This window comes from Litorilituus lipolyticus (genome assembly GCF_006439335.1).
GTDB lineage: Bacteria > Pseudomonadota > Gammaproteobacteria > Enterobacterales > Alteromonadaceae > Colwellia > Colwellia lipolytica.
In genome coordinates this window covers 57,337-172,679 of sequence record NZ_SAWY01000007.1, presented here as the reverse complement: position 1 = coordinate 172,679, position 115,343 = coordinate 57,337, and the positions used below count along the sequence as shown (strand labels likewise).

Below are 115,343 nucleotides of genomic sequence, written 5' to 3'. Positions count from 1 at the left end.
CAATCAATTGTAAGTCCATTACAGTATATGGCAAATGCGCCAAAGCAGATGATGACTTGGGGCGCTGAAAATCTTGTTACCCGCCAACGTCTAATGGCTGAAAATGAAGTGTACCGCAAAAATGAGTTGTCATTTCATGAGCAATCAATGCAACTTAATATCATTAAGCAAGAAAATGAACGTTTACGGTCATTACTTGCGTCTCCAGTAAAACCCGATATTAAAAAAATGTTTGCTGAGATATTGTCAGTAGATAGTGACCCTTATACCCATCAAGTCGTAATCAATCGCGGTGCTAGTGATGGCGTGTATGAGGGCCAACCAGTACTTGATGAAAAGGGTATAGTCGGTCAAATTTTACATGTAGGAGCACGAAGCTCCCGTGTTATTTTGATTACTGATGTTACTCATGCCGTCCCTGTTCGAATACAGCGTAATGGTTTGCGATTAACGGCAACGGGCACAGGAAGGATTGATTTACTAATTCATAATTTTGTTGCTCATAGCGCGGATATTAAAGAAGGTGATTTAATTGTTACTTCGGGGCTAGGCGGAAAATACCCTGAGGGCTACCCTGTTGCAAGAGTAAGCCGTGTCAGCAATGACGAAACTAGAGAGTTCATGCGAGTGTTTAGTAAGCCAGTGGCGCAGATTGATCGTTTAAGGTATGTGTTATTGTTATCAAAAGAGAAGCCTGTCAGTATTTTCGCACCGAAAACAACGAGTGATAATTCAAGCAAAGCTATCAACCAGTCGGAGCGTAAATAATGTTTTCTCATAACGGCATTATTATTGTTTTTACACTACTCATTGCGCTCATGGCGAGTATTATGCCAATGCCATTAAGTGTTGATGCCTTTCGACCTGATTGGGTCTTAATTGTATTAGTGTACTGGTGCTTAGCATTACCCAGTAAGATTAATATTATTACTGCTTGGTTTATGGGCTTTATCCTTGATGTCTTGTTAGGCTCTGTACTCGGTGTACATGCAGCAGCAATGGCTTTGTCTGTTTATATTGTGGTGGTTAATTTTCAAAAGATTCGTAACTTTTCCGTGTGGCAGCAAGCATTAATTATTGGTGTACTTGCGGCGTTATATCACTTACTGGTTTTCTGGATGCAACGCTTTTTAAATGATGCCGTATTTTTAACGAGCTATTTATATCCTGTAATTACCAGTGTTGTCTTGTGGCCTTGGGTGTTTTTGTTATTACGTCGTGTACGTCGTCATTTTAAGATAATGTAATTATGAACAAACAACTAATATTAGCTTCGCAATCGCCTCGGCGAAAAAGTTTATTAAGTCAGTTAGGTTATCAGTTTGAAACTATTGCTGCTGATATCGACGAAACTCAATATGGCAATGAAAATGCTGAATGCTATGTTGAGCGGTTAGCTAAAGAAAAAGCGCAATATGTTTTTGATTTATTGGCTAATCAAGACAATAGTTTAGTAATAGGCTCTGATACTTGTGTGGTGTGTGAAGAACGAATATTTGGTAAACCAAAAGATTTAGCAGATAGCATTGAAATGTTGTCTTCTCTGTCTGGAAAAAGTCATCAGGTATTAACAGCCATTGCTTTAGTCGGCAAAAACTCGATTACTTGCGATGTCGTAACGACAAAAGTATTTTTCAAAACCTTAACGGAAGATGAAATAAAACAGTATTGGCAGACTGCAGAGCCACAAGATAAAGCAGGCTCATATGCAATTCAAGGCATAGCTGGACAGTTCGTTAAGTCAATTCAGGGCAGTTATTCTGCCGTTGTTGGTTTACCGTTATTTGAATGTGCTCAAATGTTATCAAAGGCGGGATTATCAAGTATTTTACCAATGTCTACAGAGTAAATTTCGCTTTTAAGACATTTTTTCTTTCTCAGATTTTCAACTAAGGCAGCAATCATGACCGCAGAATTATTAATCAATGTCACGCCAAGTGAAACACGTGTTGCTTTAATTGAGAATGGCTCATTGCAAGAAGTGCATATAGAGCGAGAAGCAAAGCGCGGTATTGTTGGTAACATATATTTAGGTAAAGTGATTCGAGTGTTGCCAGGTATGCAGGCAGCTTTTGTTGATATTAACTTAGAAAAAGCAGCATTTTTACACGCCTCAGATATCAATTCTAAATTAATGCTCAAAGAAGAGGGTGAGCAAACAGCTGACATTCGCTCTCTTGTTCATGAAGGGCAATATATTATGGTGCAAGTGGTGAAAGATCCACTTGGCTCTAAAGGTGCTCGATTAACAACAGATATAACTATCGCATCCCGCTATTTAGTGCTTATGCCCCATGCAACTCACGCAGGAATATCGCAACGAATAGAAGATGAAGCTGAGCGAAAACGCTTAAAAACTATTGTTAGCCCGTATTGTGATGAACATCAAGGCTTTATTGTACGAACAGCGGGTGAAGGCGCTGGCGAAATAGAGCTCAAACATGATGCTGAGTTTTTACGTCGTGTTTGGCAGAAAGTGTTAGAGCGCAAACAACGCAAACAAGTAAAGTTGCCTTTATATCAAGACTTGCCACTATCTTCTCGTGTGCTTAGAGACTTTGTAGGTATCGAACTTGAACGCATTCGCGTTGATTCAAAGTTAACCTATGATCAACTGGCAGGTTTTACTCAAGAGTTTGTACCTGAGTTAACCTCATTGCTTGAATACTATCCTGGTGAGCGACCAATATTTGATTTGTTCTCTGTTGAAAGAGAAATACAACGAGCACTACACAGAAAAATAGAATTAAAGTCTGGTGGCTATTTAATTATTGATCAAACTGAAGCCATGACAACCATTGATATTAATACAGGTGCTTTTGTTGGACACCGTAATTTAGAAGATACAATTTTCAGTACTAATATTGAAGCGACACAAGCAATTGCAAGACAATTAAGATTACGTAATTTAGGTGGCATTATCATTGTTGACTTTATCGATATGCATGATGCTGACCACAAACGCAGAGTGTTACATAGTCTTGATATGGCAATGAGCAAAGATAAGGTAAAATACTCTATACAAGGCTTTTCTTCATTAGGTCTTGTTGAAATGACCCGAAAACGAACGCGTGAAAGCTTAGAACATGTACTTTGTGATGAATGCCCAGTTTGTACAGGTCGTGGAAATTTAAAAACCGTTGAAACTGTTTGCTTTGAAATACTGCGAGAAATTGTCCGAGTTAATAGAGCCCATGATGCTGATAAATTTATCGTTTATGCTTCACCTGCCGTTAGTGAGTTTTTAGTTAACGATGAGTATCATAACCTAGGTGAAGTTGAAGTCTTTATTGGCAAGTTAATCAAAGTTCAAGTTGAGCCGATGTATAATCAAGAGCAATTTGATGTTGTTATGATGTGATCAAGTTCAGCAGTATTTATCAACTAAAACTAACTTTTATTAACAATGTAAATCTAAAGCATAAGTGTAATTAGGAAAATAACCCCTAAATGAGTATAACTAGTGTATCGAATCGTTGGCTAAATCGCCTGTATAAAACCATTGCCATTTTGTTGGTAATGGTCGCAGTGCTACTTAGTGCATTTCGATTACTACTGCCTTATGTAGGTAATTATCGTGCTGATTTGCAAGACTACATCAATGACAACAATCAAACTCAAATAAGTATCGGTTCGCTAAGCATGACTTGGCAACGTTTTGGTCCTGTACTTATAGTTAATAACGTTAATCTAATTGATACCGAGCAGGCGTTTGTCTTCATTGAAAGAATTGAATCAAAAATTGACTTTTGGGGCTCACTAACTCAGCAACGATTAGTGTCGAGCAATTTAGTCATAAAAGGCGCTAATGTTAAAGTAGACCAAGGGTTATGGTCGAATCAAGCCTCTGAACAAAGTAATACTCCTAGCCAAGAAGCTAATGAAGATGCTGATAGTTTCTCAATGGTAACCAATATATTTCTTAATCGATTAAATAAATTCTCGATTCATGATAGTGATATTGTTGTGCACAATGAATCTCTTAAACGTGATATTCATATTAATAATTTGCAGTGGTTGAACACAGATGACTTGCATCAAGCTCAAGGCAGCATAGTTATTAATGAATTGAGCTCTAATAATGTGCAACTTTCTCTAAACCTGATTGGAGAGAATAGTGCAGATCTCAGTGGTCAAATCTATGTTGAAGCGAACAATTTAGATATAACCCCTTGGTTAGACTCTGTTTTAGCAGTTGAAAATGACAATACCAAATCAGATATTAGTTTTGCAGTTTGGTTAAATGTTAGAAACAGTGCTGTAGAACGATTACAAGCTAAACTCAATGAAAACAATATTCAGTGGCTTATTAATGAAAAACAACAAAAACTAAGTTTAGGCGAAGGGCAGTTACTTTTAGTAAAAGGGAAGGAATCCAAAAGCTTTAGATTGTTTAGTACGCCATTGATGTTGCAATTTAATGAGCAACCAAAGCAAGAGTTTACTATTTCAATGAATAAGTTAAATGATATGTTTTCTGCATATGTATCATCAGTAGACTTATCATTACTAGGGCAAATAGGCCCATTAATCACAGAAGATCAAGGAACGCGAGATCTCTTTAGCCAACTATCACTTTCAGGACAGGTCACAGACATATACTTAGCGAGTCATTCTGATGATTTACAAATAGTTGCTGATTTTTCTTCTTTATCTAATCAATTTAGCCACGGTATTCCTGCGCTAGAAAATCTAAATGGCAATGTCAGTTATGCTGGTAAAGAATTGTTTGTTAATATCAATGGACAAGAAGGTGCTTTAGATTTTGCTCAGCATTTTGTTGCTCCAATCTCATATCAAACACTTGCCGCACAGCTAAATGTTTCTTTTATGGAGACAGGTTGGCGGTTAGCGGTAAATTCCCTCGATTTTGCCTCCTCAGAACTTAAGCTTTCTGCACAGGTAGAGGTTGATTCACCCAATGATGGTGAAGCAACGATGGCCTTAATGGCTGACATTCAGCAAGGTAATGCGGCTCTTGCCGGACATTATTATCCATTATCATTGATGAGTGATAATTTGGTTGGTTATTTAAACTCAGCAATAGTTGATGGCACTATTGAGCAAGCGCAAGTTTTAGTAAACGGGCCGTTATCTCATTTTCCGTTTTCCGATGGCAGTGGTATTTTTGTCGTTGATGCCGAGTTAACCGATAGTACCTTTAAATTTGCTAGTGACTGGCCAGAAATCTCTGACTTTTCAGCCAATCTAAACTTCACAAATAACTCAATGATGATAACTGGCCGTAAAGGCTTGCTTTCAGGACTTGATGTTACTGGTGTTCGTGCTGGGATTGATGAGCTATCCGGTGAACAATTGTTAAAAGTCGATGCAAAAATACAACCATCTAACGCAGATCATATAGCAAACTTAATGGATCAAAGCCCATTAAGAGATACCGTTGGTGCGACACTTGAGCAGCTACAAATATCGGGTGATGTAAGTGGCGACTTCTCATTAAAATTACCACTGAAAGATGTTTCTCAAAGTGTCGCGAGTGGTGCAATAAATTTTGCGGATAATCAAGTCGCTTTACAAACGCCACGTATGGACTTTAGCCAAGTTAATGGCCAGTTATTCTTTGAAAATGAAGTCATAACAACAAAAGGATTATCATTACTTTGGCAAGGATTACCAATTAATCTGGATGTCAAAGGCCTAAATAAAGATGATTATTATGATACTGACATTGTTATGCAAGCCATATGGCAAGAAGCTGATTATCAGCAACATGTGCCTGATTTATTGAAGAAGTATAGTGCGGGCCAGCTGCCTTGGTCTGGTACTTTGTCATTACATCAACACCATCAAGAAGGCTTTTCATATAACTTAGCCATCTCTTCAGACTTAGCGGGCAGTATACTTCACCTACCTAAACCCTACGGTAAAAAAGCCGAACAAAAAAACAGCTTTGTAGTCACTGCAAACGGGCAAATGGCACGTTCAACCATCAATGCACAACTTGGTGAAGAGATGAGTTTTTATGGTGTACTAAATCATGAAGAGACCCGTTTTAGCAGAGCCCATTTGGTCTTGGGTAATGAGAAAATGCTGTTGCCAATGAATGGTTTTCATATTACTACCAAGCTAGAACAAGCTAAGTTCTCTCATTGGCAGCCATTAATTAGTGATATTATTGATTCAGTTAGTGAAACAAATGAGCCTAATCATGATGATGCTCAAAACAATGCTTCACCTTTATTTGCGGTACCTGAGCGTATCAGAGGGACAATTGGTGAATTAACCGTCTTAGGGCAAACTTTAAACAATGTTTCCTTTAATTTATTTGATAAAGAAGATTGGTGGTTATTACAGTTAAATGCCAAAGAAACACGCAGCCAATTGAAGTTTTATCCTCACTGGTATGAGCAAGGGGTTGATATAAATGCTGAGTTTGTCCATTTAACCCCTAAAATTATTGAGCAGGCTGAACAAGACAAGATAGGTGATGAACCTGAAAATACAGTATCTGATATTATCACTAATGATATTGTATTTAATAACATTCCAAAAATATCATTTCGCTGTGATCGCTGTCAAATTGGCCGCCTAAATTTAGGAGAAGTTAGTTTCTCTGTTGAGCGAGCACATGATGATCTCATTGAGTTTAATAATTTTATCGCAAAACGTGATAACACAGTTTTAGGCTTTTCTGGTAATTGGCGACATAACCAACAAGAATCTATTACTCAATTTAGCGGTGATTTAGAAGTTGATAGTATTGAAAATGAATTAAACCAGTTAGGCTATGAGTCCATTATTCGAGACAGCGGTGGTGTACTAGATTTCAATTTAAATTGGAATGGCGGACCACATGATTTTGAAATAGCACAAAGTAATGGTCAATTTAGTGCTGATATAGACGATGGCTATTTAGCTGATGTGAGTGATAAAGCACGCATATTTTCAGTGTTGAGCTTGCAGTCATTAGTAAGAAAGTTAACGTTAGATTTTAGGGACATTTTTAGTGATGGTATGTTCTATAGCGCCATTGAAGGTGAGTATCAGCTTAAAAAGGGCGTTTTGTATACTGACAGTACTGAAATGAATGGTACTGCAGGTGATTTATATATGACAGGGAATACCAATTTAGCTACTGGAATATTGGATTATAAAATGTCATATAAGCCTAACCTAACATCAAGTTTGCCTGTGCTAGCTTGGATTGCTACATTGAATCCTGTGACCTTTTTGGCTGGCGTTGCTATTGATCAAGTGATTAAATCGCAAGTGGTTTCTGAATTCACCTTTGAGCTAACAGGTAATGTATCAGATCCAAACTTTAGAGAGGTCGATCGTAAAAGTAAGGATGTTAGTGTTGGGAGAAAAACACCGCCTGAGATTGTTGATAGCCCTGTAAAACCAGAGAAGAATAACAAGTCGAAAGAACCTGATAAGCGGATGAGGCAATACAAGCAGTCTGATAGCCAAAATGAATTACCAGAAAAAATAAAAGATGATTCATAGTCACTAACAAGAAAATAAACTTAGCTTAAAAAAGCCTACTAACCCAAAAGTAAAAGATGATTAAACTAACAGCAATTCAATTATGCTCTAAGCCTGATGTAAGTGCTAACTTACAGGCGATAAGAGAACAGATAGAGAAAATGAAGAGTCTGCAAGAAACTGACGTAACAGCTAATTTAGTTGTTTTGCCAGAATGCTGCTTATATTTTGGTGGGCGAGATAGTGAGCAACTTGAATTGGCAAAATCATCGCAACCCTCTAACAAGTTAATGAGTAGTTTAGCTGAGATAGCACAGCAATTTAATATTTACTTAGTGGCAGGTTCAATTCCTGTTTTAACCTCTGCTCAAGATAAATTTACCAATCAGTGTTGTGTTTTTAGCCCTCAAGGAGAATTATTATCAAGCTATGATAAGATTCATTTGTTTGATGTTGATGTAGCAGACAGCGAAGCTAACTATCGTGAATCACGTTTTACAAAGGCGGGAACAGAAGCAAAAGTGGTTAATACACCCTTTGCAGATATTGGTTTATCAATATGCTTTGATTTACGTTTCCCGCTATTGTTTCAGCAATTAGCAAAACTTGGTGCTTCTGTGATAACCGTTCCTAGCGCTTTTACGCGTGTTACAGGTAAAGCACATTGGGAAACCTTACTAAAAGCGCGAGCAATTGAGAATCAGGCTTATATTGTTGCCTCAGCGCAAGAGGGAATTCATGCAAATGGCAGGGAAACATGGGGGCATTCGATGATCATTAGCCCATGGGGTGAAGTGCTAGATTGCTTGCCTGAAGGTGAAGGCTACGTAAGCGCAGTATTTGAGTTAGAAAAAGTTAATCATATTCGCCAAAGTATGCCTTTGGTGTCGAATTTATTATTAAAGTAGAGTTGGGTAAGTCTTAAATGAATAATGTTGAGCAGTCATTGTTAGCTGAGAGTAATATTGATGAAGAGGTCTTATCAGCCACTTTAAACCGTATGCAAGATAGAAAAGTTGATTATGCAGATTTGTATTTTCAATCAAGCTTGCATGAGTCATGGGTATTAGAAGATGGCATCGTCAAAGAAGGCTCTTATAATATTGAGCGCGGTGTAGGTGTACGAGCTATTTCAGGTGAGAAAACAGGCTTTGCCTATTCTGATGATATTTCAATCGTTGCTCTACAAAAAGCGGCCGATGCAGCTAAAGGTATTGCAGATCAGGCTAATGGCGTTAAGGTCAAAGCATTTTCTCGACAATCACCTATCCAAGTTTATCAATCTGTTGAACCCCTTGGTAGCCTTACTCAAGAGCAAAAGATTGAATTGCTACATCAAGTTGAGGCGCATGCAAGGCAGGTAGATAGCCGTGTTACTCAAGTGATTGTCAGTCTTTCAGGTGTTTATGAAAAGGTATTAGTGGCAGCAACTGATGGAACTTACGGCACCGACATTCGCCCTTTGGTACGGTTAAATTGTTCGGTTTTAGTTGAAGACCAAGGCAAACGTGAACGCGCAAGTGCTGGCGGTGGCGCTCGCACTGATTACAGTTATTTCTTTGAGGTTGAGCAAGGCAAAGCTCGTTATTTGGCATTTGCAGAAGAAGCTGTTCGCCAAGCACTCGTTAACTTAGTGGCTATTGAAGCACCGGCTGGCACATACCCAGTGGTATTAGGTGCGGGTTGGCCAGGTGTGTTATTACATGAAGCGGTTGGCCATGGCTTAGAAGGTGACTTTAACCGTAAAGGCTCTTCAGCTTTTTCTGGCAAAGTGGGTGAGCAAGTAACCTCTGAACTTTGTACTATTGTTGATGATGGCACTTTGGCAAATAAGCGTGGTTCTATTTCTATGGATGATGAAGGTACGCCGGGTCAATATAATATTCTGATAGAAAAAGGTGTTTTAAAAGGCTACATGCAAGATAAGCACAATGCGGCTTTAATGGGGGTTAACCCTACAGGCAATGGTCGACGTGAATCTTATGCACATCTGCCAATGCCACGAATGACAAATACCTATATGTTGGCTGGTGAATCAGAACCAGAAGATATTATCAAATCAGTGAAAAAAGGCATCTATGCGCCGAACTTTGCCGGTGGGCAGGTTGATATTACATCAGGAAAGTTTGTCTTTACCAGTTCTGAAGCCTATTTAATTGAAGATGGTGAAATTACTTCTCCTGTTAAAGGGGCAACATTGATAGGTAGTGGTCCTGAGGCTATGAAAAAAGTCAGTATGGTCGGTAATGATTTAAAGCTTGATGCCGGTGTTGGTGTTTGTGGCAAAGATGGTCAGAGTGTTCCTGTTGGTGTAGGTCAGCCTACATTAAAAGTTGATGAAATGACTATAGGTGGTACTCAGTAACTATAGAAATGACTCATAGGGTAAATTCTTAACTAGTTGATGAATCAAGTTAATTTAATATAGGTATACAATAGGGTATTTAATTATATTGATCTAGATCAATAAAAGCTGTTCAATTCCCGTAAATATCGGTATGATGCGCGTCTTTTTTATACTCATTGTGAGTGTGTAGTTAAGGAATTTAAAGATGTCACATAACGAAGATTTTAAAGATAGCTCATCTAAGCGTCATTTATTTATGGTTGTAACAGCTCTTGTTGCCTTACCTTTATTACCAATGCTAATGGGTTGGTTCACGTTATTAGCATAAACTTTAAGCGCAATTAAGACGCTAAATAAAGATTATAAAAAAGCGGTAATTAGTGAAACTAATTACCGCTTTTGTTTTTCATAACAATCCAAATTAATAGAGTTGCCGTGTGATATTAACTATGCTCTTTTAGATAGGCGAACAAATTTTGGTAATGCTTACCTAATTTTTCTGCTTTCTTTTCTTTACTCGCATGTCTAACTAGTTGCCTAAGCTTTTGTCTTTCCATCGTTGGTTTTTCCACTAAAGCAGCTTCAATGGCTTCATTACCTTGCTCAATTAACTCATCACGTAAGTTCTCTAAACGAACAAATTTAGCGGTTTCTTGCTGATGCTTGTTTGCCATAACATCAATTGCTTGGTGTATGGGGGCTAAATCAGTTTCCAATAAAATTTTTGCAATATGGCGAATGTGACGGCGTAAAGCTTCATGCTTATTGGTGATTTTGTCAGCAACAATCATGGCATCTAATAATTCATCAGTAAGGGGGAGTCGACTGCGTTGATGCTTCGACATTTCCACTAATTTTTGCGCAAAATCTTGCAGTTCGTGCATTTCGCGTTTTATTTCGGTTTTACTTTTTAATTCTTGCTCTAAATCGTCGATATCGTTAGCTGAGTGGGGCATAATAATAGTTATCAAAAGTGGATTGCATTTATAGTGTTAGCCAATTATACCATTAATATACTCACAAGCTAAATTTGAAGTAGAGTAAATAACCGTAGAAAGAAAATATGACCGTAGCCAGTAAAGCAAATGATCAATTAACAAAGCAACTTGATGAAGTAAAAACAAGGGTTGCTACCGTGCTAGATTTAGCAAAAAGTTTGGGTGCAGATGGTGCCGAGGTTGCTATGAGCCGCCAACAAGGTTTAAGTGTTGGTACGCGCATGGGAGAAGTTGAGAATGTTGAATTTACCAATGATGGTGCTTTAGGTATTACGGTATATAAACAAGGTAGAAAAGGTAGTGCATCGACTGCAGATCTTTCTGACGGAGCACTAAAGCAAGCAGTACAAGCAGCAGTAAATATTGCTAAATATACTTCGGTTGATGATTGCTCTGGCCTCGCAGATAAAGCCATGTTGGAGATGAATCCGAAAGATTTAGATTTATATCACCCACAAGAGCTAACTACAGAGCAAGCTATTGAAATAGCTAAAGAGTGTGAACAAAGCGCTTTAAGTGCAGATAAGCGTATTACAAACTCAGATGGTGCAAGCTTAGATAGTTTTTCTGGCTTTAAAGTCTATGGTAATAGTCATGGTCAACTAGTGGGATATCCAAGCACCCGACATAGCTTAAGTTGTGTCATGATTGCCAGTGATGGTGAGGATATGCAACGTGATTATGCATACACTGTAAATCGAGATTTCAATTTACTTGAGGATGCTAAAGGCATAGGGCTTCAAGCATCACAAGAAGTACTTTCAAGATTAAACGCACAAAAATTATCGACAGCAAAGGTACCTGTGCTTTTTCGTGCCGATATCGCTAACTCTATTTGGGGGCACTTTATTGCAGCCATTAGCGGTGGTAACTTATACCGTAAGTCATCATTTTTACTCGATCAGCTTGGTAATGACATTTTTCCTGATTTCTTAAATATTACTGAACGTCCACATATTGCCAAAGCATTAGCGAGCAGTTCATTTGATAATGAAGGTGTAGCGACAGTTGATAGAAATATCATTACTCAAGGTGCATTAGAAACTTATCTATTAACGAGTTATTCAGCAAGAAAACTGGGGTTAAGCACTACAGGTCACGCGGGCGGCATTCATAACTGGTTAGTCGAAGCAGGCGGACATTCGGGCGATTTTGACGCCATGTTAAAAACCTTGGGCACTGGCTTATTAGTAACTGAGTTAATGGGTCAAGGTGTAAATGTGGTAAATGGTGATTACTCTCGTGGTGCTGCAGGTTTCTGGGTAGAAAATGGCGAGATAAAATACCCCGTCAGTGAGATTACTATTGCTGGAAATTTATCACAAATGTTTAAAGGAATTGTTGCTGTAGGCTCTGATGTCGACCTTCGTGGAAGTATTAGAACAGGTTCAATCTTAATTGACGAAATGCAAGTTGCAGGGCATTAGTGAGTAAACTATTTAGATAAAAGGTTTAAATAAAAGGTAATGGTGTGTTACTGCTGAAATTATTAGGTAAGCAGTAGCGTAGCCGTACCAAGAAAGGCAAAGATACCAACCACATCTGTCACTGTGGTAATAATGACACTGCCTGCTAATGCTGGGTCGATATTCATTTTCTTCAGTATTAAAGGAATACCTACTCCGGCAAGACCTGCTGCCGTCATGTTCATTAGCATGGCAAAAGCAATGATACCGCCTAGCATTAAATCTTGTTTCCAAATGGCCACAACACTGGCAATAAGCACGGCCCATATAATACCATTTAAAAAACCAATGGCCGCTTCTTTATAAAGTAATGCTTTGGCATTACTTTCACCAACATGACCTAAAGCGATACCACGAATAACAAGGGTTAAGGTTTGATTGCCGGCTACTCCGCCCATACTTGGTACAAGTGAGTTTAATACGGCGAGGATAGCAAGTTGCGCAAAAATACCTTCGAACATACTAGTGACGGCCACGGCCATTAACGCCGTAATTAAATTAACACCTAACCATAGTGAGCGTTGTTTAGTACTTTTTAATACCGGTGCAAAAGTATCAGCCTCATCATCTAAACCCGCCATACTCATCATGGAATGTTCGGCTTCTTCTCTGATGACATCAATAACATCATCAATGGTGATACGACCAAGTAAGTGACCTTTTTGATCTATAACAGGAGCTGAAAGCCAATCATGACGTTCAAATAGCTGGGCGACATCTTGCTCGGTTAATTCTGCTAACACCGCTTCTACGTCATCATCGATTAAGGTTGATACGATAATTTCAGGCTTAGCTGTTACAATGGCGGCAAGAGAAACGGCACCAATGAAGTGATTATTTCTATCGACCACATAAAATGAATCGGTGGATTCAGGAAGTTCACCCTTTAATCTAAGGTAACGCAGTACTACATCTACACTGACATCAGGTCGTAGAGTAATTGTATCGGTATTCATGATACCGCCAGCGGTATCTTCCTCATAAGATAGTGCCGTTTCAACGCGACTTCTATCTTGAGAATCCATGGAGTTAAGCACTTCTTTGTAAACGCTATCTGGAAGCGTTCTTAGTACTTCTGCTAAATCATCGACATCCATGCCTTCTGCAACTGCGGCCAGTTTTTCTGGTCGCATACTTTTTAAAATACCTTTACGTACTTCTTCACTGAGCTCTTCTAACACTTCACCATGAAAGTCAGGATCAATCAGTTGCCAAAGAACAGGACGGCTTTTGGCGGGTGAAGACTCAAGGATCAGAGCAAGGTCGAATGCAGGCATGTGCTGTAATAACTTACGCACATAGACAAACATACCACTACCAAGGGCTTCGTTAACTTGCTGTAAGCGTTGTTGGTTGTATTCTTGCTCTGTAATTTCTGGCATAGCGACTCTGTTTATTTTCTAAATACACATAAAAATGTGAATGTTGGCAACAAAGGGAAACAGGTTGATTTAAAAGCATAGAAGAAAGCTATGTTTTTCAAACCGCTACATGATGTATGAATTAAGTTTATCGTAACTCTGTGGTTTTATCAGCAATTTTATGATGAATTAAAAAAGAATGTCTGTGTAACTATTCACTTTCATCAAATTTATCGCTAATGAGTTGGCAAATTTCTGAAAGCGCTTGCTGAGCATCTTCACCTTCGGTTGTGATGTTAACAGTTTTTCCTTGAGCACCTGCGAGTAACATTAATGCCATAATACTACTGGCATCAGCAGTTTTATCTTCTAATTCTAAGGTGATTTTGGCACTAAACTTTTGGCTTAATTGAGCAAGCTTTGTTGCTGCTCGTGCATGTAAGCCTAATTTATTACAAATCATCACCTGTTGAGAATGCATAAAGGTAAACCTTATCAGTTAAATTGAGTGCACTTATGTTGATTTAACGTCAATATCGCGATGATGACTTTGAATATCCTCTCGCTCTTTTCTAAAATTATTGGCTAGTAACTCGGCGATATACACTGATCTATGCTTACCGCCAGTACAGCCAATGGCAATAGTGACATAACTACGGTTATTGCGCTCTAGATGAGGTAACCAGGTCATCATAAAGCTATTAATTTGCCAGACGAATTTTGTCACGATGGGCTGGCTAGCTAAAAAGTCTTTGACGCCTTGATCAAGCCCAGTTTGTCCCTTTAATGATTTCTCCCAAAATGGGTTTGGTAAAAATCGCGCATCGAAAACATAATCAGCATCAACCGGTATACCATGTTTGAAACCAAATGATTGAAAAACTAAAACCATGGAACCAGTTTTTTTGCCTAAGATTCTTTCTCTGACAAGATCCGCTAACTGGTGTGGTGTTAACTGGCTGGTATTAATGTATAAATCAGCGCTAGTGGAAATGGGTTCAAGCAATTTTTTTTCTAAAGCAATCGCTTGATCGAGTGCAATATTCTCTTTAATTAAAGGGTGTAAACGACGCGTCTCACTGAAGCGGCGGATCAAATCATTATCATCAGCATCTAAATATAAAGTGGTAACTTCAACAGCGTTAGGCAAATAACCGATAATTTCAGGAATATCCTGAGGATCATTCGGTAAGTTTCGTACGTCTAGGCTAACGGCAACCGTTTCATAATCATTGATTACCGTATGTGTTAAAGCGGGTAATAAATTCACCGGAATATTATCAACGCAGTAATAGCCTAAATCTTCTAAAACTCTAAGAGCAACGGATTTACCAGAGCCAGATCGTCCACTGACAATAATTAATTTCATCTTTATACCTAAGCTTTTTTGAGACATAACTAAATGATTGAGAAGGCTGTTTTTTAGCTTGCTTGCTGTACCAAATCATATAATTGCTTGTCATTTGAACACTTTCTTACTTGCTTTAATGTTTGCTTATCACTGAAGAGTTTAGCAATACTTTGCAGTGTATCTAGGTGTTCTTTACAGCGATCTTCAGGGACAAATAAACTAATAAAGATATCAACATCACGATTATCAATAGCATCAAAATCTATCGCTTCTTCGGTTGTAAGTAGCACTGCTACGGCTTTATTTGTATGGGTCAATCGGCCATGAGGAATAGCAATGCCATTACCAATCCCAGTACTTCCCATTTTCTCTCGATCAAGCAAGCTATCCAGAAGGTCGCCTGGATCTGCGTTGCCGACTTCACTGGCCGCTATTTGACAAATTTTTTCTAGAATGCGTTTTTTACTTGCAGCTGGAACTGCACAAGACGTGCAGTTCAGCGTTAAAATATCTTGTAATTTCATAGTTCAGATAAAGCAAAGCTTTAGTGATGGGCGATTTTGCCCTTATGTTTGAGGATTTGACGGTCTAACTTATCAACAAGTGTATCTATTGATGCATACATGTCAGCGTTTACAGAAGAAGCGAAAACTTCATTCCCACTCATGTGTACTGTTGCTTCAGCTTTTTGGTCTAGTTTTTCTACGGTTAGTACCACATGCACATTGTTTATATGATCAAAGTGCCTTTCAAGTTTTGCAAACTTTGTATTAACGTATTCTTTTAAAGAGCTGGTTACTTCAACGTGATGTCCAGAAAGATTAATTTGCATAAGCTGTATCCTTTTTTGTTCTATAAGAGACTTTTTCGCTGGTTAGACGGCGGAATAGATAATGATTCTCTATATTTAGCTATAGTTCGCCTAGCCACTTTAATGCCTTGTTCTGCTAATAAATCTGCCATTTTACTATCACTTAACGGTTTGGCAGGTGTTTCCGCTAAGATGAGTTTTTTAATGAGTGAGCGTATAGCTGTTGATGAACATTCGCCGCCATTTTCAGTACTAACATGACTTGAGAAGAAATACTTAAGCTCAAATATTCCTCGAGGTGTATGCATGTATTTTTGCGTGGTTACCCGTGATATGGTTGACTCATGCATATCTACTGCTTCTGCAATATCGTTGAGTACCATAGGGCGCATCGCTTCTGCTCCGTGCTCTAAAAAGCCTTGTTGGCGTTGTACGATGCAATTAGACACCTTAAGAAGCGTGTCATTGCGCGATTCTAGACTTTTGATAAACCACTTAGCTTCTTGTAAGTTTGCACGAATAAATTGCCCATCAGTTGAGGACTTCATGGTCTTTGTCATCGCTGCGTATTGCTGATTAATTGATAACTTAGGCGCACTATCAGAGTTTAGCTCAACAACCCAACGACCATTTTTCTTTTCAACAGAAACATCAGGAATGACGTATTGATCATCACCTTTTATCACAGCATCGCCAGGGCGGGGATTTAAACTTTGAATTAAACGCATGACTTCACGCAATTGATCTTCTTTAAGTTTAGTCTTACGCATTAATTGACGATAATCGCGATTACCTAATAGGTCGATATGCTCATGAATGATACGTTTACTTTCTTCAAGAAATGGCGTGTCTTTATCAAACTGATTTAATTGAATTAGCAAACATTCAGGAATAGAGCGTGCAGCAACCCCAATCGGATCAAACATATTAATTCGTTTAAGAACAGCTTCAACTTCATCAAGCTCAAGATCTTCAATACCCACACTTTCTAAGATATCTTCAGCTGATACGGTTAAATAACCAGCATCATCTACGGCTTCAATAATGGCAGTTGCCACGGTTTTATCGGTATCTGAAAACGGAGTTAATTCCATTTGCCAAAGTAAGTGATCTTGAATTGAATCGGTGGTCTCACCTTGATAAGTAAAATCATCAGCTGGGCTACTTACAGCCCCTGTATTCGATACACCTGCGCTGTAACTTTCTTCCCATGTAGTATCGATATTAAGCTCTTCTGGAATGTCATTTTTTTCCATCGCTTCAGTGGTACTAATTTCATCAATACTTGCGCTGGCTTCTACTTCAGGCGTGTCTACTCGTTCAGGTATTGCTTCGGCTGAATAAGCCTCTTCTAAATTATTTTGATCGGAATTGCTTTCACTGGTTTGACTTTCTTCGACTTCCAGTAGCGGGTTACTTTCTAGTGCTTCTTGAATTTCTTGTTGTAGCTCTAACGTAGATAGCTGCAAAAGCTTTATAGCTTGTTGCAGTTGTGGCGTCATGGTTAATTGTTGTCCAATTCTAAGCTGTAATGTTGGGCGCATCTAGGTTTAACTTTTTCCTGTTCTAATTAATATAGCTGAGTTTGTTTATTTGTTATTTAACTATAGCGTGAATTGCTCGCCAAGGTATACATCTCTGACCTTTTGATTCGCTAGAATTTGATCTGCATTACCTTCTGCGATAATTTCTCCATGACTAACAATATAAGCATGTTCACAAACGTCTAAAGTTTCTCGCACATTGTGGTCAGTAATTAAGATGCCAATGCCTCTTTGCTTTAAGTGTATGATGATTTTTTTGATGTCGCCAACGGAAATTGGGTCAACTCCAGCAAAAGGTTCATCTAAAAGGATAAATTCTGGATCGGCGGCTAATGCTCTAGCGATTTCAACTCGGCGTCTTTCACCACCGGATAAACTCATGCCTAAGTTATCTTTGATATGACAAATATTAAACTCTTCAAGTAAATGTTCCAGCTTTTCAGCACGTTGCTGCTCAGATAATTCTTTTTGAGTTTGTAAAATGGCCATTATATTTTCAGTTACGGTTAATTTTCTGAAAATGGAGGCTTCTTGAGGTAAGTAGCCAATACCCTGGCGAGCTCTTTCATGCATAGGTGCCAAAGTGAGGTCTTGTTCATTTAGAATAATTTGCCCATGATCATTAGGAACTAAGCCAACAATCATATAAAAAGAAGTTGTTTTTCCTGCACCATTGGGCCCAAGTAAACCGACAATTTGCCCAGACTCAACTTGTAAACTAACACTCTTAACAACTTGTCTGCCTTTATAGGACTTTGCTAGAGCGTCGGCAATTAAAATTGAAGGCGTTGTCGTTGAAGCATTAGTTGTTGTCACTGTTATCGCCTTGTTTCTTTTTATCTTTCTTATCTTTCTTATCTTTTTGGTTTTTCAAAATAGTAGGTTGTAATATGGTGGTTACGGCTTCATTACTATTACTTTCTGCTTCAAGTTTTTCATTTAGGGTATTGTAAGTAATTTTACTACCACTAACTTCACTACCTGCTTGTTTTACTACAGCATTACCTGAGACAGTAATAAGATTAATATTTGGTTGATACTTTATTTCATCTGCTTGTAGACTGATTAAGCTACCATCTTCTAGCTGTTGTTGGAAAATTGCAGGTTTACCCTTTGCAAGGTAAATATCAGCTTTCTCGACTTCGGTGTCTTTGTTATTACTAAACACTTGAACAATATCAGCCTTGATAGAAATTGAACCTTGTTGAATATTTACATCGTCTAAGTAACTGGCAATTTTATTTTTTAAATCAGCTGATTGTCGTTGTGACTTTATCGTGATTTCTTGCTCTAAATCTTTTTTAGCAGCCAGCGTTGAGTGACTAAAAAGCATAGTGCTAGCGAGGAATAATAATCCTACCTTGACCTTACGAGGTAAAGAAAGGGCTGTTGAGTTTTCGTAAAATTTAATCATCATTATTCTTTTTATAAATTGTGCGTACATGTTCGGTTAATGTCATTTGCTTGGTGTTTAGGTCAATAATTAACCCTGAACCATACATAGTAAAATCTTTACCAATTACCATCACCGTTTGTTCGGAACTGATGATATTTGTAGTCAGGTCGAGTTCTAAATACTTACAGTGAATTTCTTCAATTAAACTGTGTTCCTCTGTCGATTTTAACCGTACTCGGTGGTTTAATACTACTCTATTATCTTTATACAGTGTTGCTTCTTTTGCCGTTAACTTCCATGGTTCACTAGTATTTTTGGGATGCAAGGTATAGTCAGGCAATTCAAAATGTGTCATCGCAAGTGTTGAATAGTGCTCCATACGATCAGCTTCAATAGTATGCGATAACTTTCCAGTGTCCGTATAAATATTACTCTTTAATGATTCGGCAATGAAATCTGGAGATAGTTCATCATCGATGATACTTTCTTCTTCGTTTAGCGCACTTCGCCATTCAATAATGCCATAAATCATGGCACTTAAAAGTAGAACAAAAAGTGCTAAACTATTCAGTCGATTCATACACTCGCGCCTGTGGCCGTCAAAAGAGTATTTTGGCTTTGCATAATCAAATCACACACTTCTCTTACCGCGCCAAATCCGCCGCGGGTAAACGTAGTGAAGTCGGCACCATTAAGCACTAAGGGGTGAGCATCTGAAACACTAACACCTAAACCAACGTGCTCTATACAGGGTAGATCAGGCATGTCATCACCAATATAAGCAATGTTTGACATATTAATATTTAATTGTTGTGCTAATGTGATTAAGGCAGGGAGTTTATCTTCTTGTCCTTGAATGATGTGAGCAACGTTAAGTGCTTTCATGCGATTTTCTACAATGGCAGATGTTCGACCTGTAATAATTGCCACTTGCACACCACTTGCGCCTAGTGCCTTTACGCCAAAGCCATCTTTCGTATGAAACGCTTTGAGTTCTTCGCCTTGATTACCAAGATAGATTCTGCCGTCTGAAAAAACACCATCAACATCACAAACGAGTAATTTAATATGCTTAGCTTTTTCTAAGACATTTGTTGAAACGTCACCATATAAGGTATTCACTTTACAAAACTCCAGAACTAAGCAAGTCGTGCATATTCATCGCACCGACGGGTTGATTTAAATGATTAATGATAATCAAGCCATTGATCTTCTTATCTTCCATTATTTTTAACGCTTGAGCTGCCAGCATTTCTTCTTGCGCAGTACTTGGTGATGTCGTCATTACCGTGCTGATTTTATCATGATGGATATCTATCTTTTCATCAAGAATTCGACGTAAATCACCATCTGTGAAAATACCTTGTAAATTGTTTTTTTCATTCACGATGGCGGTCATTCCAAGACCTTTTAATGACATTTCAACAAGAGCATCTTTTATTAAAGCGCTTTCTGAAACCACAGGTAAACGCTCACCCTTATGCATAATGTCACTCAATCGTAAAAGCAGACGTTTGCCTAAACTGCCACCAGGGTGAGATAGTGCAAAGTCATCTGCAGTAAAACCGCGAGCATTGAGTAATGCAACAGCCAAGGCGTCGCCCATAACCAATGTTGCAGTGGTACTGGATGTTGGCGCTAAGCCTAATGGGCAGGCTTCTTCTGACACTTTAATGCAAACATGAGTGTCAGCAAGTTGTGCTAAAGTTGATGTTTCGTTTCCTGTCATAGAAATTAGCTTGGCACCAATGCGCTTAATCACGGGAATAATTGCTAATACTTCATGAGTTTCACCTGAGTTAGATATAGTTAGCACGACATCTTCACTGGTGATCATGCCTAAATCACCATGACTTGCTTCACCTGGGTGAACAAAAAACGCTGGGGTACCGGTACTTGCAAGTGTTGCTGCTATTTTACCACCAATATGACCGGATTTACCCATGCCAATAACTATCACACGACCTTTACAGTGATACATGAGTTGGCATGCCTGTTCAAACTTATCATCAATATATTGCAACAAGTCTGCAATAGCCTGTTGCTCTATATTAATTACATTTTTCGCTAACTGTTTAAAATCTTTCATAAAAGCGTTTCTTGATTAGTTGTTTATTTGGCTAAAAAGTAATACTTGATACGCGACAAAGGTAAGTAATAATAAGGCGCCTTTTGCTCGAGTAATTCTAAAGTAACCGAATTTACGGCTAAAGCATAATACAAACAGCAGTAAGGTCACACCCAACATGTATGGAGCATCTCGTGTTGCGGCTAGAGCATCGATATTACCAGGGGCTATTATACCGGCAAGGGATAAGACCGCTAAAATATTGAAGATGTTTGAGCCAATAATATTACCTAATGCTAAATCATCTTCTTTTTTGATGATACTCATAATGCTGGCGGCAAGCTCAGGCAAACTGGTGCCAATAGCAACAATCGTTAGACCTATGACTAAATCACTAATACCGAATGCTTTGGCTATATAAACAGATGAGTCGACTAAATAACTGGCGCTGGTAGGTAATATAATTAAGCCGACGATGACCCACATGATAGAAAACTTTAATTCAACAGGCTCAGCCACATCTTGTTCTGCTTCAATAATTAAAGGGTCATCACTTTTTTTTCCTTTGGTTCTTTTTAAGGTGATTATTAATAAGGCAGCGATGTAAATAAAAAAACCAATGAATAGTTGTAATCCTTCACTAAAGCTAAAATATTGATCAAATAAAATTAAATAAGCGATGGCTGAAATGATGAGAATGAGTGGGATTTCACGCTTAACCGTTTGAGAGGAAACGGTTAAAGGCTGCATTAATGCTGTAATACCAAGCACTAAAGCTATATTCGTTATATTAGAACCGATAGCATTACCAATAGCTAAGTTTGGTGTACCTTGTAAAGACGCGGTTGCTGCGGTCATCATTTCGGGGGCAGAAGAGCCCATTGCGACAATAGTTAAGCCAATGATCATTGGCGATATCCCTAAATTTCTTGCAAGGGATGAGGCGCCAAAGACAAATTTGTCTGCACTCCATACTAAAGCAACTAAGGACATCGCTAAAATTAAAACTTGTTGTAACATTCAAAACTCCACAGATGATACCAATTACCATTGGTATAAGGGGTAAATTGTCGCTGGTTGCGCCGCAAAAAAAAAGTAATTAATGCCTAAAGCAGGTAAAAAATTGTTATTTTGCCTTACTTTTGAACAATAAGATTGGAAAAATGATCATTTACTTACAAATGAGGTGATTTTTCTTACATAAAATCTAAGTTATTTGCGTTATTTCTAATGAACAATTTTTGTTGCTCAGGTAAAATCAACTTCAGTTAGGCTCGTGCCAGCTCCTTTTAATAACATTGATGTTTAATAAATGACAAACTCATTATCTTCAACCAATTTAGTTGAAATTGAAAACCTCACATTCAGCCGTGGCGAACGAATTATCTATAATGATATTAGCTTGTCTATCCCAAAGGGAAAAGTGACTGCCATTATGGGGCCCAGTGGTATTGGTAAAACAACTTTATTGAGATTGATCGGTGGCCAGTTAACGCCTGATAGCGGCAATATTTATTTTGAAGATAAAAATATCCCTAAGCTTTCTCGAAATGATTTATACGAAACGAGAAAGCGAATGAGTATGTTATTTCAAAGCGGTGCATTGTTTACTGACATGAGTGTCTATGACAATATCGCATTTCCTATTAGAGAGCACACGCAATTACCAGAAAATATTATTGAGAAAATAGTCTTAATGAAATTAGAGGCTGTTGGGCTTCGAGGGGCAAGGCACCTTCAACCTAGTGAACTTTCTGGCGGTATGGCAAGACGCGTCGCTTTGGCTCGAGCAATTGCGCTTGATCCTGAGTTAATTTTATATGATGAACCCTTTGCCGGACAAGATCCTATTTCGATGGGGGTAATTGTGCGCTTAATTCGCTCATTAAATGATGCTTTAGGACTGACTTCTGTGGTTGTTTCTCATGATGTTCCTGAAGTAATGAGCATCGCAGACTACATTTATATCGTCGCTGAACAACGCGTTATCGGGCAGGGAACTCCTGAACAAGTTCTTGCTGATAATTCTGCTTTGGTACAGCAGTTTGTTCAAGGGGAGTCTGATGGGCCGGTACCTTTCCACTTCCCCGCATCTGATTATCAAGGCGAATTAGTTAAAGGCAATAACGCAACATGATGAATAAAATTGAGCAGCTCGGTCGTATTACTATTGCGCAAATAACTGGGCTAGGTAGAGCTGTTATAACCTTAAGTTCTGCCTTAATGCATATGCCAAACCCAAGAAAGGGTTTACCGTTATTGTTACAGCAATTGTACAGTGTCGGGGTAATGTCACTGATAATCATTGTCGTCTCTGGTGCATTCATTGGCATGGTTTTGGCTTTACAAGGTTATACTATTTTGGTGAGTTATGGCGCTGAAGCCAGCTTAGGACCAATGGTTGCCTTATCACTATTAAGAGAATTAGGTCCCGTGGTCGCTGCACTGCTATTTGCGGGACGAGCAGGTTCTGCACTGACCGCTGAGATCGGTTTGATGAAGGCGACTGAACAGTTATCTAGTCTTGAAATGATGGCAGTAGATCCGCTAAGACGAGTTATTGCTCCTAGGTTTTGGGCTGGATTTATAAGCTTACCTTTGTTAGCAGCAATTTTTTCTATGGTCGGGATTTTTGGTGCTCATTTAGTTGGGGTTGACTGGTTAGGGGTTGATTCAGGCACCTTTTGGTCTGTTATGCAAGATCAAGTTGATTTTAATAAAGATATCATGAATGGCATTATTAAAAGTCTTGTTTTTGCTTTTGTTGTTACTTGGATCGCGGTTTATAAAGGCTATGATTGTGAACCGACGTCTGAGGGTATAAGTAAAGCAACCACTGCAACAGTGGTACAGTCATCCTTGTTAGTATTAGGGTTAGATTTTATTTTAACGGCACTTATGTTTACAAAGTAAGTGGCTATTTAGTTAACTAACAGTGATGTTAGTTGATGATTTTCAAAGAGTATTGGTGAAGACATGGTGTCTAAGAAAGTTGAGTTGTGGGTAGGTTTTTTTGTTGCATTGGGATTGGCTGCATTATTGGTGTTGTCTCTGAAAGTGGCTAATACTGGTATAGCAGGCAGTGGTGCAAGTTATAATTTATTTGCAAAGTTTGATAATATTGGCGGTTTAAAGGTACGCTCACCAGTAAAAGTTGGTGGGGTTGTCGTGGGTCGAGTGAGCGATATCTCTCTTGATGATGAAGATTATACGCCTATTGTCACTTTAGAAATTTATACAGACTATAATAACTTTTCAGAAGCGACGTCAGTGGCTATCTTAACTTCTGGTTTGCTAGGAGAGCAATATGTTGGCCTGCAACCTGGCTTTATTGACGAGTCTTTAGATACGTTGCAACCCGGTGACTATATAGAAGATACTAAACCCGCTTTAGTACTTGAGGAGTTAATAGGACAGTTTTTATTTAGCCAAGGAAGTGGTGACGAGTAATGAGTAAAAAGAGAAAGGTTATGAGTTTTTTTTCAACGAGTATGGCAACAAATAAACTAGCACAGTGGATTTCACGTCTTACTGTAAGTCTAGTTATTGCTACTAGCGTCAATGTTAGTTGGGCAAATGAGCTTTTAGCTGATCAATCTAATCCTTATCACATGATTAAGGAAGTTGCCGGTATTACTTTTAAACGTTTTGCTGATGAACAACAGGCCATACAAGCTAACCCAAATCTTTTAAAAAACATAGTTCGTGAGGAGTTAATGCCTTATGTAAACTATAAATATTCAGCCTTTAAGGTAATAGGTAAACATCTTAAAAAAACAACTGATGCAGAAAGGCGTGCTTTTGTTCCTGTTTTTAAAGAGTATTTAGTTACTTCTTATGCGCAGGTTTTTACGTTATATGATAATCAAGAAGTTGAATTTGCCCCTGCGCGTGATTTTTCAGGTAAGAAAATTGTTGCGGTGAATACTATAGTGGTGATGCCAGGTAGAGATAATATTGATGTTTCATTTAAAGTAAGAAAAAATAAAAAAACACAAAAATGGGCAGCATACGATATGGTCGCTGAAGGGGTAAGTTTACTTGATTCGAAGCAAGCTGAACTTGGCAGCATTATTAGGCAAAAAGGACTTCCTTATGTGACCCAAATGCTTAAAAAGAAAAGTGAGCGAGATATTGTTTTTAAAAACAGCAATAAATCTACAGCCGCCAAAAGCAGTGTTGATGCATTAAAAAAGGGTTAGCCGTTGAGTGATATAAAGTTACATTTTACCGATGAAATAGCATATCTCACTGGTGAACTTACCCGCCACACATTACTGACTATTTCAGTTAACGATGTGAAGTCACTTTGTTCAACTGATTATAGGTTAATTGATTTATCGGCATTAAATGCGGTAGATACCGCAGGACTTGCTTGGTTGTTTAACCTGCTTGAACAAGCACAGGCTTTATCTTGTCAGATCCAATTTACCCAGTTACCTGTAAAATTAAAAAACTTAATACAACTTAGTGGTGTTAAGGGATTATTGCCCATAAAATAATGGCAAAGAAATCTATTGAGTAAACGAGTAGAGTGCTTATACTCTGTTTAGTAAAAAATATTAGGAGAAAACCTTGGAAACAAATGAAGTAGAAGCGCTAGTAAGGCAATTAATATCAAATGCATTAGAGCTAGATGAGTTAAAAGTTAGTTTTGACGGTTCTCAGTGTAGTATTGTTGCTGTCAGTGATATCTTTGACTCATTAAGTCGCGTTAAGCGTCAACAGGCTGTATTAGCGCCATTAGCCGATATCATCCAAGAAGGAAAAGTTCACGCTGTTTCTGTGAAAACATTTAATAATCAGCAGTGGCAACGTGATAAATTATTTAACAGTTAGTTTTACCTTGATTGTGTATACTAACCTCGGTTTTTATTTTTAAGTAAGTAGTAAGTTATTTTGGACGCATTTAAAGTTATTGGTGGAAATCCACTACGCGGCGACGTTGTTATCTCAGGGGCAAAGAATGCAGCCCTACCTATTTTAATGTCGGCACTATTATCAAAAACACCAATAGTTTTTTCTAATGTTCCGCGGTTGAACGATATATTAACAACGGTAAAGTTGTTAACTCAACTTGGTGCTAAAACAGAGTGGTTATCAGAAGATAAGTTATCCATTGATGCTTCAACTATTGATTTATGTCGCGCACCTTATGACTTAGTGAAGACAATGCGAGCATCTATTTTGGTGTTAGGCCCATTGCTTGCACGTATGGGTCATGCAGAAGTTTCATTGCCGGGTGGTTGTGCAATTGGTGCAAGGCCTGTTGATCTTCATATTCAAGGCTTAAAACTAATGGGCGCTGATATTGAAGTTGAAAACGGCTATATCGTGGCTAAAAAAGAAGGTCGATTGACAGGTGCAAACATTTTCATGGACACCGTCAGTGTTACGGGTACTGAGAATTTAATGATGGCAGCCGCTTTAGCTGAAGGGACTACAGTCATTGAAAATGCGGCAAGAGAGCCTGAAATTGTTGATTTGGCAGAATGCTTAATTAGCATGGGCGCGAAAGTGTCGGGCGCTGGTACGGATACTTTAGTTATTGAAGGTGTTAGTGAATTACAAGGTAGTCAATATCGGGTAATGCCAGATCGAATTGAGACAGGAACATTCCTAGTCGCAGCTGCTGTTACTCAAGGGCATATAAAGTGCTTAAACACCGATCCCACATCTATGGAAGCTGTGTTGAGTAAATTGCAGGAAGCGGGTGCTGAGATTACTACAGGGGCAGATTGGATAGAATTAAATATGCCATCACCTGCAAAAGCTGTAAATGTACGAACTGCGCCACATCCGGCTTTTCCTACTGATATGCAAGCTCAGTTTATGACTCTCAATGTACTTGCTCAAGGAACCGCAACGGTTATCGAAACTATTTTTGAGAATCGTTTTATGCATGTTCCTGAATTACAACGTATGGGGGCTGATATCTCTTTAGAGGGTAATACTGCTATTGTTAAAGGTGTGGAAGAATTGCATGGAGCCCAAGTAATGGCTACCGATTTAAGAGCCTCAGCAAGTTTAGTGATTGCAGGTTTAGTCGCTAAATCGCCAACACAGGTTGATAGGATCTATCATATTGATCGTGGCTACTTGCGTATTGAAGATAAGTTGCAAGGATTAGGCGCTGATATTACCCGAATAGAAGCCTAGTTAATTATTTGAAAAGCTGCCAATGGCAGCTTTTTTTTATTGTATTTATCTTGGGTTATAGCGCCCTAAACTAAGAATATCGTTAGGGTCAATTGCAGCCTTTAATTGATTAACGGTTTGCCAAAAATCACTTTCTTTATCAAGCAGCCATTGTTGCTGATCTATATTCAGTCGATAGGGAACAAAGCCTTTTTTTAGTCCCGCAATGACCAGTTCTTTCAAACAAGCGTGCGCATCTTTAACCGCTTGAGGGTTGTTTAAATCAAAAACGATTGGAATAGTACTATCAACACAGTCATGCCTTAAATTTGTGAAAGTGATGAACGGTTCAATATTATATTTGGGGCAGGTTTCACGGACAAAATTGATAAACTCACGCATATTTTTTGCTTTCATGGTTATTAATGGAGCATACCAAAGTAATCCACAATTATCTTCGCTGGGTGATAAGTTCTTTTTATCAAAGGATGCTGCTTGATTATGTCGCCAGTAGGCGAGTTTTAAGGCAACGGTATTCGGCTTACCTAGCATGATTTCTTTACCTTTATCAAATGAATCAAGCTGTTCAGCGGCCATAGAGAGTATAGCAATACGCTTTACTAGCCAGCGCGGAATTATACTAATAAGCTTTTTAGGTAAAGTGATTTGTAGGCTATTTGAATAGACTCGTTTACATGGCATTTTTTTGAAAATACTATCAACTTCTTGTTGTACTACTTTTACGACACCTTTACTTCCATAGATACTACCGACGACTGTCCAACAAGGAGCTTGCTGTTTTTTAGCGAGGTGTTTTACTTCTTCAAGGGACAAGTTATGCTGCTCACAACCGTGAGGGTTTTTGGCAAACATAGAAAGTAATCGTCTTTGATCTAATAAATTAATGGAGCCGACAATACCTTCATAGTCTTGTAAGGTTTGCCTAATTAATGGCACAACCTCTTCGAGTAAAGCATCATCTTCTATTTGTATAAAAAATGAGACAAATGCAGGTTTTAATTTAGCCAATCGGATAGTCATTTGTGTGGCAATGGCAAAATTAGATTGCGTGAATAAACCATCTAAATAAGGTCCTAAGCCCCATTTAAAGGTTTTATCAGCAAACTTCTCTGTTGATTGATCAAGTTCACAAATAGCTGAATGAAAAGGTCTGCCATCAGCCCAATAACCATGAATACTCGTTACAGCGCCAAAATGATCAGTATATGGAGTGATTCCATATCCTCGCTCTAGCGCATTGGCAAGTATTGAGCAATTAGGCCCTGCACCAGTAACAGGTACCATGTAATCATGATTATTTTGTCGTAGATAATCACTTAATTGCTGTTGAGTTACACCGGGTTCAAGGGTCACTAATCCTAATGTCTCATCAAAATGGCTAATATTTGTTAATGCACTCAAATCTAATAATACGACATTATTTTCAATGCTGGCTGGTTGACTCGTGCCATAACCCCAATTGTTACCTGTACTTATTGGATAAATAGTAAACTTTAGTGATGGTTGATGCGAAAACTGGTTTGCTAAGTTCAACAGTAATTGTATTTCAGTCGCTTTTGCTACTTTCACTACGGCAATAATGTTGCGTTGTTTGCCATCGAGCTGATTAAGCCCCTCGGTACCTTGAAGGTAAATGTTTAGTATGGATTCGTCGCTAGATATAATGGTTGAATTTGATAAGGTTTCTTCGATTGTGCTGAGTATCTTTGCTGACATTTATAAGCTCCATAATGATGTCTTTTGCAATAATGTGATAGGTGAGGGTGATTAGCCTAGTTGTTCTAGTTGCTGGCAAATATCTAACTCGATAGTTTGATAGAGGCTTTTAAATCCAGGAGATAAATTACTCATGAAAATATCAGGGCTAATATAATATGGGGCTCTTAAGCCATGGTATTCAACAGGTGCGCCTAATTGCTGGAAGGTTATGCCTATAAATTTCATACTGCGAGCTAAACGCGGCTCCATCATTACATAGACATGGCGAATACCTGTATTCATGCCCATGGTCGCCGCAGCCATGTATAGACCTATGGCAATAAAAGGAAAACAACGTAATTCTGTTTCGGAATAGGATGTTTCACTGATAACACCAGTACCTGAACCTTTGAACTTATCTGCTTGACGGCGTCTAAAATCAGACTTTACCGCTAGACGTGATATTTCGGCTATTTCAGCACGATTAAAACGTTCCGGGCTTAAATTGGCATTGGTAATTGAGCTCATACAATATTTTTCAATAGGAAGCAGCTGGTCAGGGCCACCTGACTTTACTAAACGCACACAACTGGTAAAAGTATTAGAAGGTTTATGCTTTATCAGTGAAAATATGGATTGCTCATCAAACTCATCTTTCTCTTCACCATCTTCCCTGATATCTTCAAAAGCCAACTCCTCGCAATAAACGTTGTGCCGAATTTTAAATACTTCACTTCTTAATTCTTCACTGGTAGCAATTTGAGGTTGCAGAAATTGGGTAAAATGATCGGCAATACTATGCGCTTCTCTACTGGCCTTTATAGACACAATTTTCTTGGTAATATCACCAAGAACTGGAGTTTTAAGTAAGCGCTTGTTCCAATTCATCTTTATTCCATCAAGAATTATTTAAATGGTTTGTCCTGTGCCTAGAGTCGGTACAACCAAAGTAAAAAACTACTGACTAGGTAAACTAACACTAGTATAGCTGCTTCCTTGAAGATAGCCGTATTTTTGACTAATAAATAATCGTGGTGAAACGAGTTAAAGTAAGATTTCTTGTAATGCGGGCTGGCTTAAAAAATTATTGGGGCTTGCTGATGCACCGTAAGCACCTGACTGAAAAACAATAAAGTAATCACCTTGGCTAGCTTTGGTTAAGGTAACATTGTCTGCGAGAACATCTAACGGGGTACATAATGGACCGACGACAGTAACAGTTTCTTCTTGGTCAGTTTTGCTTGATTTACATTGCTCAAGCATCACAGGATAATTCTTTCGAATTACCTGGCCAAAATTGCCTGAATTAGCCAAGTGGTGATGTAAGCCGCCATCACAAACCAAGTATTGTGTACCACGAGATATTTTTTTATCAATAACTTTAGTCACGTAGAGGCCGGCTTCTGCGACTAAATATCTGCCTAATTCCATTACAATATCAATACCTGATAATGCACTTGAGTACTGTGCTAATAAGCTAGATAGATGTTGACATACTTTTTCTACATCTAAAGGTGACTCATGATTAAAGTAAGGTACGCCTAAGCCACCACCAATATTAATATATGCAAGTGGTTGATGGTTATTTTCATACGCTAATGTGATTAAGTTATTCGCTAAGGAGAGGGTTTGTTGGTGACATTCAATAATGGCATCTGCATTGAGGTTTTGTGAGCCACTATAGATATGAAAACCACACAGCTTAATGTAGTTTTTGTTTATATTTTTAAGCACTGATTCAACTTGTTCCTCATCAATACCAAAAGGCTTTGCACCACCTGACATTTTCATGCCAGAGGCTTTTAATTCGAATTTAGGGTTTATACGAATTGCTATATTGGCTGTTCTTCTCAAGCTAGCTGCTATGGTTTCGATCTTAGATATTTCTGATGCAGATTCAACATGTAGCGTTACATTGGCAATAATAGCAGAGCGCAAATCTTGAGGTGTTTTTCCTGGGCCAGCAAAGCTAATGTCCGTTGCAGAAATATTTGTTTGCAAGGCCAGAAGCATTTCTTTATTCGATGCAACATCAAAGCCTGAAACATGTTGAGAAATCATATGTACCAAGCTTGGCAAAGGGTTAGCTTTAATGGCGTAGTGCAATTTTACTTGTTGAGGTAATAGTGCTTTTAATGACGTTACCCTATCAATGATTTGTTTTTTATCGTAGACATAGAAAGGCGTACTCCCTAAGAGCTGGGCAATATCATCAATAGAGAGGCCTGCCACTGAAAGTGAATTATTTTGTTGTGCGAAACTGTGATGATGTGGCATTTTATTATCGATTTTCATAGTGATAGCGTTATTTATTAATCTTAGCTGTTTGTAAGTTAGCTAGGTAGTCTAATCTCAACTTATTTCTGTCGATTTTTCCATTGGCATTTATGGGTAATTCATTAATGAAATGGAATTCTTTGGGGAGCATATAATTAGCTAGTTGCTCTTTACAGTGACGCAAAAGTTTTTTCTCTAATTGCTTTGAGTCAAGTTTAGCTTTTAGAGGTTGTGCTAGTTGCACATACGCGATAATAACTTGCCCTAATATGTCAACGGGTTTACCGAAAACAACTGCATTTAATATTTCAGTTAATTGTAAAAGACACTCTTCAATTTCAGTAGGGCTGACACGATAGCCTGATGTTTTTATCATTTCATCTTTTCTGCCAACAAAGTATAAGAAACCATCACTATCTTTTTTTACATAATCGCCAGAGAAAACAGCCATTTCTTTGCAAGCACCAAAAGATTTGAAACGCTCCTGCGTTTTAGCAATGTCTTGCCAATAACCTAAAGTCACCAACGGTCCAATATGAATTAACTGACCTGTTTCATCAACATCACATTCAGAGCCATCTGCTCGTATGACTTTAATTACCGCGTTGGGGATTGCTTTACCTATAGAGCCAATCCTTTTGTCGATTTCATTTGGTGTGAGATAAGTAGACCGGAAAGCTTCTGTTAATCCATACATTAGAAAGGGAGTTGCTGTAGGCATTCTATCTCTTAATGTTTGCAAGCAATGTTGAGCTAATACACCACCTGAATTAGTAAAATAACGAATAGATTTAGCTTGTTCATCCCATTCAATTTCACACAGTTGCGACCAAAGAGCAGGTACTGCGGCTAAACCAGTAACTTTATACTTTTTAACCGCTTTAATGACATCTTGAGGAAATAAGTAGTCGAGTAAAATACACTGTGCGCCCACTAAAAAACTACTGATAAGTTGATTTAAACCATAGTCAAAACTAAAAGGTAGTACAGCAAGGATTTTATCTTGTGAGGTGTTTTGTAAATATTGACTGACTGATTCTGCTCCGAGGATTAGGTTTTGATGACTAACCATTATACCTTTGGGTTTACCTGTGCTGCCTGAGGTATATAGAATGCAGGCAATATCATTGGTTGAAGGTGTTGTACTAGCGAGGAGTGTTTGCTTTATCGTTTTTGAGTCACTTGGCCATGGGATGAAGTTAATGTTTGCAAAACTATCACAAAGTAAAGCAAGCTCTTGTGTATCAGCATCAGTGACTATAATGGTTTCAACGGAATGCAATGATGATAAAACCTTTGACAAACCGCTTAATCTTGCTTTATTAGTTACCAATGTTTGTACTTGGCAATCATCAATAATATGTTGTACTTGTGCGGCTTTTAAAACAGGGTTAATTGGCACAAAAATGAGACTTGCGCTAGAGCAAGCAAACATAGTGATAACATTTTCACTGTTTTTGTTTAGATAAATGCCAATACGTTGTTTGGGCGTACTTATGTTGGCTAAATGATAAGAGAACTGTTCAATTTGAGTGTTTAATTGCTGATAGGTTAAACAACATTCATTAACTTGAAGCGCTATGGCATGTGGACTTGAACCTGCACTTTGTTTAACTAGCTCATGAATATAGTTAAGCATTTATCATCCTGATTGCTAAGACTTTAGGAAAGTTCCTAAAGGGTATTATGGCAATGATATTACTGATCAATCAAGTAGTAATTTGGGTGAAAACTTTAATTTAATTAGTTCGTTAGCTTTAGAGCTAATGTTAAGTATGCTTATAAGCAAGCTTAATTGGCACTATCTCAAGAGCAGTCTGTAAACCTACTTTGTATAGGTCATGCTTTTGTTCTTTATTCATTTTAAAGTCGACCGCAGAGTACTCACCTATATTAATAACAATGGTGTTATGCCAAAAATTTTCATTAATGTATTCACGTGAAATTGTGGTCATAAAGGTTCTGATAAGTAGCGTGACATAATTAAATATAGGGAAAATACCATTGACATTTAAGTTGTCGTATTCGTGCTCACCACGTAACCTAAAGCAAAGTACAGGGGTGCCTTGGTGATCCCAGTCCCTATGCAGAGCATCTTCAGAAAGGATGCTGCCATCGACCATAATGCGTTTACCAAAAGGCTTAAAGCTAAACACTAACGGTATTGACATGGAAAAACGCACCGCTTGTGATACTTTCATGTCTGGAGTGCGCTCAGCATCAAATATTACGGGTTTACCATTAGTTACATCGGTCGCGACAATATGTAACTTCATTTTTAATTGAGAAAAGGTCTTGCCTTGCAAGTGTAAATCAACCCACTTTTCAAAGGCATCACCAGAACTCAGACCGCCATGGCGAATTAATTTAACTAAAGAAAATTCTCTAAACTGATTGTAGTTTGTTTGTAGGGCTATTCTCTTAATGTCATTGATAGATAGACCTGAGGCGTAGAAGCTAGCAATAATACTACCGCCTGAAACACCGACGAGATCAGTAAAAGGCACATCTAAAATCTCTAATGCTTTAAGAACACCTAAATGCGCAGGGAGACGTGTTCCTCCTCCGGCAAAAATAGGTACAATGCTCTTGTACATTCAGTCTCCTTAGTACTTTAGTAACAATAAGCTAAAAACTCTTCTATGCTGTCTGTAGTGTGATAATTAGATGATAAAGAATTTAACGGTGCTATTAGTGAGTTAATTTGCAATATCTTGTGCTTAAGTATGGACAATGTTAGTAATTTTGCGAAACTGAGAATTAATTAAATAATTTACAAAGTAATAAGTAAAGTGATCTTAGGGTCTAGGGTAGGAAACAATGGAACGTTCAATTCAGTGGCTTATATTAATCTCTCTAGCAATGAGTTTTCACTGTAGAGCTGACTTAGTGCAGGTTATTGCAAAAGTTAAACCCGCTGTGGTTGGTATTGGTACTCATACTCCAACCAATAGACCACAAAATGTTTTGCGCGGTACCGGCTTTGTTATTGGTGATGGCAGTTATGTGGTAACTAATGCCCATGTTTTACCAGACATGCTTAATGATGAGTTATTAGAAGAAATGGCTGTTTTTATTGGCTCAGGGAAAGAGGCAAAGGTTAGACAAGCAGACATAGTAGCAACTTCCCAACGTTATGACTTAGCAGTGCTCAAGTTAAAAGGGCCGCCACTCCCCGCCTTAACCTTAGCTCATGATGAATTTCTCCCTGATGGGAGTGCTATTGCGTTTACTGGCTTCCCTATTGGTGCTGTATTGGGATTATACCCAGTCACTCATCGGGGTATTATTGCGAGTATTACACCAACAATAGTACCAGTGCCTTCCGCTGGACAAATTAGTATCAAAATGTTGAAAAGTTTACGCAATCCATATCTAGTTTATCAATTAGATGCAACGGCTTATCCTGGAAATAGTGGAAGTGCTATGTATGACCAACACACCGGGCATGTTGTTGGAATCATTAATAAGGTTTTTGTACAAGAGACGAAAGAAGCCGTGATTGCTAAACCGAGTGGTATTACTTATGCCATCCCAGTTAAGTATTTACGTCAGATATTGAAAGAGCATGATATCTCTATTTAAGTCGAAAGGTAAATTAACGTTAATCTACCTTGCTTTAAAGCGGCATGAATATTATTCGCCAATATTTCCGCTGTGTTTTGTATGTTCAACCTTAGGGTAAAGTTCTGATAGTGGTACTAATTCAATATTATTTTGCGCTAAAGTCGGAATGAGTTTCTGTAGATTCTCAACTGTTTCAGGGTGAGGGTGCGCAATGGCAATAGCAATTTGTCGTTTTTTAGCAAATTGAATTAATTCAGAAAATTGCCCTTTAATGTACTCACTATCTAAATGATTATCTAAGAAAACGTGACGTGCTTTTACTGGTACACCAAAGTCTTTTGCTGCTTGTTCTGCTTGTGAGCCAGGGCTAGTTTTACTATCGAGGAAAAAAAGTTCATGTTGTTTTAAAAATAACATAGTCCAAGCCATTGGCTCATATAACTGAGTTAAACGGCTACCCATATGGTTATTAATACCAATCGCGAAAGGGATTTCATCATAGGATTTCTGTAAGCTTTCATATATCGCCTTTTCGTCCATATCAATAGTTAAAGCACCGGGTCCTAATTTTTTGCCGTTGGTTGCTTCCATAGGGATATGCAGTAGGACTTCATGATGACTTTTATTCGCGGCTAGCGCTAATTTTTTGCCATATGTCGTATGGGGTAGTATTGAATAAGTAATATCTCCGGGAAGGTTCAATGCGTGCCTATCGGTATAGCGATAACCCATATCATCAATAACAATAGCGACTTTAGCAGGTGAATTGGCTAATACGGAAAAGGTAAAAACGCAGTTACATAGAAGAAGAGAAAATAGTTTTTGCATGATGAGAATTATTCTTTTTATAGGAAAATATTGGGAAACAAGTAAAACGGTAACATTAAAGCAAAACTATTTACACCATAGTTTAGGATTCACTGCTTTACCACGATGACGAATTTCAAAGTAAAGTCCTGATTGCTCTTGGCCGCCACTTTGTCCAACTAATGCGATAGGTTCGCCTGTTTCAACTCTATCGCCCACCGATTTTAATAGTGTTTGATTATGGGCGTATAGACTCATATAGCCGTTACCATGATCGATTACCGTTAATAAACCATAGCCTTTCAACCAGTCAGAAAACAATATAGTGCCATTGTGAATGGAGTGTACTTGCCTGCCAATTGGTGCAGATATCAGCATGCCTTTCCAGGTTAAATAGCCTTGCTTTCGGCTACCAAAGCGGTGCAACATACGACCTTTTACAGGCCAAGATAATTTGCGCTTTAATTTACTAAGCCCAGTTAAATTTATTTCGGCTTGAATAAGCTCGCTAAGTTTTTGTAAAGCAGCATTTAAATTGTTTTCTTCTGATTTTAGTTTAGCTAATTGTTGTTGACTTGATAGTAATTGCTTACTTAAATTTGCTAATGTTTTACTTCGCTTGGCTTTAGTGCTCTTTAATAATTGTGCTTGCTGATTTTGGTGGATTTTAAGCTGCTCAAGTTGGTCTATTTGCTCTTGATGCTCAGTGCTAACTTGCAGTAACTGCGCTATGGTAGCTTGATAGTTTTCTATTTCTTCTATGCGAGCTTTGTTGAGATAATGATAGTAGCTAACGGTACGCTGTATTTTTTCACTTTGTTCTTGATTGAGTAGCAACTTTAAATAGTCGTGTTGGCCTGTGGTATAGGCTGAACGTAATTGCTTGGCAAGTAAGGTTTCTTGCTTGAGTTTTTCTTGTTCGAGTTGCTGCTTTTGTTTTGCTAATACATTTATTTGTTGCTGGCGTTCACTGAGCTGCTTTTCGATATTATTAATGGCTCTAGCGACTTTAGCTATGGCCATATCATCTCGTTTCAACTCTTTTTCAAGTGTACTTCGCTTCTTGTTTGTGTCAAAAATATTTGACTCTTGTTTAGCTATTGCCTTTTGGACATTTTCGAGTTTTGCTTTATTTTCTTGCTGAGCTTTTTCATTTGCGTCAATTTTTTCAGCGGCAAAAACAGGCACATTAACAAGGAATAAGCTTGCACAAAGCAAGCTTATTCTTGTGATGTAGCACTTTTTAATTTTTCGCCAAGGCTTAGATAAACAACAATTTTTTCTCATGGTCACTGAGTGTAATGATTTATAGCTTACTTGGCTAGCCTCATTAAAATAGAACCTGTCATTTCTTGTGGTTGCTCCATACCTAAAAGGTGTAATAAAGTCGGGGAAATATCACTTAAAGTGCCGCTCTCTGCAGCTACTGCTTGGCGACCAACGTAAATAAGCGGTACTGGTTCACAAGTATGAGCGGTATGCGCTTGACCCGTTGTGTCATCGAGCATTTGCTCTGCGTTGCCATGATCTGCAGTAATTAAACATTCTCCGCCGGTTTTTTTCAGAGCTTTAACCACTCTACCTACAGCATGATCTACTGCTTCACAAGCTTTAACTGCGGCATTGAAGTCACCTGTATGACCTACCATATCGCCATTAGGATAATTACAAATAATCACATCGTGTTCACCGCTTTCAATGGCGGCAACTAACTTATCTGTAAGTTGGCCAGAGTTCATCTCTGGTTGAAGATCGTATGTTGCGACATCAGGTGAAGGCACAAGAATACGTTCTTCGCCGGTAAAAGTATCTTCTTTACCGCCACTAAAGAAAAAAGTGACATGAGCATACTTTTCGGTCTCTGAAATGCGTAATTGTGTTTTTTGGTGTTTAGCTAACCATTCACCTAAAACATTATTTAATGCTTCAGGTGCAAAGGCGCAACTGGTTTTAATATCAGCTGAGTATTGAGTTAACATGACAAAATCTGCAATATTTGGCACTTTGTTGCGGTTAAAACCATCGAAATCTTGCTCGGTAAAACAGCGAGTAAACTGACGTGCTCTATCTGCTCTAAAGTTCATAAATATCATGGCATCGCCATCATTCACTTCAATGGCATTATTCTGTTGGTCAGTGATGACGCTGGCGCTGACAAATTCATCATTTTCATCACGCTCATAGGCTGCTTGTAATGCTGAAATCGCGTCAGAGTATTGGTGTTCGGCCTTGCCTTCAACCATAAGGTTGTAGGCTTTTTCAACGCGATCCCAACGCTGATCTCTATCCATAGCGTAATAACGACCAACCACAGAAGCAATCTGCGCTTGAACGTCATCACTTTCACTTATTTCAGCGAGTATTTTCTGAGCTTTTTCTAGAGAAGATTGTGCGCTTCTTGGTGGTGTATCACGACCATCCAGAAAAGCATGTAAATATATTCGCTTAGCACCTCGTTGTTTCGCTAATTGTAAAGTGGCGAAAAGGTGATCTTCGTGACTATGTACACCGCCTGGGGATAACAGGCCAAAAACATGCACGGCTCCATTATTTGCTACTGCTTTATCTATTGCCTGACAAAGTGCAGTATTTGATTGAAAATCACCTTCTGCTATGGCTTTAGTTATCCGAGTAAAATCTTGGTATACCACTCGACCCGCACCTAAATTGACATGACCAACTTCTGAATTACCCATTTGGCCTTCTGGTAAGCCAACAGCCATACCAGATGTATTAATTAACATGTTTGGGTAATTAGCGGTTAAATCATCGAGAACAGGAGTGTTTGCTTGTAAAATGGCATTAGCTTTACTGTCTTTTCTATAGCCCCAGCCATCTAATATCATTAATACCATTGATTTTTTATTCGCCATGAGAGTGTCCTGCAGTGTCGTTAATTGCGAGTGATAAATTAAATTGGCGTTATTGTACACGCTCGAAAAGTCTTATTCATCAAAGAAATGTTTCAAAGCAGTTTACTAAAAGGCATATCAGCAGGGTTAAGCTCGCATTTATAATAGACTTGGGTATAATGTGCCGATTCGAAATTTAAGATAGATATGGTTGAGATAAATGGAAGAATTCCTTACGTTTGCAGGTAACAACCCTGTATTAAGTGCTGTTTGGGTTGCGCTAGTTGTAATGATAATTGTGACAACGATTAAAATGAAAATGTCACCTATTAAACAAATTAGCCCACAAGATTTAACTTTTCTAGTAAATAGAGAAGAAGGCATGACATTAGATATACGTGCTGAAAAAGAGTTTAAAACTAGCCATATTCTAGATGCGGTAAATTTATCTAATGAAAAAATTAGTCAAAATGGATTTACTAGCCTTGAAAAGCATAAAGATAAACCCATCATTGTAGTGTGCACAGCAGGAATTAGTGCGGCGAAAGTGGCTAACGATTTATTCAAAGCGGGCTTTGAGAAAGTAAGTATCCTTAAAGGGGGTATGAATGCTTGGATTAACGCTGGTTTACCTGTAAGCAAAAACTAATAATACTATTGAGGTAGTTTTAATGGCAACAGTTGATATATATACCAAGGCGTATTGTCCATATTGCACGAGGGCGTTGGCGTTATTAACGCAAAAATCCGTTGCATATAATGAAATTAAAATTGATGTTAATCCTGAGTTACGTGAAAAAATGATTGAGCGTAGCAATGGCGGTTATACCGTACCTCAAATATTTATTAACAATAAACATGTTGGTGGCTGTGATGAACTCATGGCATTAGAGTACAACCAACAGTTAGACCCATTACTGAATGAACAAGCAAAAGCTTGATTTGAACTATTATAATTTAGGAGCCCATCATGGCTGAAGAAAACCAAACAGAACAAGCTGCCGCTGCTGCAGGTCCACAATTTGCAATTCAACGTGTATATACAAAAGATGTTTCTTTTGAAACACCTAACTCACCAGCTATTTTCCAAAAAGATTGGCAACCAGAAATTAAGTTAGACTTAGATACGCGTTCTAACAAACTTGCTGAAGATACTTATGAAGTAGTATTAGCAGTGACTGTTACTGCAACAGTTGAAGGTCAAACAGCCTTTTTAGCGGAAGTTCAACAAGCAGGTATTTTTACTATTGCTAATATGGAAGATGCGCAAATTGCTCAAACAATAGGTGCTTTCTGCCCAACAACATTATTCCCATATGCGCGTGAAAGTGTAGCAAACCTAGTTAACCGTGGTTCATTCCCACAGTTTAACTTAGCGCCAGTTAACTTTGATGCACTATATGCTTCATATGTACAACAGCAAGCTGCTCAAGCACAAGCAAATGTTCCTGAGAGCACTGAAACTCACTAATTTATTTAGCTCATAATTTCCCAAAGGTTGTCGATGACTTTATCTGCAAAAATTACGGTTCTTGGTGCTGGCTCTTATGGGACAGCCCTTGCTATTTGTTTGGCGAGAAATGGTCATCAAACGTTGCTTTGGGGTCGCGACTCGACTCATGTAGAACAAATGGTTGCTACAAGGGAAAACGCTAAGTATTTACCAGGATGCACTTTTCCAGAAAGTTTGCACTTAGTGTCGAATTTAGCTGAAGCAGTGCAAGCGAGTGATAAGATCTTGCTAGTCGTACCAAGTCATGCGTTTGGTAATATGCTTAAACAGATAAAACCTTTGCTTAGAGCCGATGTAAAAATTGCTTGGGCAACTAAAGGTTTAGATCCTGAGTCAGGTGATTTATTGCAAACGGTGGCACAAAAAGAACTCGGTGAAGATGTATCATTAGCTGTGTTATCAGGGCCTACTTTTGCAAAAGAAATGGCAGCAGGTTTACCCACTGCTATTTCACTTTCCTCGAATGATGAAGCGTTTGTTGCTGAAGTTTCTGATTTATTACATTGTGAAAAGCGTTTTCGAGTCTACTCTAATACTGACTTTATTGGTGTACAACTTGGTGGCGCAGTAAAGAATGTTATTGCTATTGCTGCCGGTATTGCAGATGGCATAGGTTTTGGTGCTAATGCAAGAACCGCACTGATTACACGTGGTTTAGCAGAGATGACTCGTCTTGGTTTAGCATTAAATGCCCAACCTGCTACCTTTATGGGCATGGCTGGTTTAGGTGATTTAGTGCTAACGTGTACGGATAACCAATCGCGCAATCGCCGATTTGGTTTAGCGTTGGGGCAAGGTCTTGAAGTTGAGCAAGCTATGACTGATATAGGTCAGGTGGTTGAGGGTTATCGAAACACCAAAGAAGTTTACATGTTGGCACAACGTAATAGTGTCGAGATGCCAATTATCGAGCAAGTCTATCAAGTATTGTATCAAGGCAAAGATGCCAAGTTAGCTGCAGCAGATTTGCTCTCTAGAGATAAGAAATTTGAATAGCTAATATTAGTTAACAAGATTCTAAAAAGCCCTTAATCATTTGAATAAGGGCTTTTTTTATCTGTTATTTTATCGCTTAGTCATACTGCTACACCGCATTTGGAAAACCAAGTTGACGCCACGCATCGTAGACAATAACAGCGGTGGCGTTTGATAAATTCATGCTGCGGCTGTCTTTAAGCATTGGAATTCGGATTTTATCTTCATCAGGGATTTGTACCCGAACCTCTTCAGGTAAACCACTTGTTTCTGAGCCAAACAGCAGATAATCACCTTCTTTAAACGAAACATCGTGATAAAAGTTTGTTGCTTTGGTTGTAATGGCTAATACACGTTCGGGGTTTTCGTGTTGTAAGAAAGCAGCGTAATCTGCATGACGTTGAATTGCAGCAAATTCATGATAATCTAAACCAGCTCTTTTTAACTTTTTATCATCTAAATCAAAACCTAACGGTTCAATTAAATGTAATCTGAAGCCTGAATTGGCGCAAAGGCGAATAATATTACCTGTATTAGGTGGGATTTGTGGTTGAAAGAGAACAACGTCAAGCATGAGTGATATCACGTAAATTAATCATAATATTATTATACCCAAACACAATGAATTTTAGAATGTTAGCAACAAATGGGTTATTAATATCTCTCATTTTATTACTATACTGAACATAAATGTAGACAGCGGTTTGTACTGTAATTACTCACGATTCAATATTTAACGAGGAACGTTTATCTTGGAAAATAAGACACTGTCATCAGAAGATTATGCCTTTTGGGTGCGATTAGCGGCTATTTTCTCTACAAGTGTTGCACTGCTGCTTGTGGCTATTAAGCTTTACGCTTGGTTGGTTACCGATTCTAGTGCTATGTTAGCCTCGACTACTGACTCTATACTCGACTTATTTGCATCGGTTATGAATATAGTTATTCTGCGTTTTGCTTTAGCGCCTGCAGATAAAGAGCATAGTTTTGGTCATGGTAAAGCTGAGAGTTTAGCCGGCCTAGTACAAGCGGCCTTTGTGCTTGGTTCTGCAATTATCTTAATATTTAGTGGTATGTCCCGTTTAATTAACCCACAGTTTATTGTACGTAGTGAAGTGGCTATATGGGTGACAGTTGCGGCAATTGTTTTAACGATTTTTTTAGTAATTTTTCAACGATTTGTTATTAACAAAACGGGGTCTATTATTATCAGCGGTGATGCGCTGCATTATCAGTCAGATTTATTTTTAAACTTAGGGGTGTTGGCTGCTATTTTTCTCAGTCAGGGGATCTGGTTACAAGCTGATGGTGCATTTACTATTGCGGTAGCGATTTACTTATTGATTGGTGCAGGAAAAATTATTTTCCAAAGTGTTGGTCAATTAATGGATCGAGAGTTAGCTGATGAGGATTTAGAAAAGATAAGAGAAATTACCTTAGCCCATAGCCAAGCGAAGGGCATTCATGAATTGAGAACAAGGCAAGCCGGAGCACAACGCTTTATTCAGTTTCACTTAGAGTTAGATGACAACTTATCCTTATACGAGGCTCATGCTATTGGTGATCAAATCGAAGAAACATTGCTGGAAGCGTTTAAGCCGTGCGAAATATTCATTCATCATGATCCAAGCTCAGTGGTACAGAGTGAATTACAGCAGCAAGTTAACTAACCTCAGTTCGGGATAACAACTTGCTTTCTAGCAGTCTATTTTCCTTACTACAGCGTTAAATTAGTTTGCAATAGACTAGCTATTAACGCACTAATTTGCCTTGTATTAAGAAAAATAGCCAATCTAGAATAATGATAAATATAAATTTACATACATTTCAAATAGCTAGCTAATTTCTTATCCCGAGTTGAGGTTAGCTAACCCTTCTTCATTTATTTACATTGGGAGAACCAGTTTAAACAGGTGTTCAATGCGTGTGTTCGAATGGTGTCTGTTTCAAAAAATAGCTCATGATATGCCTGTTCTATGGTAATGGGTGAAGCTGAAGCGCAAAAATCTGGCTTTACCCTATAAAGCTGTTGGCAAAATTCATGCTGAGCATCATTATCAATGATCAAATCGTTACTGGCCTGTAGCACTAGGATAGGGGTGGAAATGTCTTTGAGGTTAGCAAATATTGCTTGTTGAGCTTTAAAGCTCTCAATTAGCCACTGTAAGGTAACGCCACCTAACTGTATTACGGGAGTTGATTGATACAAATCTACAAATACGCTATATCGCCGAGCAGAGTGCGTTAAATGATTTTCTTCAAATGTGACTGCTTGGTAGTCTTTTTGACCTAAGAAATACCAAGAGTCGTTGCTTAAGCGTTTATTTATGCTATTGGCTATCTTCAGGGCTTGAAAGGTAATGCTTTTAGGGAAGTTGCCCGCATTAAAACCAAACATGGGTGAGGCTAGGGCTGCTGCTTGAATCGGTATGGTATTTTCTTGTAAATATCGTGTAGCGATGGCTGCACCCATAGAGTGAGCTAATAGATAAGTCACAGACTTATCAAGTGTTGTTGATATATTTTCGATGAAATATTTTACATCGCAAACATAGTCTTGAAAGTTATTAACATAACCCTTGTTATGGTTTGATTGCAGCCGCTCTGATAATCCTTGGCCACGGTGATCTAGGATAAAAATGTTATAGCCTTGATTAAAAAGATCATAACTAAGTTCTTGGTACTTTAGGTAACTTTCACATCGACCAGGAATAATAATTATTTTTTTACTGTGATTAGAGTGAATAAAGTAGGCATAGTTAATGCGAATATTGTTCACTCCTTCAAAGCAAGAAAACTGACCTGTTTGCCAAAAATCAGCAATAACAGTTTGAAGATTTCCATCAAGCTGTTGTTCACTACAGAAGCTTACATTTTGGACCATTTAATATCTCAACATATTATCTAATAGCCTACTTTACTGATTAACTTGGCTTTTAGGAAGTTCTATTGTTACGGCTAATCCTTGGTGCTCTTTGTTTGTTAGACTAATATTTTGTGCAAATATTTTTCCTTGGTGCGCCGTAATAGCCTGCTTGGCTATGGCTAGGCCTAACCCTGTGCCACCTGTTTCTCTATCGCGAGCGCTATTCACACGATAAAAAGCAGTAAATATTTTTACTAATGCATCTTCAGGAACACCGTTACCCGAATCACTTATTGTTAAAGATAGCTGGTGATTATTGTCTATCAAGGCAATTTTGATAGTGGAGTTTTGAGTTGTATGCTTAATAGCATTTATTAGTACATTGGTTATTGCACCACTGAGTAAGTGACTATCACCTTGAATAGTAATATCTTCTTTAGCATTACATTCAATATTAACTTGTTTATTTTCTGCGAGTAGCTGCTGATCTGAAATAATTGATTTTAATAAACGTGTAAAACTGAAAGAAGCTATATTAAGGGGCTTAAAAGAATTCTCTAATCGAGAAAGTGTTAGAACGTGGGCGATCATTTCATCGAGTTGATTAATCTCTTTCTGACAGCGTTCAAAGTACTGTTCTTGATCTTCTCCCTTTTGCTGTGCAAGCGCCAAAGCCATTTGTAAGCGAGTTAGTGGCGAGCGCAGCTCATGTGAGACATCTCCTAGCAATCGCTGTTGTGCTGAAATATTGGTTTCGAGTTTATCAGCCATTTGGTTAAAACACCTGGCTAAACCACCTAATTCATCTTGCCTAGTATTAAGACCAGTTACTCGTGTGCTTAAGTCTCCTTGTGCAATTTTTAATGTTGCGTCTTTCATTTTTAAAACTGGTTTACTTAGGGAGCGGGCTAACACGATACATAGCGTAAAACTAATGGTAAGTGGGATCATTAATTTTAACCAAAGAGGCATCTCTTTTAAAAAGTGCTGGAAGGTTTTTCGTGGCATCTTTTTGGAGACGAAAAGTAAGGTTTGTTGATTCTTATAGATAACAGGTATTGGTCCTGTAATTCTTGTATGGCTATAAACAACAGATTGTAGAGTGTCATTTTCACGCGTCTGAATATGCTTTTTTAATATGTCATTGAAACGGCCTTTTTGTTTGGATAGTTTATCAACCTTTAGTCTGTCTGAGGGAAGTTGAGTCCAAAGTGTAAGGTCAGTTCTTCGATGCTTTTTCCGTTTATGATTATTTTGTATTTGTGCAAAAGGGTTTTGGGCTAATTTAGCCTTTATGCGATTTAAAAAGTGTAAATCTTCTTTATTTACTTGCTCTGCTACAATGCTAATGTTGTCATCATTAAGCAATTGGTTGGTAATAAAACGACTTACAGTGATTGATGTTAACGTAATAAACCAAAACCACAGAAAAAGTTTGACGCTGAAAGATGAAAGGTAACGTCGTATTGAAATTAAGCTCATGATAAATCACCTGATAAAAAGATATATCCAGCACCACGAATGGTTTTGATTTTATCAGTGTCACTAAAAGGCAATAGCTTACGTCTGATGTTACTTACATGAACATCGATGCTTCTATCAAATGGAGCTAATTTTCTTCCTAATACTTGCTCTGATAACTGAGCTTTACTGACAATCTCACCTTGATGTTGCATCAAGATTGTCAGTACTTGATATTCAGTGCTTGTTAACTCAACAGCTTGCGAATGACAGGTAGCTTGATGTGTTGCATGATTTAGCTTAACGCCGTTAATAGACAGGGTTTGTTCAGCATTTGGGTGGCTTTGTAAGTCTTGTGTAATGGCTATTCGTCTTAAAATTGCTTTGATACGAGCGAGTAACTCTTGATGATGAAATGGTTTCGCGAGGTAGTCATCAGCGCCAAGCTCAAGCCCGAGTACTCTGTCATTATCATCACCTTTTGCTGTCAACATAAGCACAGGTGTTTTATGTTGATCACCTAATGCTTTTAGCACTTCAAAGCCATTCAGTTTAGGCATCATGACATCAAGTAAAATAATATCGTATGACTGACTTAATGCTTGCTTTAAGCCTGATTGCCCATCAAAACAACAATCTACAGAATACTGGTGCATACCAAGAAATGCGGTAAGTAACTCAGCAAGCTCTTTATCATCATCAATTAATAGTAATCGTTTATTATTCAAAGCAACCTCTCTTTTTAGCTATGGGTAGTTTACCTTAGCTAGAATATTACGCACACCAACAAAGTGAACTTTACTAAATCTTTACACTTGCTTTGCGTTTCTTTGCATTGCCTTGAATATAATGATTACAACAATTACATGAATTATCTTAGTGCAAGGTTTATTTATGTATTTGGAATTTAGCTATTATTTAATTGAGGATAGATCATGAAAAGTATATTAAAAGTAACTATGAAGCCAATGGTGTTAATTGCAACGTTGTTATTAAGCCAAACGTCTTATGCTCAGGGGGCTAGTGACAATTTAACGTTTGATAATGACTATCGCGCCCAACATATGGGCAAGTTTAAACATGGTGGGAAAGACAAGCTTTTTAGAAAAATGGCCAAAGTACTGGAGTTAACTGATAGTCAGAAAGAGCAAATTAAAACGATTAAGTTATCTGCTAAAGAACAAAACCAAACATTAAAAGAGTCATTAAAGCAAATGAAAGTGGAACAAAAAGCATTAATACATGCTGATGTTTTTGATGAGCATGCTTTTACTGCGCTATTTAATGCTTATCAGCCTACTATTGCTCAAGCAGCTTTAGCTAAGGCAAAAACAAAGCATGCTATTTATAATGTACTAACAGCTGAGCAAAAAGCGAAGTGGCAAACATTTATGGATAAAAAGCAGCAGCGTAGAAAGAAAGGTTAACCTTGTAAACTGAAAGAAAATATCTTTGACATTTGGCTTTCTACTGGTTTATCACCAACCTTAGCTGGTAGAAAACGCCATTTTTTGATTGCAGCTCGAATAGAGTTTTTAAAGTAATTAACTCTATTTTGTTGCACAAAACTAATGTTCTTAACATTACCTTGCTTATCGATGGTGAAGTTAACCTTCACTTCAACTTCAATACCTTTACGCTTAGCTAAACTTGGGTAAACTGGCTCAGCAGTTTTAATTTGCTCGGCTTCATACCATATCGGTTTTTTTACTTGTTCAACTGACAGCGTAGGTCTGCTTGTTGGTAAGCTTTCTAATTGCGCTAACTCTTCAAAAATATCATTTCGTGGCGTTGTCATTGGCTCTGCGGCTAATTCAGCGATTTGAGCTTGATAAGGGTTTTTAAATGAACTGTTGCGGGCAAGATCTTGCTCACTGCTTAACGCTAGCTCAATACGAGATGGAGAGTTATCAGTCAATTCAATGGATTTATTGACTGGAGGAGTTAATAACTTTTTATGCGATAAACTAGCATCAGCACCGGAAAAGTTAGTTTGTTTGACAGATTTAGTCGTTAAACTTTCGCTAGTTAAATCAGCTTGTTGGTTTGCATCTGCTGTAACAACATGCGCTGCTGTTGGTTCAAGTTTTACATTAACAGGGCTTGTATTGCTGGCAGTCTCAATAAGTCGTTTTGCCGATGTTTCAGTAGTTAAAACATCAGTAGCATAATCCTTCGTATGGGCCTGTCGCCTTGGAGCCGCTTCATTAACTAAACTTTCTTGTTTACTTATCGGCTCTTTAATTGTCTGCTGAATGTTGGTTTGTGATGGTTGTTCAGTAACAGCCACTTCAGCCAGCTTGTTATCATTGAAAATAGTATATTCTTTAACAAACTTGCTAGCAGGTTGCTCTTCTTGCTGATTCGCTAACAATTGTTGGGCGATGCTATCGTCTGCCAAAGCTGTTGAATTGCTCAGGGAGTTACTACTTTTATTTTTATTAGATTTTTTTGCCTGAACAGGTGTATTACTTGGGTTATTCCAAGGAAATTCATTGGTCCATTTTTGCGCATATGGAAAAGTAAGCAGTTTATTACTCATGATGAACATAACGGCAAAAAATATGCTGATGCCAGCGAACCATTTACTGACATCATTACTTGGAGCACAGTGATGACCTACTAGCCTTAATACACGTTGCTTTAAATCTCCACCTGATGCTGCCATCGCCATACTTGGTATTGTATGGTGGTGTCTATTTGCGCATAAAGAGGCTGTGTCGGCCAATGTATGCGCATAAGCGATTGGGTCACCACAATGTTGCACAGCAATATCATCGCTACAATATTCACGCTCATTACGCATTTGTTTTGCTATCCAGCTCACACCTGGATGGAAGAAAAACAATAACTCAATAATGGTTTGAATTAAATTAACCAAATAGTCGTGGCGGCGGATGTGCGCTAACTCATGTAGCATCAGCATTTCAAGCTGAGCAGCATTTAAACCACTGACCATACTAGCAGGAATTAATACGACAGGCTTTAACCAACCAATCGCCATAGGGACATCAATTTTTAATGAGATAAGTAGCTTTGGCGTTTTCTTTAAATTGATTTGCTGTGCTAATTCGCTAAAGCGATCTAATAAAGCTTGCTCTGGCATTATGCTGCCACTAGCAGGTAACTTATTTACGTTACGCATTTCAATCAATAGCTTAGCAGCTAATGAAAAAACACAAACCATCCATAACAATGATATATAGGGTAGAGAATGTGCAACCAAGGATGGGAGCAATTCTTGGTAATTTAGTAAAGTATTCTCTTGCGTTAGTTCATTTACAAGTGTGGTTAGTGCTAACGGAGAGCTCCCTGAGGTTTGCATAATTGCATCATCAGGAAAAACAATAATAAAGGTGGTAATAGCCAGCACTAAGTTTGCTAACATTGCTGATGCTGATAGTGCATAGCGTAATTGAGATTTACTTTTATCAATTACTAACAAAGCTGTTTTTAATGCAATAGCCACTAATGCCCCTTGCCACAAAAAGTGCAATAAGGTTAGCGCTAAGCTATAAAAATATGGCGTTGTTAATAAATGTTCAAGCATGTATTAAGTTTGTTTACTGTTACTTTTCAAGTGAATTTAAAAGTTGACGAATATCATCAATTTCTTGAGCGCTGGTAGATTCATCAATAGCTCTCATGACTAATTTTGATGTAGAACCACCAAAAGCTTTACTAATAAGATCTTTGATGAGAGAAGATTGTGTATGCATTTCACTGTTTGCAGCAGCATATACGTGAGCTCGGTTGCTCTCATCTCTAATAACCAGTGATTTCTCATGCATAATTTGCAAGATTTTTAGTACAGTTGTATAACCTGTTCTTTGAGATGTACTAACTGCTTCGTGGATTTGTCTTACCGTTGCTGGGCCTATTTGCCATAGCACATTAAGTAATGTTAATTCAGCCTCTGTAGGCTTTACTGCAGAATTATCACGCGCCATTTACTTTTCCTTTTGAGCTTACTCGCCTATTGATAAAAACATGATCTACAAACTTAAAATTTGTTCATCATTGTAACAAGATACGAACTTAATCGTATCTTGTGTAGAATAAATGAGCAACCTTTTTATTTGTACTGTTATAACTTATTGTTTAGTCACTGTATTATTACGTCTATTTGTTATTCACTGTTGCGTAAAGCTCACCTAAGCGGGTTACAGTACCTGGTCCAGCATTGCTGTCAAACTCGATCATGTCCGGTGAAAAAGTACTCACCACAGTAGAGCCTAACTTGAAGCGTCCCATTTCATCGCCTTTTTCGAAGGTGATGGCATCAACGCCAGAGGCTGGGTACTTCCAGCGGAAAATATCTTTACCTGCAGGTGGGGTAATGGTGCCTGCCCAGGTGGTTTCAATACTGGCTACAATAGTAGCGCCAACTAATACCATAGCTAGTTGACCAAATTGCGTATCAAAAATAGCAACAACACGCTCATTACGCGCAAATAAGTCAGGTACATTGCGAGCAGTTAATGGGTTAACAGAGAATAACTCTCCAGGCACGTAAATCATTTCACGTAAGGTCGCTGCCATGGGCATATGAATTCTGTGATAGTCTTTAGGAGCAAGATATATACAAGAGAATTTGCCTCCTTGAAAGGGAGCTGCAGTTTGAGCGTCACCACCAAGTAATGATGTTAAACTGTAATCAAATCCTTTGGCTTGAATAAGTTGACCATCAACAATATCACCTTGTTGGCTGATAGCACCATCAACAGGGTAACACAGTGTGTCTTCATCACTATCTATTGTACGAGCACCTTCTTCAAGTTCACGAGTAAAGAAGTCGTTAAAGGTTTCAAAATCACTGGCATTTTTTAATTTTGCCTCGCTCATATTAATATCATAAGCTTTGATAAATTGACTAATAGCCTTGGTAGTTAACCAGCCCATTTTGGCTGCGGCAAATTTACCAACTAAACGTGATAAAAAGTGCTTAGGCATAATGTATTGCAAAGCAATTTTTATTTTGTCTGTAAATGAATTTTGTGAAGACACTTGGTTTCCTTAATCGTTAAAGCGAGATGTTAATTTGTTTTCACCTAAGCTACCTAGTATTCGTTGAAAACTAGCTAAGCGCTTGGTGGTTATTTCATTATTTTTTTCTGCGGCTATTAGTGCGCAGCCAGGATCATTTTGATGTTTACAATCTCTGAATTTGCACATGCCCAGAAAAGGAGAAAATTCAATAAAGCCATGATATACCTGTTCAGGTGTTAAATGCCATAGGCCAAATTCTCGAATACCGGGGGAGTCTATTAAGTCGCCACCGTCATTAAAGTGATATAAGCGAGCTACGGTTGTGGTATGTTGACCAAGGCCTGAGTTTTCTGAGACTTCTTGTGTTAACAAGCCTAAATCAGGCATTAATGCGTTGACTAGAGTCGATTTACCCACGCCTGATTGGCCGACAAAAATACTAGTATGAGAAGCTAACTGGTCTTTCACAACATCAATACCGTGATTTGATTTACTGCTAGCGTAGAGTACTTGATAGCCGATATTACGATAAATTTGCAATTGTTGCTCAATTTCATTCTGTTTTTCTTGGGATATTTCAGTCAATAAATCGACTTTATTTAACACAATGACAGGTGTGATACCTGTTTGTTCTGCTGCAACTAAGTAACGATCAATAATGTCACTGTTAAATACCGGTAAAACGGATGATACAATTAAAATCTGACTAATATTAGCCGCTATGGGCTTTAAACCATCGTAAACATCAGGGCGAGAGAGCATAGAATCTCTTTCATGCACTGCTTCAATAATGCCACTTATGCTGTGTTCGGTTTCTTTTCCTTGACGCCATTGGACTTTATCACCACATACAAGAGAATCGATTGAACGTCTTAGATTACACCTGAAAATATTACCTTCACTGCTTTCAACATCAGCATGTTGGCCAAAGCGGCTAATAATGGTGCCAGTTTGAGGGGCACTCAGCTCATTATCTTGCCAGTGAATTTGTTCATTTTGTTTAGTCTTGCTTTTCTGACCATGAAGCTTTTTGTCATGGTTAGCTTTTATTCTTCTCAATTGACCTTTTGTTAATTTTTTTGCTTTAGCCATATTAGATAGTCATTTTGCTCATTTACCTTGGAATAAATTCAGCCTAAATTTACGGCCATACATTGCATTTTTTTAAAAGTATTATACCTTACTCACGAAAGAAATATCATCGCGATAATATCTGAAGTATTATACTTACAATTGTCTACCAATGCTTGTGCATTTTTTAAGGGAAATTTATGACGTGTAGTGACTCAAATTTAATCTGGCTTGATCTAGAAATGACAGGGTTAGAACCTGAAACTGATGTGATTTTGGAAATTGCTACCATCATTACAGATAGTCAATTAAATATTATTGCTCAAGGCCCTGTTTTTGCGATTAAGCAATCTGACGAGGTGCTAGATAACATGAGTGAGTGGTGCATTGAGCATCATGGTAAATCAGGTTTAACGAAACGCTGTCGTGAGAGTCAAATATCTTTAGCAGAAGCAACTGAGCAAACGCTTGCTTTTGTTAGGGAGCATGTAACACCTGGTAAATCTCCTATGTGTGGCAATAGTATAGGTCAAGATAGACGATTTATTAATAAGTATATGCCTGATTTTGAAGACTTTTTTCACTATAGAAATTTAGATGTAAGTACGGTAAAAGAGCTAGCACGTCGTTGGAAACCAGAAGTGCTTGATAAAGTTGTTAAAACCGGTGCACATTTGGCACTTGATGATATTAAAGAGTCTATCGCTGAACTTAAGGTATATCGTCAGCACTTTTTTAAAGAGTAAGCTAGTGTGTTAACCATTACTAATAAATGGTTAACTTCTTAGTTAACTGGTTGGTAATATTAGTTAATGTTTCATTTAATTGAATATTATCAACGGCATAGTCAATAGTGATTTGTGGAAGTGTTACTTTAGATTTAGCACTAACAAACCTTAACTTTTCAACACCTAAAGAGATTTTTTTACCTACTTCATTTGCTGTTTCTAAATCGATTTTGGGAACTAACAAGAGAAATTCATCAAAGCTAATTCGAGAAGATAAACCACTTTCATCAACATAACTTGCTACTTTATTTGCCACTTTATTTAAAATGACATCGGCTAACAATAAGCCATAATCTTGTGAGAATTGGTCAAAATTATTCACTTTGACTAAAATGGCATTCATCGAAGGTTGATTGTCTTGCTTTAACCAAGCATCAATATGACGAACAATTGCATCTTTGTTAAACAGCCCCGTCACTGGATCTAAATCGACGGTTTGCTTAGTGCTTGCTAACTCCTTATTCAGCTGTTGGTTAACTTTATGAGCAAGCTGCAACTGCTTTTTTAATTGCTCTTGTTGTAGTTTAAATGCTTGTGTGGCCGCCTCTAATGATTCAACGGCTTCTTTTACTTCCAGTTTATCATCTGAGAGTAATTGAGGAATGCTAGTGTCAAAGTTTGAAATGAGAATATCTGCAGAATCGCTACTTAACTTAGAGCTTTTCTCAGTAGTGCAAAGTAATTTATGTAAGTCAGTAATAATGTCAAAGCGAAATTTACTTTGTTCAAGGACATGATTTTTATAGAGAGACTCCATAAAGAAACTATCAAGCTTGCTAGATACTAATAATTGCTCATTTATACTCTTACTTAAACTAGGGTTATTTTGTTTGTTGTATTCATAGCCCACCGCATAATTAATTGGGTTGACGGGTAAATCCCATTGTTTAAGTTGTTCAACGGTGAGAGCCATTACTTGCTCTGCTTCTTGTATAGAGTCGTGATACTTCATCTGTTTATTTATTCACATCTATAAGGCAGAACCATTCTCTCGGAAATGATAAGAAAAATCTAGTGATTTAATGTAACTCATTTTTACATGATATATTGTATTTTCTTCTTTGACTTTTCTTTTCTTTAAAGTTTGTTAGAGTATCAAAGTCTTCAATACTGAGCTGTTACCATGAATAAATTATATACCTTTTTACTGTGCACTTTTTTAGTTTCATGCAGTATATCAAATAGCAATAGCGTAAATCCAAATGATGCAAACAGTAAGTTAAAGCAACTTATTGAAACCCATGAAATATTTTATCAAGAAAGCAGCCCTTTCAATAAGGATGTTGCAGGTGAAAATAACGCAAAATTACCTGATTTGTCGGCAAGTAATTTGGCTGACTTATACAAAAAAAGATTAGATATTTATCAATCCCTAATGGCATTAGATAAAGCACAGCTTAGCAAAGAAAATCAAATCAATTGGTCAGTACTGACTTATAGCTTAAAAAACCAGCTAGATAGCTATAACAACAAAGAGCACTATATGCCATTAACGGCTGAGTCAGGTTTTCATGTCTGGATTGCCAATATAGCTCGCCGAGTTAACTTTAAAACAACTCAAGATTACCAAGACTATATCGCGAGATTAAAAGCGATCCCTCATTATTTCCAACAGCAAATAAGCTGGATGGAGCAAGGTATTCAAGAAGGAATTACCCAACCAAAAGTGGTGCTAATGGGGTTTGAGCAATCAATAGCTGCTTATATAAAGTCTGACGTTGAGGAAAGTGGTTATTTTAAGCCTTTTAAAAATATGTCTGATCAAGTTTCTGCCGAACAACAAGAAAAACTAAAGCGAGAAGCAAGACAAGTGTTAGCCACCATGGTTATGCCTGCATATCAAGGTTTTTATGATTATATGGTTGATACCTACCAAGTAAAAGCGCGTGAAAATATTGCCGCGGCCAGTTTACCCAATGGTGAATCATATTATCAAAACCGTGTTGCGCACTATACAACTCTACCCTTAACTGCTGAGGAAGTGCACCAAAAAGGTCTTGCGGAAGTAAAGCGCATAAGAGCAGAAATGGATGAAATTATTAAATCAGTTGAATTTAATGGTAGCTTTAAGGACTTTGTTAATTTTTTACGAACGGATCCACAGTTTTATGCAAAAACACCTCAAGCATTGATAAAAGAAGCATCTTATATAGCAAAACAAATGGATGCTAAATTACCAGCTTTGTTTAAAACATTACCCAGAACGCCATATGGTGTGATTCCTGTTCCAGCAAATATTGCACCTAAATACACTACTGGTCGCTATTCAGGACCATCAAGAGACGATCAGCCAGGAAATTATTGGGTTAATACTTACCGTTTAGATAGAAGGCCACTTTATGTCTTAACGGCGCTAACATTACATGAAGCGGTGCCAGGGCATCATTTACAAATTGCTTTAGCAAAAGAAATGAAAGATGTACCTAAATTTCGAAATCGTACTTATATATCTGCTTTTGGTGAAGGTTGGGGCTTATATTCAGAGTACTTAGGAATAGAGGCCGGTATGTATGAAGATCCTTATCATGATTTTGGTCGATTAACTTATGAAATGTGGCGTGCATGTCGCTTAGTGGTGGATACTGGTATGCATACTCAAGGTTGGAGTCGTCAACAAGCAATGGACTTCTTGGCAGATAATACAGCATTATCATTACATAATGTTAAGACTGAGATTGATCGCTATATTTCTTGGCCGGGGCAAGCGTTATCTTACAAAATTGGTGAGTTAACGATTAAGCGATTACGTATGCAGGCTGAATCGGAGCTAGGTGGAGAATTTGATTTAAGAGAATTTCATGATGAAATTTTAAAGAATGGTTCAATGCCATTATCAATGCTTGAACAAGTGATTAAAGAATACCTTGAAAATAAGAAAAAATTAATAAAACAAAAAGCATAGAAAGAGAGGAAGGCACGCAAAGAAATCGGAAGGATTCTTCGATAGAAAGAAGCTAAATAAGATAAGCCCCCACTATATCTAATCTGGCAGTCCCGCTATCATAGGTTTCCCTTTAGACCGGTAACTTTGCGTCTCTAGTTTTCACTAGGTTTGCCCTTGTCGAGTATTAGTACTCACCTTCATTATAGGATATGTGCAAACGATGTAAACTAAAAGAAAGTTTACACAAGGTTAATGTCGTTAATTAGTTGTGAATTACTATTTTAACTTGTTGTTTTTACTGAATATAAAAAAGTGATATTTTGGTGGTTTTTTTGATTAAGACATACGTTTTTGCTTTGTTTTTGCTAGTTTTTTTATACTGTTCACCTGTTTTCTCTGAGCAAATTAAAGCTAATGAGCAAACCTTGCTCATTGATCAGGTCGCTTTGTATTTAGCAAAAGATAAAGAAGAGCTCAAAGAAGAACAGATCACATCTCTTTCAAAGAAAATAATCCCTAATAAGCATCAATATCCAAGTGATATCATCGCCAAACTATTTTTGTTACTCGCTGATGTTGCGACTAATGAAGGGGACATAGAAAAAGCTTATCAATTTGCTCTCGACGGCCTTGCCGTGAATACTTCGCACACTAAAATAAGATTATGCTTAACGTTAAAGTTAGCGGAAGTTTATGTGGCAAAAAAGCAATATAAAGATTTATTACATGTCGCTGAACAGGCTGTTATTCAAAGTGGTGCAATTAAGAATATTAAATATAGTCTTTTCGCTTTAGGGTATCGTAGTGTGGCTTTCGCTATGTTGGGTCAGCATCAAAAAACATTAGCCGACTTGAAGCAAGTAGAGTTAAGTATTTCATCAAATAAAGTTTTTTCTGAGCATATTGAGTTGTTAACTATCCTAGCTACGGCTTATCAAGCCCTAGGTGATTTTCATACCTCGCTGACTATGCAGAATAAAATCTTAACCTTAAGGTACGAACTGTCACGCACCGCAAATATTGATCAAACCTATATGCGATTAGCGCAAGCAAATTTGTCTTTGATGCGCCTAGATGAAGCATACAATCATTTTTGGGAAGCAAAGAGGTTTGCAAGGGATAAAGAAGCTGATATTAGTGTTGCATATGCTCAGCAAGGGTTAGGTATTGTGTTATTTATGCAAAACGAATTCAATAAGGCATTGGTGGAATTAGAAAGTGCAAATGACACTTTTAAGCAAAAGAATGTAACCTCATCATATATTGAAACCGCAATCTATATAGCAAAAATTAAATTTAATGCATACCAACTTGAACAAGCTTATAACATTTTAGATGAACTCCAGGCTCTAATTAAAGAAAGTGAAATGAAACTTGAGTTTATTGATTTTTATCAAATGGTTGCTCAAATGCATTTCAATAAAAACAATTTTAAACAAGCATTTTTGTGGCAAGAAAAATACAGCATACTCCTTCAAAAGAAAAATCAACAAAGTCAAAATATAGCAACGACACCTTATTACTTTTCTCTTTCAAAGGTAAATAATAGCCTTGAAAAACGACAATCATTAGAACAAGCAAGAGAATTGACGATAAAAATGGCTGAAGAAAGTGAATTAAGTACCAGCTTTGCTAACAAATATCAAAAACAACAGCGCATAATTTTGATTTTATCCTTTGTTTGCTTTTTATTGATGATTACGTTGATGTTTTTCTATCTTAGCATAAGAGCAAAGCGAATATCTTTGGTGTATCAAGAAGCTGAAAACCCAACCAACTTCTTTTTAAAATCCATGCAAACTAAGCATACATATCAATTACTTTATAAAAAAGCTCGTCTACATCAATACCCAATTACAGTGGTTTACTTTACTATTGAAAATTGGCAGGAATTAGAGTTTCGATTCAATAAAAAATCTATTCTTAATGAGGTGGGTAAGGATATTGCACAAGTAATATCTGAACATCTAGATGAGTTTGATTGTGCAGGTATATTGAATCGGGGTGAATATTTATTACTGTTTGAATACCAAAATGAAGATGATATTACTCAAAAAGTTGATAAACTATCCAAAGCATTGCAACTGAGGTTTATTCCCAGTATTGGTGACTTTTCAATATTGAGTAGGTATGCGATTAAAACCCCTAGCTTTAAAGATATAGATCCTTATATGTTTTTAGCCAAATTAACTGAAGCAGAAGAGCTATAAAAGGTGACATGATGTTTTTTGTCCTCTCTATAACGGTACTTTTTGTCATTATAAGTGCGTACTTTTTTCTAAGAGCTGAAAAGTTTCAGCGTATCATTATTGGTCAAAAGCGAGAGACCAGCTCAACATTGAAAGAAAATAAAGGTCTAGTGGACTCTATGGCGCTTTTAGCAACAAAGAATGAAGAGTTTGCCAAAAACAGATTAATTCGTTTAAAAGAAAGAGCTCAAGAGCAGCAGAATGATGCTTTAATTCATTATTATGAGCTGATTTCACCAATGGTGAATAATTATGCAGCAATTTTTCGTGATTGTTTGAAAGGTAAAGGCAGGTTGCAAAGCATAAGTAAGAAATGTTTTGATAATTGTGATGAAAAAACATTTAAAGAGTTTATTAAGCTTTTAAAAAATGAAAAGCAAACAAAGCGCTTTTGGTCTGCAAATAACTTAAATGGCTTTATTTCATTAGTCGAAGCGCTACTTATTTTGCATGAAGAGCAGAGTAAAGTTATTATTTCTGCTAACGATGTAGCTAGCAAACAGTTGTTAATAAAAAAAGCAGCGAACAGCAAATAGTTTCATCTACTCTATAATCAAGATTCATCTAATCCCCCCTTTGAATAAGAGGCTTAAAATATGACAACTTTTTTCCAAAAAGTGTTAGGTACATTGTTTCTAATAGCGCTTTCCTTTCAAATTAATGCAACTGAGAAAGGCTCAAATGCGGCTAAAAAAGATGGTGAGGCAGATAAAAACTCATGGTCTGTCAATGCTCCTCAGGGAGAATTTAAATCTGCCAGCATTGATGTTAATTCAGGCACTTGGATGAATGTTGATGTTAGCCCTGATGGCAATCAAATTGTATTTGATTTGCTTGGTGATATTTATTTACTGCCAATGGATGGTGGCGAAGCAAAACCATTAATGACTGATATTGCTTGGCAGATGCAGCCTAGGTTTAGTCCTGATGGTAAGTATATTGCTTTTACTTCGGATCAAGGTGGTGGTGATAACTTATGGGTAATGAATCGTGATGGAACAAATGCAAAGGCAGTAACGAATGAAACATTCCGTTTATTAAATAGTCCTTCGTGGTCACCTGATAGCGAATACCTAGTTGGTCGTAAACACTTTACCGGAACTCGTTCATTGGGAGCAGGAGAAGTTTGGTTATACCATAAGACTGGCGGTAAAGGTGTCAAATTAACTAAAAGAGCTAATGAACAAAAAGATTTAGGAGAAGCGAGCTTTTCGCATGATGGAAAGTATGTATATTTCTCTCAAGATGCAACGCCGGGGAAAACATTTCATTATTCAAAAGACTCAATTAAAGGCATTTATAAAATAAAACGCTTAGAGCTCGCTACAGGCGAAATTACCACGGTTATATCAGGGAAAGGTGGTGCAATAAGGCCAACGCCTTCTCCTGATGGTCGGTATTTAGCATTTATAAGTCGTGATGATTTTCAATCAAATCTTTATTTATATGATCTTAAAAGCGGTGAAGAAAAGAAAATATATAGTGATCTAGAGCGTGATATGCAAGAAACATGGGCAATACATGGTGTGTATCCTACTATTGCTTGGCTGCCTGAAAGTGATGGTTTAGTTTTCTGGGATGATGGCAAAATAAAGCGATTATCTTTAGGTGATAAACAAGCTAAGACGATTGAGTTTCATGTAAAAACCACCAAAAAGATTCAAAAAGCATTACATTTTGAGCAACAAATCGAACAAGACAGCTTTACTACTAAAATGTTACGCGACGTCGAGGTTTCACCTGATGGTAAATATGTTGTTTTTGAATCGATGGGGCATATTTACACACGAAAATTATCAGGGGGGAAAGCAAAACGTCTGACTCGTCAGAATAGTCATTTTGAGCTAAACCCGAGCTTTTCTAGAGATGGCAAGAAAATAGTCTATGTTACTTGGAATGATGAAAAGCAAGGGCAGGTTAGAGTTATTTCTGCCCGAGGCGGAAAAAGTAAATCGCTGCTTAAAGAGCCTGGAAAGTATATTGAGCCAAGCTTTTCACCTGATGGTAAACAGATTGTTTATCGCAAAGTGAAAGGTGGTTTTATCACTGATCCTAAATGGGGCTTAAATCAAGGTGTTTATCTGGTGTCAGCTAAAGGTGAATCTAAAAAGACGAAAGCTAAATTGATTACTGAGCGTGGCGTGAAACCTCATTTTGGTTCAACCAATAATAAAATATATGTACTTCGTTCAGGTAAAAAACCACATTTAGTGAGTGTTGATATTCAAACGCAGAAAGAGCAGAAATTATATCAAGGAAAATTCGCGACAGAATATAGAGTATCTCCAAATGGAAAGTACTTAGCGTTTGCAGAGCGATTTAATGTTTTTGTTACCCCGTTGATTGAACGTGGTGATGTTATTGATATTGGTCCAAAAGCTAAAAATTTACCAATTAAAAAATTATCCAACAGAGCAGGTGAAGGTATAAGCTGGAACAAAAAATCAGATCAGTTGTACTGGAACTTAGGCGCGACCTTATATCAAAGCAATATCAAAGGCTTATTTGATATATTAGAGGGTGAGCTTGATGAAAAAAGTCAAGACGACACAATCAAAAAGACGAACTTAGCTTATCAGAAAAAAGTGGACATACCATCGGGTCTTATTGCTTTTGTTGGTGGTAAAGTCATTACCATGGAAGGTGAAAATATTTTTGAAAATGGTGTTGTGCTAGTTGAGGGGAATAAAATAATAGCAGTAGGTGAACAAGGTGAAGTTAACATACCAAGTTCAGCGAAAAAGGTTGATATTAAAGGAAAGAGCATTGTGCCAGGCTTTATTGATGCCCATGCTCATGGTTCACAAGGACAAAATGAAATCATCCCGCAACAGAATTGGAAAAACTATGCAAGCTTAGCTTTTGGCGTTACTACAATTCATGATCCATCAAATGACACCACTGAGTTTTTTGCAGCCAGTGAAATGCAAAAAGCCGGTAAAATAGTTGCGCCAAGATTATACTCTACCGGTACTATTTTATATGGTGCGACCTTACCAGGTTATACTTCCCATGTTGATAGTTTAGATGACGCTAGTTTTCATGTAGAACGATTAAAAGCTGCGGGCGCATTTAGTGTTAAAAGTTACAATCAGCCTCGTCGTAATCAAAGACAACAGTTTATTCAAGCCGCACGTGACTTAAATATGTTAGTTGTGCCAGAAGGTGGGTCTTTATTACAACATAATTTAACTATGGTTGTTGATGGCCATACTACTTTAGAACATTCAATTCCTGTGGCAAAAATTTACGATGATATTAAGCAATTATGGTCTCAATCAGAAATGGCTTACACACCAACATTAGGTGTCGCTTATGGTGGTATTTGGGGGGAGCACTATTGGTATGATAAAACCGATGTTTGGTTACACCCTAGATTGAGCAAATTTGTTCCAAGTGAGTATTTAGATCCCCGAGCAATGAGAAGAAGCAAAGCTCCACATCATCACTATAACCATATCAATGTGGCAAAAGGCGCTAAAGAGCTACAAGATCTAGGTATTAAAGTGAATGCTGGTGGGCATGGTCAACGCGAAGGTTTAGCGATGCACTGGGAAATATGGATGATGGCGCAAGGTGGTATGACTCCTTTAGAAGCATTAAAAACAGCAACTATATCTCCAGCAAAAACATTAGGTTTATCAAAGCAACTAGGCTCTATAAAAGTAGGTAAATTGGCAGACTTAGTGGTAATCGATGGTGATGTATCCAAAGATATTCGCTTAACAGATAATGTTGTATTTACTATGGTTAATGGTCGTTTATATAACGCTGAAACGATGAATGAAGTGGGCAATTATGATCATAAGCGTGATGCCTTTTACTTTGAGCACTAATGCCGTTTAGATCAATAAAGAGATAAATACTTATAACATGTGCATAAAAGCTATATAGAATGGAGTGAATCTGAAGAAGTTTCTAAATGGAGAAACCAACCAATAAATCTATAATAAATTTGGTTGATTACATGGGGGTTTTATGTTGTTGCAGTTGTCGTTAGCTAAAAAAATAAATTTAGCATTTACGCTAATTGGTGTCGTATTTTTAAGTACAACCATCTTCTTTTTTTATGATGATGAAAAGAAGTTAGCTGAACACTTTGTTGAGCGTAATTTAGAGAGCTTAGCGTTAAATTATTTTGACTCTGTTAATACCATGATGTTAACAGGCACTATAGCTAACAGACAGTTAATACAAGATAAAATCCTCAGCCAAGATGATATCGTTGAAGCAAGAATATTACGCTCAGCTTCGTTAAATAAAGTTTTTGGTACCGGGCATGCCGATCAAAGTGCTAAAAGCTCATTTGAGCAAGAAGGCTTAGCCGGACAAAAAGCTTTTGAGCAGTTCTCTCAGGACGGTAAGCGAATGATGAGCTTTATTATGCCGATTAAGGCTAGTAAAGACTATCGTGGTACTAACTGTTTAAACTGCCATCAAGTCGAAGAAAACCAAGTGTTAGGTGCGGTAAAACTTACCTATGACTTATCTCGTGTTGATAGTGATATTGCTAGCTCAATAACACAAGCGACTATTTTACAACTGGTTATCACCCTTATTTGCTTTGTTGCATTAAGTTTAATTTTGAAAAAGCTGATTTTTGTTCGTTTAAAAAGATTAAGCAAAACCATTCAAACTGTAGAGAAAGATTTAGATTTAAATAAACAAATCACTGTTTATCATGATGATGAGTTAGGAGCCGTTAGTTCTGCGTTAAATAATATGATGGCGAAGTTTAAGCAAAGCTTTATCTCAATTTCTGGCGCAACTGAACAACTAATCGAGTCAGCTAAAAACGTTGATGAAATCTCCTCTTTAACGCGTTCTGCCGTTTTAGAGCAGAAAAATGGCACCGACTCTGTTGCGGCGGCAATCAATGAACTCGATGCGTCAGCGAATGAAGTGCAACACAATACTCAAAGTGCCGCCGATAAATCAGTCACAGCAAATGAAAGGGCGTCACAAGGTTTAGCACTAGTTGAGCAAGCTAAAAAAGGAATAAATGAGCTACGTGATAAGGTAAATGAAAATACCGATATGATCACTGAGCTGAGTAGTAAAACCAATGAAGTCGGCTCTGTTTTAGAAGTCATAACTGCTATTGCAGAGCAAACTAACCTGTTAGCGCTTAATGCGGCTATTGAAGCGGCACGAGCTGGAGAGCAAGGGCGAGGCTTTGCTGTTGTTGCAGATGAAGTCCGTTCATTAGCAAATCGAACCCGTGAATCAATCGAGCAAATAAACGCCACTATTAGCACTTTACAAGTAGGGGCTCAAGGCGCTGTTGATTCGATGAACGAGGTTAGTCAGCAGGCTAATGAAAAAGCGGATGATGTTGCGAATGTAGCTAACCTACTTGTTAATATTAGTGAAGAAATTAGAGAGTTGGATGAGCTTAATTGTCAAATCTCTAGTGCTGCAAAACAACAAAACTTGGCGGCTGATGAAATCAACATGAATGTTGTTTCTATCAGTAATGTAGCGGAAAAGTCTAGTGAGGATGCTATTCGAGGTAAAGAGATTAGTGAGCAATTACTTGCATTGGCCTATGAATTAAATGTTCAATTAGCTAAGTTTAAATTGTAGCTCACTTGCATTCTTGTTCAAAACAGCTGATATTTAATAGTCTACATAGTGTATTAAACCAAATATTTTTCAATATGAGCTGTTTTAACTTTACTAGTAAAAGCGTTAAACAATTACAGGGATTAGTTAAGTCTCTCTGTTTTCTTTTTATGGTGCTTTGTTTTCCAACCCTTGCGTCAACTTCTGCTTCTTTTTCTTATACCGAATTTAATATTGCCTTTATTTTAGGTATTAGCTTACCTGTATTATTATTCGCTGTGTTAATGCGAAATCTTGTATCAATTAAATGGCAATATTTAGCTGCCATAACCTTAGCCATTTTTGTCTTTTTCTTTGGGCAAGTGCTCGAGCATTCATTTCAATTACAGCTGAGTTTATCTGCAGCGAGTGTTTATATTGCTTTAGTTTGTTTGTGGCCATTGGCGAGTGAACGAGATGACAGTTTAGCTTTGGGTGTCGTTTGCCAGCGTAAATCACTTGTGACTTGGTTTATACATGGCATTAAAGTTTTGATAGCTATTTTCCTTGTCGCACTGTGGTTTATAGAGTTAGCAGTTACCAATGCTGCTTTTAGTTTTGGCCTTTATGCTGGCGCAGTTTTACTGGTGAGTTTTACCCAAGCCGTGTCGTTGAAAAACGTTGCTGAGAAAGATTACACGGTATTTTCTCGTTTAATGATTCAATTTATTCTTCATAGTGCCTTTGCCTTAACGTTAGGGTTATATATAAATGGTATTTCCAGTTACTACTGGGTGGTGATAGCATTACTGTTAAGCTATGTGGTCACTTTAGCCAATGGCTGTTGGTTATTAATGCAAAATATATTGCTGCTACTAAAAGGCTCTCAAAGCAATGAAAAGCTCAGTAGTGAAGAACTATTTCACTATAGCTTAGATCCAGCAACTAATTTGCCTATGGCTCAACAGGCGTTCCAGATATTCGAGGATAAATTAGCGAAAGATCACAATAAACGATACGCCGTAGTTATTTTTAATCCGGTTAATTTTCAGCAAGTAAACAATGTATTAGGTCATCGAAATTCTGATATTTTACTGTCGCAATTAGCTTATTGCTTACAGCAACAAGCCTCTGGCAATCAAGATTTGTTGAGATTTGGTTATAATCCAGAAGCAATAAGGATGGCTCGGTTACAGGGATTAAACTTTTTGGTGGTCTTTGATCTTGCTAATACGGAACATGAGGCACACTATGCAATTAATGAGTTATGTCAGGACTTAGCTGATAGCGTACCTAGTGCTATGTCTTTTAAAAGTTTTTCGTTAAATTTTAAACTAGCCTTTGGTGTTTCCATTTCAGGTGAAGACGGCAGTAATGTAAATGATTTAATATCGTACGCCGAAGATGCCTTATTAACCAGCATGAATAAACAACGGATGATTAGCTATTTTGATAGTGAAAGCTTGCTTTATACACAACAGCAATTATCAAGAATGGAATTGCTTAAAGCAGATATTCACGATGAAAATTTATTTTGGTACTTACAGCCACAAATAAATATCAATGAGGCTGAAATCTATGGATTGCAATTAAAAGTTCATTGGTATGAAAACGAAAACCGACCTCTAGAGCTTGAAGAGTTTATTCTTGTGGCTGAGCACAGCGGCGATGTTTACCTTCTTACTAAGCAAATGTTATCCCAAGCTTTTAAAGTGTTATATTCTCTTCATCAAAAAGGTTATTACTACACTGTATCTGTTACCTTAACGAGTGATTCTTTACTTGAAGTTGATTTGGTGGAATATATTGAAACGTTGATGGAGAGGTTTCATATTTTAGGAAAGTACTTAGTTATTGAGTTAGCAGAAGAAGCGATACTTGAGGCGACTGACAGGGCGAAAGCCATTATTGGCCAATTAAGAGCCCTAGAGATTTCAATTGCAATCTCTGGCTTTTCTGGTAGTTATGAGTCATTACGTTATTTGAGAAAAATGGCGGTTCAACAAGTTAAAATTAATTGTCAGGCTCTTGCAGAAAGTGATGACAATCGTGTTGATAAAGCGATTATTAATTCTTTGGTAAACTTGAGCAGAACTATGAAGCTGCCACTCATTGGAACAGATTTAAGTGATGCTGTTGCACTTGATGCTTATAAAAAAATGGGTGGTAGTATTGCTCAAGGGGAAGAAGTTTATACTGGTATTGTGCCTGATGAATTAACTATTTGGCTCAAAAAGTGGAATGAGCTCAATCCTAAAAAAAGGTAATAGGTCAGTTAATAGCGCTACATTAGCGTAGCGCTGTGAGTAGCTTATTGTTTTAGGTGCTACTCAATATCGAGTGCTTCGGGAGATAAGATCATCCCTGTATTGTCAGCGTATAAATGGTCATCTGGTAAAATAGTCACGCCAGCAAAATTAATGGCGGCATCGCATTCACCAATATCTTGGTCGTCAGCTCCTACAGGGATAGATACCAGAGCTTGGATGCCAATATCTACATCTTCAATTGCATCAACATCTCTGACACTACCAAAGCAAACTATGCCTTCCCAACCATTACTTTCTGCAAGTTGTGCTATTTCTATATCAATTAATGCTCTGCGAGTAGAGCCACCACCGTCAATGACTAATATTTTTCCTTCGCCGTCTTCTTGCAATACCTGTTGTATTAAGCCCATATTCTCGAAGCATTTTATGGTAACAACTTTACCACCGAAGGAACTTCTGCCACCATAATTACTGAAAATAGGGTCTACTACATCAATTAAGTCAGCGTAAATATTACAAAGTTCAGAAGTATTGTATTGCATAATAAGCCTCTTAGGCAGCTGTCCAATAATTATATTCAGTATATCTTGTTATGACTAAAATAAAACTACTATTTAGTATGGTATTACTTGAATTTAAAGGCAAAAGACTCTTTAATAGCTAAACGAAGCTATTAAATCATTATTGCTGTTTATTATGCCCTTACTGATAGAACCACAAGCACTACTTTATTTGATGCAATCGTTGGTCTTTATCGTCTTGGCATTTGTTTTTTTTATGTACTTGCGCACTTTTTCTCGTCAGTACACTAAATATTGGTTAGTTAGTTTATTAACTATAACAAGCTCTTACTTTATTCGAGCTGTGATCCCATATCACAATGGTGTAGTAATTGATAATTCGCATCTACTTATAGTACCAACGCTATTGGTGGTTGCACAATACACGGCTTTATTATTTTTATTTGCCGGGGTATATAATGCTAAAACAAATCTAAAGCCTTCGAAAAGTGTTTTTATTTTTGCTTTCAGTTTTATTGTCGTTTTTTCAATTATTAGTCATAGTTTTTTTGCCTTCGATAGTAAGAATGCTTTTAATCATTTCTATCTGACGGTAAGTTTACCTAACTTTGTTTTTAGTGCCTGTTTTCTCGCCTTATCCTTCTATTTGTTTGTTGATAAAAAGCCGCATTTTTCCAGTAAAGTGCTAATGTATTTTGCTTTTATTTTAGGTTTGAGATATTTATTTTATTCTTTTGTTTCAATTCTAGCGTTAACTGAGCCTTGGTTTAAACAGCTTAGTTTTGCATTAAAATATTTTGATGTTGGGGCGACTACAGTACTAGGCTTCATTTTGCTGGTATGGATGCAAGGCGCTGAACGTTTTGCTGCTTTAAATGCGATCAGTCGTGCTCAGTATTTAGGTAAACATGATTCGCTAACTGGAGCACTTAATCGAGAGCAAGTCATGGCAAGGCTATCGGAGGTGATGGTCAATACATTAGAAAATAAAAAAGCATTAGCGGTATTTCTTATTGATATTAAGCAGTTTAAGTTTATTAATGACACCTATGGTTTAAAAGTTGGAGACTACTTACTCGGGGAAATTGCTAATCGATTAAATAATAGTATATTCCTTCCTCAGGCTGTAGGTCGTTTAAGTGGCGACTCTTTCATGTTTGTGCTTGAATTTGAGCACTTATCTCATGTAGAGCGAGCGGTAACACATATCCATGAAATGATTAATAAGGCATTTTACTGCAATCAACAAGAGATACATATTCAAGCAAGTTTAGGGTACTGTTTTTACCCTGAGCATGCTAATAACGCCGAAGACTTATTACAAAAAGCTAATTTAGCATTGCATCATGCAGAGACGAATAACCTCGCGTCTGTTGCTTTTCAAGAAGGCATGCAGGCTCATGGTCGACATTTATTGATCATGGAGAAGCAATTAAAAGCAGCAATTGTGAATGATGAGTTTATTCTTTATTTTCAACCGCAATTAAACTTACTGACCAACAAACTTGAAGGGGTTGAAGCGTTAGTACGTTGGCAACATCCAGAAAAAGGCTTGCTCTTACCGGCTGATTTTTTAGCAGATCTTGAAGAATTAGGTATGCATAATGAGTTTGACCAATATATTTTGGCTAAAGCGTGTAAGCATAACGCAAAATGGTTTGAACAATACCATCGTCGAGTTGCTATTGCCGTAAATATAACAGCGATTGAATTTCAGGATGAAAAACTTGTCGCCTCAATTCAATCTTTGTTGCAAGAGTATCAATTACCTCCTAAATACCTTGAGTTAGAAATAACAGAAAATGTTGTAATGACTGATATTTATCAAGGAATGGAAACTATTGTTAAATTGCAAAATATGGGTATTAAAGTCTCTATCGATGATTTTGGTACTGGTTACTCTTCACTGTCATATTTACGTGAACTCCCCATAGATAAAATTAAAATTGATAGAAGCTTTATTCAAGAAGTGGCTAGTAATGATTCAGATTTAACTATAGTCAAGTCTATGGTTGAGTTATCCCATGGTTTAGGTAAACGTGTACTTGCTGAGGGCGTTGAAACGGATGAGCAGTTAAATGTATTGCGTCATCTAGGTTGTGACGCTGTTCAAGGGTACTTTATTAGTAAGCCTTTACCAGAGAATGATTTATTACAATACTTTACCCCCAAGCATAACAATTAGTGTATTCCTCCTTATTGCTTTTGGTTTAGCTATTTATAAAATATATAATTACAACAATGATTTCCCTCAACTATTTTGTTCTTTTGCCGTTACAAATATTCAGAGTTGTCTATAATTAGTTTATACGGATAGATGTCACGTAGTTTTAGTGAAAATAGTATTTACTTTTTATATAGGAATATTAAGTAGATAGCAGAAGAATAAATAAAATATTAGTCTTTAAGGATAACGTTTATATGTTGATTAAGCATAAGTTGATTGCCAATACTGCTGTATTAATTGTTGCCATGGTATTGATGCTTTTATTATTAAATTATGAGAGTACATCCTTGCAGCATGATCTAGCGGTTGCTGAAGATATAGGAAATGTAAAAAGCTCTGTATTACAGCTCAGACGAAATGAAAAAGATTTTTTGGCGAGAAAAGATCTCAAATATTCAGAGCAGTTCAATAAGAATATGAAGCTGTTAATGCAACAAATTGATACCTTAGAAAAAGATTTTATAGCTATTGGGGTTGAAGTGAACGAAATTGCTACCATGCGTTCTGTGCTGAACCAGTATGGCAAGTATTTTGGTGAATTAGTAAAGCTTCAGCAACGTATTGGTTTAAATCCTAAAGCAGGTCTATACGGTAATTTGCGTGGAGCAGTACATGATGTCGAAACATTGATAGGCTCTGATGATTTTCAGTTATTAAGTCAAATGTTACAGCTACGTCGTAATGAGAAAGACTTTATGCTGCGTCTTGATGAGAAGTATATTGCTCGTTTATCGGGTAATGTTGATAAGTTATTAGCATCATTAGCTAATAGTTCTTTTGAAGATAGTAAAAAGGAAGAGATAGCTTCACTCATTGGTAGTTATAAAAGTGCTTTTCTTGATTTGACTGACGCACAAAAAGAGTTAGGTTTAAATTCTAAGTCAGGCATGTTAGGGCAAGTAAGAACTACAGTACATAAAGTGGACAGTAATTTGTCGCAATTAGTGCGTATTAGTAAGGAGACTGTTGAAGAAAATATTCAATTTATTAATACCTTAGCTTATAGTTTATTTACGGTGGTGTTAATTATTTCTTTAACAAGTGCTTTACTGATCAGCAAGAGCATCTTATCTCGTATTGACTCGTTAAGAACGTCAATGGGGAAAATTGCACAGGATAATGATTTAACTGTTGATGTAACGATAGAAGGTAATGATGAATTAGCCGAAATGGCAGATGCGTTTAAACAAATGTTAGCAAGTTTTAGAGCACTAATTCATGAAGTGAACCATTCTGTTGAAACGCTTAATTCAGCAACGGGAAGTTTAGCCGAGAACATTTATAACGCTAATGAAGGCGTAGAAACTCAAATGCAACAAACCGACCTAGTTGCAACGGCGGTGACAGAAATGGTTGCAACCGTTGAAGAGATAGCCTCTAACACTCAAGAGGCTGCCCATAAAGCTGAAGTGACTAATAATAACGCTGATAAAGGTAAAGCGGGCGTTGAACAAACGATAGAGAAAATAGGGCAACTTTCAGAAAAACTATTAGATTCTGAGGCCGTTGTAAAAGAGCTTGAGAAAGAAAGTATCACCATTGCCTCAGTACTTGATGTTATCCGTGGTATTGCAGAGCAAACTAACTTATTGGCATTAAATGCCGCTATCGAAGCTGCTCGTGCTGGCGAACAAGGTCGTGGTTTTGCTGTTGTTGCGGATGAGGTAAGAACATTAGCAAGTAGAACTCAAGATTCCACCCAAGAGATTGAGACGATAATAGGTTTACTGCAAAATAGAACGCAAGAAATCGTGACTTTGATGGCGGCTTGTCGTTCACAAGGCGAAGAAAGTGCGACACAAGCAAGTTCTACAGGTGCTATGTTAGACGAAATAACACAAGATGTTGCGTTAATCATGGATATGAATAGTGCTATTGCAACTGCAATTCAAGAGCAAACATCAGTAGCAACAGAGGTGAATCAACATGTAGTGACTATTCGTGATGTAACAGAGCAATCTGCAGACTCATCGAAACAAAATGAGCACATGAGTGAAGAGTTATCTCAACAGGCGGAAGTCTTGCAAAATGAAGTCAGTCGTTTTCATGTCTAACCATTAGTATAAGGTTAATATGCAGCAATAGTGTTTTAACCTTATTCAATAAAAAACGCCTGAATATTCAGGCGTTTTTTTTATTAATGAGATTTGTTTTACTATGAGGATAAAGTAAGTGCTAAAGTTGCTTAAAATCTATCATTGCCTCTCGAGAGTGACCACTTTCTTTTAACTTGTTTAAATACTCTTGCCAATATAAATCATGATTCTTTGCTATATCAAGTAAGAAATCGTGACCATAAATAGTAGAGTCTCCATCATCGAATATAAATCTTGAACCGTGCTTTGCAACACTTTCAATACGGATAATATTCACTTGCTTTTTATGGGTTATCAGAGCGATTTCATTTCCTTTAGCTTTGGGCTGATTAGGAGAAAACACTCTAATATATTCATAAGGCAAAGTAATACTTAGCTCACTATTATCATCTTCTATAAACAGCGTGGTTAACGTGCTTTGCTGCTTGTTTAAAGTAAAACGGAGTACTTTCATGACTTACTCTATTTATTTACTAATCTATGTTTAAAGGATAAAGCGACTTAAGTCTTCATCTTTCACAACGTTATTTAGGGTGCTTTCAACATAGGTTTTATCAATTGTGATAGTTTCGCCGCTACGTTGATCTGCATTGAAGGATAAATCTTCAACTAATCGTTCCATCATAGTGTGTAATCGACGGGCACCGATATTTTCCGTTGTTTCATTTACTTGCCATGCGGCTTCTGCAATCGCTTTAATACCATCATCGCTAAACTGTACATTTACACCTTCTGTGGCGAGTAGGGCGCTATATTGCTCGGTTAATGAAGCAAAAGGTTCTGTTAATATTCGAACAAAGTCTTCAGAACTTAGCGCTTGTAATTCTACACGAATAGGTAATCTACCTTGTAATTCAGGAATTAAATCTGACGGTTTCGCCATTTGGAAAGCGCCAGAAGCAACGAACAAAATATGATTGGTTTTAATCATGCCGTGTTTAGTGCTTACGGTTGAACCTTCAACTAGTGGTAATAAATCTCGTTGGACACCTTCACGTGATACGTCGGGACCTGAGCTATCACCACGTTTACAAATTTTGTCAATTTCATCAATAAAGACAATGCCATTTTGTTCAACAGCATCAATTGCCTGTTGCTTAATATCATCTTGGTTGACCATTTTGGCTGCTTCTTCTTCACGTAAGGCTTTTAATGCATCTTTGATTTTAAGTTTACGCTTTTTGGTTTTATCACTCGACATGCTTTGAAACATGTTTTGTAACTGAGAAGTCATATCTTCCATACCCGGAGGTGCCATGATCTCTACACCCATTGGTGGTGCAGCTAAATCCAATTCAACTTCTTTATCGTCAAGTTTTCCTTCTCGTAATTTTTTACGAAATACTTGGCGAGTGCTACTGTTTTCGCTGGCTTCGTCATTGCCAAAACCATCTCTAGCTGGTGGTAATAAAATATCAAGAATGCGCTCTTCAGCTGCTTCTTCGGCAAGATGAGTGACCCGTTCCATTTCATCTTCTTTGATCATCTTTATTGCCATATCGGCAAGATCACGGATAATAGTTTCTACTTCTTTACCAACATAGCCGACTTCTGTAAATTTTGTCGCTTCAACTTTAATGAAAGGAGCACGCGCAAGTTTAGCTAAGCGGCGAGCTATTTCTGTTTTACCTACACCAGTAGGTCCGATCATTAAAATATTCTTAGGAGTCACTTCAGTGCGTAAGTCTTGGTTTAATTGCATTCTGCGCCAGCGGTTACGAAGTGCGATAGCAACGGCACGCTTAGCATCACTTTGACCAATAATGTGGCTATCTAATTCGTGAACAATTTCACGAGGAGTCATATTAGACATATTTTTTTTCCTCTCGATTTGTCTAAGCTCGGCTTAAACAAAGTATTCTTTTATAATAATGGCTAGATTGAAACAGTGTTTATAGTTCGTCAATGGTGTGTTCTAAATTAGTGAAAACACAGATATTGCCTGCAATAGTTAATGATTTTTCAACAATTTCTTTCGCGCTAAGCTCAGTATTTTCTAATAATGCTGTTGCCGCCGACTGGGCAAAATTTCCACCACTACCTATAGCGATTAGATCATGCTCAGGTTGTACAACATCACCGTTACCCGTAATGATTAAAGAGGCTGTTTCATCTGCCACTGCAAGTAAAGCCTCTAATTTACGTAGCGCGCGGTCACTACGCCAATCTTTGGCGAGTTCAACGGCTGCTTTGGTTAGGTGCCCTTGATGTTGCTCTAATTTACTTTCGAAGCGCTCAAATAAAGTAAATGCATCAGCAGTGCCGCCAGCAAAACCTGCTAGTACCTTGTTGTTATATAAACGGCGAACTTTTTTAGCGTTACCTTTCATGACGGTGTTACCAAGCGAAACTTGGCCATCTCCACCAATGGCCACTTTGCCATTACGTCTAACTGATACAATAGTAGTCACAATAAACCTCAAGTTAATAATATTTGCAATCATGCCTAAGGTTATTAGGCATGAGAGAAGATTCTAATGATAATTAAGTTGGGATCTTTATGGCTATTTCAAGGAGGGAGTTAAATTATTTCCATAACCAAATTTGGCAATGATTGATATTATTTCGCTTTAATTTATTTTTATCTTTTTCAGCCATACGCTTACGTGGGTATGGGCCTAGCGCCACTTTGTACCAAGTTCCGTTTTTACCTGTTGAGGGTTGAATAATGGCTTCTAAACCCGCGAAAGCGATGTTTGCTTTCAATACTTCAGCCTGCTTTTGGGTCTTAAATGAACCACATTGCATTTTGTAAGGCCCGCCTTGTTCTACTTCATACTCGCCAACTTCAACTTGCTTATTTTCAAGATCTTTTACATAAGTCCATTTTTCTTTAGGTGGTTTAGGCAGGGAGTTAGCCTTTTTATCTGGTGACTTTTTCGATTCTGTTACTTTTTCAGGTGCATTTTGAATAGGTGTTTTGGTTTCAGGGCTATTTTTTAATGCCCAAAGGCCATAAGCAAAACCACATAATAGTAAAATAACTAAAACGCCGACAATCTTCGTTTTTACAGTAGCCACAGGCTGTGCTTTTTTACCTTTTTTTTGTGGTTTTTTTTTCTTCTTTGCTGGAGAGCGGGAAATATAATCTTGGTTTGACATGGAAAACTTTATTAGGGTAATACAAAAAGTGTTTGATTATTTTAACTGAGTCATATCAAAAGAACAGAGCTAGATCATTTTATTTACAATAAAGTTAGAATGAGCGCTACCAAATAGTCATTGGCTTACCAACTTAGTTCCATTGGGTCTATATCTATGCTCCAGCGCACCTTGTTTTGCCACTCGTTTGCCGCGACATTCGCTAAAATTTCTAATATTGCTTGATGTAGCGCTTTTCGACTTTTTGATTGAATGATTAAGTGATAACGATATTTTCCGGATTTTTTCTCCATAGCTGCAGGTACTGGTCCGGCAAACTCACAGTCGGTAAAATTATGAGCAGACATTTCACGCAGGAATTTATCGGGATAGGACGGGTAGTTAGCATCTGCTCGAATTAATGCTTGAAAACTAAAAGGAGGTAATAATGCTTGTTGGCGTTCAGTTATGCCTTGTTGAGCAAAGTGATGATAGCCATTATGTACCAAGTCTTGTAATAACGGATGTTCAGGATAGTTAGTTTGAATGAGAACTCTACCGGGTTTACTCGCACGTCCTGCTCGACCTGCTACTTGAATAAGTAGTTGTGCCATTTGCTCGCTAGCTCGAAAATCAAAGCTAAATAGTGCGCCATCGGCATCAAGTACTGCAACCAGTGTTACATCAGGAAAATGATGGCCTTTGGCAAGCATTTGGGTGCCAACTAAAATATTGTATTTTTTATCACTCACTTCTTGCAGTAACTTAGTTAACTCGCCTTTGCGCCGGGTACTATCTCGATCTACACGGACAATGTTGGCTTGAGGGAATATAGTTTCTAATTTTTCTTCTAACTGCTCAGTACCTTGGCCGACAGGGGCAATCCGAACACTGCCACAGCTAGGGCATTGCGGTGGGATACGTTTTTGGCTGCCACAGTGATGACATATGAGTAATTGTTGTTTTTGATGCAAGGTATAAGATTTATCACAGCGTACGCAATTGGCTAACCAGTGACACTCCTGACAATTAATTGCGGGCGCATAACCTCGACGGTTCAAAAATAATAATACTTGCTCACCACGGTTAATGGTGAGTTCTATTTGCTTTTTTAATGTGCCTGATAAACCAAACTCCATTTGCTCTTGATTGACGTCGATTAACGCCATTTTTGCTTGGTGGCTTTTTCCTGCTCGTTTGGTTAATTGGTGGTAAGTAAACTTTCCCGAAAGGGCATTTTGCAAGGTTTCAAAGCTTGGGGTCGCGCTGCCAAGCACAATGGGGATATTGAGTTGTTTTGCCCTTAAAATGGCAATATCTCGTCCGTGATAACGAAAACTGTCTTGTTGTTTTAGTGAATTATCATGTTCTTCATCGACAATAATTAGCCCCAAATTGTGTAATGGGGAAAAAATGGCAGAACGCGTTCCTATGACTATTGCCGCGTGATTTTGTTGGGCATTAAACCAAGTATTTAAGCGTTCTTGATCATTTAAGCCTGAATGGTGCAAACAAATGGGCACATTAAAGCGTTGCTCAAATCGGCTTAACGTTTGAGGCGTTAGACCTATTTCAGGTACTATTACCAATACTTGTTTACTTTGCTGAAGTATTTTCTCCATGGCTTGTAAGTAAACTTCTGTTTTACCACTACCTGTTACGCCGTCAACTAGATGGCATGCATAGCTTGCAACTGTATTGTTGATTGCGCTCACAATAATAGCTTGCTCGGCTGATAATCTAAGTTTATCTTCGGTATTTAATGCATTTTCTTGCCAGTTAAATGAACGATTCTCTTGTTGTTTTTCACAAATAAAGGCTTTGCTATCTAAGGCATTTAATTGGCTTTTGTTATAGCCTAAGGTGCGTAATTCAGACCAACTAATACCTTGTTGTTTCGCTATGAGTTGATAAAGCGCAGCTTGTTTGGGTGCTTTTTTTATGAGGTTTTCAATATCCGTTTTGGCAATATCATCTGTCGCGTGCCAAACCATAGGAGGTTTTAAATCAACTTTTTCTATTTGTCTAAGAATAACAGGTAATGCTTGCTGAAAGACGTCACCTATAGGATGGTGATAATAGTGTGCACATAGTTGGAGAAAGCTAACTAAGGGCAGGCTCAAGTGAAAGTTATCATTTAGCCTCGCTGAAATTGCTTTAATCTTATTTTCTTCAAAAGTGTTTTCATTTTCAACACCGATGACTATACCAATGACTTTTCTATGACCAAAAGGGACAACAATACGTTCACCAAGCTTAATGATTGGCTGCTGAAGTGCCTCAGGAACACTGTAAGTGAACAATTGTCTCATTGGGACAGGAATGGCAACTTGTATGTATTGTTTAGTCACGGTGGCTAGCTTTGGTTTTTAATGTGGTTATTTTGACTCTTTGCTGACAAGGTGCAAGCATCAATCGCATTTTTTTCGTAATAACTAAGAAAACGATTTTTTTGTCATATTTATGACTACTTTTTGTTGAAGTTGCGCGGATGATCATTTATTATTCGCCCCCATTAATTTTAACTCGTATGGTGCTTAGCGTTTTATTGATTGTAATTATTGATAAATGACTAGGTGGCGATGCGCCCATTTCTCGAAAGAGATAGAGGTTCCCATGAAAGAAGGTATTCACCCTAAGTACGTTGAGATCAAGGCAAACTGTTCTTGTGGTAACGTAATTAACACTCGTTCAACTCGTTCAGCAGACATCCACTTAGATGTATGTTCAGAATGTCACCCATTCTACACTGGTAAGCAAAAAGCTGCTGAGACTGGTGGTCGTGTTGACAAGTTCAACAAGCGTTTTGGTGCTCTTTCTAAGAAGTAATTCTTGGTTAAAGACCTTAAACGAAAAAGCGCCTTTTGGCGCTTTTTTTGTTTTTGTTGACCTATTTTTTGCGGTTAAAAAATTTAGCAATATTTGCCCATAAAAAAGCCCTGCGAATTGCTGGGCTTTTACTTACTCATCGTTTTGAAACGAACTTAGTGGGCTATTACACTTTTAACGCTTTGTTTATCATTAAACTAATGTATGCATCGAGTGCTTTTTGGTTATCGTTTTTACCAAAGCCCATAGAAGATGATTTATCTAATATGCTTGTTAGTTGACCTAAGGCAGCTGTTTTAGATAAGTTATCATAGCTAGACTTGCCCTTAACACCTGCAATGGCAATTAAACGCTTAACGTATTCAATTTGAACATTTTGGCTTAATGAGCTTGCCGTTTTCTTATCAACAAAAATAGCATTGGTTAAATCATTCATTACACTAGATAATGAATATTCATTACCATAGAGGCTTGTATCAGAAATTCGTTTCAATACATTTTTGTGCAATAGCTGATCTAAGACTGATTTTTGCATATTTAAAATCATGTCATGGGCTTTAGGATCTTCATTTTCCCCATAATGATTAAAACCACGACGTTGATGTTGCATATAGCTATACAGCGGCTGCATTGTCGTTAACGTATCTGCTGCAAAAACATGTTTAGTCAGTGCTTGCATAGCTTCTTTCTGCGTAGCAGCTGGTACAGGAGTATAAGGTTGAACTTGCTTTTCAGCATTAACATAACTACGCTCAACGTAAACACCACCAATTTGTCTTGAAATGATTTGCGCTTGGCGACGGTACTGACCAAATAAAGAATTGGCAGAAGTCAATAATTGCTGATAAGAGTTACCTTCTTTAAGAGTCTTATCTTTAAGATCAACTAATAAACTCTCAATTAAAGCCATTCGTTCAACACCGTAAGCAACAGGATTTGATGATAAATCACCTGTCATAATACGAGGATCAATATGGCGACCCGGTGATCTCATATCGTCAGCATCGTTACCAAAAGCTAATGCAGCTTCAGAAGAACGACTTAATATATTGTCTAATCTTGCTTGTTCAGCATCCGCTGAATCTAGTGCAACTGAGTAACCGTATTCAATTGCCCAATCATCATATGGGCCTGGTTCAGTTTGGAAGTAATCGCCTTGCTCCTTACCAATTGGTGCAACGTTAATCGGAGCATAATCCATGACGGAACCCGTTAATACACCTTGGGTTACTGATTTATCATGAATTTTATTTTCATCCCATAAAATAGAAGCTTTCATATTATGGTTTAAACCTAGAGTGTGGCCTACTTCATGTAGCACTAAAGAGCGTAAAGCTTCTTTGATTAAGGCTTTCTTTTCTAAGTCAGCTGTTGCAAGACCAGCATTATCAACAGCTATTTGATCAAACATCACTTGACCTAAAATCATATTTTGTTGCATTTCATGACCGGCACTACAATGTAATGCGTCATTATCTTTGCTGCCAGTAAAGTGCGGAGCATCATCTTGCTCAGCTTCATAACCTAAGCTGCTCGCACCTTGGCTATATAAACTATTATATATCCAACGGTTCTTCATAAAGACATACTCAAGCATGATATCTGCACCAAGCATCTCACCGGTTAGTGGGTTTGCCAATGAAGGGCCATAACCGCCAAATCTTGGTTGAGGTGATGAAGTCCAACGTAATACATTATAGTTAATGTCTGCTGCATCCCATGTTGCATCATCAGGTTGAACTTTTACTTGCAGAGCATTTTTAAATCCTGCTTTTTCAAATGATGAGTTCCATGCTAAAACACCTTCTTTGATGGTTTCGCGCCATTCATGCGGTGTGGTATTTTCTATCCACCAAACAATTGGTTCAACAGGTTCAGAAACCTCAGCTGTTTTATCTTGTTTCTCAAGGTTCCAACGTTTGATAACATCGCGATAAGGTGCCCAGTCGCTTGAGGTCATTTTATCGTACTGATGGGTGAAATAACCTACACGAGCATCATCATAACGAGGGGCAAATTCTTCTTTTGGTAATTCAACAAAAGAGTGCTGCAGCTTAATTGATACTGAACGAGGATCTGAAACTGCATTTGAACCATAAACGCTTGGGTTAGCATTATTAAATACATAATCTACAATCACATCAACGTTATCTTCATAAGCTCTTTTATGAAGGATACGAGATTTTTTATCGTTCATTTTACCTAATTTAAAGCGCTTTTTAGCATTCTTATCGTTTACGCGTGCCCATGGTGAAACTTTATGTAACGCTTCGCTTAAAAAGAGTTTGTTTACTTTTAAGGCAATTTGACCGTCTTCTTCTTTTTCAATTTTTAAGCTGGCTAACACGGCTTCACTGATGTTGGCATCTTTAGCACGGCTAATTGGATTATTTTCATCGAACAAATATCTAGGAGTTTTGGTGATAATGTCAATGCGATCGAAATAGCGTCTAAATTCAATCACTTTTACGCCACGGTAGCCACCTCTAAAATGACCTGCATCAGCCAAACCATCAACGGTTTGAGCAAAGTGTAATAGTGGTGTATCTAGCTGCTCTTCTTTGATAAGCATCAGCGTGTCACCAGTTTTTTTATCTTGATAAAAATTGAAAAGACCTTCTGTTGCTGTCTTTTTCTCTATCATTTGCGCGAGAGTTTTTTCTTCTTTTTTATCTTTTTTATCTGACTTTTTTGCATCGCCAGCATAAGCCATTTGACTTGATGTTAAAGCGATAGCTAATGCCATAGAAAGGCTTGTAAGTTTCATTTAGGGATCCCTGTTTGTATTTCTTTTAGTTATAGTACTTATTGTATCGAAAAAGATAATAGTACCAGAATGCTAAATAAGCACGCTCTTATTTGTAGCGTTAACAAACCAGTTTAGGTAAAAGCCTGTCATAGGTTAAGATACAAAAAGTAACAAGATGTTAATAATGAAAGTCTAATTAATTTAAAAATCATTTAAACCTTTTCGTTTAACCTAGCATCTCACTAATTAACAATGTAAAAGCAACGTAATTTATTAAGAGAATATAACGCTTGGACACAACAAAAATTATTGATGCCCAACCGCTGTTTGCTAAAAGCCAAAATAATAAAGAACAAGATTGGCAAGAGCTTGAGTGGATAACACAAGCTAAACATGGCTCTCAAGTGGCATTTCATCATTTATATGAAAAACATCATAAGCAGATTTATGCATTGTGCTGGCGCATGCTGGCTGATAAAGAAAGTGCCGAAGATGTATGCCAAGAAGTGTTCGTTGTGCTTTGGCAAAAAATAGGCAATTTTCGTGGCGAAAGTAAATTCAGTACTTGGCTACATAGTGTCGCAACCAATGTTGTGCTCGGACATTTACGTAAGCATAAAACCTGGCTGCAAAAGATTTTTAGTATTGAAGATCAAGGTAATGCAACGCAAGAAGAATCAGTACCAATGAATGATGACTCTGGCTTAGATGTATTAGACAAACAAATAGCAAGATTACCAGAACGAGCACGCATCGTTTTTGTATTATTTGCCGTAGAAGGTTATCGCCACGAAGAAATTGCAAAAATGCTAAAAATGGCGGTGGGCTCAAGTAAATCACAATATCACCGCGCAAAAACGTTACTAAAGCAGTGGTTGGTAGAAGCAGAACAAGAGGAGTTTTGTCATGACTAAAGAAATATCAGACAAAGCATTACAAGATAGAATTGATTGTTTACCAAAAGAGATTTCACCAGAGCGCGATTTATGGGCAGGGATTGAAAAAGCGACTCATAACAAAAAGCAGATAGCGGCCAATGATAATAAGTTTTTTACACCAAGCACTTGGGCGGCCTCTATTGTGGTTGCGGTACTTGTTACCTGGTTAGGTTTTTCTTCTCAGCAAGGGGGATTATCAACCCCTCAATTAGTGCAGAAAAATCCAGAAAGTGGCGATACCGTGTCATCTGTTGAAAAACAAGGTACAGAACTTGTTGGTTTTATGGAAGACAGCTTTAACCAGCAAAAGCAAGCGATGTTAGTGAGTTTTGGCCAACCTAATTTAGCTCAATTGCCTGAAGCGATGCAAACTCAATTATCGCAACTTGCTTCAGCTAGAAAATCTATTAAACAAGCATTAGTTAATGATGAAAACAATGTTGACTTGTTAAATTTATTAGATTTTACCCAACAGCAGGAATTGAAATTAATACAGCAGCTATATCGTCCTCAATTACAAAGCATTTAACTCTTCTTAATAGGTTATTTGCAGGAAAGCATAGTTATTACATTAGTAACTCAAAGTTACTACGGAACAAATATATCGAATAGGTTGTTGACACATGTGTCAGCAAAAACAACAGAGGTTATTATGAATCGTTTTATCAGTGCATTATCTCATTCTCTTTTACTTTCAGGGCTTTTTATTAGTAGCCAAGTGTTAGCAAATGAAACTATTTCACAAAGTCTGTCAGCTGATGAAGTCAGTAGCATTAGTATTGAAAATCAAAGTGGTACGGTTAAAGTTATTGGCTGGAATAAAGATAAAGTCACTATATCGGGTCAATTAGATGAAAAAGCAGAAGAGTTGATTTTCGAACAACGTGGCGCGCAAATTTTTATTAAGGTGGAATATCCTAATATGGAGCGCTGGACTTCAAGTGGTACCAACCTTATCGTAAAAGCACCTAAAAACCTTCGATTTGATTTAGCCTCAATTTCGAGTGATTTTTCCTTAAATAATCTTCACGGTGGTATTGAAGCGAAGACCGTTAGTGGTGATATTGATGGTGATGAGTTAACAGAGCAAATTGAGCTATCAACCATTAGTGGTAATGTCACGACGAAAGATCTTAGCGGTAAAATTTCACTGTCATCAGTCAGTGGAGATATTGATGATAAAAATTCTAATGGTCGTTTACAACTACAATCTGTTAGCGGTGAAATTGAGGTAAAGACTAAAGCAGCTGAAGTCTTTGTTAATAATGTTTCAGGAAGTACTAACCTTAAGCTAGATGAGATTTTAGAGCTGAGAATTTCCACTGTCAGTGGTGATGTTGAAGCAAAGCTTCATTTAAAAGATAAAGGTTTATTAAAAGCATCAAGTGTTAGTGGTGATGTGGAGTTTGCGTTTCAGCAAGGTGTTGATGCCAATTTTCGATTGAAATCTAATGTCGGCGGAGACTTGGTAAACAAGTTAACTGACGATGAAGCTGAGCACCCTAAGTATGGCCCAGGAGCGAAATTAAATTTTCAGACAGGGCAGGGTAATGCTAGTGTTAGTGCGAATAGCGTTAGCGGTAATATCGTAGTCAAAAGTCAATAATTTATCTAAGTGACATGATTAATTAATGTCACTTTTTACTAATTTCTGCTACATTAGCTGTCCTTTTTTCAAGCCTCTTTATAGAGCAATAGTTAGGTAGGATTCAGCTAATGGCAGATAAAAAGCCAGGTAAATTTGCTAAAGAAAAGCAATTTATCAAAGATAAACAAATTGATGAGTTAAAAGTTCCCCCACACTCATTAGAAGCTGAACAATCTGTCCTTGGTGGTTTATTACTTGATAATGAAACTTGGGATCGAGTGGCTGAAAAAACTGTAGCAGAAGACTTTTATAGTCGTTCCCACCGACTAATTTTTGAAACCATAGGCGCGTTAATTGAACTTGGTGAACCAGTTGATTTAATAACACTTTCTGAAGCCTTAGAAAATGATCAAAAATTAGATGATGCAGGTGGTTTTGTTTATCTCGCTGAGATGATGAAAAACACCCCGAGTGCTGCCAATATCACTGCTTACGCTGATATTGTTCGTGAACGTGCGGTCACTCGAGAAATGATCAGTGTTGCCAATGAAATCGCAGAAGCGGGTTATGATACTCAAGGTCGAAGTAGTGCTGATTTACTTGATTTAGCAGAAACTAAAGTGTTCGCCATTGCCGAGAAGCGGGCAAATAAATCAGAAGGACCTGAAAGTATTAACTCCGTGTTAGAGAAGACGGTGGATAGAATTGAAAAGTTGTGTTCAACACCTTCAGGTGGTGTAACAGGGGTTTCTAGTGGCTTTGCTGATTTAGATAAAATGACTGCTGGTTTACAAAAATCAGATTTAATTATTGTTGCAGCACGTCCTTCCATGGGTAAAACCACCTTTGCTATGAACTTGGCTGAACATGCAGCAATGACAGAAGATAAGCCAGCCTTAATCTTCAGTTTAGAAATGCCTTCCGATCAAATTATGATGAGGATGCTTGCATCACTAGGCCGTATTGACCAAACTAAAATTCGTACAGGGCAATTGAATGACGAGGATTGGGCACGTTTATCTTCTACGATGGGCTTATTGATTGAAAACGGTAAGATGTTTATTGATGATGCTGCAGGTTTAACGCCAACAGAAGTACGTTCAAGAGCTCGTAGAATTCATCGTGATCATGGTGGCATCAGTATGATAATGATTGACTACCTTCAGTTGATGCGTGCACCACAATTTTCCGATAACCGTACCTTAGAGATTGCTGAGATTTCACGCTCACTCAAAGCATTAGCAAAAGAATTACAGGTGCCTGTTGTTGCACTTTCGCAGCTGAACCGTAGTTTGGAGCAACGTGCTGATAAACGACCTGTTAACTCAGATCTTCGTGAATCAGGCTCAATTGAGCAAGATGCCGATTTGATCATGTTTATTTATCGTGATGAGGTTTATCACGATGATAGTGAATTTAAAGGCATGGCTGAAATAATCATAGGTAAACAACGTAACGGACCTATTGGTCGTGTGCCTCTAACATTCCAAGGTCAGTTTTCTCGTTTTGATAACTATGCTGGTCCGCATGTTCTTGAAGAAGACTAATCAGCTAAAGCTTAGTTTTATATGCTGAGCTTGGGATAATTAAATGTTGAGATAAGTAGAGTTGAGTTTTTATTCACCGTGTAGGGTTGCGACCAGTGTTCGTTGACCTGCATGGTTTCTATGTTCCCCTAAATATATTCCTTGCCATACCCCTAAATTTAGCCTGCCGTTGGTAATAGGTATGCTCAAACTACTCCCTAAAGTACTCGCTTTAATATGAGCTGGCATATCATCGCTGCCTTCATAAGTATGCCGATAATAAGTAGCATTTTCGGGAACAAACTGATTAAAGTGCGCTTCCATATCTGTTCTAACAGTCGGGTCTGCATTTTCATTAATGGTTAATGAGGCTGAGCTATGCTTAATAAATAAATGCAAAATACCCTGTTGCATACCGGCTAGTTTTGGTAATTGTTGCGCTATTTCATCTGTGACTAAATGAAATCCTCGTTTTTTTGCAGCTAGAGTCAATTCAGTTTGTGCCCACATGTATCCCCCTAATTTTTTAACAAGGTGTTAAATGGCTTGAATGAAGTTATTAAGTTATACGCTATATTCGAGCGTGGAAACATAATAAGTGGAGAATTTTCTCATGAACAATGTTTTATTGGTAAAGAACAGCATTTTTTAGTTGCTGAAAGGCTTTGATGACTTCTGGAATAAGCTGCTTGATAGTATCTTGCTGGTAATTGTTATTAGCGTAACGTGCATAGAGGGTTTTGTATATTCCTTTTGAACCTAGACGTTTTCTCGTAACAAGAGACTGTAAGCTGATACTATTAACGAGCCAATCGGGTAGCACAGCAACGCCCATATTTGCTGCGGCCATTTGCAACATAACATGGCTATTTTTAACTTGCTTGATTGCTTTAGGCTGGATATTTTGTGCATTCAAAAACAGCGAGAATATGTCGAGTTGTTCTGGTGGTAACGGGTAAGTTAGCAAGGTTAATTTTTTAAAATCAATGGCTTGAATGGTGTCATCTGTTGGTTTATTAGCCATGCTTACATCTTCTTTCGTTGCAGAATGAGTTGGCATTGATACTTCTTTAGCCATCACGGCAATCACTTCAAATTGCCCAATTTCAGCGTAATTAAAGATATCATCATCCGTTTTGACATCAGTAAATAAAATATCGACTTGCTGTTGTTGAGTCCTATTAAAAAAACCTTCATCTAAATATTCAATCGTTAAATTTTTATGTCGTTCGTTAAACTTAGACGTGATAGGTAAGAGCCACTGAAAACATGCATGACATGCTATGGCAAGTTTCAGGTGGTTAATGGATGCTAATGGTGCTTTTAGCTGCTGAGCTGTATGCTCTATTTCGGGTATTACGGTGTTAGCTAATGCTAATAACATTTCACCCGCTTGAGTAAACTCAAGAGGTTGAGTATTTCTAATGAAAAGTGACTTCTCAATTCTTTGCTCTAAATCTTTAATTTGATGAGACAAGGCTGACTGACTGGTAAAAAGCTGTTCAGCCGCTTTTTTAATACTTCCCGTCGCGTTTAGTGCTCGTATTGTTTTTAAGTGTTTGATTTCAAACATAATGAAATTAATTCATATCCCTATTGAATTTTTTGCGCTTGTTTAATTCTGCAGATTTCTTAAAGTATAACCATTCAAACGTCTAGACGTCTATATGTTTTTGGGCAAATTATTTAAACAGAATTAACAGGAGAGTTAACAATGCACATTCATAACTTAGGGTTTCCGCGTATCGGTGCGAAGAGAGAGTTAAAATTTTCATTAGAGAAGTATTGGCGAGGGGAAATCACTCAGGCAGAATTTTTAACTAGCTGTAAACAGTTACGCCAACAGAATTGGCAGTTACAGCATGATGCAGGTGTTGAGTGGTTACCTGTTGGCGATTTTGCTCATTATGATCATGTTCTTAATACAACTTTAATGCTTGGCTTAGCACCTGAGCGGTTTGTTGCTAATGATAGCAATGCGTTAGATCTTGAATTTAGAGTGGCTCGTGGGCAAGCGCCTAGTGGCTGTCAATGTGCAGCAAGTGATATGACTAAATGGTTCAATACTAACTATCATTATATTGTTCCAGAGTTAAATGAAAATTTGCTTGCATCATTAACGCCAGTGAATGCTCAATCATTAATTTCTCAGTGTGAAGAGGCTAAACAGGTATCAGATAAAACCAAAGCGGTGCTATTGGGGCCGATAAGTTATTTATATTTAAGTGTTTGCCAAGATGAAGAGAAACTGTCTTTATTGCCTGCATTATTGGTTCGTTATCGAGCCTTATTGGAGCAGTTATCATTAGCTGGTATTACGTGGCTACAACTTGATGAACCAGTACTAGGTTTAGAGCTAGATGAAATATGGCAAGATGCTTTCACATCAGCGTATCAGCAGCTAGATAAGGGCAGGTTAAAATTACTATTGACGAGTTATTTTGCCTCTATAGATCATCATGTGGAGTTAATAAAACCTCTTGATTTTGATGGTTTACATATCGATCTCGTAACACAAGAAAAAGATGTTACGGCTATAGTTAATGCTTTACCAGAGCACTGGGTTATTTCATTAGGTGTTATCAATGGGCGGAATATTTGGAAAACAGATTTGGTCTCTGTATATCAAAAGTTACAGCCTTTATATCGTCAATTAAATGATCGTTTATGGATTGCTCCATCATGCTCGCTATTGCACTCTCCAGTTGATCTGCAACAAGAAAGTAAACTTGATGCGGAATTCAAATCATGGCTGGCTTTCGCAAAGCAAAAATGTGAAGAATTAACTCTGTTAAAGTACGCCCTTGAACATGAAAACAGTGATGAAATTACCTTATACTCAAATGCTGCCCTAGCACGATGTGTGTCAAAGCGTATTCATAATGAGTCTGTACGAACGAGGATTAATGGATTATCGCATGATGATTTTCATCGTAAACAAAGCTTTCTGGAACGCAAAGTGGTTCAACAAAAAGCATTGAATTTACCGATTTTACCCACAACGACCATTGGTTCATTCCCACAAACAGGAGATATAAGAGAGGTAAGGGCTAAATGGCGTAGAAAAGAAATAACAGAGAAGCAATATCAATCTTTAATTGAAGAAGAGATCCGCAATACAATTATCAAGCAAGAAGATATTGGTTTAGATGTACTGGTTCATGGGGAAGCAGAACGTAATGACATGGTAGAGTATTTTGGCGAGTTACTTGAAGGTGTTGCGTTTACCCAATTTGCCTGGGTACAAAGTTATGGTTCTCGTTGTGTTAAGCCGCCGATTATATTTGGTGATGTTAGTCGCAAGCAAGCGATGACTATATCTTGGATTAATTACGCACAATCCTTAACAGATAGGCCAGTAAAAGCCATGTTAACTGGCCCTATTACTATTTTGTGCTGGTCTTTTGTCAGAGATGATATTAGTCGAGAAGACGTCGCTAAACAAATAGCATTAGCTATAAGCGATGAAGTAGTTGATTTAGTTGATAATGGCACACAGATAATTCAAATTGATGAGCCTGCTATTAGAGAAGGCATGCCAATTAAGCAAAGTGAATGGCAAAGCTATTTATCTTGGGCTACTGCAGCCTTTTGTTTGTCAGCGGCAAAAGCACCAGCAAAAACACAGATTCATAGTCATATGTGTTATTCGGAGTTTAATGATATTTTACCTGCCATTATAGCACTGGATGCTGATGTATTAACCGTAGAAACAACTCGTTCAAATATGGCTTTATTAGATGCTTTTGATGAGCAGGCATACCCAAATGATTTGGGGCCGGGTGTCTATGATATTCATACGCCTAATGTACCTGAAGTCGACTGGATGGTTGACCTTTTAGAAAAAGCGCAAAAGTATATTCCAATTGAGAGGCTTTGGGTTAACCCTGATTGCGGTCTGAAAACACGCAGTTGGCAAGAAACAAAATTAGCATTAGAAAATATGGTTACTGCTGTGAAAAAGTTGCGTTCAGCATACAGTAATTAGACTTTATTATAAAAGGAGAGCAGTTATATTGCTCCCCTTTTATTAATGGTAATAGTAAAAGTAACAGAAATAGTTACTGGAATAGAAGGTAGTGATTAATCTTGCTCGTGGAGCCAAGCAGCATGACGAGGTGCTTTTTTCGTTTCTGCCCATTCATTAATCATGTCTTGAGCAACCTCATTAAGCTGTTTGTATTGCTCTTTGGTACCTGTATTGGCTGAAAGTTCAAGGCGGTGACCATTTGGATCGAAAAAGTAAATCGACTTAAACACACCATGGTTTGTTGGTCCAAGTACATCAACGCCTTTACTCACTAACTCTTCCTTTGCCGCTATTAATGCTTCAACACTGGCAACACGCATTGCAATATGCTGAACCCATTCAGGAGTATTGGTATCACGACCCATGGTTGGTGAATTAGGTAATTCAAAAAAAGCTAACACATTCTCATCACCAGCATCTAGAAAAATATGCATGTAAGGATCAGGTGCTTTGGTTGACGGAACTTGGTCTTCGGCAATTGCTAACACTAAATCCATATTCAGTTTATCTTTATACCATTGAGTTGTTTCTTTTGCGTCGTTGCAGCGATAGGCAACGTGATGAATCTTTTCAATATTAATCATAAGTCGACTTCTTTATTTGAACTAATTATTGGCTTATTACAATTGCGCCCTTGTATAGTTTCATTCTAATCATAAAGTCGTGTTAGGTGCTAATTTAGTCATGATTTTCTCTTTGCATAGGCGTCAGCTTGTGTTGACGCCTGTAAAAGATTAATTACATTACTACGTTTTGAACTAAACAAGAATAACGGTTTTACTACCATTTAAACAAACTCGCTGCTCAGCATGAAAGCGCACCGCGTGACTTAACGCAGTGGCTTCAATATCGTGGCCCATATGTACCATTTGCTCTATGGTAAAGGTATGGTTAATGGGCTTAACTTCTTGAACAATAATAGGTCCTTCGTCAAGATCAGCAGTAACATAATGCGCGGTTGCTCCGATAACTTTAACACCGCGCTTGTGAGCTTGATGGTACGGCTTCGCTCCTTTAAAACTGGGTAAAAAGGAATGGTGAATATTAATAGCTTTACCTTGAAGCTGTCGACATAAACTGTCTGATAATATCTGCATATAACGTGCTAAAACCAATAAGTCAGCATGATATTTATTCATGATACTAAGCATTTGTTGTTCTTGTTGAGCTTTAGTATCAGAAGTAATAGGTAGATGATAAAAAGGAATTTGATGCCAATTTGCTAACGAGCTACAGTCATTATGATTTGAAACTATGGCAACGATATTGACAGGTAAAGCGCCAGACTTCCATTTGGTTAATAGTGATACTAAGCAATGATCATCTTTTGATACGGCAATGACAATATTGGGCACATCTTGTTTTTTTCTGAGCCGATAAGTCATGTTAAGTGGTTTAGCTAACTCATCTAATGCTTGGATAAATTCATCTTCAGCAACGGTTAGATTTCTATCATCAAATGCTATTCGAGAAAAAAACGTATCAGTATAAGGGTCACTATATTGTGATGTTTCAGTAATAAATGCGCCATGTAAAAATAAGCTTTGTGATACTTTTGCTAAGACTCCTGAGCTATCAGGACATTGCCAAGTAAGAATGTATTCGTTTGTTGTTATCATTTGAGCTAATAAGAAAAAGTGAGAGTTAACTCATCATTCTATATTTTCAATAAAAGCACTAACGATTTCATAGCTTTTGTTGATATAGCTATGCATAAAAAGGTTATATTTATTTATGTATTTTATGCTTGTTTTTAATAAAGAGTTGTTCAACCTTGTCTCTGGCCCAAGGTGTTTTTCTAAGGAACTTTAAGCTCGATTGAATGCTTGGATCGTGGGTGAAGCACTTTATTTTAATTTCTTTACCTAAAGCCTCGAACCCAAAGTAAGCTTCAAGCTCAGTTACGATGGTTTTAAGTGTAATGCCATGTAGTGGGTTATAAGGCTGGTTATCCATTGTTGTTCGCAGGTAGAGGAAATTGAATTGTAAATGATATCATGTTTGATCATAAAGAAATAAGCAGTAAAAATTACCTTGTACAAGCAGCAAACTTGCACAAGGTACTTCAGTTCAAACCATTATGAGAAATATTGAGTTAACTCATCATTTCCGCCTATATGTTTTCCGTCAATGAATATTTGCGGGGTTGTTTCTGCATTACATACGGCTCGTAAACCTGAGATAGAAATATTTTTACCCACTTCTAACTCATCATAGCTCAGACCTTTATCGGCTAATAATGCTTTTGCCTTGGTGCAGTGACTGCAACCAGGTTTGCCAAACAATGTAATTTCAGTTTTTTGAATGGCTTCTGGGTTAATGTAATTAAGCATAGTATCAGCATCAGATACTTCAAAAGGGTCTCCTGGTAGATCAGGTTCGATGAACATTTTTTCAATGACACCATTTTTAACTAGCATAGCGTAACGCCAACTTCGTTTACCAAAGCCCAGTTCCTTTTTATCAACGAGTAAACCCATACCTTCGGTGAATTCACCATTACCATCAGGTATTAAACTGATGTTTTCTGCTTGTTGATCTTTCGCCCAAGCATTCATAACAAAAGTATCGTTAACGGAGATACAAATAATTTCATCCACGCCATTTTCAGAAAACTTACTGGCTAGCTCATTGTAACGAGGCAAATGAGTAGATGAACATGTTGGTGTGAATGCCCCAGGTAAAGAAAAAACGACAACTGTTTTATTGGCGAATATTTCTTGAGTATCGCGCTTATTCCACCCTGATTCCGTCATGATTGGAAATGTAACGCTTGGAACGGTTTGACCTGAAATGTCTGTAAACATATTGCTCTCCTGGCTTTAATTTAAGTACTAGATTTTATGAATTTGTAAGTTGAATTTATTATCAACTTTTATTTATGTTTAATAAATTAGATATAATTGATGATAACAATCTAAAAAATAGATTGCAGTTGGTTTTCTTGATATTACCTATAATAGTTAAAGTAAAAAAATTTACTGCAAGCGAGTCACTTGCGCTGCGTAGTCATTACATGATAAATTCTTGGGTAAAGTTGTATATACAATTAGGTTGATAGCATGAATTCAAGCTTCCACGTGAGCGAAGGGCATATAGGTATGTTGATAAGCATGCCGCACAATGGACAAAAAATTCCAAATGATATTGCTCAAAATATGACAGAGAAAGCTTCTACAGTGCCTGATACAGATTGGTACATGGACAAGCTTTATGACTTTGCCAAAGGTATGGGTATCTCAATAATCTCGCCGACCTATAGTCGATATGTTATCGATTTAAACCGTGATATTTCAGGTGAAAACTTATATCCAGGTGCAAATAGCACTGAATTGTGCCCAACGACAGCATTTGATCTTGCTCCGCTCTACAAAGCAGGAAAAGAGCCTTGTAAAGAAGAAATTGCTAGAAGAATAGCTTTGTATTGGCAGCCTTATCACCAGTGTATCGATGAGTTGTTAGAAAAAATGCTGACGAAGCATAACAAGGTGGTTTTGCTTGATGCTCATTCTATTTTGTCTGAAGTACCACGATTTTTTGAAGGTAGGTTGCCTGATTTTAATTTTGGCAGCGCAAATGGGGCAAGTTGTAGTGCAGCACTGATGGAAAAAGTCACAAGTTTAGATCTATCTCCTTATTCGAGCGTGGTAAACGGTCGCTTTAAAGGTGGCTATATTACAAGAGCTTATGGAAAACCTAACAGAAATATACATGCGATACAGTTAGAGCTTTCTCAACATACTTATATGAAAGAGCCGAGCAATGTATTTGACGAAGAAAAAGCAAATAATGTGAAGGCAAAGTTAAAAGACTTCGTCTCTTGCTTAGCTGATTTTGCACAAGAGTAACGTTTAATTAAGCATTCAAAGATAATGAAGTAGGTAATATGAAACTATATGCAGAAAGAATCTTATTAGCTGATGGCTGGGCAAAAGATAAGACTATTATTATTAAGCAAGGGCTTATTAGTGAAATAGTTTCTGGCAAACAAGATGATGCGCAAGTTGCTAATGGACCCGTTATTCCAGGTATGATTAATTGTCATTCCCACGCATTTCAACGTGCGTTTGCTGGTTTTAGCGAACAAGGAAGTGAAGGGCAGGATAGCTTTTGGACTTGGCGAAAAATCATGTATCAGTTCTTAGCACAATTAACTGATGAAGACGCTAAAGTTATTGCAAAGCAATTATATATTGAGATGTTGAAAATGGGATACACCCGTGTAGCTGAATTTCACTACTTGCATCATGATATCGATGGCTCAACATACAGTGAAAGCAATAATATCAATGGGTTAGCATCGATGGCTAAAGCAATATTTGATGCGGCTCAAGAATCAGGTATCGGATTAACGCTATTGCCAGTGTTATACCGGCATAGTGGCTTTGGCGAGCTAGCTCCAACAGACGGGCAAAAGCGCTTTATAAACTCTACAGCACAATTTAATAACTTAGTTTCTGATTGTCATAAATTAAGTACTTCGTATCGTAATACTAATGTTGGTATTGCTCCGCATTCACTAAGAGCCGTAGATAAAGATTCATTACAATCTGCAATAGCACATGTGAGAAGCTTAGATCATAAAGCGCCAATTCATATTCATATCAGTGAACAGCAAAAAGAAGTGGAAGACTGTCTTGCTCATTATGGAAAAAGACCAGTGCAATGGCTACTTGATAATATAGATGTTGACCAGCATTGGTGTTTGATACATGCCACGCACATTGATGATAATGAGTGCGCGGGTATGGTTGAAAAGAAAGTGATTGCCGGAATTTGTCCGACAACCGAGGCCAATCTAGGTGATGGAATTTTTCCTACTACTGAGTTTATGGCTCAAAATGGTACTATTGCCATTGGTTCAGACAGTCATATTTCAGTGAATCCCATTGAAGAGTTACGCTGGTTAGAATACGCGCAACGGTTAATTAAACAACAAAGAGCTATTTTAGCCAATAACCAGCAGGCTTCTGTAGGACTAAATTTGTGGCAACAAGCGGCAATAGGTGGAGCTCAAAGTACTAGCTCCAATACTGGCGACTTAGCCATTGGTAAGCAAGCCGACTTAGTGGTGCTAAGTGCAAGACAAAGCCAACTGTTTGCTCACTCTGACCAGCACCTTATGGATAGTATCATTTTTGCCAGTCAAGATAACCCTGTTCAAGATGTTATGGTAAATGGCGAGTGGGTCATTCAAGCCGCGATGCATAATGAGCAGCTAGAAAGTGAACAGCAATTTGCTACATTATTAAAAAAGTTATCAGAGTCGAGTCATTAGGACTGGTATTTAACTAGCTATATTTTTTATCCCCAGTTTAGCTGGGGATAAATATCAATATTAAATCTTAAACCTTTGTATCGTTAAAATAGGGCTCGATACTTTCCTATAACGTCACATGTTTTATTTTCATTGGCGATATGAAAGATTTGATCACGCTCTGGTTTTGAGCAGTAAGTGAAATAGAACTCTTTTATTGCCTTTCTTGATGAAGTAATTTGCTTTAAATGTGTTATTTCTCTTTCTGAAAATGTTACAAATTCAGGTTTTAATTCATCAAAAATCTTCTCTGGTCTTAGTCGTACTTTTGTATCACTAAACTCATTGAAGGCTTCTTTCACACTTGCCATATGTTTATTATAAAATGCAGTAACTTCGGGCTGCGGATAGAAATGTAAATAGACTGCAATAGCAACGATTAAGATCAATAAATTCTTCATAGTATGTCGTATTATGTTTAATAGTTATTGTGTTATATTAACAAGCTAATAATTAGTTATTAACTCTCTAATAAAACGAATTAAACGCGATCATATCAGAAAATGAGCAAAGTATGATACTTGTTCATCATTATTCGCGAAGTAAGGAATAATCGTGGAATCATCAGACGTCAAATCAGAACGTTCGAAATCACCTCAAGAGCGCATTCCTGTGAAAAATGTCAAAATTCATGGGCAAAAAAACCGCGGTAAAGAAAGATATAAGCCGGGCGATCAAATTTATGTAAGAAAAGTATCTGGCTTTTTCCAAAAGTTAAGGCAACGCATGAATTTGGTATACTTTGCCTTTTTCTTATTGTTGCCTTGGTTACAATTTAATGGCCATCAAGCGGTGTTATTCGATATTGCCGAGCAACGCTTTACCCTGTGGAGCTTAACTTTATGGCCACAAGATCTTACTTTACTTGCTTGGATATTTATTTTAGGTGCCTTTCTACTCTTTTTTGTGACCACCTTTTTAGGACGAGTTTGGTGTGGTTATATGTGCCCACAAACGGTTTGGACGTTTATTTTTATTTGGTTCGAAGAAAGAATTGAAGGCACAGCAAATCAACGACGTAAGCTTGATCAGCAGCCACTAAATGCCAATAAGTTTATCCGTAAATTTCTAAAACATGGTGCGTGGCTCTTATTTTCATTATTTACTGCAATGACCTTTGCTGGGTATTTCTCACCTATGCAAGAGCTGTTTATTAACGTTTTTACCTTTAATACCAGCGCAATGATGGCAGGAATATTGTTTTTCTTTACCTTGGCCACCTATGGTAATGCTGGCTGGATGCGTGAAACTGTATGCTTGCATATGTGTCCATATGCACGCTTTCAATCAGCGATGTTTGATAAAGATACTCTTACTGTCGCCTATGACAAAGAACGTGGTGAAAATCGTGGTGCGAGGGGGCGCAAGCAAGATCATAAATCTATGGGGTTAGGCGATTGTATTGACTGTAATTTATGTGTAGAAGTGTGCCCAACCGGAATTGATATTCGAAACGGCTTACAATACGAATGTATTAACTGTGGATCGTGCGTCGATGCTTGTTCTGGGGTGATGACGCGGATGAATTACCCTCAAGGTTTAATTCGCTATACTACTGAACATGAATTGGCTGGCAAGAAAGTCCACTTAGTTCGTTCAAAGCTTATAGGCTATGCTGTGTTGTTATTAATTATGACGACTATGTTGGTATTAGAAATTGTCAACAGAGTACCTTTGTCTCTCGATATCATTCGTGATCGAACTGAGCTTGCGAAAGAGAACTTTAATGGTGACATTGAAAATGTTTACACCTTGAAAATCTTAAATATGTCGCAAACAGATAATGTTTATAAACTGTCAGTAAAAGGCATAGAAAATACTCAATGGCATGGTAAACAAGAAGTACTAGTAGAAGCCGCAACGGTTTACACGTTACCTATTAGTATTTCCGTTGATCCTTACGAGCTTAAATCGTTAATGACAGATATTACCTTTGTTGTTGAACAAGCTTCCGATGAAGATGTAAGGATCGAACAAGAAAGTCGATTCTTTAACAAACGCTAATGGCTGCTTTTGATTTCGCTTCATTGTCACCTGATGTGATCATTGATGGCCTAGAAAGTGTGGGATTCGTTGTAGATAGCGGCTTATTGCCGCTAAACAGCTTTGAAAACAGAGTTTATCAATTTCATGATGATAATTTAGTTAAATACGTTACTAAGTTTTATCGTCCTCAACGTTGGCAACTTCAACAAATAGAAGAAGAGCATGACTTTTCTTTTGAATTAGCAGAGCAAGAATTACCAATTGTAGCGCCCTTAAAAATAGCAGGGGAAAGCTTATTCGAGCATCAAGGGTATCGATTTGCTGTATTTCCATGTCGAGGCGGCCGTATATTTGAAGTTGATAATCTAGAGCAACTCGAATGGATGGGGCGATTTATTGGTCGCATTCATGCAGTTTCAGCTACAAATAGCTTTAACTATCGTCCAGCATTTACAACGCAAGAGTTGCTTTATCAAGCGAAAAACATCATTAAAGATTCGCAATTTGTTCCTGCGCATTTGCAAGTGCCTTTCTTCACGATTCTTGAGCAAGTTATCGCTTTAGCTAGTGAACAATACAAAGCGATTGATTCTATAAAGCAAATTAGGCTGCATGGCGATTGTCATGCAGGCAATATTTTGTGGCGTGATGAAGGGCCTCACTTTGTTGATCTGGATGACTGTAGAACGGGTCCCGCTGTGCAAGATTTATGGATGATGCTCTCAGGTGATAGACAGCAGCAGTTATTGCAACTTGACACGTTACTTATGGGCTATGAAGAGTTCCACAGCTTTGAAAACAAAGAACTTCAGTTGATTGAAGCATTACGTACCATGCGAGTGGTGAATTACATGGCATGGTTGTGTAAGCGCTGGCAAGATCCTGCCTTTCCAAGGAATTTCCCATGGTTTAATACAGAAAAGTATTGGGAACAGCAAATTTTAATGTTGAAAGAACAATTTTCTGCACTGCAGCAACCCGCGTTAAGTTTGCAAAATTTTTAATCGCTACCCCGTTAAAAATAAGGTAAATTTAGTCAAGCAACTAAATACTATTCGTTAGGAAAAACTATGAAAAAAATGTTTCGACCTTTTTTGGTCTTTTTAATGCCATTATTCGCTCTTTCTATGTCAGCTTGTGCAGAACAATATACCGACGGCAAGCAATACACTACAGTGAGTGAGCAGGCATCAAGTAAAAAAGAAGTGAGAGAATATTTTTCAGTATACTGCGGTCATTGTTTTAAGTTTGAACCGTTTATGGCCTCAGTGAAAAAGTCATTACCTGAAGGTGTTAAGTTTGAAAGAAATCATGTTGATTTTTTACGCGCAGCAAGTCCTAAAATTCAGCAAATGGTTAGTAAAGCGGTTGTTGTTGCTGAGCAGTTAGACATGGAAGATAAGCTCATTGTCGCCATTTTTAACTATATTCATATTCAACGTGCAGTGATCACCTCAGAGAAGGACTTACGTAACATTTTTGTGCTTAATGGTGCTGATGGTGACAAATTTGATAAATTAATGAAGAGCTTTGCGGTCAATGGAAAAGCAAAAGCAATGAAGAAAAACCAAGATACTATGTCACAAAAGAGAGCATTAACTGGTGTTCCTACGGTAATTGTTAATGGTAAGTATAAGATCAATGCTGATAAATTAGATAAAAATAATTTTGAACAAGATTATAAAAATTTAGTGAAATACTTAAGTGCGTTAGATTAAATAAAAAGATATGCGAGAAGGCTGCCTAGGCAGCCTTTTTTATAGGCAAAATAAAGTTTTTAAGCGACTTAACCATTCAATTCAATAATGGTTACAGTTGTCTCTATTGGCTGGCCTTTTCGATACATTTTCACTTTTACTTTTGTATTTGGTGTTGTCTCAGCAATAATATCTAATGCTTGGGTAATACTGGCAATAGGTTGCTCGCCAATTTGATAAATAATATCGCCAGCTTGAATTCCTGCTAGTTTTGCTGGGCTATTTTCGATAACACTTTCTACAATAAACCCTTTAAGATCGGTATAGTATTGGTTGGAAACAATGCCTAGCCAGCCTCTTACCACTTTACCGTTCTCAATAATTTGCCGCATAACTTTATGGGCTAATTGGTAAGGTACAGCAAAGAAAATCCCTTGAATTTCTAACTGGTGATTTGGGTTGTTTTGAGTAAATTTTCTAGAATTAATTCCTACTAGAATCCCGTTACTGTTAATGAGTGCGCCGCCAGAGTTACCTTCATTGATAGCTGCATCCATTTGCAAGAATTCTAAATAACTGGTGGTACTTAAACCATTCCTACCTGTTGCGCTGATGATACCTTGAGTAACTGTTTGACCAAGGTTCAATGGGTTTCCGATGGCTAATACTATGTCACCTGCAAGGGGTTGTTGCTCTGGTTTTTGTGGAATGACTGGTAAATCTGTCACATTAATTTTAATTACCGCTAAATCGGTAAATCTATCGAACCCTATCAACTCTCCTGGATAGCGCTGGCCATTTTGCAATAACACCCAAATCAAGTCTGCTTGTTGAATAACGTGCATGTTAGTTAAAATGTAGCCATTGCTGTCCATAATGACACCTGAGCCTAGCCTAGTACTTGCTCTAGGTTGATGACCATAGCGAGGATTATTCTCAATTTTTTCAGAGTATATATTGACTACCGCAGGACTTGCTAAGCTTACTGCTTTAGCAAAAGATAAAGCTTGCTGCTCTTTTGGACTTTGTGAAAATAAAGGGCTTGATTGTAACCCAGGAAACAATTCTGGCTTGAGGAGAATAAGCGCGACGGCGAATAGAACGCCATAACTTACAGCATTTAGGATGTACTTTACTATATCAAAAATTTTCACGGGCTTTTTAATTTGGTTTTTTTTCAGTGTAACATAAAAAAAACCAATGACATGAGTAATCAGTCATTGGTTTTAGCGTCAATCGCATGATTTAAAGTTAAGCGAATGTTTAGCGAATCATTAAATATTGTGCTTGTTCATCACGAATGATATTTAGCGCAACAACACCTTTTTTATCTTTTAAGAATTCTCTTAATTGAATGATATTTTTGGTGCGTGTTCTATTCACCCCCGTAATAATATCGCCATTACGTAATCCAGCAAGTTGTGCAGGAGATTGTGGTGCAACCTCTTCAATGACAATGCCTTTGTTATCCGAACTATTTTTTAATTTAGCTCCTTCAAGCATTCTATGTATAGAGGCAGCCGCTACATTAGTGCCTTGTGACTGCTTAAGTTTAACAGTGAAGGTTTCATCGTCTCCGTCACGAATAACGGTTAATTTAACTTTTTTACCAGCACCTATAGAACCTATTTTTCCTCTTAGCTCGCTAAATGATCTAATTGATTTACCATTAATTTTAACAATAACATCACCAGCTTTTAAGCCCGCTTCATCAGCTGCAGAGTCTGCTGCTACCATTTCAATGAATGCGCCTTGGTTAGTTTCAAGCTCCATCGCTTTTGCAATACCACTGTCGACACTTCGACCCGATACGCCTAAGACGCCACGACGAACTTCACCAAACTCAATGATCTGTTTCACTAAGTTATGCATCATATTACTTGGAATGGCAAAGCCGATACCGACATTACCACCATTGGGACCAAGAATAGCCGTGTTAATTCCTATTAGCTCACCACGTAAATTAACTAAAGCACCGCCTGAGTTGCCGCTGTTAATTGCGGCATCTGTTTGAATAAAATCTTCATAATTTTCGATATTTAAGTTACTTCTGCCTAATGCACTAACAATACCAGACGTTACGGTTTGACCTAAGCCGAACGGACTACCTATAGCTACAGTAAAGTCACCTACTCGTAAGCTGTCAGAGTCAGATATTTTAATCTCAGCTAAATTTTCAGCATCTACTTGCAATAAAGCAATATCACTTTCTTCATCAGCACCAAGTTTAGTTGCTTCTAATTGGCGACCATCTTTTAAGGTGATTAGGATTTCATCAGCATTATTAATCACATGATTATTGGTAACAATATATCCAGAATCACTATCAATAATGACACCCGAACCGAGCCCTCGAAAAGGACGCTCTTGAGGTTGGCCTTGATTTCGATTACCGAAGAAAAACTTGAAAGCGTCAGGTACATTTTGTTGAACTTTTTGAGTGCCTTTAACTGAAATACTGACCACAGCAGGGGTCGCCTTTTCGAGCATAGGAGCTAAACTAGGCATAGTTTGACCATCAACCGATGAAGGCCAGCTTGCGTAAGCAGGTGCTTGAGTCAAGGCTAATGAAGAGGATAATAAGGCGGCGGTGATTAAAAAGGATAATTTTTTCATACTTAAGAGTTCTCCTAATAACAGCAGAATGATATCAATAAACGGGATAACTCCATCAAAATGATAAAGTTATCCACAAAAATGTGTTTATGTTACGTCTTAAGGGTAGACTTTTGAACGCAGTGATAGTTCCTTGAAGCTTAATTGCTATTTGTAACAGTTTGTTTCTTATCAACAAATAAACCACTTGGGTTACTTGAGTAATCTAATGGTGGCTCAGTGATCTCTGAAGAGTTATCCTCAGTTCGCTTCTGGTGCCTTAAAGCTGCGGTCTGAGCTAATTGTTCTTGGGTTTCTTGTGAAAAGAATGGTAAATCAGCCTCTTCAATATGAGACGCTTTTTGTAATAGCTGAGTACTCTCTTCCATTTGTTTCATTGCTGTTTGGCAGGTGCTGTTCATTTGTTCTAATAACTGAGCTGAACTGGCTAAATGATCTGCAACATCAAGTTTATACTGGGTAAGAGCCGCTTCACTTTGGCTAGCTTGTTCGGCTAGTTTTCTCTGTGCTTGGCTAGAGTTTGAAAAGAAGCGATGAGCAAAAAAGCCAATAATACCGCCAACGATTAATAAGGCTAGAGATAAAACTACATTCATAGGTGTACCTTTCATTGTAATTGGAAATATAATAAGTCGTTCAACATGCGAATAACTTAACCATAACTATACTCTGTGTAACGTGGTATAAATAGAGATATAGAGTATATTTTTGCAAATTTTCCTTTTTCAAGCGTGATGCGAATAAATAATTAAGATGGCCAGTTAATGATTAAGCTTTCTCCTTTAGCTAAGTATAAACAAGATTTACAACAAGACGATTTTCTTTTTGATGCAGCCCAAGAAAATGCTGTTAAGCATTTGCAGCGACTTTATGATGAATTATTAAGTCAACCTATTGCTGTTTCAGGCTTTAAAAAAGTGCTTAATCGTTGGAAAAAAATATACGTTAAGCAAGAAGTAAAGCCAGTTAAAGGCTTGTATTTTTGGGGCGGTGTTGGCCGAGGAAAAACTTACTTAGTCGATACATTTTATGACTGCCTACCGTTTGATAATAAGATGCGTGTTCATTTTCATCGATTCATGCATAGAGTGCATCAAGAGTTAAAAGGTTTATCTGGTCAATCTGATCCTTTAAAAATTATTGCAAAAAAATTTGCTCAAGAAACACAGATAATTTGCTTTGATGAGTTTTTTGTTTCTGATATTACCGACGCAATGATTTTAGGCACATTATTTGAAGAGCTCTTTGCTCATAATGTCACTTTAGTTGCTACCTCAAATATTATTCCTGATGAGTTGTACCGTAATGGCTTACAAAGAGAGCGATTTTTACCTGCTATTAAATTAATTAATGAACACACAGATATTATTAACGTTGATAGTGGAGTCGACTATCGATTACGAACCCTAGAACAGGCAGAAATTTTTCATTATCCTCTGGATGAACAAGCGAGTGAAAACTTAGCTCATTATTTTAAGCAGCTCGCTTGTGAAGTTGGAGAGCATAATGTTGATATTGAGATTAACAATCGCCAATTAAGAACTGTATCGGTTGCACAAGGTGTTGTGTATTTTGATTTTTCAGTGTTATGTGAAAGTGCCAGAAGCCAAAGTGATTATATGGAGATTAGTCAACTATATCACACAGTATTAATGGCTAATGTAAAACAAATGGGGGCTGATACAGATGATGCCACTAGGCGTTTTATTGCTTTAGTGGATGAATTTTATGAGCGTAATGTGAAGCTGATCATGTCAGCGGAGTTTGCTCTTGAAGAGCTCTATAGTGGCGGTCGACTAGCGTTTGAATTTAAACGCTGTTTGAGTCGACTTCAAGAAATGCAGTCTCATGATTATTTAGCGAGTGAACATTTGCCCTAACTTAAGATTTTTTAACTGATTCTTTGTTATCACTTTCTTTAAGGTCTATAGTAATAGGGTTGCTACTTTGTATATTATTCATCCTCCTTTTAAGGCACTCTAATGGAACAAACTAGAGTTAAAACATGGAAGTTCACAGCGCTGTTTATCACAGTTTTTTTATTGTTAAGCTACGTGTTGCTCATTAGTTCATTATCTAAAAACTTCTCCATCGAGCAAATTGGAGAAACGCCAATAGAGGTCAGTAAAAGTCAGTTGGTGATCACGCAAGGTTATGCAAAAATATTACCGGCCTTGTTATTAAAACCTCAAAGTTATCTGTATCAGGGTAAAACTTATATTCCCCATAGAGAACTCTCAGATAAAGTAACTATTTATTCCCTCAGCTCATTAATTATTTCTGCCATTGTTGATGTAGCGATCCCCATATTTGCTCTCTTTATTATGGCGTTAACCTCAATTGCATTAAATGCGGCTTATCAAACAAAACGAGTTAATAAAGCTTTACGGCCGATTTGTAATAAAGTTGATAATATTATTGCGAGTTATCAGTATGGTGAGGAACATAGAACCAACACCGCTAATATTTCAGAACTTCATCACTCTCTCGACGCCTTACATCTTATTGCTAAAGATTATCGCTCTAATGCTGAAGAAAGTATTTTTTGTGACAAGCTTACTAAGCTAGTAGATCGCTATAATTTTTTAACTCATATCGATAAGCAAATTAAACTCTCAGCAGATGATAACCAAAAAAGTGGTTTATTATTCATCGATTTAGATGGTTTTAAACAAGTGAATGACTCATATGGTCATTCGTTTGGTGATGAAGTATTAATTCAAGTAGCAGAACGACTACGCTCAATTGTTCGTCGTCAAAATTTAAGTTTTACACAAGATGATACGGAGCTTGGATACAACTTGGCGCGCTTAGGTGGAGATGAGTTTACTTTATTCATTCAGACCTTAGAGACTTTAGAGTAAGCTGTCGATGTAGCAAGACATGTATTACAAGAACTAGAAAGAGATTTTATTTTAGGAAATAAAACTATCAAGATAAGTGCTAGCGTGGGCATTGCTGTTTATCCAGATAGTGCCTCAACACCTCATGCATTAATTCAAATGGCTGATGTTGCGATGTACCGTGCTAAAACAGACGGTCGAGGTATTTATCGGATATACTCACCTGAAATGGGAGCGAATATGAGGCGCTACCATTATTTGTTAGATGAAATGCGCTTAGCGATAGATTCAGGTAATTTCTTTTTAACTTTCCAACCGGTGATTAATGTAGATGGTTGTCACATTAATTATTTTGAAGCCCTGGTGAGGTGGCAACACCCAGTTGAAGGCACTATTACTCCTGATGAGTTTATTCCAATTGCTGAAAATTCTAATTTGATTTTAGAGCTTGGTGATTGGATTTTAGATGAAGCCTGTAGGCAAATGGCAGCTTGGTATAATGCGGGTATGAAAAGCGCACGAATATCGGTCAATATTTCTGCCGTTCAATTAAAGTATAAGGCACTTAGTGAGTGGGTGTTAACTTCACTTCAAAAAACAGCACTTCCTCCGACTTCTCTTATGTTAGAAATCACTGAGAGTTGTTTTATTGATGCACCTGATGAAGCCATTCGCGAACTTGAAAAATTAAGACAGGCAGGGGTTATCGTTGCTATTGATGATTTCGGTACAGGTTTTAGTTCGTTGGCCGTTTTAGGTAATCTTCCAGTAGATGTGCTTAAAATCGATAAGTTGTTTGTTTCTGAAGCGATGAACAATAAAAAATACAACAAAATCCTCCACTCTATTGTGGATATGGCTAAGCAATTAGAATTAAAAGTTGTTGCTGAAGGTATTGAGCACGTTGAACAATTTGAATTGTTAAAGTCGTTAGGTGTTAAATATATTCAAGGTTATCTCATTAGTCGGCCGCAACGATCATCTGTAGTGGGTGAGAAAATTTTTGATCAAGGCTACAGTGGCTTGGCGCAAACAGGTACAAGTACCTGGTTGCCTCAAACTTCTCGTTTAACCAGCGGTAGAATATTACAAAGTAAAGCGGCCTCGTAAGTTAATACATTAAGGTATAAAGCTTTCTACGATATTTATTAGCTAAGGGATCACCATCTGGCAACGATTTTAGAATATCTAGTAGTAATTCTTTGCTTTTCGCTTTTGCCTGAGATTCGTCATTGCTCGCTTGTTGCACATGTCTAAATAGCAACGCTAATGCTTCTTCATTTCGATTAACCTGACTGTACTGAGCTGAAAGTTGATGAATTAAATTAGCATCTTGTGAGTTATCTTGTAACTCTTGTTCAAGTGCTTGTATCTCAGGGGAATTCGCGGCTTGAGAGGCCAGTTCAAGTTTTGCTATCAAACTTTTATAGTAAGCGTCTTGATCAACCATTTTTATGGTATCAAGTAATGCTTGAGCATCGGCAATCTTACCTAGTTGAATGTAAACATCAGTTAAAACAAGCTTTATATCTGCTCTATTTCCGTTTTGTTCAGTATCTAATGTATAAGCTTTGCAAATGGCTGTATTAGCCTCACTAAGGTTATTATCAGCTAATGCTTCGACAGCTTGTTTAAGTAATATATCTTGTGGTTTAGGTAAATGCTTACCCAAAAACTCTTCAATATTTTCATCTGTTTGCGGGCCAGAAAGGCCGTCTACGGGTTGACTATCTTTAATAAGAACAGCCGTAGGTAAGCCTTGAATGCCAAATTGTTGAGCTATTTGTCCTTGAGTTTGGCAATCAACAGTAGCCAAAATAACATGCTCATCAAACGCTGCTGTTTTTGTTGTTAATTTATCTTTTAGTTCAATACTTTCTGGTATTTGTTCTGCCCAGAACGAGACAAGGATAAGTTTTTCTTTTGACTGCTCAACAATGATTTGTTGAAAGTTATCTAACGTTATTTCGATTATATTTGAGTTCACGCGAATGCCTACATTGATAAATTAAATTGTTTGTTAAAATTATAGCTGAACAAAAACTTAGCTAAGCCATGATAAACCATAGTAAACCAACACCTAAAATTAAACGGTAAATAACGAAAGGCATCATGCCTAATTTATCGAGTAATATTAGAAAATAGTGAATACATGCGTAAGCACTAATAAATGCGAGTAAACTGCCTAATCCCATCGTCATCCAGTTAACTGCCTCAGTAGACGTTATTAACTTCATCGCCAAGTATCCGCCTGTCATAATAATCGCTGGGATAGATAATAAGAATGAGAATCGTGCAGCATTATCTCGGCTTAGACCAAGTATGAGGCCAATAGTCATTGTAATGCCTGAACGAGAAGTTCCAGGTATCAATGCAATCGCTTGCGCAAGACCAATTAGCATCGCTCCTTTAAAGCCAATGCTTTCGAGAGAGTTATTTTCTTTGGCTTTTATGTCGGCAAAACCAAGTAAAAAACCAAATATTAATGTAGTAGCAGCAATTACCAGAGCTGAACGTAAATGTTCTTCAATAAAGTCAGCAGCAAGTAACCCCACCAAACCTAATGGAATAGATGCTAATAGAATCCACCATGCTAGCTTACCATCGAAGCTACCACTATGTTTACTAGGACCAAAACCTATAGTGCCAATCCATGCAATAATCATAGAGCCTACTTCTTTACGAAAATATAACATGACCGCGAATAACGTACCTACATGTACTGCAACATCAAACGCTTGTCCTTGGTCTTGCCAGCCGAGTAGTTGAGAGGGCAAAATTAAGTGAGCAGAGCTTGAGATAGGCAAAAACTCTGTGAGCCCTTGCAGAATAGCTAAAATAATAATTTCTAATGTGCTCATTGAGGTGATTATTCCTTTTCATTGCCTGAATGTTTATTAAGTAGATACATCATAGGTTTTGCTATGCTACCAGCAGTTATTAACAATATTGAGCTGTTGGCTTTCTTTATCATATTGTTGCCATAGCTCTTGATAACTTTTTTTAAGTACCGGATGACATAATGTTGGCGCTACCTCACTAAGAGGCCATAATACAAAAGCATTGGTACAAATTTCAGCTCTAGGGATCTGAGCTGGTGATTCCAGAATAAGATCGTCATATAGCAGTATATCGAGATCTAAAGTACGTGGACTATACTTTTGGGCATTTTCACTACGGCCATGAGCAAATTCAATATCCCGTAATATCTTAGTGACCTGTTTAATTGACTGTGAGCAATGTAAACCGACCACCATATTATAAAAAGGTGCGCCAGCAAAACCCACAGCTTCACTTTCGTACAAAGAGGATAATATCAACTTGGAAAAGTGAATATTAAAAGCATCAGCAATGGCGTGTAAGCCTTGAGTTATATAGTGCTCTCTATTAATACTACTACCAACAGAGATATAGATTTGTGCCATTAACCAGCTTGGCCTCTCTCAATTTCAACACCCACGGTTTCTGTATTATGAACCGCGCCTGGCTTGTTTATAGTCAGTTTTAGCCATGGTATTGCATATTGACTCATTAAGAAGCTGGCTAATCTTTCTGCAAGTGTTTCGATAAGATCTACAGGGTTTTGATTGGCAAACTTTTCTATTTCAGTCGAAATTTCAGCATAATCAAGTGTTTTTGCTAATTCATCATTTTCTGCAGCGGCAGCTGTATTCCAGCCCATGGCCAAATCAATTACTAACGTTTGCTTGATTTCTTTTTCCCATTGATAAAAACCAATGGTGGTTTGTATACGTAAACCTTTTATTAATACCTTATCCATTTTACTTATGACCTTGGCAACTAACTTACATTGAAAAGTTACAAAATAAAGGCGAGTTTACCTTTCTAGGTCTAGAAAAACTAGCGCATAACAAGATAGAATATCAATTAACCTACTTTTTGAACTAGATAATGGATGTTTTCTCAAAAATGTTGCTTGTAACCTTTGCCATGATTGTCGTTGCTTATTTAATAGGCTCGATTTCTAGTGCTATTTTGATATGCAAGTTTTTGCGATTGCCCGATCCTCGAACTACAGGTTCAAAAAACCCTGGAGCTACTAATGTATTGCGCATAAGCAATAAGTTAACCGCTGCAACGGTGTTATTTTTGGATGTTTTAAAAGGTACAATTCCTGTCTGGGGAGCGTATTTTTTGAAAGTTGAGCCAATTTATCTCGGTGTGATTGGTGTTGCCGCTTGCTTAGGGCACATGTACCCCATCTTCTTTGGCTTTAAAGGCGGAAAAGCCGTTGCAACAGCACTTGGCACGCTTCTACCTATTGGCTTTACGTTAGGTGCCTTGTTGATTGTCACTTGGATTAGTGTGGTTAAGTGGAGTAAATATTCAAGCTTAGGAGCTATTGTTACTGTTGCTGTCGCTCCGGTATACGTTTATTTCTTAAAGCCTTTATATGTTTATCCTACGATTATGCTCAGTGTTCTAATCATATTAAGGCATCGTGCTAATATTGTTCGCTTAATCAAAGGTACTGAAAGTAAAATTAGCCATAAAATTTAATGATTATGCTTTGATATCAACTGGCGGTAGTGTGTCAAGAGGCCACCTTGGCTTAGCTTTGAAAGTTAGCTCTTCTAATTGTCCTGTTTGTAAACGTTGTAAACCAGCATAAGCAATCATTGCACCATTATCAGTACAAAATTCAGGTCTAGGATAAAACACCTCACCACCAAGTTTTTCTGTAGTTATGGCAAGTTTCTCACGCAAGCTTGTGTTAGCGCTGACACCACCAGCAATGACTAGTCGCTTCAGCCCCTCTTGTTTTAGAGCACGCTTACATTTTATCGCTAAGGTATCAACCACCGCTTGCTGAAAGGCATTAGCGATATCGGCAAAGGTTTGCGCTTTTTCAGCCTCACTTAAATGTTCAGTTTCTTTTCTCACTAAAGTACCTGCGGCAGTTTTTAAACCACTGAAACTAAAATCAAGCCCAGGCCTATCAGTCATTGGTCTAGGTAACTTGAAACGACCCACTTCACCTTGTTCAGCCATCTTCGCAAGTACAGGACCACCAGGGTAATCAAGGCCAAGTAGCTTGGCCGTTTTATCAAATGCCTCGCCAGCAGCATCATCAACTGATTCACCTAACAGTTTGTATTCACCAATACCGTCAACGCGAACTAGCATGGTGTGACCACCAGAGACCAGTAAAGCCACAAAAGGGAATTCTGGTACATTGTCTTCTAGCATAGGAGCAAGTAAATGTCCTTCCATATGATGCACTGGTATCGCAGGTAGATTCCAACCATAAGCTAAACTTCTGCCAATTGAACAGCCCACTAATAAAGCACCAACAAGCCCTGGCCCAGCAGTGTAAGCAACGCCATCTAGATCTTGCGGAGTTAAATTAGCTTCTGCTAACACTTCTTTAATGAGCGGAATGGTCTTTCTCACGTGATCGCGAGAAGCAAGTTCAGGCACAACACCACCATAATCTGCATGAACCGCAATTTGGCTATACAGGCGATGAGACATAATGCCCAACTTATCGTCATAAATAGCTATACCGGTTTCATCACATGATGTTTCAATGCCTAAAATGCGCATAAATTTGCTCTCTGGGTGAAAATTAATCGCGGCGATTTTACCTTGTTCAAAAGCTATAAACCAGTATAAAGGTGATAAAAGTAAAATTGATCTTTACGCCAACCCGCGGTTAGTAGTAGAATACGTCACCCATTTTTAATAGAGCGGGTGAAGTTAAGGTTTTTATGGTGTTATCCTAAATAATAAAAACCGAAGACATTCATCGATTTATATAGATATATACTAAGGTAATAAAGTACATGCCAGTAATTAAAGTAAGAGAGAACGAACCATTTGACGTAGCATTACGTCGTTTTAAGCGTTCATGTGAGAAAGCAGGTATCCTTTCAGAAGTTCGTCGTCGCGAATGTTATGAAAAGCCAACTTGGGAACGTAAACGTAAGAAAGCAGCTGCTGTTAAACGTGCTGCTAAAAAAGTTTCTCGTGAGAACGCTCGTCGCGTTCGCATGTACTAAGTTTACCTTAGTAATTTTTTGAAGATAGAGCTTATAGATGAGTCTCTTAATTCAATTAAAAGATGAAATGAAAAATGCCATGCGTGCTAAAGACAAATTACGTCTTGGCGTTATTCGCATGGCATTGTCAGCTGTTAAGCAGGCTGAAATTGATCACGATACCGAAGCAACAGACGAAAATATCATTGCAGTTTTAACTAAAATGGTTAAGCAACGCAAAGAGTCTATTGCCATGTACAAAGACGGTGGACGTGATGAATTAGCTGATAAAGAAGCTGCTGAAGTGAAAGCTTTAGAAGACTTTTTACCACAAGCGCTTAGCAATGACGAAATTGCCCTCTTAATAAAACAAGCGATTACTGACTCAGGCGCTGCATCAATGGCAGATATGGGTAAAGTAATGGCTATATTAAAGCCTAAAATGCAAGGTAGAGCGGACATGGGCGCAGTTAGCGGCCAAGTGAGAGCAGCCTTAAACGCATAGCTTTAAAGAACTTGATAAAACCGTAATCATGTTGTGATTGCGGTTTTTTATTGCCTGCAATTTGTGTAGACTATTGCCTCTTCATTCTCATGAGTTTTGACTTTAATGGCCGGACGTATTTCTCGACAATTTATTGATGATTTGCTCTCAAGAGCTGATATTGTTGAGCTAGTAGATAGTCGGGTGCCTCTAAAAAAAGCAGGTAAGAACTACCAAGCTTGCTGCCCTTTTCACAGTGAAAAATCTCCCTCATTTACCGTGAGCCAAGATAAGCAGTTTTATCACTGCTTTGGTTGTGGTGAGCACGGCAATGCTATTTCCTTTTTAATGGAGTTTGATCGACTAGATTTTATTGATGCAGTTGAAGAGCTTGCTTCACATTGCAGTATGGAAGTCGTAAGAGAAGAAAATCATGCAAGTCCAGCAGAGCAACGAAGACAGCAGCAGGTTTACCAACAAAAACAAGATGACTATGAACTGCTAACGCAGGTGAGTCGCTTTTACCAACAACAATTAAAACAAGCTCATGATAAAGATGTCGCTATAAGTTATTTAAAAGGACGTGGTTTAAGTGGCGAAGTGGTGAAGCGTTTTGCCATGGGATATATCAGTGATAGTTGGGACGGCATGATGAAAACTTTTGGCCAAAACCCGCAAGTAAGTCAGCAATTGGTTGATTTAGGAATGGCGATACAAGGTGATAAAAACCGACCTTATGATCGGTTTCGTGGTCGCATTATGTTCCCAATTCGTGATAAACGTGGACGCGTTATTGGTTTTGGGGGCCGAGTACTTGGTGATGAAAAGCCTAAATATTTAAACTCTCCAGAAACACGCATTTATCATAAAGGGCAAGAACTTTACGGTCTTTACGAAGCTAAACAAGCGAACAAGCAACTCAAGCGTTTAGTGGTGGTTGAAGGGTATATGGATGTTGTCGCTTTAGCTCAACATGGCGTGGATTATGCCGTTGCTTCACTGGGTACTTCAACTACACCTGAGCAACTGCAAACATTATTTAGAACTGTGACAGAAGTTATCTGTTGCTATGATGGTGATAGAGCAGGGCGAGATGCGGCCTGGCGCGCTATGGAAAATGCATTACCCTTGATCCGAGATGGCTTCTCTTTAAAGTTTGTCTTCTTACCTGATGGTGAAGATCCTGACTCACTCATTCGTGAGCAGGGCCAGGCAGCATTTGAAACAATCCTTGATTCAGCAATGCCATTATCTAAATTCCTTTTTGATCATTTGATGAAACAAGTCGACATGAACTCTTTAGAGGGACGTGCTGCGTTGGTAGAATCTTTTCAACCTTACCTAGCGAAGTTACCAGCTAGCGTACTAAAAGATGCTATTTTAAATGATATTGCCAATAAATTTGGTACAGGTAGTGAACAATTTTTAGCTAAATTAAATAAAAATATTCAACCCAATCAAAAAGTTAAGAAACAAAAAACGTCATCTAAAGTCACCCCTGTAAGATTAGCTATTGCATTATTGCTTGAGAATCCCCATATCGTCACAGCATTGCCTGATATTTCAGTGTTGCAACCACTCGATACGCCAGGCATTCCTTTATTAATTGAGCTATTACAGGTTTGTCAGCAAAGGCCTGATATAAAAACAGCCCAATTATTAGAAGGATATAGAGACACGCCTCAGGGTAAACAGCTAGCAAAATTAATGTGCTGGCAACATCATGTTGAACCGGAAGCTGTCGAAGAAGTCTTTCTCGATAGTATTGAGAAGTTACTAAATGACTTTGTCGAACAACGTGCCGAATTTTTACTACAAAAAGCGCGTTCTGGGCAAATGACTAATGAAGAAAAACAAGAGCTTCAAGCAATATTGAATGCTTAGCAATATTTATGTTGCTAACTGCTATACTTAATAGCAATTATTGCGTGAAGAATTTGAATTAGTAAGTATGTAAAGACAACATAATTAACTAGAAATAGTACAAAAAATTCGCTATAATTTTCGGCTTTATTGTGCACGCTAGCGTTTAAATGCACATACTTTGCTATCCTATTTTTAATATACAGGTGGACACTCGTCAATGGATCAAGCTCCTCAATCTAGACTTAAAGACTTAATAACCAAAGGTAAAGAACAAGGTTATTTAACGTTTGCGCAAGTTAACGACCATCTTCCTCAAGACATTATCGACTCAGACCAAGTTGAAGACATTGTAAGAATGATCAACGACATGGGTATTCAAGTATTTGAAAATGCACCAGATACTGACACCCTAATGATGAGTGAAGCGAATACCGATGAAGATGCAGCCGAAGCTGCGGCTCAGGCACTTGCTACAGTAGAGAGTGAGATTGGCCGAACAACAGATCCTGTGCGTATGTATATGCGTGAAATGGGTACTGTAGAGCTATTAACCCGTAAAGGTGAGATAGTCATTGCTAAACGTATCGAGGAAGGTATTAAAGAAGTACAACGTAGTGTTTCTGAATACCCACCTGCAATCAATTACTTACTAGAAATGTGGGATAACTTTGAAGCAGAAGAAATACGTTTAACTGATATTATTTCTGGCTTTTTAGACCCTGATGCTGAAGATGATGATGTTGCAGCTGCTGCAACGCATGTTGGTTCAGAGTTATCAAAAGAAGATCTTGCAGATGAAGACGATGAAGCAGGTTCTGATGGTGACAGTGATGATGATGAAGAAGAAGAAGATACAGGTCCAGATCCTGAGTTAGCACGTGAAAAATTCAATGCATTAAGAGCGGCTCACGAAAATGCTAATGCCATTATTGAAAAGAATGGCCGAGGCCATAAAGACTCTTTAGCGGCAATTGATGCTGTGGCAGAAGTATTTAAAGAGTTTCGATTAATTCCTAAATTATTTGATAAGTTAGTGAAGAATATGCGTAGTGTTATGGACAGACTACGTGTTCAAGAGCGTTTAATCATGAAGCACTGTGTTGTTGGTGCTGGTATGCCTAAAACAACCTTCATTAAAATTTTCCCAGGTAATGAAACATCAAAAGAATGGTTTGAAGCAGAAAAAGCGGCTGGCCATCCTTACTCAGCAAAATTAAGTGATATTGAAGCTGATGTAGAGCGTTGTATCTACAAACTTAACCAAGTTGAAGAAGAAACTTTCTTAAATATTCACGGTATTAAAGATATTAACCGTAGAATGTCTATTGGTGAAGCGAAAGCTCGCCGTGCTAAAAAAGAAATGGTAGAAGCTAACTTACGTTTAGTTATTTCAATTGCTAAAAAGTACACTAACCGTGGTTTACAGTTCTTGGATCTAATTCAAGAAGGTAATATTGGTTTAATGAAAGCGGTAGATAAGTTTGAATATCGCCGTGGCTATAAGTTCTCTACTTATGCAACGTGGTGGATTCGTCAAGCAATTACTCGGTCTATTGCTGACCAAGCTCGTACTATTCGTATTCCTGTGCATATGATTGAAACCATTAACAAGTTAAATCGTGTTTCACGTCAGATGTTACAAGAAATGGGACGTGAGCCAACGCCAGAAGAATTAGCAGAACGTATGATAATGCCTGAAGATAAAATTCGTAAGGTATTAAAAATAGCGAAAGAGCCTATTTCAATGGAAACACCAATCGGTGATGATGAAGATTCGCACTTAGGTGACTTCATTGAAGATGGTAGTGGTGAACTTCCTGTTGACTCTGCGACATCTGAAAACCTTAAAGGTGCTACGCATGAAGTATTAGCTGGCTTAACAGCGCGTGAAGCAAAAGTATTAAGAATGCGATTTGGTATTGATATGAATACAGATCATACCTTAGAAGAGGTAGGTAAGCAGTTTGATGTTACCCGTGAACGTATTCGTCAAATAGAAGCAAAAGCATTGCGTAAATTACGCCACCCATCACGTTCTGAGCAACTGAAGAGTTTCTTAGACGGTGAGTAAACTTTGGTGCTAGACGCCGAGTGACAATGATAATAAAGAGCAATTTAGCGTAAGTTAAATTGCTCTTTTTTGTTTTACGGGGAAAAAAAGCTAATGAACGGTTCTACTCAATCATTAAACAAGATAAGATTTACTAAGCATATAATTAAAAATAAAGGAATACACATGCGTACGTTAAGCATTGTTTGTTTGTCAGCACTACTGGCATTGCCTGTTGTTGCAAAAGAGACCAAAACTTTTGAAATTACACCATTTGCCGGATATCGATTTGGTGGTGATTTTGATTATGGTGAAGACGATTCAACCACGCGTTTAAAGCTTGAAGAAACAACAAGTTTTGGTTTACTTACCGCATGGAAGTTTGATTCCAACAGGCAAGGTGAAGTATTAATTAGCCATTACTCAACAAATTTTTCTCAGCATAGTGATTTTATTCCAACAGATGATGAGCTTGCTATTACCTATGCTCATGTTGGTGGTAATGTCACAGTTTCTAAATCAAGTTTTGCTACTTGGCATGTAGCTGGTGGATTGGGCTTTACTCATATGTCTCCACAAGATAATCAGCTAGATAATGAAACTCGATTTTCTATGAATTTAGGCTTGATTGGCAAAATACCTGTTTCTGAAAATATTAGTTTGCATTTATCAGGACGACTTTATGGTACATTTTTTAATTCAGACAGTACTATCTTTTGTAATGAAGAAAACTGCTTGATTTCAATATCGAGTGATTTATGGGTGCAGCAAGAGTTAGCCGCAGGTATTAGCGTCGCTTTTTAATGCTAACTTAAGGTTTAGCATGCTTAGGGTTACTTAGGAATTTCTGATCCGTAAGTGATTTTAGAAAAGCTAATAAATCTTGTTTATCTTGTTCACTCATTTCAAAGCCCTTCACGAAAGGGCTTTTTAATGGGTTTTTTCTGCCATCGCCAAGGAACGTACCGTTGGTTATGTTTCTACCACCTTGTGCGTAAAATTCCAATACTTCATCAAGCGTTGCAATACTACCGTCGTGCATATAGGGTGCAGAAACTTCGATATTTCTTAATGTAGGCGCCCTAAAACGACCATTATCACGCGAAAGTGTGCTAATTTCAGCTAACCCAATATCCTTCTGAGGATAACTGTCATTAACATTATATAACCCCGTATTGTGAAAGGGGCGTCTGTCTAACAGTTGCTTTTCATGGCTAGTTGATTGGGTGAAATTAAAGCCACCATGACAATGATGACACTCTAATTTTTCTGAAAAGAATAAGTTCATACCACGTAAAGCTGAAGCTGAAATTGCATTGTCATCATTTGCATAAGCATACTGATCAAAAGGTGAATTCAGCGAGATTAAACTGCGGACAAAACTAGCAAGAGCCTTGTTGATTAGATCAAAGCTGATAGCTTTTGGCGTTTCTATGGCGAAAGCTTGCTTGAATAACATAACATACTCACCTTGCTGAAAGCGCTGCAATACGGCTGCTTCATGATGGGTAATACCAAGCTCAATGGGATCTTCACCAAACATGGGTAATATGATTTGTTGTTCAATTGAGGTTAAGCCATCATGAGCCCAAGTCAGTGTTTTGTTATAAGCAATATTAACCAGAGCAGGGGAGTTGCGTCTGTGTTGTTGACCTGTAGAGCCAATAGAGGTTTTTAATGGTTCGGCAAAGGCATTTTGTTGTAAATGACAACTGGCACATGATTGCTGCTTATTTGCTGAAAGATTTTTATCATAAAAAAGAAACTTGCCAAGCGTGACCTTCGCTTCTGACATGGGGTTATCTGCTGGTACATGGGGCTTAGGGAACCCACTAATAATATCCCAACGATAAGGCTTGTTAGTGTCGACTTTAGAGCAAGAAACTACAAGGAACGTTAATACTATGATGAGAATAGTTTTTACCAATATGTTCATTATAACGACTCTTGTTTGTAATGAGCAGGCTGAGTAAAAAGACTATTTTCACTGAGTAAATTTTTGATTAATTGCTGACAATTTTTATTCTCTGGTGAGGATTGACAACTGGTTTCAGCAGAGAGTTTTATGCCTTGTATTAAAGCTGATAAATCAAAAGAAATTTTATTATTTGTTTTTGAAATAGGCAGTTGATAAGTATATCTATTATGATATAAGCACTCCTGCTTTGGCGCTCTAAGTGGGCTACTTGCTTTACAGCCAACAGAGCCCAAATGAAATAACCAACTTTCATTGGCCGAAGTCATTTCTAATCGTAAAAACTTGTGCCCTTTTTGCCAACCCCAAAACATGGATGGAATATTTAATGGGCTTTCTTGAGTTAGTGGGTTTAAATGGTTAACGGCAAAAGGTAATCCGAGAGTAAAGCGTATTTGGCTGGCTTGTTCGTATATATCATTAAAAACTAATTGCCAATTTTCTTGGTTGGTATCTGCACAATATTCGCCTAATAACGCGATTTCTTCAGTTTGATAAGATGATTTTATTAAGGTAGGTTTTAACCATATGTCATTAACTTTAATTTCTATTGAACTAATAAAAAACTGTAGTTGATTGAACTGCCATTGAGAGTTACCCATAGCAAAATCACGATTGCATTGCAGAGATTCACCGTTAAAGTGAGGTGTGAACTCTATTGAATTGAAAGCTTTTGCTTTTTCCTTGAGAGCACCGTCACAGGCAGCAAGGAAAAAAATTAATGCTAGTATTAAAATTCGATTAAGTGGAGAAAATAACATCAACTTGGTTACCATCAGTTAGCTATAGCAAAGAGGTTGGCTTTGCTGTATAAAGTATAAATTAACAATATTGTAACATTTTGAACGTGATTATATAATAGCTTATTATCTAAGCACAGGTGCATCGCTGTAAATGCACTAAAAACTTTAAAAACCCATATAATTAAATAATGGAATATTATGCTGAATTTGCACCGTAAACTATCAAGCCTAGCGATAACCGCTGGACTAATTTCTAGTTTTTTATCACCTAGCCTATTAGCTCACTCAGAGCATGACAAAGCAAGGTTTGTTTCTGTAGAAGGGCAAGATCTAGGGAAGTGTGATAATGTACTTCGTCCTTGTAAGTCAATAGCTTATGCAGTTCAGCAAGCGAACAAGGGAGATAAAGTATTAATTTCTGCTGGCAAATATGTCATTAATTCGAGTGAAGAATTATTTTATTTGAAAAGTGAGATCGTACCAGTGTTAGGCGGCTATAACCGCTTTGATCACTTTCAAAGCCAAAGCCCTAACAGTAATGTTACTACCTTATCTGGAGTGCCAAGTGAACTTGTAGCGAGTTTACGTAAAAAAGGCTTTTCGGTTATTGCAGATGGAAAATCAAGAGATTTTCATGAAGCCGTTCAAGAGAAGCTAGCTGCCTATAACATGCTTAACCAAAGCCAAAAAAATCAAACTTGTGTGAATAATCTGGCGGGCGCCTTTGAATGTCATAACATTGATCTATTATCCCATATGGCACTGAGTGATTTTTCAACTAAACCAAGTTCAGTAAGCGACATATGGGGACATGTAGATTTAAATAATCATAATGAATACGCCATTGTAGGCTTACGAAACGGTGTGGCTGTGGTTAATGTTACCGATCCAAGTAACCCTGTCGAAGTAGGCACTATAGCAGGTAAGTCAGATATGTGGCGAGACATCAAGGTATACCAATATTTTGATGAAAGCATAAACCTATGGCGCGCATATGCTTATGCAACATTAGATGGCACAACAGACTATGTTCATATTATTGACTTGAATCATTTACCTCACTCAATCAGCTTAGTTAAAAGAAGTAAAGTTGTTGCACAGGCCCATAATGTTTACATCACAAATGTCGATCATAGTTTAAATACTGCATTACCTGGCAAAATACCTAGCCTACAATTAACAGGTGCAAATACCTTTTCGGGAGCGTTTCATAGTTATTCATTAGAAAACCCTGAAACTTTGAGTTTATTAACCAATAACTCAGCAGGCAATGGCTATACCCATGATGGCTCATCTATAGTTATAACAGATGAACGCGTGAAAAATGATTGTCAGTCTGATGCTGAATCTTGCGATATTTTTATTGATTTTAATGAAAAAGAAATGAAGCTTTGGGACATTACAGAAGTGAATAATGCCAA

106 protein-coding genes, 1 pseudogene and 1 riboswitch (2 of these 108 only partly in view) are annotated in these 115,343 nt (G+C 37.7%); of the genes and pseudogenes, 53 read left to right on the top strand and 54 right to left on the bottom strand.

What is annotated here, in order from left to right; translation table 11 throughout:
• The 8 genes from mreC to EPA86_RS18415 all read left to right on the top strand — a co-directional run.
• Positions 1–768 carry the 3' portion of a rod shape-determining protein MreC gene (mreC, locus tag EPA86_RS04395; protein WP_140602200.1) on the top strand. Its footprint begins 126 nt before the window's first position, so only the last 768 of its 894 coding nucleotides appear in the window; its start codon lies off the left edge, out of view; it ends in the stop codon at positions 766–768.
• On the top strand, positions 768–1,247 hold the full coding sequence (gene mreD / locus EPA86_RS04390; RefSeq protein ID WP_140602199.1) for a rod shape-determining protein MreD: 480 nt from the start codon (positions 768–770) through the stop codon (positions 1,245–1,247). The genes mreC and mreD overlap by 1 nt, the downstream gene beginning before the upstream one ends.
• Positions 1,248–1,249: 2 nt before the next feature.
• The gene (locus EPA86_RS04385) at positions 1,250–1,849 is read left to right on the top strand and encodes a Maf family protein (protein ID WP_140602198.1); all 600 of its coding nucleotides are present in this window, start codon (positions 1,250–1,252) and stop codon (positions 1,847–1,849) included.
• Positions 1,850–1,903: 54 nt separating this feature from the next.
• Positions 1,904–3,361 carry a ribonuclease G gene (gene rng / locus EPA86_RS04380; protein ID WP_140602197.1) on the top strand — a complete coding sequence of 486 codons (1,458 nt, stop codon included), beginning with the start codon at positions 1,904–1,906 and terminating at the stop codon, positions 3,359–3,361.
• Positions 3,362–3,450: 89 nt separating this feature from the next.
• A complete protein-coding gene (locus EPA86_RS04375) occupies positions 3,451–7,467 on the top strand; it encodes a YhdP family protein (RefSeq protein WP_140602196.1) in 4,017 nt (1,338 codons plus the stop codon).
• A gap of 56 nt (positions 7,468–7,523) precedes the next feature.
• On the top strand, positions 7,524–8,354 hold the full coding sequence (locus tag EPA86_RS04370) for a carbon-nitrogen hydrolase family protein (RefSeq protein ID WP_140602195.1): 831 nt from the start codon (positions 7,524–7,526) through the stop codon (positions 8,352–8,354).
• Positions 8,355–8,371: 17 nt separating this feature from the next.
• Positions 8,372–9,811 (top strand): metalloprotease TldD, encoded by a 1,440-nt coding sequence (tldD, locus tag EPA86_RS04365; protein WP_140602194.1) that lies wholly within the window; start codon positions 8,372–8,374, stop codon positions 9,809–9,811.
• Positions 9,812–9,998: 187 nt separating this feature from the next.
• The gene (locus EPA86_RS18415; protein WP_281284856.1) at positions 9,999–10,121 is read left to right on the top strand and encodes a hypothetical protein; all 123 of its coding nucleotides are present in this window, start codon (positions 9,999–10,001) and stop codon (positions 10,119–10,121) included.
• Between the two features lie 115 nt (positions 10,122–10,236).
• On the opposite strand, the gene yjgA is transcribed toward EPA86_RS18415, so the two are convergent.
• On the bottom strand, positions 10,237–10,764 hold the full coding sequence (yjgA, locus tag EPA86_RS04360) for a ribosome biogenesis factor YjgA (RefSeq protein WP_246058253.1): 528 nt from the start codon (positions 10,762–10,764) through the stop codon (positions 10,237–10,239).
• 92 nt (positions 10,765–10,856) lie between these two features.
• Between yjgA and pmbA the strand changes: the two genes are divergently transcribed.
• Entirely contained in the window at positions 10,857–12,218 is a 1,362-nt protein-coding gene (gene pmbA, locus EPA86_RS04355; RefSeq protein ID WP_140602193.1) for a metalloprotease PmbA, read from the top strand.
• 62 nt (positions 12,219–12,280) lie between these two features.
• On the opposite strand, the gene mgtE is transcribed toward pmbA, so the two are convergent.
• From mgtE to EPA86_RS04295, 12 genes are all read right to left on the bottom strand, one after another.
• Complete coding sequence (mgtE, locus tag EPA86_RS04350; protein ID WP_140602192.1) at positions 12,281–13,639, bottom strand: magnesium transporter; 1,359 nt, start codon at positions 13,637–13,639, stop codon at positions 12,281–12,283.
• Positions 13,640–13,829: 190 nt separating this feature from the next.
• Positions 13,830–14,099, bottom strand: a complete 270-nt coding sequence (locus tag EPA86_RS04345; protein WP_140602191.1) for an HPr family phosphocarrier protein — start codon at positions 14,097–14,099, stop codon at positions 13,830–13,832.
• A gap of 33 nt (positions 14,100–14,132) precedes the next feature.
• Complete coding sequence (gene rapZ / locus EPA86_RS04340) at positions 14,133–14,987, bottom strand: RNase adapter RapZ (RefSeq protein WP_140602190.1); 855 nt, start codon at positions 14,985–14,987, stop codon at positions 14,133–14,135.
• Between the two features lie 53 nt (positions 14,988–15,040).
• Positions 15,041–15,493 (bottom strand): PTS IIA-like nitrogen regulatory protein PtsN, encoded by a 453-nt coding sequence (gene ptsN / locus EPA86_RS04335; protein WP_140602189.1) that lies wholly within the window; start codon positions 15,491–15,493, stop codon positions 15,041–15,043.
• A gap of 20 nt (positions 15,494–15,513) precedes the next feature.
• Entirely contained in the window at positions 15,514–15,801 is a 288-nt protein-coding gene (gene hpf, locus EPA86_RS04330; protein WP_140602188.1) for a ribosome hibernation promoting factor, read from the bottom strand.
• Between the two features lie 20 nt (positions 15,802–15,821).
• Entirely contained in the window at positions 15,822–17,324 is a 1,503-nt protein-coding gene (locus tag EPA86_RS04325; RefSeq protein WP_140602187.1) for an RNA polymerase factor sigma-54, read from the bottom strand.
• A 60-nt stretch (positions 17,325–17,384) separates the two neighbouring features.
• Entirely contained in the window at positions 17,385–18,140 is a 756-nt protein-coding gene (lptB, locus tag EPA86_RS04320) for an LPS export ABC transporter ATP-binding protein (RefSeq protein ID WP_246058251.1), read from the bottom strand.
• Positions 18,127–18,738, bottom strand: coding sequence for a lipopolysaccharide transport periplasmic protein LptA (gene lptA / locus EPA86_RS04315; protein ID WP_170309565.1), 612 nt, complete (start codon positions 18,736–18,738; stop codon positions 18,127–18,129). The genes lptB and lptA overlap by 14 nt, the downstream gene beginning before the upstream one ends.
• A complete protein-coding gene (gene lptC, locus EPA86_RS04310) occupies positions 18,731–19,300 on the bottom strand; it encodes an LPS export ABC transporter periplasmic protein LptC (protein ID WP_140602186.1) in 570 nt (189 codons plus the stop codon). The genes lptA and lptC overlap by 8 nt, the downstream gene beginning before the upstream one ends.
• Positions 19,297–19,842, bottom strand: a complete 546-nt coding sequence (gene kdsC, locus EPA86_RS04305) for a 3-deoxy-manno-octulosonate-8-phosphatase KdsC (RefSeq protein ID WP_140602185.1) — start codon at positions 19,840–19,842, stop codon at positions 19,297–19,299. Before kdsC ends, lptC begins: the two co-directional genes overlap by 4 nt.
• Before the next feature lies 1 nt (position 19,843).
• Entirely contained in the window at positions 19,844–20,809 is a 966-nt protein-coding gene (locus EPA86_RS04300) for a KpsF/GutQ family sugar-phosphate isomerase (RefSeq protein ID WP_140602184.1), read from the bottom strand.
• 15 nt (positions 20,810–20,824) lie between these two features.
• Positions 20,825–21,808: a calcium/sodium antiporter gene (locus EPA86_RS04295; protein WP_140602183.1), complete on the bottom strand. Its 984-nt coding sequence runs from the start codon at positions 21,806–21,808 to the stop codon at positions 20,825–20,827.
• Positions 21,809–22,100: 292 nt separating this feature from the next.
• On the opposite strand from EPA86_RS04295, the gene mlaF reads away from it, so the two are divergent.
• The 7 genes from mlaF (at position 22,101) to murA (ending at position 26,947) form a co-directional block, all read left to right on the top strand.
• Complete coding sequence (gene mlaF / locus EPA86_RS04290; RefSeq protein ID WP_140602182.1) at positions 22,101–22,925, top strand: phospholipid ABC transporter ATP-binding protein MlaF; 825 nt, start codon at positions 22,101–22,103, stop codon at positions 22,923–22,925.
• The gene (gene mlaE / locus EPA86_RS04285) at positions 22,925–23,701 is read left to right on the top strand and encodes a lipid asymmetry maintenance ABC transporter permease subunit MlaE (RefSeq protein ID WP_140602257.1); all 777 of its coding nucleotides are present in this window, start codon (positions 22,925–22,927) and stop codon (positions 23,699–23,701) included. The genes mlaF and mlaE overlap by 1 nt, the downstream gene beginning before the upstream one ends.
• A 63-nt stretch (positions 23,702–23,764) precedes the next feature.
• Positions 23,765–24,238 (top strand): outer membrane lipid asymmetry maintenance protein MlaD, encoded by a 474-nt coding sequence (gene mlaD / locus EPA86_RS04280; protein ID WP_140602181.1) that lies wholly within the window; start codon positions 23,765–23,767, stop codon positions 24,236–24,238.
• A gap of 20 nt (positions 24,239–24,258) precedes the next feature.
• Positions 24,259–24,990 (top strand): ABC transporter substrate-binding protein, encoded by a 732-nt coding sequence (locus EPA86_RS04275; RefSeq protein WP_246058250.1) that lies wholly within the window; start codon positions 24,259–24,261, stop codon positions 24,988–24,990.
• A 3-nt stretch (positions 24,991–24,993) separates the two neighbouring features.
• A complete protein-coding gene (locus tag EPA86_RS04270) occupies positions 24,994–25,290 on the top strand; it encodes an STAS domain-containing protein (RefSeq protein WP_140602179.1) in 297 nt (98 codons plus the stop codon).
• Positions 25,291–25,363: 73 nt separating this feature from the next.
• A complete protein-coding gene (locus EPA86_RS04265) occupies positions 25,364–25,627 on the top strand; it encodes a BolA family protein (RefSeq protein ID WP_140602178.1) in 264 nt (87 codons plus the stop codon).
• A 60-nt stretch (positions 25,628–25,687) separates the two neighbouring features.
• Positions 25,688–26,947, top strand: a complete 1,260-nt coding sequence (gene murA, locus EPA86_RS04260) for a UDP-N-acetylglucosamine 1-carboxyvinyltransferase (RefSeq protein WP_140602177.1) — start codon at positions 25,688–25,690, stop codon at positions 26,945–26,947.
• 45 nt (positions 26,948–26,992) lie between these two features.
• On the opposite strand, the gene EPA86_RS04255 is transcribed toward murA, so the two are convergent.
• The 5 genes from EPA86_RS04255 to EPA86_RS04235 all read right to left on the bottom strand — a co-directional run bounded on the left by EPA86_RS04255 (position 26,993) and on the right by EPA86_RS04235 (position 33,519).
• Positions 26,993–28,663, bottom strand: a complete 1,671-nt coding sequence (locus EPA86_RS04255) for an FAD-binding protein (protein WP_140602176.1) — start codon at positions 28,661–28,663, stop codon at positions 26,993–26,995.
• A 51-nt stretch (positions 28,664–28,714) separates the two neighbouring features.
• On the bottom strand, positions 28,715–29,533 hold the full coding sequence (locus tag EPA86_RS04250; protein WP_140602175.1) for a PEP-CTERM/exosortase system-associated acyltransferase: 819 nt from the start codon (positions 29,531–29,533) through the stop codon (positions 28,715–28,717).
• Positions 29,534–29,689: 156 nt separating this feature from the next.
• Entirely contained in the window at positions 29,690–30,940 is a 1,251-nt protein-coding gene (locus EPA86_RS04245) for a pyridoxal-dependent decarboxylase, exosortase A system-associated (protein ID WP_140602174.1), read from the bottom strand.
• A 10-nt stretch (positions 30,941–30,950) separates the two neighbouring features.
• Positions 30,951–32,561 (bottom strand): acyl-CoA ligase (AMP-forming), exosortase A system-associated, encoded by a 1,611-nt coding sequence (locus tag EPA86_RS04240; RefSeq protein ID WP_140602173.1) that lies wholly within the window; start codon positions 32,559–32,561, stop codon positions 30,951–30,953.
• A gap of 130 nt (positions 32,562–32,691) precedes the next feature.
• Positions 32,692–33,519: a patatin-like phospholipase family protein gene (locus tag EPA86_RS04235; RefSeq protein ID WP_140602172.1), complete on the bottom strand. Its 828-nt coding sequence runs from the start codon at positions 33,517–33,519 to the stop codon at positions 32,692–32,694.
• Positions 33,520–33,742: 223 nt separating this feature from the next.
• On the opposite strand from EPA86_RS04235, the gene EPA86_RS04230 reads away from it, so the two are divergent.
• Complete coding sequence (locus EPA86_RS04230) at positions 33,743–34,507, top strand: S1 family peptidase (RefSeq protein WP_140602171.1); 765 nt, start codon at positions 33,743–33,745, stop codon at positions 34,505–34,507.
• A 51-nt stretch (positions 34,508–34,558) separates the two neighbouring features.
• On the opposite strand, the gene EPA86_RS04225 is transcribed toward EPA86_RS04230, so the two are convergent.
• The 3 genes from EPA86_RS04225 to gpmI all read right to left on the bottom strand — a co-directional run bounded on the left by EPA86_RS04225 (position 34,559) and on the right by gpmI (position 38,169).
• The gene (locus EPA86_RS04225; RefSeq protein WP_140602170.1) at positions 34,559–35,317 is read right to left on the bottom strand and encodes a divergent polysaccharide deacetylase family protein; all 759 of its coding nucleotides are present in this window, start codon (positions 35,315–35,317) and stop codon (positions 34,559–34,561) included.
• A 66-nt stretch (positions 35,318–35,383) separates the two neighbouring features.
• Positions 35,384–36,514 carry a murein hydrolase activator EnvC family protein gene (locus EPA86_RS04220; RefSeq protein ID WP_246058248.1) on the bottom strand — a complete coding sequence of 377 codons (1,131 nt, stop codon included), beginning with the start codon at positions 36,512–36,514 and terminating at the stop codon, positions 35,384–35,386.
• Positions 36,515–36,609: 95 nt separating this feature from the next.
• On the bottom strand, positions 36,610–38,169 hold the full coding sequence (gpmI, locus tag EPA86_RS04215; RefSeq protein WP_140602168.1) for a 2,3-bisphosphoglycerate-independent phosphoglycerate mutase: 1,560 nt from the start codon (positions 38,167–38,169) through the stop codon (positions 36,610–36,612).
• A gap of 199 nt (positions 38,170–38,368) precedes the next feature.
• Between gpmI and EPA86_RS04210 the strand changes: the two genes are divergently transcribed.
• From EPA86_RS04210 to gpsA, 4 genes are read left to right on the top strand one after another with little or no spacing between them, the layout of a single operon-like run.
• Positions 38,369–38,797, top strand: coding sequence for a rhodanese-like domain-containing protein (locus EPA86_RS04210; protein WP_140602167.1), 429 nt, complete (start codon positions 38,369–38,371; stop codon positions 38,795–38,797).
• A 22-nt stretch (positions 38,798–38,819) separates the two neighbouring features.
• On the top strand, positions 38,820–39,089 hold the full coding sequence (gene grxC, locus EPA86_RS04205; protein WP_140602166.1) for a glutaredoxin 3: 270 nt from the start codon (positions 38,820–38,822) through the stop codon (positions 39,087–39,089).
• A 29-nt stretch (positions 39,090–39,118) separates the two neighbouring features.
• On the top strand, positions 39,119–39,619 hold the full coding sequence (gene secB, locus EPA86_RS04200; RefSeq protein ID WP_140602165.1) for a protein-export chaperone SecB: 501 nt from the start codon (positions 39,119–39,121) through the stop codon (positions 39,617–39,619).
• A 33-nt stretch (positions 39,620–39,652) separates the two neighbouring features.
• Entirely contained in the window at positions 39,653–40,657 is a 1,005-nt protein-coding gene (gene gpsA / locus EPA86_RS04195; protein ID WP_140602164.1) for an NAD(P)H-dependent glycerol-3-phosphate dehydrogenase, read from the top strand.
• Positions 40,658–40,745: 88 nt separating this feature from the next.
• On the opposite strand, the gene trmL is transcribed toward gpsA, so the two are convergent.
• Complete coding sequence (trmL, locus tag EPA86_RS04190) at positions 40,746–41,210, bottom strand: tRNA (uridine(34)/cytosine(34)/5-carboxymethylaminomethyluridine(34)-2'-O)-methyltransferase TrmL (RefSeq protein ID WP_140602163.1); 465 nt, start codon at positions 41,208–41,210, stop codon at positions 40,746–40,748.
• Between the two features lie 178 nt (positions 41,211–41,388).
• Here trmL and EPA86_RS04185 point away from each other — a divergent pair, with 178 nt between their 5' ends.
• Complete coding sequence (locus EPA86_RS04185) at positions 41,389–42,306, top strand: cation diffusion facilitator family transporter (protein WP_140602162.1); 918 nt, start codon at positions 41,389–41,391, stop codon at positions 42,304–42,306.
• 212 nt (positions 42,307–42,518) lie between these two features.
• Here EPA86_RS04185 and EPA86_RS04180 read toward each other — a convergent pair whose 3' ends face one another.
• The 3 genes from EPA86_RS04180 to EPA86_RS04170 are packed head-to-tail and all read right to left on the bottom strand — an operon-like array spanning position 42,519 to position 45,691.
• On the bottom strand, positions 42,519–43,520 hold the full coding sequence (locus EPA86_RS04180; protein WP_140602161.1) for an alpha/beta fold hydrolase: 1,002 nt from the start codon (positions 43,518–43,520) through the stop codon (positions 42,519–42,521).
• A gap of 33 nt (positions 43,521–43,553) precedes the next feature.
• Positions 43,554–44,984 (bottom strand): ATP-binding protein, encoded by a 1,431-nt coding sequence (locus EPA86_RS04175; RefSeq protein WP_140602160.1) that lies wholly within the window; start codon positions 44,982–44,984, stop codon positions 43,554–43,556.
• Positions 44,981–45,691: a response regulator transcription factor gene (locus EPA86_RS04170; RefSeq protein ID WP_140602159.1), complete on the bottom strand. Its 711-nt coding sequence runs from the start codon at positions 45,689–45,691 to the stop codon at positions 44,981–44,983. The genes EPA86_RS04175 and EPA86_RS04170 overlap by 4 nt, the downstream gene beginning before the upstream one ends.
• Positions 45,692–45,898: 207 nt before the next feature.
• Between EPA86_RS04170 and EPA86_RS04165 the strand changes: the two genes are divergently transcribed.
• Entirely contained in the window at positions 45,899–46,390 is a 492-nt protein-coding gene (locus EPA86_RS04165; protein ID WP_140602158.1) for a Spy/CpxP family protein refolding chaperone, read from the top strand.
• On the opposite strand, the gene EPA86_RS04160 is transcribed toward EPA86_RS04165, so the two are convergent.
• The 4 genes from EPA86_RS04160 to rsgA all read right to left on the bottom strand — a co-directional run bounded on the left by EPA86_RS04160 (position 46,387) and on the right by rsgA (position 51,044).
• Complete coding sequence (locus tag EPA86_RS04160) at positions 46,387–48,513, bottom strand: M56 family metallopeptidase (RefSeq protein ID WP_140602157.1); 2,127 nt, start codon at positions 48,511–48,513, stop codon at positions 46,387–46,389. The two genes, EPA86_RS04165 and EPA86_RS04160, sit on opposite strands and share 4 nt — an antisense overlap.
• 19 nt (positions 48,514–48,532) lie before the next feature.
• The gene (locus tag EPA86_RS04155) at positions 48,533–48,913 is read right to left on the bottom strand and encodes a BlaI/MecI/CopY family transcriptional regulator (RefSeq protein WP_140602156.1); all 381 of its coding nucleotides are present in this window, start codon (positions 48,911–48,913) and stop codon (positions 48,533–48,535) included.
• A 172-nt stretch (positions 48,914–49,085) separates the two neighbouring features.
• Positions 49,086–49,916, bottom strand: a complete 831-nt coding sequence (gene asd / locus EPA86_RS04150; RefSeq protein WP_140602256.1) for an archaetidylserine decarboxylase — start codon at positions 49,914–49,916, stop codon at positions 49,086–49,088.
• A 63-nt stretch (positions 49,917–49,979) separates the two neighbouring features.
• Entirely contained in the window at positions 49,980–51,044 is a 1,065-nt protein-coding gene (gene rsgA, locus EPA86_RS04145; RefSeq protein ID WP_140602155.1) for a small ribosomal subunit biogenesis GTPase RsgA, read from the bottom strand.
• Positions 51,045–51,223: 179 nt separating this feature from the next.
• Between rsgA and orn the strand changes: the two genes are divergently transcribed.
• On the top strand, positions 51,224–51,769 hold the full coding sequence (gene orn / locus EPA86_RS04140) for an oligoribonuclease (protein WP_140602154.1): 546 nt from the start codon (positions 51,224–51,226) through the stop codon (positions 51,767–51,769).
• Between the two features lie 19 nt (positions 51,770–51,788).
• Here orn and EPA86_RS04135 read toward each other — a convergent pair whose 3' ends face one another.
• On the bottom strand, positions 51,789–52,763 hold the full coding sequence (locus EPA86_RS04135) for a GGDEF domain-containing protein (protein ID WP_140602153.1): 975 nt from the start codon (positions 52,761–52,763) through the stop codon (positions 51,789–51,791).
• 171 nt (positions 52,764–52,934) lie between these two features.
• Here EPA86_RS04135 and EPA86_RS04130 point away from each other — a divergent pair, with 171 nt between their 5' ends.
• The 6 genes from EPA86_RS04130 to EPA86_RS04105 all read left to right on the top strand — a co-directional run bounded on the left by EPA86_RS04130 (position 52,935) and on the right by EPA86_RS04105 (position 64,755).
• Positions 52,935–54,713: a DUF885 domain-containing protein gene (locus EPA86_RS04130; RefSeq protein ID WP_140602152.1), complete on the top strand. Its 1,779-nt coding sequence runs from the start codon at positions 52,935–52,937 to the stop codon at positions 54,711–54,713.
• An 82-nt stretch (positions 54,714–54,795) separates the two neighbouring features.
• A riboswitch (cyclic di-GMP riboswitch) is annotated at positions 54,796–54,878 on the bottom strand.
• A gap of 149 nt (positions 54,879–55,027) precedes the next feature.
• Positions 55,028–56,905, top strand: coding sequence for a tetratricopeptide repeat protein (locus EPA86_RS04125; RefSeq protein WP_140602151.1), 1,878 nt, complete (start codon positions 55,028–55,030; stop codon positions 56,903–56,905).
• 8 nt (positions 56,906–56,913) lie between these two features.
• Positions 56,914–57,480: a hypothetical protein gene (locus EPA86_RS04120; RefSeq protein WP_246058246.1), complete on the top strand. Its 567-nt coding sequence runs from the start codon at positions 56,914–56,916 to the stop codon at positions 57,478–57,480.
• A gap of 60 nt (positions 57,481–57,540) precedes the next feature.
• The gene (locus EPA86_RS04115) at positions 57,541–60,780 is read left to right on the top strand and encodes an amidohydrolase family protein (RefSeq protein WP_140602150.1); all 3,240 of its coding nucleotides are present in this window, start codon (positions 57,541–57,543) and stop codon (positions 60,778–60,780) included.
• Between the two features lie 142 nt (positions 60,781–60,922).
• Entirely contained in the window at positions 60,923–62,530 is a 1,608-nt protein-coding gene (locus EPA86_RS18190) for a methyl-accepting chemotaxis protein (protein ID WP_170309563.1), read from the top strand.
• 74 nt (positions 62,531–62,604) lie between these two features.
• A complete protein-coding gene (locus tag EPA86_RS04105) occupies positions 62,605–64,755 on the top strand; it encodes an EAL domain-containing protein (RefSeq protein WP_140602149.1) in 2,151 nt (716 codons plus the stop codon).
• A 59-nt stretch (positions 64,756–64,814) separates the two neighbouring features.
• On the opposite strand, the gene rraA is transcribed toward EPA86_RS04105, so the two are convergent.
• Entirely contained in the window at positions 64,815–65,300 is a 486-nt protein-coding gene (rraA, locus tag EPA86_RS04100) for a ribonuclease E activity regulator RraA (RefSeq protein WP_140602148.1), read from the bottom strand.
• Positions 65,301–65,454: 154 nt separating this feature from the next.
• Here rraA and EPA86_RS04095 point away from each other — a divergent pair, with 154 nt between their 5' ends.
• Positions 65,455–67,464 carry a putative bifunctional diguanylate cyclase/phosphodiesterase gene (locus tag EPA86_RS04095; protein WP_140602147.1) on the top strand — a complete coding sequence of 670 codons (2,010 nt, stop codon included), beginning with the start codon at positions 65,455–65,457 and terminating at the stop codon, positions 67,462–67,464.
• Positions 67,465–67,700: 236 nt separating this feature from the next.
• On the top strand, positions 67,701–69,560 hold the full coding sequence (locus tag EPA86_RS04090) for a methyl-accepting chemotaxis protein (RefSeq protein WP_140602146.1): 1,860 nt from the start codon (positions 67,701–67,703) through the stop codon (positions 69,558–69,560).
• A 121-nt stretch (positions 69,561–69,681) separates the two neighbouring features.
• On the opposite strand, the gene EPA86_RS04085 is transcribed toward EPA86_RS04090, so the two are convergent.
• The 5 genes from EPA86_RS04085 to priA all read right to left on the bottom strand — a co-directional run bounded on the left by EPA86_RS04085 (position 69,682) and on the right by priA (position 75,034).
• Positions 69,682–70,056 (bottom strand): gamma-butyrobetaine hydroxylase-like domain-containing protein, encoded by a 375-nt coding sequence (locus EPA86_RS04085; RefSeq protein WP_140602145.1) that lies wholly within the window; start codon positions 70,054–70,056, stop codon positions 69,682–69,684.
• Positions 70,057–70,086: 30 nt separating this feature from the next.
• Entirely contained in the window at positions 70,087–71,415 is a 1,329-nt protein-coding gene (gene hslU, locus EPA86_RS04080) for an ATP-dependent protease ATPase subunit HslU (RefSeq protein ID WP_140602144.1), read from the bottom strand.
• Between the two features lie 79 nt (positions 71,416–71,494).
• Complete coding sequence (gene hslV / locus EPA86_RS04075; RefSeq protein ID WP_118959397.1) at positions 71,495–72,013, bottom strand: ATP-dependent protease subunit HslV; 519 nt, start codon at positions 72,011–72,013, stop codon at positions 71,495–71,497.
• A gap of 115 nt (positions 72,014–72,128) precedes the next feature.
• Positions 72,129–72,704, bottom strand: coding sequence for an SPOR domain-containing protein (locus EPA86_RS04070; protein WP_140602143.1), 576 nt, complete (start codon positions 72,702–72,704; stop codon positions 72,129–72,131).
• 125 nt (positions 72,705–72,829) lie between these two features.
• A complete protein-coding gene (priA, locus tag EPA86_RS04065; protein WP_140602142.1) occupies positions 72,830–75,034 on the bottom strand; it encodes a primosomal protein N' in 2,205 nt (734 codons plus the stop codon).
• Positions 75,035–75,299: 265 nt separating this feature from the next.
• Here priA and rpmE point away from each other — a divergent pair, with 265 nt between their 5' ends.
• Entirely contained in the window at positions 75,300–75,512 is a 213-nt protein-coding gene (gene rpmE, locus EPA86_RS04060; RefSeq protein ID WP_140602141.1) for a 50S ribosomal protein L31, read from the top strand.
• A 166-nt stretch (positions 75,513–75,678) separates the two neighbouring features.
• Here rpmE and EPA86_RS04055 read toward each other — a convergent pair whose 3' ends face one another.
• Positions 75,679–78,279 (bottom strand): zinc-dependent metalloprotease, encoded by a 2,601-nt coding sequence (locus EPA86_RS04055; RefSeq protein WP_140602140.1) that lies wholly within the window; start codon positions 78,277–78,279, stop codon positions 75,679–75,681.
• A gap of 305 nt (positions 78,280–78,584) precedes the next feature.
• Here EPA86_RS04055 and EPA86_RS04050 point away from each other — a divergent pair, with 305 nt between their 5' ends.
• The 4 genes from EPA86_RS04050 to dnaB all read left to right on the top strand — a co-directional run bounded on the left by EPA86_RS04050 (position 78,585) and on the right by dnaB (position 82,334).
• The gene (locus tag EPA86_RS04050) at positions 78,585–79,175 is read left to right on the top strand and encodes an RNA polymerase sigma factor (protein WP_140602253.1); all 591 of its coding nucleotides are present in this window, start codon (positions 78,585–78,587) and stop codon (positions 79,173–79,175) included.
• A complete protein-coding gene (locus tag EPA86_RS04045; RefSeq protein ID WP_140602139.1) occupies positions 79,168–79,728 on the top strand; it encodes a hypothetical protein in 561 nt (186 codons plus the stop codon). Before EPA86_RS04050 ends, EPA86_RS04045 begins: the two co-directional genes overlap by 8 nt.
• A 123-nt stretch (positions 79,729–79,851) precedes the next feature.
• Positions 79,852–80,805, top strand: a complete 954-nt coding sequence (locus EPA86_RS04040; RefSeq protein WP_140602138.1) for a DUF4097 family beta strand repeat-containing protein — start codon at positions 79,852–79,854, stop codon at positions 80,803–80,805.
• 110 nt (positions 80,806–80,915) lie between these two features.
• Entirely contained in the window at positions 80,916–82,334 is a 1,419-nt protein-coding gene (gene dnaB, locus EPA86_RS04035) for a replicative DNA helicase (RefSeq protein ID WP_140602137.1), read from the top strand.
• A gap of 69 nt (positions 82,335–82,403) precedes the next feature.
• On the opposite strand, the gene EPA86_RS04030 is transcribed toward dnaB, so the two are convergent.
• Both EPA86_RS04030 and EPA86_RS04025 read right to left on the bottom strand, forming a co-directional pair.
• The gene (locus tag EPA86_RS04030; RefSeq protein ID WP_140602136.1) at positions 82,404–82,823 is read right to left on the bottom strand and encodes a secondary thiamine-phosphate synthase enzyme YjbQ; all 420 of its coding nucleotides are present in this window, start codon (positions 82,821–82,823) and stop codon (positions 82,404–82,406) included.
• Positions 82,824–82,938: 115 nt separating this feature from the next.
• Positions 82,939–83,886 (bottom strand): LysR family transcriptional regulator, encoded by a 948-nt coding sequence (locus EPA86_RS04025; RefSeq protein ID WP_140602135.1) that lies wholly within the window; start codon positions 83,884–83,886, stop codon positions 82,939–82,941.
• 141 nt (positions 83,887–84,027) lie between these two features.
• Here EPA86_RS04025 and metE point away from each other — a divergent pair, with 141 nt between their 5' ends.
• Positions 84,028–86,301 carry a 5-methyltetrahydropteroyltriglutamate--homocysteine S-methyltransferase gene (metE, locus tag EPA86_RS04020; protein WP_140602134.1) on the top strand — a complete coding sequence of 758 codons (2,274 nt, stop codon included), beginning with the start codon at positions 84,028–84,030 and terminating at the stop codon, positions 86,299–86,301.
• Between the two features lie 95 nt (positions 86,302–86,396).
• On the opposite strand, the gene EPA86_RS04015 is transcribed toward metE, so the two are convergent.
• The 4 genes from EPA86_RS04015 to EPA86_RS04000 form a co-directional block, all read right to left on the bottom strand.
• The gene (locus EPA86_RS04015) at positions 86,397–86,927 is read right to left on the bottom strand and encodes a VOC family protein (RefSeq protein ID WP_140602133.1); all 531 of its coding nucleotides are present in this window, start codon (positions 86,925–86,927) and stop codon (positions 86,397–86,399) included.
• A gap of 174 nt (positions 86,928–87,101) precedes the next feature.
• Positions 87,102–87,962 (bottom strand): formyltetrahydrofolate deformylase, encoded by an 861-nt coding sequence (purU, locus tag EPA86_RS04010; protein WP_140602132.1) that lies wholly within the window; start codon positions 87,960–87,962, stop codon positions 87,102–87,104.
• Positions 87,963–88,071: 109 nt separating this feature from the next.
• Positions 88,072–88,299 (bottom strand): VF530 family protein, encoded by a 228-nt coding sequence (locus tag EPA86_RS04005; RefSeq protein ID WP_140602131.1) that lies wholly within the window; start codon positions 88,297–88,299, stop codon positions 88,072–88,074.
• Positions 88,300–88,421: 122 nt separating this feature from the next.
• Positions 88,422–89,150 carry a glutathione peroxidase gene (locus EPA86_RS04000; protein WP_140602129.1) on the bottom strand — a complete coding sequence of 243 codons (729 nt, stop codon included), beginning with the start codon at positions 89,148–89,150 and terminating at the stop codon, positions 88,422–88,424.
• A 255-nt stretch (positions 89,151–89,405) separates the two neighbouring features.
• Between EPA86_RS04000 and hutG the strand changes: the two genes are divergently transcribed.
• Both hutG and EPA86_RS03990 read left to right on the top strand, forming a co-directional pair.
• Positions 89,406–90,191 (top strand): N-formylglutamate deformylase, encoded by a 786-nt coding sequence (hutG, locus tag EPA86_RS03995; RefSeq protein ID WP_140602127.1) that lies wholly within the window; start codon positions 89,406–89,408, stop codon positions 90,189–90,191.
• Between the two features lie 38 nt (positions 90,192–90,229).
• Positions 90,230–91,621 (top strand): formimidoylglutamate deiminase, encoded by a 1,392-nt coding sequence (locus tag EPA86_RS03990; protein ID WP_140602125.1) that lies wholly within the window; start codon positions 90,230–90,232, stop codon positions 91,619–91,621.
• A gap of 83 nt (positions 91,622–91,704) precedes the next feature.
• Here EPA86_RS03990 and EPA86_RS03985 read toward each other — a convergent pair whose 3' ends face one another.
• A complete protein-coding gene (locus EPA86_RS03985) occupies positions 91,705–92,061 on the bottom strand; it encodes a hypothetical protein (protein ID WP_140602123.1) in 357 nt (118 codons plus the stop codon).
• 154 nt (positions 92,062–92,215) lie between these two features.
• On the opposite strand from EPA86_RS03985, the gene ccoG reads away from it, so the two are divergent.
• The 3 genes from ccoG (at position 92,216) to EPA86_RS03970 (ending at position 95,364) form a co-directional block, all read left to right on the top strand.
• Positions 92,216–93,664: a cytochrome c oxidase accessory protein CcoG gene (gene ccoG / locus EPA86_RS03980; protein ID WP_140602121.1), complete on the top strand. Its 1,449-nt coding sequence runs from the start codon at positions 92,216–92,218 to the stop codon at positions 93,662–93,664.
• Positions 93,664–94,650, top strand: a complete 987-nt coding sequence (locus EPA86_RS03975) for a serine/threonine protein kinase (RefSeq protein ID WP_140602119.1) — start codon at positions 93,664–93,666, stop codon at positions 94,648–94,650. Before ccoG ends, EPA86_RS03975 begins: the two co-directional genes overlap by 1 nt.
• A 66-nt stretch (positions 94,651–94,716) precedes the next feature.
• Complete coding sequence (locus EPA86_RS03970) at positions 94,717–95,364, top strand: thiol:disulfide interchange protein DsbA/DsbL (RefSeq protein WP_140602117.1); 648 nt, start codon at positions 94,717–94,719, stop codon at positions 95,362–95,364.
• Positions 95,365–95,432: 68 nt separating this feature from the next.
• On the opposite strand, the gene EPA86_RS03965 is transcribed toward EPA86_RS03970, so the two are convergent.
• From EPA86_RS03965 to EPA86_RS03955, 3 genes are all read right to left on the bottom strand, one after another.
• A complete protein-coding gene (locus tag EPA86_RS03965; RefSeq protein ID WP_140602115.1) occupies positions 95,433–96,497 on the bottom strand; it encodes a trypsin-like peptidase domain-containing protein in 1,065 nt (354 codons plus the stop codon).
• A 109-nt stretch (positions 96,498–96,606) separates the two neighbouring features.
• Positions 96,607–97,959, bottom strand: a complete 1,353-nt coding sequence (locus EPA86_RS03960; RefSeq protein ID WP_140602113.1) for a DegQ family serine endoprotease — start codon at positions 97,957–97,959, stop codon at positions 96,607–96,609.
• A gap of 140 nt (positions 97,960–98,099) precedes the next feature.
• Positions 98,100–98,555, bottom strand: a complete 456-nt coding sequence (locus EPA86_RS03955) for a Z-ring associated ZapG family protein (protein ID WP_140602111.1) — start codon at positions 98,553–98,555, stop codon at positions 98,100–98,102.
• Positions 98,556–98,723: 168 nt separating this feature from the next.
• Between EPA86_RS03955 and zapE the strand changes: the two genes are divergently transcribed.
• The 3 genes and pseudogenes from zapE to EPA86_RS18290 all read left to right on the top strand — a co-directional run bounded on the left by zapE (position 98,724) and on the right by EPA86_RS18290 (position 101,912).
• On the top strand, positions 98,724–99,839 hold the full coding sequence (gene zapE / locus EPA86_RS03950) for a cell division protein ZapE (RefSeq protein WP_140602109.1): 1,116 nt from the start codon (positions 98,724–98,726) through the stop codon (positions 99,837–99,839).
• 102 nt (positions 99,840–99,941) lie between these two features.
• A pseudogene (locus tag EPA86_RS18295) lies at positions 99,942–100,991 on the top strand (diguanylate cyclase domain-containing protein); the annotation flags it as partial.
• Positions 100,977–101,912, top strand: coding sequence for a putative bifunctional diguanylate cyclase/phosphodiesterase (locus EPA86_RS18290; protein WP_342777390.1), 936 nt, complete (start codon positions 100,977–100,979; stop codon positions 101,910–101,912). The pseudogene EPA86_RS18295 and the gene EPA86_RS18290, both read left to right, overlap by 15 nt.
• Position 101,913: 1 nt before the next feature.
• Here EPA86_RS18290 and EPA86_RS03940 read toward each other — a convergent pair whose 3' ends face one another.
• From EPA86_RS03940 to folB, 4 genes are all read right to left on the bottom strand, one after another.
• Positions 101,914–102,789 carry a co-chaperone YbbN gene (locus EPA86_RS03940; RefSeq protein WP_246058244.1) on the bottom strand — a complete coding sequence of 292 codons (876 nt, stop codon included), beginning with the start codon at positions 102,787–102,789 and terminating at the stop codon, positions 101,914–101,916.
• Between the two features lie 61 nt (positions 102,790–102,850).
• Complete coding sequence (locus EPA86_RS03935) at positions 102,851–103,663, bottom strand: undecaprenyl-diphosphate phosphatase (RefSeq protein WP_140602107.1); 813 nt, start codon at positions 103,661–103,663, stop codon at positions 102,851–102,853.
• A 66-nt stretch (positions 103,664–103,729) separates the two neighbouring features.
• Positions 103,730–104,227: a 2-amino-4-hydroxy-6-hydroxymethyldihydropteridine diphosphokinase gene (gene folK, locus EPA86_RS03930; protein WP_140602105.1), complete on the bottom strand. Its 498-nt coding sequence runs from the start codon at positions 104,225–104,227 to the stop codon at positions 103,730–103,732.
• Complete coding sequence (gene folB, locus EPA86_RS03925; RefSeq protein WP_140602103.1) at positions 104,227–104,583, bottom strand: dihydroneopterin aldolase; 357 nt, start codon at positions 104,581–104,583, stop codon at positions 104,227–104,229. The genes folK and folB overlap by 1 nt, the downstream gene beginning before the upstream one ends.
• A gap of 149 nt (positions 104,584–104,732) precedes the next feature.
• On the opposite strand from folB, the gene plsY reads away from it, so the two are divergent.
• Entirely contained in the window at positions 104,733–105,323 is a 591-nt protein-coding gene (gene plsY / locus EPA86_RS03920) for a glycerol-3-phosphate 1-O-acyltransferase PlsY (protein WP_140602101.1), read from the top strand.
• A 3-nt stretch (positions 105,324–105,326) separates the two neighbouring features.
• Here plsY and tsaD read toward each other — a convergent pair whose 3' ends face one another.
• Positions 105,327–106,370, bottom strand: a complete 1,044-nt coding sequence (tsaD, locus tag EPA86_RS03915; RefSeq protein WP_140602099.1) for a tRNA (adenosine(37)-N6)-threonylcarbamoyltransferase complex transferase subunit TsaD — start codon at positions 106,368–106,370, stop codon at positions 105,327–105,329.
• Positions 106,371–106,609: 239 nt separating this feature from the next.
• Between tsaD and rpsU the strand changes: the two genes are divergently transcribed.
• The 5 genes from rpsU (at position 106,610) to EPA86_RS03890 (ending at position 112,008) form a co-directional block, all read left to right on the top strand.
• The gene (gene rpsU / locus EPA86_RS03910) at positions 106,610–106,825 is read left to right on the top strand and encodes a 30S ribosomal protein S21 (protein ID WP_076420232.1); all 216 of its coding nucleotides are present in this window, start codon (positions 106,610–106,612) and stop codon (positions 106,823–106,825) included.
• A 37-nt stretch (positions 106,826–106,862) separates the two neighbouring features.
• Entirely contained in the window at positions 106,863–107,309 is a 447-nt protein-coding gene (locus tag EPA86_RS03905) for a GatB/YqeY domain-containing protein (RefSeq protein ID WP_140602097.1), read from the top strand.
• Between the two features lie 105 nt (positions 107,310–107,414).
• Complete coding sequence (gene dnaG, locus EPA86_RS03900; protein ID WP_140602095.1) at positions 107,415–109,172, top strand: DNA primase; 1,758 nt, start codon at positions 107,415–107,417, stop codon at positions 109,170–109,172.
• 199 nt (positions 109,173–109,371) lie between these two features.
• A complete protein-coding gene (rpoD, locus tag EPA86_RS03895) occupies positions 109,372–111,225 on the top strand; it encodes an RNA polymerase sigma factor RpoD (protein WP_140602093.1) in 1,854 nt (617 codons plus the stop codon).
• Between the two features lie 165 nt (positions 111,226–111,390).
• The gene (locus EPA86_RS03890; RefSeq protein WP_140602091.1) at positions 111,391–112,008 is read left to right on the top strand and encodes a hypothetical protein; all 618 of its coding nucleotides are present in this window, start codon (positions 111,391–111,393) and stop codon (positions 112,006–112,008) included.
• 7 nt (positions 112,009–112,015) lie between these two features.
• Here the strand turns inward: EPA86_RS03890 and EPA86_RS03885 are convergent, their stop codons facing one another.
• Both EPA86_RS03885 and EPA86_RS03880 read right to left on the bottom strand, forming a co-directional pair.
• Positions 112,016–113,140, bottom strand: a complete 1,125-nt coding sequence (locus EPA86_RS03885; protein ID WP_140602089.1) for an MbnH family di-heme enzyme — start codon at positions 113,138–113,140, stop codon at positions 112,016–112,018.
• A complete protein-coding gene (locus EPA86_RS03880) occupies positions 113,140–113,940 on the bottom strand; it encodes an MbnP family copper-binding protein (RefSeq protein ID WP_246058257.1) in 801 nt (266 codons plus the stop codon). The genes EPA86_RS03885 and EPA86_RS03880 overlap by 1 nt, the downstream gene beginning before the upstream one ends.
• Positions 113,941–114,120: 180 nt before the next feature.
• Between EPA86_RS03880 and EPA86_RS03875 the strand changes: the two genes are divergently transcribed.
• Positions 114,121–115,343, top strand: partial view of a choice-of-anchor B family protein gene (locus EPA86_RS03875; protein WP_140602085.1) — the beginning only. The gene runs 1,546 nt beyond the window's last position; the window shows 1,223 of its 2,769 coding nt (coding positions 1–1,223); its start codon is at positions 114,121–114,123; its stop codon lies beyond the right edge, outside the window.

What these genes read in the sequence shown, in the direction of transcription:
- mreD (WP_140602199.1), top strand. Translation starts at nt 768, where the DNA reads ATGTTTTCTCATAACGGCATTATTATTGTTTTTACACTACTCATTGCG.
- EPA86_RS04385 (WP_140602198.1), top strand. Translation starts at nt 1,250, where the DNA reads ATGAACAAACAACTAATATTAGCTTCGCAATCGCCTCGGCGAAAAAGT.
- rng (WP_140602197.1), top strand. Translation starts at nt 1,904, where the DNA reads ATGACCGCAGAATTATTAATCAATGTCACGCCAAGTGAAACACGTGTT.
- EPA86_RS04375 (WP_140602196.1), top strand. Translation starts at nt 3,451, where the DNA reads ATGAGTATAACTAGTGTATCGAATCGTTGGCTAAATCGCCTGTATAAA.
- EPA86_RS04370 (WP_140602195.1), top strand. Translation starts at nt 7,524, where the DNA reads ATGATTAAACTAACAGCAATTCAATTATGCTCTAAGCCTGATGTAAGT.
- tldD (WP_140602194.1), top strand. Translation starts at nt 8,372, where the DNA reads ATGAATAATGTTGAGCAGTCATTGTTAGCTGAGAGTAATATTGATGAA.
- EPA86_RS18415 (WP_281284856.1), top strand. Translation starts at nt 9,999, where the DNA reads ATGTCACATAACGAAGATTTTAAAGATAGCTCATCTAAGCGTCATTTA.
- pmbA (WP_140602193.1), top strand. Translation starts at nt 10,857, where the DNA reads ATGACCGTAGCCAGTAAAGCAAATGATCAATTAACAAAGCAACTTGAT.
- mgtE (WP_140602192.1), bottom strand. Translation starts at nt 13,639, where the DNA reads ATGCCAGAAATTACAGAGCAAGAATACAACCAACAACGCTTACAGCAA.
- EPA86_RS04345 (WP_140602191.1), bottom strand. Translation starts at nt 14,099, where the DNA reads ATGCATTCTCAACAGGTGATGATTTGTAATAAATTAGGCTTACATGCA.
- rapZ (WP_140602190.1), bottom strand. Translation starts at nt 14,987, where the DNA reads ATGAAATTAATTATTGTCAGTGGACGATCTGGCTCTGGTAAATCCGTT.
- ptsN (WP_140602189.1), bottom strand. Translation starts at nt 15,493, where the DNA reads ATGAAATTACAAGATATTTTAACGCTGAACTGCACGTCTTGTGCAGTT.
- hpf (WP_140602188.1), bottom strand. Translation starts at nt 15,801, where the DNA reads ATGCAAATTAATCTTTCTGGACATCACGTTGAAGTAACCAGCTCTTTA.
- EPA86_RS04325 (WP_140602187.1), bottom strand. Translation starts at nt 17,324, where the DNA reads ATGCGCCCAACATTACAGCTTAGAATTGGACAACAATTAACCATGACG.
- lptA (WP_170309565.1), bottom strand. Translation starts at nt 18,738, where the DNA reads ATGATTAAATTTTACGAAAACTCAACAGCCCTTTCTTTACCTCGTAAG.
- lptC (WP_140602186.1), bottom strand. Translation starts at nt 19,300, where the DNA reads ATGAATCGACTGAATAGTTTAGCACTTTTTGTTCTACTTTTAAGTGCC.
- EPA86_RS04300 (WP_140602184.1), bottom strand. Translation starts at nt 20,809, where the DNA reads ATGAAAGATTTTAAACAGTTAGCGAAAAATGTAATTAATATAGAGCAA.
- EPA86_RS04295 (WP_140602183.1), bottom strand. Translation starts at nt 21,808, where the DNA reads ATGTTACAACAAGTTTTAATTTTAGCGATGTCCTTAGTTGCTTTAGTA.
- mlaF (WP_140602182.1), top strand. Translation starts at nt 22,101, where the DNA reads ATGACAAACTCATTATCTTCAACCAATTTAGTTGAAATTGAAAACCTC.
- mlaE (WP_140602257.1), top strand. Translation starts at nt 22,925, where the DNA reads ATGAATAAAATTGAGCAGCTCGGTCGTATTACTATTGCGCAAATAACT.
- mlaD (WP_140602181.1), top strand. Translation starts at nt 23,765, where the DNA reads ATGGTGTCTAAGAAAGTTGAGTTGTGGGTAGGTTTTTTTGTTGCATTG.
- EPA86_RS04275 (WP_246058250.1), top strand. Translation starts at nt 24,259, where the DNA reads ATGAGTTTTTTTTCAACGAGTATGGCAACAAATAAACTAGCACAGTGG.
- EPA86_RS04255 (WP_140602176.1), bottom strand. Translation starts at nt 28,663, where the DNA reads ATGTCAGCAAAGATACTCAGCACAATCGAAGAAACCTTATCAAATTCA.
- EPA86_RS04250 (WP_140602175.1), bottom strand. Translation starts at nt 29,533, where the DNA reads ATGAATTGGAACAAGCGCTTACTTAAAACTCCAGTTCTTGGTGATATT.
- EPA86_RS04245 (WP_140602174.1), bottom strand. Translation starts at nt 30,940, where the DNA reads ATGAAAATCGATAATAAAATGCCACATCATCACAGTTTCGCACAACAA.
- EPA86_RS04240 (WP_140602173.1), bottom strand. Translation starts at nt 32,561, where the DNA reads ATGCTTAACTATATTCATGAGCTAGTTAAACAAAGTGCAGGTTCAAGT.
- EPA86_RS04235 (WP_140602172.1), bottom strand. Translation starts at nt 33,519, where the DNA reads ATGTACAAGAGCATTGTACCTATTTTTGCCGGAGGAGGAACACGTCTC.
- EPA86_RS04230 (WP_140602171.1), top strand. Translation starts at nt 33,743, where the DNA reads ATGGAACGTTCAATTCAGTGGCTTATATTAATCTCTCTAGCAATGAGT.
- EPA86_RS04225 (WP_140602170.1), bottom strand. Translation starts at nt 35,317, where the DNA reads ATGCAAAAACTATTTTCTCTTCTTCTATGTAACTGCGTTTTTACCTTT.
- gpmI (WP_140602168.1), bottom strand. Translation starts at nt 38,169, where the DNA reads ATGGCGAATAAAAAATCAATGGTATTAATGATATTAGATGGCTGGGGC.
- EPA86_RS04210 (WP_140602167.1), top strand. Translation starts at nt 38,369, where the DNA reads ATGGAAGAATTCCTTACGTTTGCAGGTAACAACCCTGTATTAAGTGCT.
- grxC (WP_140602166.1), top strand. Translation starts at nt 38,820, where the DNA reads ATGGCAACAGTTGATATATATACCAAGGCGTATTGTCCATATTGCACG.
- secB (WP_140602165.1), top strand. Translation starts at nt 39,119, where the DNA reads ATGGCTGAAGAAAACCAAACAGAACAAGCTGCCGCTGCTGCAGGTCCA.
- gpsA (WP_140602164.1), top strand. Translation starts at nt 39,653, where the DNA reads ATGACTTTATCTGCAAAAATTACGGTTCTTGGTGCTGGCTCTTATGGG.
- trmL (WP_140602163.1), bottom strand. Translation starts at nt 41,210, where the DNA reads ATGCTTGACGTTGTTCTCTTTCAACCACAAATCCCACCTAATACAGGT.
- EPA86_RS04180 (WP_140602161.1), bottom strand. Translation starts at nt 43,520, where the DNA reads ATGGTCCAAAATGTAAGCTTCTGTAGTGAACAACAGCTTGATGGAAAT.
- EPA86_RS04175 (WP_140602160.1), bottom strand. Translation starts at nt 44,984, where the DNA reads ATGAGCTTAATTTCAATACGACGTTACCTTTCATCTTTCAGCGTCAAA.
- EPA86_RS04165 (WP_140602158.1), top strand. Translation starts at nt 45,899, where the DNA reads ATGAAAAGTATATTAAAAGTAACTATGAAGCCAATGGTGTTAATTGCA.
- EPA86_RS04160 (WP_140602157.1), bottom strand. Translation starts at nt 48,513, where the DNA reads ATGCTTGAACATTTATTAACAACGCCATATTTTTATAGCTTAGCGCTA.
- EPA86_RS04155 (WP_140602156.1), bottom strand. Translation starts at nt 48,913, where the DNA reads ATGGCGCGTGATAATTCTGCAGTAAAGCCTACAGAGGCTGAATTAACA.
- asd (WP_140602256.1), bottom strand. Translation starts at nt 49,916, where the DNA reads ATGCCTAAGCACTTTTTATCACGTTTAGTTGGTAAATTTGCCGCAGCC.
- rsgA (WP_140602155.1), bottom strand. Translation starts at nt 51,044, where the DNA reads ATGGCTAAAGCAAAAAAATTAACAAAAGGTCAATTGAGAAGAATAAAA.
- orn (WP_140602154.1), top strand. Translation starts at nt 51,224, where the DNA reads ATGACGTGTAGTGACTCAAATTTAATCTGGCTTGATCTAGAAATGACA.
- EPA86_RS04135 (WP_140602153.1), bottom strand. Translation starts at nt 52,763, where the DNA reads ATGAAGTATCACGACTCTATACAAGAAGCAGAGCAAGTAATGGCTCTC.
- EPA86_RS04130 (WP_140602152.1), top strand. Translation starts at nt 52,935, where the DNA reads ATGAATAAATTATATACCTTTTTACTGTGCACTTTTTTAGTTTCATGC.
- EPA86_RS04120 (WP_246058246.1), top strand. Translation starts at nt 56,914, where the DNA reads ATGATGTTTTTTGTCCTCTCTATAACGGTACTTTTTGTCATTATAAGT.
- EPA86_RS04115 (WP_140602150.1), top strand. Translation starts at nt 57,541, where the DNA reads ATGACAACTTTTTTCCAAAAAGTGTTAGGTACATTGTTTCTAATAGCG.
- EPA86_RS18190 (WP_170309563.1), top strand. Translation starts at nt 60,923, where the DNA reads ATGTTGTTGCAGTTGTCGTTAGCTAAAAAAATAAATTTAGCATTTACG.
- EPA86_RS04105 (WP_140602149.1), top strand. Translation starts at nt 62,605, where the DNA reads ATGAGCTGTTTTAACTTTACTAGTAAAAGCGTTAAACAATTACAGGGA.
- rraA (WP_140602148.1), bottom strand. Translation starts at nt 65,300, where the DNA reads ATGCAATACAATACTTCTGAACTTTGTAATATTTACGCTGACTTAATT.
- EPA86_RS04095 (WP_140602147.1), top strand. Translation starts at nt 65,455, where the DNA reads ATGCCCTTACTGATAGAACCACAAGCACTACTTTATTTGATGCAATCG.
- EPA86_RS04090 (WP_140602146.1), top strand. Translation starts at nt 67,701, where the DNA reads ATGTTGATTAAGCATAAGTTGATTGCCAATACTGCTGTATTAATTGTT.
- EPA86_RS04085 (WP_140602145.1), bottom strand. Translation starts at nt 70,056, where the DNA reads ATGAAAGTACTCCGTTTTACTTTAAACAAGCAGCAAAGCACGTTAACC.
- hslU (WP_140602144.1), bottom strand. Translation starts at nt 71,415, where the DNA reads ATGTCTAATATGACTCCTCGTGAAATTGTTCACGAATTAGATAGCCAC.
- EPA86_RS04070 (WP_140602143.1), bottom strand. Translation starts at nt 72,704, where the DNA reads ATGTCAAACCAAGATTATATTTCCCGCTCTCCAGCAAAGAAGAAAAAA.
- rpmE (WP_140602141.1), top strand. Translation starts at nt 75,300, where the DNA reads ATGAAAGAAGGTATTCACCCTAAGTACGTTGAGATCAAGGCAAACTGT.
- EPA86_RS04055 (WP_140602140.1), bottom strand. Translation starts at nt 78,279, where the DNA reads ATGAAACTTACAAGCCTTTCTATGGCATTAGCTATCGCTTTAACATCA.
- EPA86_RS04045 (WP_140602139.1), top strand. Translation starts at nt 79,168, where the DNA reads ATGACTAAAGAAATATCAGACAAAGCATTACAAGATAGAATTGATTGT.
- EPA86_RS04040 (WP_140602138.1), top strand. Translation starts at nt 79,852, where the DNA reads ATGAATCGTTTTATCAGTGCATTATCTCATTCTCTTTTACTTTCAGGG.
- dnaB (WP_140602137.1), top strand. Translation starts at nt 80,916, where the DNA reads ATGGCAGATAAAAAGCCAGGTAAATTTGCTAAAGAAAAGCAATTTATC.
- EPA86_RS04030 (WP_140602136.1), bottom strand. Translation starts at nt 82,823, where the DNA reads ATGTGGGCACAAACTGAATTGACTCTAGCTGCAAAAAAACGAGGATTT.
- EPA86_RS04025 (WP_140602135.1), bottom strand. Translation starts at nt 83,886, where the DNA reads ATGTTTGAAATCAAACACTTAAAAACAATACGAGCACTAAACGCGACG.
- metE (WP_140602134.1), top strand. Translation starts at nt 84,028, where the DNA reads ATGCACATTCATAACTTAGGGTTTCCGCGTATCGGTGCGAAGAGAGAG.
- EPA86_RS04015 (WP_140602133.1), bottom strand. Translation starts at nt 86,927, where the DNA reads ATGATTAATATTGAAAAGATTCATCACGTTGCCTATCGCTGCAACGAC.
- purU (WP_140602132.1), bottom strand. Translation starts at nt 87,962, where the DNA reads ATGATAACAACAAACGAATACATTCTTACTTGGCAATGTCCTGATAGC.
- EPA86_RS04005 (WP_140602131.1), bottom strand. Translation starts at nt 88,299, where the DNA reads ATGGATAACCAGCCTTATAACCCACTACATGGCATTACACTTAAAACC.
- EPA86_RS04000 (WP_140602129.1), bottom strand. Translation starts at nt 89,150, where the DNA reads ATGTTTACAGACATTTCAGGTCAAACCGTTCCAAGCGTTACATTTCCA.
- hutG (WP_140602127.1), top strand. Translation starts at nt 89,406, where the DNA reads ATGAATTCAAGCTTCCACGTGAGCGAAGGGCATATAGGTATGTTGATA.
- EPA86_RS03990 (WP_140602125.1), top strand. Translation starts at nt 90,230, where the DNA reads ATGAAACTATATGCAGAAAGAATCTTATTAGCTGATGGCTGGGCAAAA.
- EPA86_RS03985 (WP_140602123.1), bottom strand. Translation starts at nt 92,061, where the DNA reads ATGAAGAATTTATTGATCTTAATCGTTGCTATTGCAGTCTATTTACAT.
- EPA86_RS03975 (WP_140602119.1), top strand. Translation starts at nt 93,664, where the DNA reads ATGGCTGCTTTTGATTTCGCTTCATTGTCACCTGATGTGATCATTGAT.
- EPA86_RS03970 (WP_140602117.1), top strand. Translation starts at nt 94,717, where the DNA reads ATGAAAAAAATGTTTCGACCTTTTTTGGTCTTTTTAATGCCATTATTC.
- EPA86_RS03960 (WP_140602113.1), bottom strand. Translation starts at nt 97,959, where the DNA reads ATGAAAAAATTATCCTTTTTAATCACCGCCGCCTTATTATCCTCTTCA.
- EPA86_RS03955 (WP_140602111.1), bottom strand. Translation starts at nt 98,555, where the DNA reads ATGAATGTAGTTTTATCTCTAGCCTTATTAATCGTTGGCGGTATTATT.
- zapE (WP_140602109.1), top strand. Translation starts at nt 98,724, where the DNA reads ATGATTAAGCTTTCTCCTTTAGCTAAGTATAAACAAGATTTACAACAA.
- EPA86_RS18290 (WP_342777390.1), top strand. Translation starts at nt 100,977, where the DNA reads ATGTACCGTGCTAAAACAGACGGTCGAGGTATTTATCGGATATACTCA.
- EPA86_RS03935 (WP_140602107.1), bottom strand. Translation starts at nt 103,663, where the DNA reads ATGAGCACATTAGAAATTATTATTTTAGCTATTCTGCAAGGGCTCACA.
- folK (WP_140602105.1), bottom strand. Translation starts at nt 104,227, where the DNA reads ATGGCACAAATCTATATCTCTGTTGGTAGTAGTATTAATAGAGAGCAC.
- folB (WP_140602103.1), bottom strand. Translation starts at nt 104,583, where the DNA reads ATGGATAAGGTATTAATAAAAGGTTTACGTATACAAACCACCATTGGT.
- plsY (WP_140602101.1), top strand. Translation starts at nt 104,733, where the DNA reads ATGTTGCTTGTAACCTTTGCCATGATTGTCGTTGCTTATTTAATAGGC.
- tsaD (WP_140602099.1), bottom strand. Translation starts at nt 106,370, where the DNA reads ATGCGCATTTTAGGCATTGAAACATCATGTGATGAAACCGGTATAGCT.
- rpsU (WP_076420232.1), top strand. Translation starts at nt 106,610, where the DNA reads ATGCCAGTAATTAAAGTAAGAGAGAACGAACCATTTGACGTAGCATTA.
- EPA86_RS03905 (WP_140602097.1), top strand. Translation starts at nt 106,863, where the DNA reads ATGAGTCTCTTAATTCAATTAAAAGATGAAATGAAAAATGCCATGCGT.
- dnaG (WP_140602095.1), top strand. Translation starts at nt 107,415, where the DNA reads ATGGCCGGACGTATTTCTCGACAATTTATTGATGATTTGCTCTCAAGA.
- rpoD (WP_140602093.1), top strand. Translation starts at nt 109,372, where the DNA reads ATGGATCAAGCTCCTCAATCTAGACTTAAAGACTTAATAACCAAAGGT.
- EPA86_RS03890 (WP_140602091.1), top strand. Translation starts at nt 111,391, where the DNA reads ATGCGTACGTTAAGCATTGTTTGTTTGTCAGCACTACTGGCATTGCCT.
- EPA86_RS03885 (WP_140602089.1), bottom strand. Translation starts at nt 113,140, where the DNA reads ATGAACATATTGGTAAAAACTATTCTCATCATAGTATTAACGTTCCTT.
- EPA86_RS03880 (WP_246058257.1), bottom strand. Translation starts at nt 113,940, where the DNA reads ATGTTATTTTCTCCACTTAATCGAATTTTAATACTAGCATTAATTTTT.